Annotated in this window: 94 protein-coding genes and 1 pseudogene (2 of these 95 cut by a window edge); 47 read left to right on the forward strand and 48 right to left on the reverse strand. The window is 72.3% G+C overall.

The features are described 5' to 3' along the window. Positions 1–1,096, forward strand: the 3' portion of a protein-coding gene (locus AB0E07_RS07985) for an NB-ARC domain-containing protein (protein WP_362247482.1). 947 nt of this gene lie to the left of the window's left edge; only the last 1,096 of its 2,043 coding nucleotides appear in the window; its start codon lies beyond the left edge, outside the window; the stop codon is at positions 1,094–1,096. 82 nt (positions 1,097–1,178) lie between these two features. On the opposite strand, the gene AB0E07_RS07990 is transcribed toward AB0E07_RS07985, so the two are convergent. Continuing rightward, a complete protein-coding gene (locus AB0E07_RS07990) occupies positions 1,179–1,352 on the reverse strand; it encodes a hypothetical protein (RefSeq protein WP_362247483.1) in 174 nt (57 codons plus the stop codon). 492 nt (positions 1,353–1,844) lie between these two features. On the opposite strand from AB0E07_RS07990, the gene AB0E07_RS07995 reads away from it, so the two are divergent. From AB0E07_RS07995 to AB0E07_RS08005, 3 genes are all read left to right on the forward strand, one after another. Then, a complete protein-coding gene (locus AB0E07_RS07995) occupies positions 1,845–2,720 on the forward strand; it encodes a DUF4394 domain-containing protein (RefSeq protein WP_362247484.1) in 876 nt (291 codons plus the stop codon). 265 nt (positions 2,721–2,985) lie between these two features. Next, on the forward strand, positions 2,986–3,360 hold the full coding sequence (locus tag AB0E07_RS08000; protein WP_362247485.1) for a hypothetical protein: 375 nt from the start codon (positions 2,986–2,988) through the stop codon (positions 3,358–3,360). 207 nt (positions 3,361–3,567) lie between these two features. Continuing rightward, positions 3,568–3,924, forward strand: coding sequence for a metalloregulator ArsR/SmtB family transcription factor (locus tag AB0E07_RS08005; RefSeq protein ID WP_362247486.1), 357 nt, complete (start codon positions 3,568–3,570; stop codon positions 3,922–3,924). 30 nt (positions 3,925–3,954) lie between these two features. Here AB0E07_RS08005 and AB0E07_RS08010 read toward each other — a convergent pair whose 3' ends face one another. The 3 genes from AB0E07_RS08010 to AB0E07_RS08020 form a co-directional block, all read right to left on the reverse strand. Beyond that, positions 3,955–4,446 carry a hypothetical protein gene (locus tag AB0E07_RS08010; RefSeq protein WP_362247487.1) on the reverse strand — a complete coding sequence of 164 codons (492 nt, stop codon included), beginning with the start codon at positions 4,444–4,446 and terminating at the stop codon, positions 3,955–3,957. A 91-nt stretch (positions 4,447–4,537) separates the two neighbouring features. Next, on the reverse strand, positions 4,538–5,932 hold the full coding sequence (locus tag AB0E07_RS08015) for a DUF5685 family protein (RefSeq protein ID WP_362247488.1): 1,395 nt from the start codon (positions 5,930–5,932) through the stop codon (positions 4,538–4,540). Positions 5,933–6,104: 172 nt separating this feature from the next. Next, entirely contained in the window at positions 6,105–6,656 is a 552-nt protein-coding gene (locus tag AB0E07_RS08020; protein ID WP_362247489.1) for a DinB family protein, read from the reverse strand. 205 nt (positions 6,657–6,861) lie between these two features. Between AB0E07_RS08020 and AB0E07_RS08025 the strand changes: the two genes are divergently transcribed. The 5 genes from AB0E07_RS08025 to AB0E07_RS08045 all read left to right on the forward strand — a co-directional run bounded on the left by AB0E07_RS08025 (position 6,862) and on the right by AB0E07_RS08045 (position 14,122). Further along, positions 6,862–8,151 (forward strand): DUF6745 domain-containing protein, encoded by a 1,290-nt coding sequence (locus tag AB0E07_RS08025; protein ID WP_362247490.1) that lies wholly within the window; start codon positions 6,862–6,864, stop codon positions 8,149–8,151. Positions 8,152–8,203: 52 nt separating this feature from the next. Continuing rightward, entirely contained in the window at positions 8,204–8,626 is a 423-nt protein-coding gene (locus tag AB0E07_RS08030) for a hypothetical protein (RefSeq protein ID WP_362247491.1), read from the forward strand. A gap of 49 nt (positions 8,627–8,675) precedes the next feature. Further along, positions 8,676–10,592 (forward strand): hypothetical protein, encoded by a 1,917-nt coding sequence (locus AB0E07_RS08035; protein ID WP_362247492.1) that lies wholly within the window; start codon positions 8,676–8,678, stop codon positions 10,590–10,592. A gap of 558 nt (positions 10,593–11,150) precedes the next feature. Next, a complete protein-coding gene (locus AB0E07_RS08040; RefSeq protein WP_362247493.1) occupies positions 11,151–12,446 on the forward strand; it encodes an alpha/beta hydrolase in 1,296 nt (431 codons plus the stop codon). A 14-nt stretch (positions 12,447–12,460) separates the two neighbouring features. Next, positions 12,461–14,122: an alpha/beta fold hydrolase gene (locus AB0E07_RS08045; protein ID WP_362247494.1), complete on the forward strand. Its 1,662-nt coding sequence runs from the start codon at positions 12,461–12,463 to the stop codon at positions 14,120–14,122. Between the two features lie 17 nt (positions 14,123–14,139). Here the strand turns inward: AB0E07_RS08045 and AB0E07_RS08050 are convergent, their stop codons facing one another. Continuing rightward, the gene (locus tag AB0E07_RS08050) at positions 14,140–14,451 is read right to left on the reverse strand and encodes a hypothetical protein (RefSeq protein WP_362247495.1); all 312 of its coding nucleotides are present in this window, start codon (positions 14,449–14,451) and stop codon (positions 14,140–14,142) included. Between the two features lie 584 nt (positions 14,452–15,035). Continuing rightward, complete coding sequence (locus tag AB0E07_RS08055; protein WP_362247743.1) at positions 15,036–16,454, reverse strand: family 43 glycosylhydrolase; 1,419 nt, start codon at positions 16,452–16,454, stop codon at positions 15,036–15,038. A 359-nt stretch (positions 16,455–16,813) separates the two neighbouring features. On the opposite strand from AB0E07_RS08055, the gene AB0E07_RS08060 reads away from it, so the two are divergent. Further along, positions 16,814–17,704, forward strand: coding sequence for a glycoside hydrolase family 19 protein (locus AB0E07_RS08060; protein ID WP_362247496.1), 891 nt, complete (start codon positions 16,814–16,816; stop codon positions 17,702–17,704). A 63-nt stretch (positions 17,705–17,767) separates the two neighbouring features. On the opposite strand, the gene AB0E07_RS08065 is transcribed toward AB0E07_RS08060, so the two are convergent. From AB0E07_RS08065 to AB0E07_RS08075, 3 genes are read right to left on the reverse strand one after another with little or no spacing between them, the layout of a single operon-like run. Next, positions 17,768–18,094 carry a GAP family protein gene (locus tag AB0E07_RS08065; RefSeq protein ID WP_362247497.1) on the reverse strand — a complete coding sequence of 109 codons (327 nt, stop codon included), beginning with the start codon at positions 18,092–18,094 and terminating at the stop codon, positions 17,768–17,770. After that, the gene (locus AB0E07_RS08070) at positions 18,049–18,360 is read right to left on the reverse strand and encodes a hypothetical protein (RefSeq protein WP_362247498.1); all 312 of its coding nucleotides are present in this window, start codon (positions 18,358–18,360) and stop codon (positions 18,049–18,051) included. Before AB0E07_RS08070 ends, AB0E07_RS08065 begins: the two co-directional genes overlap by 46 nt. 36 nt (positions 18,361–18,396) lie before the next feature. Then, a complete protein-coding gene (locus AB0E07_RS08075; protein WP_362247499.1) occupies positions 18,397–18,942 on the reverse strand; it encodes a hypothetical protein in 546 nt (181 codons plus the stop codon). Positions 18,943–19,189: 247 nt separating this feature from the next. Here AB0E07_RS08075 and AB0E07_RS08080 point away from each other — a divergent pair, with 247 nt between their 5' ends. Continuing rightward, positions 19,190–19,609, forward strand: a complete 420-nt coding sequence (locus tag AB0E07_RS08080; protein ID WP_362247500.1) for a phage holin family protein — start codon at positions 19,190–19,192, stop codon at positions 19,607–19,609. Next, entirely contained in the window at positions 19,606–20,073 is a 468-nt protein-coding gene (locus AB0E07_RS08085) for a DUF3618 domain-containing protein (RefSeq protein ID WP_362247501.1), read from the forward strand. Before AB0E07_RS08080 ends, AB0E07_RS08085 begins: the two co-directional genes overlap by 4 nt. Before the next feature lie 78 nt (positions 20,074–20,151). On the opposite strand, the gene AB0E07_RS08090 is transcribed toward AB0E07_RS08085, so the two are convergent. The 3 genes from AB0E07_RS08090 to AB0E07_RS08100 all read right to left on the reverse strand — a co-directional run bounded on the left by AB0E07_RS08090 (position 20,152) and on the right by AB0E07_RS08100 (position 22,714). After that, positions 20,152–21,006 carry a carbon-nitrogen hydrolase family protein gene (locus AB0E07_RS08090; protein ID WP_362247502.1) on the reverse strand — a complete coding sequence of 285 codons (855 nt, stop codon included), beginning with the start codon at positions 21,004–21,006 and terminating at the stop codon, positions 20,152–20,154. Between the two features lie 81 nt (positions 21,007–21,087). Beyond that, positions 21,088–21,504 carry a hypothetical protein gene (locus AB0E07_RS08095; protein ID WP_362247503.1) on the reverse strand — a complete coding sequence of 139 codons (417 nt, stop codon included), beginning with the start codon at positions 21,502–21,504 and terminating at the stop codon, positions 21,088–21,090. 142 nt (positions 21,505–21,646) lie between these two features. Next, the gene (locus tag AB0E07_RS08100) at positions 21,647–22,714 is read right to left on the reverse strand and encodes a PQQ-dependent sugar dehydrogenase (protein WP_362247504.1); all 1,068 of its coding nucleotides are present in this window, start codon (positions 22,712–22,714) and stop codon (positions 21,647–21,649) included. A gap of 103 nt (positions 22,715–22,817) precedes the next feature. Between AB0E07_RS08100 and AB0E07_RS08105 the strand changes: the two genes are divergently transcribed. After that, complete coding sequence (locus AB0E07_RS08105; protein WP_362247505.1) at positions 22,818–23,387, forward strand: suppressor of fused domain protein; 570 nt, start codon at positions 22,818–22,820, stop codon at positions 23,385–23,387. A gap of 38 nt (positions 23,388–23,425) precedes the next feature. On the opposite strand, the gene AB0E07_RS08110 is transcribed toward AB0E07_RS08105, so the two are convergent. Then, positions 23,426–25,312, reverse strand: a complete 1,887-nt coding sequence (locus AB0E07_RS08110; RefSeq protein ID WP_362247506.1) for an ABC transporter ATP-binding protein — start codon at positions 25,310–25,312, stop codon at positions 23,426–23,428. A gap of 261 nt (positions 25,313–25,573) precedes the next feature. Here AB0E07_RS08110 and AB0E07_RS08115 point away from each other — a divergent pair, with 261 nt between their 5' ends. After that, complete coding sequence (locus AB0E07_RS08115; RefSeq protein WP_362247507.1) at positions 25,574–25,960, forward strand: nuclear transport factor 2 family protein; 387 nt, start codon at positions 25,574–25,576, stop codon at positions 25,958–25,960. A gap of 40 nt (positions 25,961–26,000) precedes the next feature. On the opposite strand, the gene AB0E07_RS08120 is transcribed toward AB0E07_RS08115, so the two are convergent. Further along, a complete protein-coding gene (locus AB0E07_RS08120; RefSeq protein ID WP_362247508.1) occupies positions 26,001–26,204 on the reverse strand; it encodes a hypothetical protein in 204 nt (67 codons plus the stop codon). Between the two features lie 312 nt (positions 26,205–26,516). Here AB0E07_RS08120 and AB0E07_RS08125 point away from each other — a divergent pair, with 312 nt between their 5' ends. Continuing rightward, positions 26,517–26,885, forward strand: a complete 369-nt coding sequence (locus AB0E07_RS08125; protein WP_362247509.1) for a hypothetical protein — start codon at positions 26,517–26,519, stop codon at positions 26,883–26,885. On the opposite strand, the gene AB0E07_RS08130 is transcribed toward AB0E07_RS08125, so the two are convergent. After that, complete coding sequence (locus tag AB0E07_RS08130) at positions 26,860–27,747, reverse strand: helix-turn-helix transcriptional regulator (protein ID WP_362247510.1); 888 nt, start codon at positions 27,745–27,747, stop codon at positions 26,860–26,862. The genes AB0E07_RS08125 and AB0E07_RS08130 overlap by 26 nt on opposite strands. Positions 27,748–27,959: 212 nt before the next feature. On the opposite strand from AB0E07_RS08130, the gene AB0E07_RS08135 reads away from it, so the two are divergent. After that, positions 27,960–28,976, forward strand: coding sequence for a zinc-dependent alcohol dehydrogenase family protein (locus AB0E07_RS08135; protein WP_362247511.1), 1,017 nt, complete (start codon positions 27,960–27,962; stop codon positions 28,974–28,976). A gap of 39 nt (positions 28,977–29,015) precedes the next feature. Further along, positions 29,016–29,426 (forward strand): cupin domain-containing protein, encoded by a 411-nt coding sequence (locus AB0E07_RS08140; protein WP_362247512.1) that lies wholly within the window; start codon positions 29,016–29,018, stop codon positions 29,424–29,426. Positions 29,427–29,573: 147 nt separating this feature from the next. Here AB0E07_RS08140 and AB0E07_RS08145 read toward each other — a convergent pair whose 3' ends face one another. Next, complete coding sequence (locus AB0E07_RS08145; protein ID WP_362247513.1) at positions 29,574–31,043, reverse strand: MFS transporter; 1,470 nt, start codon at positions 31,041–31,043, stop codon at positions 29,574–29,576. 154 nt (positions 31,044–31,197) lie between these two features. Between AB0E07_RS08145 and AB0E07_RS08150 the strand changes: the two genes are divergently transcribed. Beyond that, positions 31,198–31,845 carry a helix-turn-helix domain-containing protein gene (locus AB0E07_RS08150; protein ID WP_362247745.1) on the forward strand — a complete coding sequence of 216 codons (648 nt, stop codon included), beginning with the start codon at positions 31,198–31,200 and terminating at the stop codon, positions 31,843–31,845. A gap of 26 nt (positions 31,846–31,871) precedes the next feature. Here the strand turns inward: AB0E07_RS08150 and AB0E07_RS08155 are convergent, their stop codons facing one another. Then, positions 31,872–32,381 carry a hypothetical protein gene (locus AB0E07_RS08155; protein ID WP_362247514.1) on the reverse strand — a complete coding sequence of 170 codons (510 nt, stop codon included), beginning with the start codon at positions 32,379–32,381 and terminating at the stop codon, positions 31,872–31,874. A gap of 148 nt (positions 32,382–32,529) precedes the next feature. Here AB0E07_RS08155 and AB0E07_RS08160 point away from each other — a divergent pair, with 148 nt between their 5' ends. Continuing rightward, complete coding sequence (locus AB0E07_RS08160) at positions 32,530–33,318, forward strand: alpha/beta hydrolase (protein WP_362247515.1); 789 nt, start codon at positions 32,530–32,532, stop codon at positions 33,316–33,318. Positions 33,319–33,363: 45 nt separating this feature from the next. On the opposite strand, the gene AB0E07_RS08165 is transcribed toward AB0E07_RS08160, so the two are convergent. Beyond that, a complete protein-coding gene (locus AB0E07_RS08165; protein ID WP_362247516.1) occupies positions 33,364–34,701 on the reverse strand; it encodes an MFS transporter in 1,338 nt (445 codons plus the stop codon). Next, positions 34,698–35,363, reverse strand: a complete 666-nt coding sequence (locus tag AB0E07_RS08170; RefSeq protein ID WP_362247517.1) for a winged helix-turn-helix domain-containing protein — start codon at positions 35,361–35,363, stop codon at positions 34,698–34,700. Before AB0E07_RS08170 ends, AB0E07_RS08165 begins: the two co-directional genes overlap by 4 nt. A gap of 181 nt (positions 35,364–35,544) precedes the next feature. Here AB0E07_RS08170 and AB0E07_RS08175 point away from each other — a divergent pair, with 181 nt between their 5' ends. Continuing rightward, positions 35,545–36,225, forward strand: coding sequence for an alpha/beta fold hydrolase (locus AB0E07_RS08175; protein ID WP_362247518.1), 681 nt, complete (start codon positions 35,545–35,547; stop codon positions 36,223–36,225). A gap of 117 nt (positions 36,226–36,342) precedes the next feature. On the opposite strand, the gene AB0E07_RS08180 is transcribed toward AB0E07_RS08175, so the two are convergent. Continuing rightward, positions 36,343–37,593 carry an MFS transporter gene (locus AB0E07_RS08180; protein WP_362247519.1) on the reverse strand — a complete coding sequence of 417 codons (1,251 nt, stop codon included), beginning with the start codon at positions 37,591–37,593 and terminating at the stop codon, positions 36,343–36,345. Positions 37,594–37,682: 89 nt separating this feature from the next. Here AB0E07_RS08180 and AB0E07_RS08185 point away from each other — a divergent pair, with 89 nt between their 5' ends. From AB0E07_RS08185 to htpG, 3 genes are all read left to right on the forward strand, one after another. After that, entirely contained in the window at positions 37,683–38,747 is a 1,065-nt protein-coding gene (locus tag AB0E07_RS08185; RefSeq protein WP_362247520.1) for an NAD(P)-dependent oxidoreductase, read from the forward strand. Positions 38,748–38,923: 176 nt separating this feature from the next. Further along, the gene (locus AB0E07_RS08190; RefSeq protein ID WP_362247521.1) at positions 38,924–39,580 is read left to right on the forward strand and encodes a type III effector protein; all 657 of its coding nucleotides are present in this window, start codon (positions 38,924–38,926) and stop codon (positions 39,578–39,580) included. A 132-nt stretch (positions 39,581–39,712) separates the two neighbouring features. After that, positions 39,713–41,632: a molecular chaperone HtpG gene (gene htpG, locus AB0E07_RS08195; protein ID WP_362247522.1), complete on the forward strand. Its 1,920-nt coding sequence runs from the start codon at positions 39,713–39,715 to the stop codon at positions 41,630–41,632. Between the two features lie 90 nt (positions 41,633–41,722). On the opposite strand, the gene AB0E07_RS08200 is transcribed toward htpG, so the two are convergent. Together AB0E07_RS08200 and AB0E07_RS08205 are read right to left on the reverse strand one after the other, a co-directional pair. Further along, complete coding sequence (locus AB0E07_RS08200; RefSeq protein ID WP_362247523.1) at positions 41,723–42,631, reverse strand: hypothetical protein; 909 nt, start codon at positions 42,629–42,631, stop codon at positions 41,723–41,725. Beyond that, on the reverse strand, positions 42,628–43,044 hold the full coding sequence (locus tag AB0E07_RS08205; protein ID WP_362247524.1) for a hypothetical protein: 417 nt from the start codon (positions 43,042–43,044) through the stop codon (positions 42,628–42,630). The genes AB0E07_RS08200 and AB0E07_RS08205 overlap by 4 nt, the downstream gene beginning before the upstream one ends. Positions 43,045–43,166: 122 nt before the next feature. Between AB0E07_RS08205 and AB0E07_RS08210 the strand changes: the two genes are divergently transcribed. Continuing rightward, a complete protein-coding gene (locus tag AB0E07_RS08210; protein ID WP_362247525.1) occupies positions 43,167–47,441 on the forward strand; it encodes a CHAT domain-containing protein in 4,275 nt (1,424 codons plus the stop codon). A gap of 46 nt (positions 47,442–47,487) precedes the next feature. Here the strand turns inward: AB0E07_RS08210 and AB0E07_RS08215 are convergent, their stop codons facing one another. The 6 genes from AB0E07_RS08215 to AB0E07_RS08240 form a co-directional block, all read right to left on the reverse strand. Further along, positions 47,488–48,225, reverse strand: coding sequence for a VOC family protein (locus AB0E07_RS08215; protein WP_362247526.1), 738 nt, complete (start codon positions 48,223–48,225; stop codon positions 47,488–47,490). A 57-nt stretch (positions 48,226–48,282) separates the two neighbouring features. Then, on the reverse strand, positions 48,283–48,561 hold the full coding sequence (locus AB0E07_RS08220) for a hypothetical protein (RefSeq protein WP_362247527.1): 279 nt from the start codon (positions 48,559–48,561) through the stop codon (positions 48,283–48,285). Between the two features lie 210 nt (positions 48,562–48,771). Further along, on the reverse strand, positions 48,772–49,668 hold the full coding sequence (locus tag AB0E07_RS08225) for an NlpC/P60 family protein (RefSeq protein ID WP_362247528.1): 897 nt from the start codon (positions 49,666–49,668) through the stop codon (positions 48,772–48,774). 213 nt (positions 49,669–49,881) lie between these two features. Continuing rightward, positions 49,882–54,015 (reverse strand): WD40 repeat domain-containing protein, encoded by a 4,134-nt coding sequence (locus AB0E07_RS08230; protein WP_362247529.1) that lies wholly within the window; start codon positions 54,013–54,015, stop codon positions 49,882–49,884. Positions 54,016–54,236: 221 nt separating this feature from the next. Further along, complete coding sequence (locus AB0E07_RS08235) at positions 54,237–54,680, reverse strand: peptidase inhibitor family I36 protein (RefSeq protein ID WP_362247530.1); 444 nt, start codon at positions 54,678–54,680, stop codon at positions 54,237–54,239. A gap of 179 nt (positions 54,681–54,859) precedes the next feature. Continuing rightward, complete coding sequence (locus AB0E07_RS08240; RefSeq protein ID WP_362247531.1) at positions 54,860–55,801, reverse strand: hypothetical protein; 942 nt, start codon at positions 55,799–55,801, stop codon at positions 54,860–54,862. Between the two features lie 179 nt (positions 55,802–55,980). Here AB0E07_RS08240 and AB0E07_RS08245 point away from each other — a divergent pair. Beyond that, positions 55,981–56,363: pseudogene (locus AB0E07_RS08245) on the forward strand (endo alpha-1,4 polygalactosaminidase); the annotation flags it as partial. A 40-nt stretch (positions 56,364–56,403) separates the two neighbouring features. On the opposite strand, the gene AB0E07_RS08250 reads toward AB0E07_RS08245, so the two are convergent. After that, positions 56,404–57,312 (reverse strand): alpha/beta fold hydrolase, encoded by a 909-nt coding sequence (locus tag AB0E07_RS08250; RefSeq protein WP_362247532.1) that lies wholly within the window; start codon positions 57,310–57,312, stop codon positions 56,404–56,406. Positions 57,313–57,399: 87 nt separating this feature from the next. Beyond that, positions 57,400–57,888: a GNAT family N-acetyltransferase gene (locus tag AB0E07_RS08255; protein ID WP_362247533.1), complete on the reverse strand. Its 489-nt coding sequence runs from the start codon at positions 57,886–57,888 to the stop codon at positions 57,400–57,402. A gap of 114 nt (positions 57,889–58,002) precedes the next feature. Here AB0E07_RS08255 and AB0E07_RS08260 point away from each other — a divergent pair, with 114 nt between their 5' ends. From AB0E07_RS08260 to AB0E07_RS08270, 3 genes are read left to right on the forward strand one after another with little or no spacing between them, the layout of a single operon-like run. Next, complete coding sequence (locus tag AB0E07_RS08260; RefSeq protein ID WP_362247534.1) at positions 58,003–58,383, forward strand: hypothetical protein; 381 nt, start codon at positions 58,003–58,005, stop codon at positions 58,381–58,383. A 35-nt stretch (positions 58,384–58,418) separates the two neighbouring features. Continuing rightward, positions 58,419–60,518 (forward strand): helix-turn-helix transcriptional regulator, encoded by a 2,100-nt coding sequence (locus tag AB0E07_RS08265; protein ID WP_362247535.1) that lies wholly within the window; start codon positions 58,419–58,421, stop codon positions 60,516–60,518. 4 nt (positions 60,519–60,522) lie between these two features. Continuing rightward, positions 60,523–61,083 carry an XRE family transcriptional regulator gene (locus AB0E07_RS08270; RefSeq protein WP_362247536.1) on the forward strand — a complete coding sequence of 187 codons (561 nt, stop codon included), beginning with the start codon at positions 60,523–60,525 and terminating at the stop codon, positions 61,081–61,083. 89 nt (positions 61,084–61,172) lie between these two features. On the opposite strand, the gene AB0E07_RS08275 is transcribed toward AB0E07_RS08270, so the two are convergent. The 6 genes from AB0E07_RS08275 to AB0E07_RS08300 form a co-directional block, all read right to left on the reverse strand. After that, positions 61,173–62,066: a hypothetical protein gene (locus AB0E07_RS08275; RefSeq protein ID WP_362247537.1), complete on the reverse strand. Its 894-nt coding sequence runs from the start codon at positions 62,064–62,066 to the stop codon at positions 61,173–61,175. A 65-nt stretch (positions 62,067–62,131) separates the two neighbouring features. After that, complete coding sequence (locus AB0E07_RS08280) at positions 62,132–62,548, reverse strand: hypothetical protein (protein ID WP_362247538.1); 417 nt, start codon at positions 62,546–62,548, stop codon at positions 62,132–62,134. A gap of 166 nt (positions 62,549–62,714) precedes the next feature. Continuing rightward, the gene (locus tag AB0E07_RS08285; RefSeq protein WP_362247539.1) at positions 62,715–63,755 is read right to left on the reverse strand and encodes a winged helix-turn-helix domain-containing protein; all 1,041 of its coding nucleotides are present in this window, start codon (positions 63,753–63,755) and stop codon (positions 62,715–62,717) included. Positions 63,756–64,024: 269 nt separating this feature from the next. Beyond that, complete coding sequence (locus AB0E07_RS08290; protein ID WP_362247540.1) at positions 64,025–66,424, reverse strand: Helicase associated domain protein; 2,400 nt, start codon at positions 66,422–66,424, stop codon at positions 64,025–64,027. A 111-nt stretch (positions 66,425–66,535) separates the two neighbouring features. Then, entirely contained in the window at positions 66,536–66,928 is a 393-nt protein-coding gene (locus AB0E07_RS08295; protein ID WP_362247541.1) for a hypothetical protein, read from the reverse strand. Between the two features lie 121 nt (positions 66,929–67,049). Beyond that, positions 67,050–67,304, reverse strand: coding sequence for a hypothetical protein (locus AB0E07_RS08300; protein WP_362247542.1), 255 nt, complete (start codon positions 67,302–67,304; stop codon positions 67,050–67,052). 404 nt (positions 67,305–67,708) lie between these two features. On the opposite strand from AB0E07_RS08300, the gene AB0E07_RS08305 reads away from it, so the two are divergent. From AB0E07_RS08305 to AB0E07_RS08325, 5 genes are all read left to right on the forward strand, one after another. Continuing rightward, the gene (locus AB0E07_RS08305; RefSeq protein WP_362247543.1) at positions 67,709–68,248 is read left to right on the forward strand and encodes a GNAT family N-acetyltransferase; all 540 of its coding nucleotides are present in this window, start codon (positions 67,709–67,711) and stop codon (positions 68,246–68,248) included. Positions 68,249–68,378: 130 nt separating this feature from the next. After that, positions 68,379–74,696 (forward strand): amino acid adenylation domain-containing protein, encoded by a 6,318-nt coding sequence (locus AB0E07_RS08310; protein ID WP_362247544.1) that lies wholly within the window; start codon positions 68,379–68,381, stop codon positions 74,694–74,696. Between the two features lie 200 nt (positions 74,697–74,896). After that, positions 74,897–82,147 carry an amino acid adenylation domain-containing protein gene (locus AB0E07_RS08315; RefSeq protein ID WP_362247545.1) on the forward strand — a complete coding sequence of 2,417 codons (7,251 nt, stop codon included), beginning with the start codon at positions 74,897–74,899 and terminating at the stop codon, positions 82,145–82,147. Positions 82,148–82,301: 154 nt separating this feature from the next. Then, positions 82,302–83,531: a cytochrome P450 gene (locus AB0E07_RS08320; RefSeq protein WP_362247546.1), complete on the forward strand. Its 1,230-nt coding sequence runs from the start codon at positions 82,302–82,304 to the stop codon at positions 83,529–83,531. 98 nt (positions 83,532–83,629) lie between these two features. After that, entirely contained in the window at positions 83,630–84,877 is a 1,248-nt protein-coding gene (locus AB0E07_RS08325) for an MFS transporter (protein WP_362247547.1), read from the forward strand. A gap of 36 nt (positions 84,878–84,913) precedes the next feature. On the opposite strand, the gene AB0E07_RS08330 is transcribed toward AB0E07_RS08325, so the two are convergent. The 3 genes from AB0E07_RS08330 to AB0E07_RS08340 all read right to left on the reverse strand — a co-directional run bounded on the left by AB0E07_RS08330 (position 84,914) and on the right by AB0E07_RS08340 (position 91,502). Further along, on the reverse strand, positions 84,914–87,838 hold the full coding sequence (locus AB0E07_RS08330) for an AAA family ATPase (protein ID WP_362247548.1): 2,925 nt from the start codon (positions 87,836–87,838) through the stop codon (positions 84,914–84,916). Positions 87,839–88,045: 207 nt separating this feature from the next. Continuing rightward, positions 88,046–88,261 carry a hypothetical protein gene (locus AB0E07_RS08335; protein ID WP_362247549.1) on the reverse strand — a complete coding sequence of 72 codons (216 nt, stop codon included), beginning with the start codon at positions 88,259–88,261 and terminating at the stop codon, positions 88,046–88,048. Positions 88,262–88,373: 112 nt separating this feature from the next. Further along, on the reverse strand, positions 88,374–91,502 hold the full coding sequence (locus AB0E07_RS08340; protein WP_362247550.1) for a type 2 lanthipeptide synthetase LanM family protein: 3,129 nt from the start codon (positions 91,500–91,502) through the stop codon (positions 88,374–88,376). Positions 91,503–91,990: 488 nt separating this feature from the next. On the opposite strand from AB0E07_RS08340, the gene AB0E07_RS08345 reads away from it, so the two are divergent. The 3 genes from AB0E07_RS08345 (at position 91,991) to AB0E07_RS08355 (ending at position 93,863) form a co-directional block, all read left to right on the forward strand. Further along, positions 91,991–92,602: a response regulator transcription factor gene (locus tag AB0E07_RS08345; RefSeq protein WP_362247551.1), complete on the forward strand. Its 612-nt coding sequence runs from the start codon at positions 91,991–91,993 to the stop codon at positions 92,600–92,602. Then, on the forward strand, positions 92,599–93,195 hold the full coding sequence (locus tag AB0E07_RS08350) for a LuxR C-terminal-related transcriptional regulator (RefSeq protein ID WP_362247552.1): 597 nt from the start codon (positions 92,599–92,601) through the stop codon (positions 93,193–93,195). Before AB0E07_RS08345 ends, AB0E07_RS08350 begins: the two co-directional genes overlap by 4 nt. 230 nt (positions 93,196–93,425) lie before the next feature. Continuing rightward, positions 93,426–93,863, forward strand: coding sequence for a glutaredoxin domain-containing protein (locus AB0E07_RS08355; RefSeq protein WP_362247553.1), 438 nt, complete (start codon positions 93,426–93,428; stop codon positions 93,861–93,863). Between the two features lie 25 nt (positions 93,864–93,888). Here AB0E07_RS08355 and AB0E07_RS08360 read toward each other — a convergent pair whose 3' ends face one another. The 3 genes from AB0E07_RS08360 to AB0E07_RS08370 all read right to left on the reverse strand — a co-directional run bounded on the left by AB0E07_RS08360 (position 93,889) and on the right by AB0E07_RS08370 (position 95,924). After that, positions 93,889–94,623: a peptidase E gene (locus AB0E07_RS08360; RefSeq protein WP_362247554.1), complete on the reverse strand. Its 735-nt coding sequence runs from the start codon at positions 94,621–94,623 to the stop codon at positions 93,889–93,891. A gap of 262 nt (positions 94,624–94,885) precedes the next feature. Continuing rightward, positions 94,886–95,647, reverse strand: a complete 762-nt coding sequence (locus tag AB0E07_RS08365; RefSeq protein WP_362247555.1) for a 4'-phosphopantetheinyl transferase superfamily protein — start codon at positions 95,645–95,647, stop codon at positions 94,886–94,888. A 46-nt stretch (positions 95,648–95,693) separates the two neighbouring features. Beyond that, on the reverse strand, positions 95,694–95,924 hold the full coding sequence (locus AB0E07_RS08370) for an MbtH family NRPS accessory protein (protein WP_362247747.1): 231 nt from the start codon (positions 95,922–95,924) through the stop codon (positions 95,694–95,696). Positions 95,925–96,244: 320 nt separating this feature from the next. On the opposite strand from AB0E07_RS08370, the gene AB0E07_RS08375 reads away from it, so the two are divergent. The 5 genes from AB0E07_RS08375 (at position 96,245) to AB0E07_RS08395 (ending at position 103,866) form a co-directional block, all read left to right on the forward strand. Continuing rightward, positions 96,245–98,569, forward strand: coding sequence for a lantibiotic dehydratase (locus tag AB0E07_RS08375; RefSeq protein WP_362247556.1), 2,325 nt, complete (start codon positions 96,245–96,247; stop codon positions 98,567–98,569). Beyond that, positions 98,569–100,062 carry an amino acid adenylation domain-containing protein gene (locus AB0E07_RS08380; protein ID WP_362247557.1) on the forward strand — a complete coding sequence of 498 codons (1,494 nt, stop codon included), beginning with the start codon at positions 98,569–98,571 and terminating at the stop codon, positions 100,060–100,062. The genes AB0E07_RS08375 and AB0E07_RS08380 overlap by 1 nt, the downstream gene beginning before the upstream one ends. Next, a complete protein-coding gene (locus tag AB0E07_RS08385) occupies positions 100,059–101,165 on the forward strand; it encodes a pyridoxal-phosphate dependent enzyme (protein ID WP_362247558.1) in 1,107 nt (368 codons plus the stop codon). The genes AB0E07_RS08380 and AB0E07_RS08385 overlap by 4 nt, the downstream gene beginning before the upstream one ends. Then, positions 101,162–101,419 carry an acyl carrier protein gene (locus AB0E07_RS08390; RefSeq protein WP_362247559.1) on the forward strand — a complete coding sequence of 86 codons (258 nt, stop codon included), beginning with the start codon at positions 101,162–101,164 and terminating at the stop codon, positions 101,417–101,419. Before AB0E07_RS08385 ends, AB0E07_RS08390 begins: the two co-directional genes overlap by 4 nt. A gap of 149 nt (positions 101,420–101,568) precedes the next feature. Then, positions 101,569–103,866: a lantibiotic dehydratase gene (locus AB0E07_RS08395; protein ID WP_362247560.1), complete on the forward strand. Its 2,298-nt coding sequence runs from the start codon at positions 101,569–101,571 to the stop codon at positions 103,864–103,866. 56 nt (positions 103,867–103,922) lie between these two features. Here AB0E07_RS08395 and AB0E07_RS08400 read toward each other — a convergent pair whose 3' ends face one another. Further along, positions 103,923–104,828, reverse strand: coding sequence for an arginase family protein (locus tag AB0E07_RS08400; protein ID WP_362247561.1), 906 nt, complete (start codon positions 104,826–104,828; stop codon positions 103,923–103,925). 83 nt (positions 104,829–104,911) lie between these two features. Continuing rightward, positions 104,912–106,771, reverse strand: a complete 1,860-nt coding sequence (locus AB0E07_RS08405; protein WP_362247749.1) for a protein-arginine deiminase domain-containing protein — start codon at positions 106,769–106,771, stop codon at positions 104,912–104,914. Between the two features lie 368 nt (positions 106,772–107,139). On the opposite strand from AB0E07_RS08405, the gene AB0E07_RS08410 reads away from it, so the two are divergent. After that, positions 107,140–108,981, forward strand: a complete 1,842-nt coding sequence (locus tag AB0E07_RS08410; protein WP_362247562.1) for an ABC transporter ATP-binding protein — start codon at positions 107,140–107,142, stop codon at positions 108,979–108,981. 74 nt (positions 108,982–109,055) lie between these two features. On the opposite strand, the gene AB0E07_RS08415 is transcribed toward AB0E07_RS08410, so the two are convergent. Then, positions 109,056–109,214 carry a hypothetical protein gene (locus AB0E07_RS08415; RefSeq protein WP_362247563.1) on the reverse strand — a complete coding sequence of 53 codons (159 nt, stop codon included), beginning with the start codon at positions 109,212–109,214 and terminating at the stop codon, positions 109,056–109,058. A gap of 159 nt (positions 109,215–109,373) precedes the next feature. Here AB0E07_RS08415 and AB0E07_RS08420 point away from each other — a divergent pair, with 159 nt between their 5' ends. From AB0E07_RS08420 to AB0E07_RS08430, 3 genes are all read left to right on the forward strand, one after another. Then, positions 109,374–109,760, forward strand: coding sequence for a helix-turn-helix transcriptional regulator (locus tag AB0E07_RS08420; protein WP_362247564.1), 387 nt, complete (start codon positions 109,374–109,376; stop codon positions 109,758–109,760). A 76-nt stretch (positions 109,761–109,836) separates the two neighbouring features. Further along, positions 109,837–110,274, forward strand: coding sequence for an ankyrin repeat domain-containing protein (locus AB0E07_RS08425; RefSeq protein ID WP_362247565.1), 438 nt, complete (start codon positions 109,837–109,839; stop codon positions 110,272–110,274). 67 nt (positions 110,275–110,341) lie between these two features. Next, the gene (locus AB0E07_RS08430) at positions 110,342–110,800 is read left to right on the forward strand and encodes an SUKH-4 family immunity protein (RefSeq protein ID WP_362247566.1); all 459 of its coding nucleotides are present in this window, start codon (positions 110,342–110,344) and stop codon (positions 110,798–110,800) included. A gap of 53 nt (positions 110,801–110,853) precedes the next feature. Here AB0E07_RS08430 and AB0E07_RS08435 read toward each other — a convergent pair whose 3' ends face one another. Both AB0E07_RS08435 and AB0E07_RS08440 read right to left on the reverse strand, forming a co-directional pair. Continuing rightward, on the reverse strand, positions 110,854–112,119 hold the full coding sequence (locus tag AB0E07_RS08435; protein ID WP_362247567.1) for a DUF6357 family protein: 1,266 nt from the start codon (positions 112,117–112,119) through the stop codon (positions 110,854–110,856). Positions 112,120–112,191: 72 nt separating this feature from the next. Further along, positions 112,192–112,845, reverse strand: a complete 654-nt coding sequence (locus tag AB0E07_RS08440) for a hypothetical protein (protein ID WP_362247568.1) — start codon at positions 112,843–112,845, stop codon at positions 112,192–112,194. Positions 112,846–113,006: 161 nt separating this feature from the next. Here AB0E07_RS08440 and AB0E07_RS08445 point away from each other — a divergent pair, with 161 nt between their 5' ends. After that, positions 113,007–113,723, forward strand: coding sequence for a thioredoxin domain-containing protein (locus AB0E07_RS08445; protein ID WP_362247569.1), 717 nt, complete (start codon positions 113,007–113,009; stop codon positions 113,721–113,723). A gap of 78 nt (positions 113,724–113,801) precedes the next feature. On the opposite strand, the gene AB0E07_RS08450 is transcribed toward AB0E07_RS08445, so the two are convergent. Continuing rightward, positions 113,802–114,941, reverse strand: coding sequence for a helix-turn-helix domain-containing protein (locus tag AB0E07_RS08450; protein WP_362247570.1), 1,140 nt, complete (start codon positions 114,939–114,941; stop codon positions 113,802–113,804). Between the two features lie 86 nt (positions 114,942–115,027). Here AB0E07_RS08450 and AB0E07_RS08455 point away from each other — a divergent pair, with 86 nt between their 5' ends. Beyond that, a protein-coding gene (locus tag AB0E07_RS08455) for a ferredoxin reductase (RefSeq protein WP_362247571.1) crosses the window boundary here: on the forward strand, positions 115,028–115,343 show its beginning. The gene runs 740 nt beyond the window's last position; only the first 316 of its 1,056 coding nucleotides appear in the window; the start codon lies at positions 115,028–115,030; its stop codon lies beyond the right edge, outside the window.

Raw genomic sequence — 115,343 nt, forward strand, 5'->3', positions numbered from 1 at the left:
CGAGTACGGCCGGATGTGGCTGGCCGAACTGGGCGAGGAGGACCGGATCGCCGACCGTCACGCCGCGCACGTCCTGTCCGAGACGCGCACCGCGCATGCCGAGTGGTTCGGGCCCCGGCAACGCGACTGGTACGGGCGGGTCTCCTTCCTGCACGCCGATGTCCGGCTGGCCGCCGACCACCTGCTCACGACGGACCCCGTCGCCGCGCTGCGGATGATCGGCCACCTCACCTTCTTCTGGGTCTGCTCCGGGTATCTGTACGAGGCCCGGCAGTATCTGGAGCGGGCGTTCGCCATGCTGCCGGGGGACTGCCCGGCGGAGATCCGGACGCAGGGACTGTGGAGCCTCGGCCTGGCCCGCACACTCCAGGGCGAGCCCGAAGCGGCGAAGGCCCTGGAACTCCAGTGCCGCCAAGCAGCCCTGGACTCCGGTGACCCCACGGGCCTGGGCGCGGCGGCCTACCTGCGCGGACTGCTGCACCTGCTGGAGGGCCGTCCGCTGTCCGCGCTGACCGTCGTCGACGAGGCGCTGCTGACCCTCGGAACGCCGCGCGAGGGACGACCGGCCGCCGCGAGTGCCATGTGCCGCCTCGTCCGCGTCTTCGCCCTGACGGCCACCGGCAGCCAGGACCAGGCCCGGCGCGAGGCCCTCGCACTCCGCGGCGTGTGCGTGGGCTCGCAGGAGTACTGGACCCGCTCCTACCTCGACCACCAACTGGCGTTGATCGCGCTCATGGAAGGCCACGCCAAGGACGCCGTCGACCACGCACGTTCCATGCTGGCCGCCAAGCGCCACATCGGCGACGACTTCGGCATCGCCATGGCCATGGACGTACTGGCGCTCGCCCAGTGCGACACGGGCGAGGACTGGGCCGCCGCGTACGCCTTCGGCGCGGCCCTGCGGTACTGGGCGAGCGTCGGTCACCCGCAACGGGGCACACCCGAGATCGCGCTGCTCCGCGACGAGTGCGAGGCGCGGCTGGTGAGCCGCCTCGGTGAGACGGAGTACGCGGGCGTCCTGGAGAAGGCGGCGAGCCTCGACGCGCGCGAGTTGCTGGTCTGGGCGGCCGGGGGCAGTCCGCTGCCGGGGGAGTGAAGGCCCCGTCGTTCCGGCCGGTCACCGTGCCCGGCGATGCCGTGGAGCCGGGCCTCGACCGAGCCCCGGCTCCACGTGTCCCTCAGGTGCGCACCGCCTTCACCGGCGCGTAGCGCGGCCTGGGCCGCGCGCGTGCCGAGTGCGCCGCGTGACGTGCCTGCGCCGTGCGCCGCGGTCGATGGCCGTCGGCCTCCGGCCAGTACACCAGGACCAGTGCCAGCAGGGCCGGACCGCAGGTCAGGAGGAGGAAGGTCATCACACGCTCCTCACCCCGGGCCCTTCCCTCGGCGGGGTGCCCGGCGGACCGGAAGCCGCCGACCGAAGCGAGTCCCTCGCCCCGGCGGATCGTCCGAAACCGGCGGACCGTCCAAGACCGGCGCTGAGTATGTCTCCGGGCGTGGTTTCCGCATCCCTCCCTTCGGCGACGACCGGCACGGCGGTGGTCAGTATCGGACTGCTCCAATCAGTACTCATGCCGGGCACAACGCGGACCAGCCACCGCGGAGACACTGGGGAAGGCCCCACGTCACCCCTGCCGGGCACCGCCTTCCCCGGCACGGGGTAAATCCCTCCGCCAAACGTGTGCACGCTGCATCCGCCGGACCCGACCGGCCGCCCTACCAGTAGCACTTTTACCGCCGAACGGATGGTCCGCGTCCGCGGGACCCGTCCTTCCCGCCCTGTGCAGCGGAATACCCGCAGATCCGCCCACCTCAGGAGCGGATCCCTCATCGAACGGAGACCCTTCGTGCGTTCACGCATGATCACCGCCGCCGTCGCCACGGCCGCCGCTGCCGGCCTGCTGCTCCCCGCCGTCGCCTCCGCCGACCCGAGCGGCGCCGACTTCGTGCCGTCGAGCCGGGTGGCCACGAACCACCTGATCAGCGTCGGCCTGACCGCGGACCAGCGGCTCGTGGGCTTCACCACCACCAAGCCCGGCGACACCTGGAGCCTGGGCAAGATCTCCGGCCTGCGCGGCGACAGCAAGCTCGTCGGCATCGACTTCCGGGTCCAGAACGGCAAGCTGTACGGCGTCGGCGACAAGGGCGGCGTGTACACCCTCAGCACCAAGGCCAAGGCCGTCAAGGTCTCCCAGCTCACCGTCGCCCTCCAGGGCCGCCACTTCGGCGTCGACTTCAACCCCGCCGCCAACCGCCTGCGCGTCATCAGCGACACCGGCCAGAACCTGCGCCACAACATCGACGACCCGGCCGCACCCCTCACCACGATCGTGGACGGCACGCTCACCAACCCCACCACCCCGCCGTCGACCGCGCTCGGTGTGACCGGCGCCGCGTACACCAACAACGACCTCAACGCGGCGACCGCCACCACCCTCTTCGACATCGACACCGTCAACGACCGCGTGTCCCTCCAGTCCCCGGCCAACGCCGGCACCCTCGCCCCGACCGGCAACCTGGGCGTCAACGCCGGACCCTCCGCCGGATTCGACATCTACTACCGGCCCTCCGACGGCACCAACCACGGCTTCGCCGCTCTGACCACGGCCGGAAAGCAGCAGTTCTACAAGGTCGACGTGCTCACCGGCCGCGCCCGCCTCGTCGGCGGTTTCCCCGCCAACCGCCCGGTCGTCGACGTGGCCCTGCCCCTGAACCAGCACTGACACAGGCAGGTTCGGGACCGGCCGACGGGGCGCCGCGCGCCCTCGCTTCACACCGGCCGGTCCCGAACCTCGCATGCACAACTTCCGCCGCACGTAAGACATTTGCAGCTCGGTGAATGATCGAAGGGCACCACGCTTCAATCTTCGGGCGTCACTCCCGGACAGTTCCTCCTCGCACGCCACCGGCATGCATACGGTCCCGAACACCGAGGCGGGTCGGCCGACGCCGGCCCGCGGAGAACAGGGCACACCCTAGGGAGGCGCAGTGGCGAGTGTGGAAGTGTCGCTGAAGGAGATGATGGCCGGGGTCGAGGGGGCCATGGGGGCCGCGATCGTCGACTACACCAGCGGCATGGCGCTGGGCACGCTCGGCGGCGGCAAGGAACTCGACCTGACGATCGCCGCGGCCGGCAACACCGACGTCATCCGGGCGAAGGTCCGCACGATGGAGCAGTTGGGGCTCAAGGGGGGTATCAAGGACATCCTGATCACCCTGGACCGTCAGTATCACGTGATCCGGCTGCTGACCGGTCGCGGGGGCAACGGGCTGTTCCTCTACCTCGTCCTCGACAAGGAGCACTCGAATCTGGCGATGGCCCGCCACCAACTCAAGCGCGTGGAGGAGGAAATCGAGATCTAGCCCGCTCAGGAATGTCTGTGGCCACCCATGCCCATGACTTGAAGAATTCTTCAAGTCACCAGATCAGCATGGTGCCATAGTGCGTTCCTGCCGAGTCCGAGACGTGAAGGATCGGACCAGAAGGCGGTCCGCGGTGCGGCGGTCTCCCCTCGACGCCGCCGCACCCCGGCGACCGGTGTGCACCCCACCGAGCAGGAGCGAGCATCGATGCAGCCCCCCCTCTACCAGGTCAAGGCAGAGTTCTTCCGCATGCTCGGCCACCCCGTGCGCATCCGGGTGCTGGAACTGCTCCAGCACGGGCCGGTGCCCGTGCGGGACCTGCTCGCCGACATCGAGATCGAGCCGTCCAGCCTCTCGCAGCAGCTCGCCGTCCTACGGCGCTCCGGCATCGTCGTGTCCATCCGAGAGGGCTCCACGGTCAACTACGCGCTCGCCGGGGGCGATGTCGCCGAACTCCTGCGCGCGGCACGCCGGATCCTCACCGAGCTGCTGGCCAACCAGAACCAACTCCTCACCGAACTCCAGCAGGTCGACTCGCCGCCCCCGCTGCACACGACCAGGTAGCACCGGACGGGGCAGGGGCAGGGGCGCGGCTCAGGCGGAGCGCGTGTAGATCACGCTCAGGTAGTGGCGGTCCTGGTGAGGAACGTGGTCGTCCCGCCCCGGGAGGCTGAACACCGCGCAGACGTCGGCGGGCCGGGTGAGAATGCTGGACTGCCGCCCAAAGGTGAGCACGTCGTGGACGTGATGCTCGCAGCCCGCTGCATCAAGGGCCGCTGTCAGTTCCTCGCGTGCCACGGTCGCATCGAAGGCCTCCGATTCGGGGAGGACCAGCGCCGGGAGCGTGACCGTCGGACCGTGCCAGAGATCGATCCCGATGCCGCTGACGGCCCGGTGAGTGACATCCAGCTTGAGCCCGCCCCAGTGGTACGGGTAGCCGTCGATGTCCGGCCCCTTCATGATGATCGCGGGGTGCGGCCGCCCCGGGCCGAGGTGCTCCTCCGCCTCGGCCAGGGACATGCCCACCTGGAGCGGACCGAGCCGGCCGGTGCGGGCGAAGTCGACGAGCACGTTCATCAAGGTCACGGCAGGGATCCTGCCATTCCCGCGAACCCGTGCGCACTCCGATCAGCGCCCGCGCGCCCGCCGACTCACCCCTCTCGTACAGTCCTTTCGTTCAGTCACAGCAGTCGCAGCAGCACTTGCACGGATTGCAGCAGCCTCCGCCACCGCCCCCGCCGCAACCGTCCCCCGAACCGCCACCGGAGCCACCGGAGCCCCGGCCCCCTCCGCCCGAACCGCCGGAGTGGCCGCCCGAGTTGCCGCCACCGGATCCACCGAACCAGCCGTCGCCCCCCGAACCGTCCCGGCCGGAGCCACCCTGACCGGAACCGTCCTGCCGAGAGCCGCCGCCCTGGTTGCCGCCGCCGAAGTCCCAGGACTCACCCTCGTCCGGGCCGTAATCGTCCTCGCACGTGCAGCAGTTGAAGCACAGTCCGCAATTACGGCACAACCGGCGCCACTGCCCGCACCGTCGGCACTGCCCCTCGGAGGACCGGTCCGCCGCCGTCGAGGCACCCTCCGGAGCGGCGCCCGCGAGCGACCCGACACCGCACGCGGCACCCGAGTCCGCCCCCGAAAGGGGCTCGCTGCGGCGCCCCAGCCACGGCAGCACACGCGGCCCTCGCTCCTGGTGCCGGTGCTGATGACGACGATGCCGAGGGTCGAAAACCCGGTCGACAGCGTGCTCCAACTCACCGCCCAACAGCGCCCGTACGAGCTGTCCGTCGACGAACTCGGCATCCGACAGCGCGAGTCGGATCCCGTGCACCGCGTCGTCGCAGAGCCGCCGAACCTCGGCACGGCCCGCTCCGGTCACCGCGATCGGGTTCCACGCGCCGTTCACCCCGTCCGCGTCCAAGTCCTCCACCGCGTCGAGCAGATGCGCGAGCCGCCCGAAGAGCCGCCCGGCCTCGGCCAACGGCTCGGCATTGCCGGGGCGCCCGGCGAGCACCGCGGTGTGCGCGAAGGCGGCGGCCGTCGCCGTCTCCGTGGGCTCGGTCACCGTCAGAAGCGAGTCACCGCGACCGGTCAGCCGCTCGATCTCCGACTGCCGCTCGACCGCGCCGATCAGCACCGCGGTGTCGAAACCGAGCCGTTCCCCGCCCGCCGCACCCGCACGGTCCCAGCCACGGGCGATCCGCCGCGCCGCCAGCGTCACCGGGCGGCGCCCCAACAGCCCGTCACCGTCGGCCACATGGTCACGCACCTTCGCCGCGGCCAGGACGAGCGACACCGTCGCCGCCAGCCGGGCACCCTCACCCTGCGCCACATCGGCCGACCGCATCCCCCGCAGCGGACACGGACCGGCGCCCTGACGCCAGTCACCGGTGCGCTCCGACTGGGCCTCGGTCAGCACCGAGACGATCAAACCGTCGTAGTTGGTGGCCACCCGCGCGAACTGCCCGTACTCGCCGCGCAGCGCGAGACACAGCCCGCACAGATGCGCCATCCACTCGGTACGCAGGCCCTCGCCCAGGCGATGACGGCACGGTCTGATGATTCCGAACACTGAGACTCTCCCCCGTGGACACGACTGCCCGTTCGCAGCCGGCCGGGCGGGGCCGCACCCGCGGCACGACCACGCGGAACACCGATCCCGCGCGTCACCCGACGGGCGACATGCTAGAGCGTGGCCGGGCGGGCGACTGAGCCGTGGTCGTCACACCGATCCTGCGCGCTGCTCACCCGGGCGGATCCTCTCCCGTGAGCCCGTCGACCGACTCGCGGATCAGGTCCGCGTGACCGGCGTGACGGGCGTACTCCTCGATGAGATCGAGCAGGACGCGACGGAGATGGGGACGTTCACCGCCGCGCGTCTTGTACGCGCCCAGCTGGTCGAGCCCGCCCTCGCGCAGAGCGGCCTCCACGACGGCACGGGAGCGGGCCACGGACTCCCGCCAGAGCGCGAGCAACTGCTCCGGTGTGTCCTCGGCGGCGGAGCGGTAGTCCCAGTCGGGTGCCCTGTCCCAGTCCACGGTGTCCCAGGGGGCGCCGACGGGGGAGCCGGTCCACAACCGGGCGAAGTGGCTGTCCTCCACGTGTGCCAGATGCTTGAGCAGACCGCCCAGAGTGAGGGTGGACGTGCCGAGCGTGGCGCGCAGGCCGGCGGCATCCAGGCCCGAGCACTTCCAGGCGAGCGTGGCCCGCTGGCGTTCGAGCGCGCCGAGCACGGCTGCCGCCTCGGTGCCCGCGAGCGGGGGTTCGGGCCAGGCCTCGGAGGTGTTCCCTGTCATGGCCGCAGACCCTAGGGCGTGTTTCGAAAGTCCCGCCTGCCCTGCGGGCGGACGACGGGACTTTCGAAACACGCCCTAGCGAACCGGGAACCGTCCCACTGGGACTGACGTCTTGATCCGCAGTCCGGCCGTGCAGCACCGGTTCCCGTCCGCCTGGTGCGCGGCTTCGCGGGTGCATGAGTTCCGTGAGGTTCTGGGGAGGGCCATGGAAGCCACCGTTCGCGTCACCTCGCTGAGTGCGGAGCAGGAGAACGTGGTCCGCGGTGTGGCGCGTGACTGGGCGGACATCGAGGGGGCGACGGGGCCGGAAAACCGGGAAGCCGCCGAGCAAGGCGTGCGGGCCGCCTACCGGGCCTGCGGACTGCGCTCGCCCCGATTCGTCCTCTGGCTGGGTTCCCCCTGGGCCGGCCTGATTGGGCAGGCGATGCTTCCCGGCGTGATCGCCTCGGTCGTCGGCGGCCCGCCCGCGCGGGTGAGGGCCCGCTTCCGCAGGCGCATGCGGGACGAGTTGGTCCCCCGCGGGGTGTGGCTGTTGCGGCCCGACGTCCTGGACCGGGCTCGGGCGCAGGTGTCGGAGGCGGTGGACGGACAGGTCACCCGCCTGCTGCGGGAACCCGGCCCTCCACGCAACGGCTGGCGGTTCGTGGTCCACGCCCATGTGCAGGACCAGGTGACGGTGCAGCACCTCGGGGTTCTCGACCCGGGGCTCGACAGCGAGGGCTACCTCGGCTCGGCCCGCTACGACTTCGACGTGGCGGCGACCGTACACGCCGAGCTGGTGGCGCAGGTCGCCGAGCAGGCGGGTGTCTCCCGACGCGTCGCGGGGCGCGCCCGGCTCCCCGTGCGCTGGTGGCGCGGCCGTCCCCTGACCGGCCGCGGGGTGGGCGCGTACGCGTGGGCCGACGCCATGGAGCGCATCGGCGTGACGGGAATCGACGACCTCCACGGCGAGCGGCAGGTGGCCCGGCACGCCGGCTACTGGTGGGCCTTCCGCGACTACGCGGTCCTCACCCCCCGCCCCGCCACCTACCGGCGGGACGCGGAAGGGCGCCTGCACTGCGCCGACGGTCCGGCCGCCGTGTGGCCGGACGGCTGGGCCGTCCACTCCTGGCACGGCAGGAGGGTGCCCGCCTCCCTCACGGCCGGCCGCTGGGACACCGCCCGCATCCTGGAGGAGACCAACGTCGAGGTGCGGCGCTGCGCGATCGAACGCATGGGCTGGCCCGAGTTCATCGCGGCGGCCGGTCTGCGGCAGGTCGGCCGCCGCGAGCCCGACCCGGGCAACCCCGGGCAGTGGCTCAGCCTCTACGAACTGCCGCACGCCCGTGGCCGGATGCGGGTCCTGCTGTGCACGAACGCCTCGGTGGAACGCGACGGCACCCGTCGGCAGTACGGCATGACCGTCGCCGCCGACACCCCTGACGCCACCACCGCGGCGGCGGGCCTGCTCGGCCTCACCCGCGAGCAGTACCTCACCATGAGCCGAGCCACGTGAGGACACCCGCGGCACTTCCTCGACCGGCCCCGACCAGCGAACCGGAGCACCCATGACCGCACAGCACCCGACGCTCGCGGACGTCACCGCACTCGCGGGAGTCGACGTCCTGGACCACCTCGATCTGCAAGCCGCCATCCCCGTCTCCGCGGGACTCCAGCGCCAGGGCGACATCGGCCTCATCCCGGTCGCCCTGATCGGGTACGGGCCGCCGACGGGCGCGGAACCCGTCCCCGCCGCGGGAATCCCGCTGGTCAGCGCCGAGGGCGGAGGCAACACGCACCTGCTCGTGGCGGACGGCCCGGTCACCTGGGCGCCGATCGACCCCGACGGCCCGGACGTCGGCTGCTTCACCGTCCCCGAGGGCGCGACGGCCTACATCCTCCACCCCGAACACGGCGCGATGGGCCACGCCCCGGGCACCTACCTCGTACGCCGTCAGGTAGAGGCCGACCTCCGCATCGTCGTGGACTGAGGCGCGGAGACCGCTCCGGTCGCTGGGGCCGTTGGGAGAGGATGACCGGATGCACCTCCGAGAGGGACTCCAGGAACTGCTTTCGCGCGCCGGGCTCACGGTCGTTGAGGAGATGCGCCCCGGAAGCCTGTTCCCGCCCGAGGCCGCCTGGCGTGTCGCGCGAGGGATCACGGCTCCGGACGGTGAGGCCCCCGACGCGCTCGACGCCCCGTGGTGGGACCGCGTCGTCGACGCCGACGACGAGTTCCTGGTGGCCGTCCACAGGTATCGGATCGGCGGCAACGACGCCCTCTGGACCCGGGTCCGCCGCACCGTCGCCGTTCCGGAGCTGACCGGTGGCCCCGGGTTCGTGGCGCTCGCCCTCGACGGTCAGGTGCTGCTGGCGGAGGTCCCCGGCCCGGACGGATCCCGGCTGACGGCCCTGGACCGACTGCCGGAGCGGCTGGAGGAGGTCGCGGGGGCCGCGGGGCGGGAGACGGAAGCCGAGCGCGTCGCGGCGTGGGCCGACGTACCGGCCCGCCCGGGGTGGCCCCTGCACTGGGCGGAGGGGATCGGTGTCAACCCGGCAGCCCCGGACGACCTGTTGATCCGGCTGCTGGACGTGTCGGACGGCTTCCTCTACGGCTGCGACCGGCCCGCCGTCCTCGACGCCGCCGTGACCCACCCCGATGCGAAGGTACGCGCGAGGTCCGCCGAGGCCTTCCGGCCCCAGCTCACTCCCGAGCAGTGGATACGTCTGGTGCGCGCCGAACCGTCTCCCGCCCTAGCCGTGTTGCTGGCCGAGCGCGCCTGCGCCTTGGGCGTCGAACTCCCCGATGACCTGTACGGCGACCTGCTCGCCGGCCCGTGCCGCGCCGAGGCCGCCGCGCTGCCCTCCGTGCCGGCCGGCCACCTCCCCGCACTCGCGGCCGACCCCGATCCCCGCGTACGCGTCACCGCCTGCGCCCGTTGGGAGGACCTCGCCCAGCCCGTGCGGGACCAACTGCTCGCCGACACACAGGACTTGGTACGCACCGAGGCGCTCCTGGCCCACCACACCCACGGCGTCCCGATGCCCCGCGAAGTCCTCAACCAACTACCTGAACCCCGACGCGCACTCCAACAGTGCTGTCTCAGCTCAGAGTTGGAGCTGCACCTGGTCCGCGACGGCGACGTGGAAACGCGCCGGGCACTGGCCGCCAACGTACAACTCGGCGCGCACGCCGTCGCCGTCCTGGCACAGGACCCCGACGATGACGTCCGCTCCGCCGTCGCGCTGCGACCCGACCTGACGGAGGAGCAACGCGCCGCGATCCGCCATGACTTCGACCCGCGGACCGTCTCGTACACGGTGCCCTGGATCGCGAGCCTGCACGGTGACGCCGATGCGATGCGGCGCCTTGCCGCGTCGTCCCACCCCCTCGTCCGCCGCAGCGTGGCCCGCGCCCGCCGCCTTCCCCCGGATGTCGTGGAGCGTCTGGCTCACGACGAGGACCGGACCGTCCGCCTGTTCCTCGCCGAGTCCTGCGACGACGCGCCGGCCGAGATGCTGCTGGAGGTCTGGCGCTGGTGGGACGGCAGCTTCAGCCACCCCGGCCGCCCTCGCACCCACCCCAACTTCCCCCGCACCGGCCTGTTGAGGTTCGCCGACGACCCCAGCGCTCGCATGCGCCGCCTGGCCCTGGACGACCCCCGGTCCACCCCCGCCGACGTCGCACGGCTCGCCCGCGACCCCGAAGCGGAGGCCCGCCGTCGTGCGGCCGAGGACCCCCGGCTGACGCCGGCCGACGCGGTGCGGCTGCTCGATGACCCCGCGCACTACGTCCGCGCGACCGCGATGCGCAATCCGCGGCTTCCGGCCCGCGTCCTGGCCGGTCTGCTGCACGACCGCGACACGGCCCACGAGGCCGTCACCAACCCGGGGATCCCGGTCCCCGTCCAGTACCGCATCCTCGCCGCGGTCGCCGCTGCCGTCGCGGCGCTCTGACACTCGCCACGGCCCGGTACACCGCACGTCCGTCCGCCGGATCGGGACGCCTCGGACCTCCGCCGTCCGAGTGACCGCCCCGCGGCCCCGGCGCCCGCCCCGTGCTGCTCCAAGTGGAGGCGACGAGTGGTGGACGCGCCCGCCCGAACCCAGGCTGACGTAGGCGCCCCGCCCGGCCATGCCGCGGGGCACTGCCTGCCTACCGCCCCCAGGCCGGAGCGGCCGGGGACGTCAGAGAGACGAGTGCACATGGCGGAACACGACATCGGTCCCGGGCCCCTGCCCGCCCCCTCAGGTACCCGAAGCCCCGTACGAAGACGGGCTCGGCGCACCCGGGCCGCCCTCCTCGCGGCCTGCCTGGGAGTCCTCGGCGCGGTCGGGACCGCGGCGCCGAGCAGCGCGCGGTCGCCGTCGCCCGGCGGTCCCGCACCGGGGCATCCTGCACGGTTCGTCCCGGGCCCCTGCCCGCAGACGGCCGAGCCGGTCCCCGGGCGATGCGGCTTCCTGGAGGTCCCCGAGAACCGCGAGCGCCGCACCGGACGGACCATCCGGCTGGCGGTGGCCGTCATCCCTGCCGCGGTGCGGACACCGGCCGCCTCGCCGGTCGTCTTCATGGAAGGCGGGCCGGGAGGAGACGCGTTCGGCGCGATCCCCTTCCTCGTCGAGTCCGGAGTGAACGGCGACCGCGATCTGATCGTCATGGCCCAGCGCGGCACCCTCCACTCACAGCCGAGCCTCGCCTGTCCGGAGATGGACCGGTTCAACGCGACCGCCGTCGGCCTGCCCTACGACGCTCCGTCCACCGGACGAGGCCTGGTGCGCGCGGCGAAGCAGTGCCGGGACCGGCTGACGGACGAGGGAATCGACCTCGCGTCCTACAACACCACCGAGAACGCCGCCGACTTCGCCGCCCTCCGCGCGGCCCTGGGCATCAAGAAGTGGAACGTCTACGGCTACTCGTACGGCACCGACCTGGGCCTCACCTACCTGCGCCGGCACCCACAGGGCGTCCGCGCGCTGGCGATCGACTCGGTCGTGCCGCCCCAGACCGTGAGCCTGCCGTGGGCCTGGGACAGCGCCCAGGAGGGGATCAACGCGATCTTCGCGGCATGCGAGGCGCAGCCCGCCTGCGCCGCCCGCTACCCGGACCTCTCCCGCACGCTCACACGGCAGGTCCGGCGCCTGGAGGCGAACCCCCTGAGGCTGACCGTGCCGTCGCCCGGTGGGGGCACTGCGGTGAACGTCGTCCTCGACGGGGGCACGCTGGTGAACCTGCTGGTCACCAACGGCCGACTGGTCCCGTCCGCCGACGTCCCCGCGGCGCTCTACGAACTCGCCGCAGGCAACCCCGAACGCCTCGCGCGGGCCCAGGCCGCCGGTGCGACGCCCGCCATCGGTGAGTTCGCCCACGGACTGACGCACTCGGTGGCCTGCGCCGAATGGGTGCCGGGCTTCACCAAGCGCGACGTGCTGGAAGCGGGCCGCAGGGCGTTCCCCGGCTGGCCGGACTCGGTGCTGGCCCAGGCCCCGCAGCTGCCCTTCGAACACGACCTGTGCCGTGCCTGGAACGTCCCGGACCGTACCGCCGTCCAGCGGATCGCCACCCGCAGCGAGGTGCCCGCGCTGATCGTCACCGGCACCTTCGACGCGAAGACCGGGGCGAGCTGGGGGCCGTTCGCCGGCCGTACCCTGCCGCGCTCCACCGCCGTGGTGGTTCCCGGGATCACCCACTGGGTGGTGCCGCAGAACCCCTGCGCCGCGTCGGTCCTGCGGTCCTTCCTGGCGCGCCCGACCGCGCCCGACACCGGCTGTGTGGCCGGCGTCGAACCCAAGCCGTTCACCATCATCCCCTGACCGGAGTACGCACGATGTCCCCACGCACGATCCCGGGTCGCCGCCCGGCGCGACGGCTCCCTGCAGCGCTGGCCACAGCCACGGCCGGCGCCCTCGTCGCCGGCCTCGCCGCTATCCCCGCCCACGCCGAGTCCGCGGCCGGAGACCCGGTCGGCACGGTCGCCCGCACGGTGGGCAGCGCCCACTTCGAACCGGGCCCCTGCCCCAGAACGGCCGACCCGATCCCCGACCTGGCGCGCGCCCGCTGCGGCACCCTCACCGTGCCCGAGCGGCGTTCCAGAACGAAGGACAGCAAGGACAGCAAGGGCACCGGAGGCACCGGAAGCACCGGAGACACCCGGGATCTCAAGGACCAGAGGGGCCGCACGATCACCCTCGCGGTCGCGATCATGCCCGCGGAGAGCAGTCGGCCCGCGCCCGACCCGATCGTGTGGTTCGCCGGCGGCCCCGGCGACGACGCGGTCTCCGAGATCCCGCTGGCCCTCGCCGGCAACCTCAACCGCGACCGTGACGTGATCTTCATGTCCCAGCGCGGCACCTACTCCGCCGACCCGGAACTCACCTGCCCCGACATCGACGAGTTCAACGCCCGCGCCCTGGGCCTCGTCTCCAACGCACCGTCCACCGGACGCCTGCACGTCCGGGCCACCCGGGTCTGCCGCGACCGCGTGGACGCCACGGGCGCCGCCCGCGGCACGTACAACGACATCGAGAGCTCCGCCGACTACGACGCCCTGCGCAGGACCCTCGGCATCAGGCAGTGGAACGTCTTCGGGATCTCCTACGGCACCCACCTGGCGCTCAACTACATGCGGCTGCACCCGAAGGGCATCCGCTCGGTGGGTATCGACGGGGTACTGCCGCCGTCCATCGCCGGCGGGGCCGTGACCTGGAAGGCCGCACGGGAGGGATTCGACGGCCTGTTCAAGGCGTGCGAGGAGCAGACCGACTGCAACACCCGCTACCCGGACCTCAAGGCCACGTTCCTCCGCCTCGTGCGCGAGCTGGAGGCCGACCCGATCACCACCACCGTCACGGTCCCGGTCCACCCGGAGCCGGTGAAGGTCGTGCTCGACGGGGGCACCCTGGTCAACTGGCTCACCTCCGCCACCCACGTGGCCTCCGGCGTGCCACGCTCCATCGACGAACTCGCCCACGGCAACCCGCAGCGGATCGCCGAGCAGCTCGCGGGCGGCAAGTACAGCCCGCAGGCCATCGGAAGGGTCGCCCACGGGCTGGTCTACGGCGTCTTCTGCAGCCAGTGGACCCCGTACGAGAGCCGGGCCGACATCATCCGGGGCGGACGCCGCGCGTTCCCGTCGTTCCCGCGGTCGATGCTGGCCAACGCCCCTCAGCTCGCCTGGCTCCACGACGACTGCCGTGCGTGGGACATCCCCGCGGCGCCCCGGTCGGTCCGGGACGTGACCCGCAGCGACATCCCGACCCTCACCCTGTCCGGCGGCTTCGACGCCCAGACCGCACCGAGCAACGGAGCGTACGCCGCCCGCACGCTCAGCCGCGCCACCACCGTCACGGTTCCCTACGTCGCCCATGTGGTGTTCGCCGACTCGCAGTGCGCGCAGACGATCACCACTTCGTTCTTCGACCGTCCGACCGCGCCGGACACCGCCTGTCTGGCCGGACTCCAGCCACCCCAGTTCGACCTCGCACCATAGGGAAGGAACGGCGGCGGCTACCGAGTGCGGGAGCCGCCGCCTAAGGCCGCGAGCGCCGCGCGAGCCGCCGGGTGGGCGTCCGGCGGGAAGCGGCGGCCTGATGACAGGGTGGCTTCGAGCAGCGGCGCCGCGGCCGAGGCCGGGGCGCCGACGGGCGCGAGGTACCGGAGGGCGGCGCGGCAGGGCTCGTCGGCAGCCCCCGACCGCAGGGGCTCCAGGGCCGCCAGCAGCACGGGTACGGACAGATCGGTGTCGCCGGTCAGGCGCCACCAGGCGTGGGCGGCCTGGACGCGGGTCCAGGGGCCCGGCGACCCGCTTGTTGGAGACACCGGCGGCCTCGATCAGAGCGGGTACGGCGGACGTGATGTCCTGCGTCCAGTCCAACGAATCGAGCCGCGCCAGCGCCGTGCCCGCGGCGTCCTGGGCGAGCGACGAGGGGGACTCCAGACAGCGCACCAGTCCGGCCACCAGCTCCGGCCGGGGCGCCCGCCAGAGCTGCAGAATGTCCGAGGCGACGGCGACCGCACCCTCGACCAGCACGGGTCGCCCGGAGCCGAACCCGCGCAGCGCAACCGCGACGCCCCGCTCCACGTTCTCGCGAACATCCAGCCGCAGCCCGTCGGGCTCGACCCCCGAGGCGACCAACAAGGTACGCGCCGCAAAGCCGTACCCGGCCCCCACCCCACCCCCAACCACCCTGCCGCGCAGGCTACAACCGCCGGTTGTGGGTGGCAGGCCCGGGTGCGAGATATGCACCCCCTGCTGGGCCCGATGCACCGTCAGTGATCATGAGGCGGAGGCCGAGATCACGGCTTCCTACATCACCGCCGCCCCCGAGGACCTTCTGCGAGCAGCCTCGCGCCGAGTTGGAAGGACTCAGGGCCGCGCGGCAGGGGCGCCGAGGCGGCGGCGGCTACTGGGCGTAGAAGGTGGCGTCCGCCCGGTCGGTGGCCGTACTGGGAGTCTGGACGTACAACACGTGGTTGTAGTGGCGGATGTAGCGGCCCGCGGCGTTGGAGGACTCGTAGGAGACTCCGGCGGTGTCGGCGAGCCCGGGACGGGCCAGCCAGGAGGCGTCGCCGCGGAAGAGGGCCGTTCCGTCGTTCTGCTCCACCCACACCTCGTAGTTCCGGTGGCGCAGGAAGTATCCGGGGAAGTTGGCCGATTCCAGGGAGACGGAGCCGTTGCCGGCGAGTCCGGTGACGACGCGGAACTGCGAGTCGGCCAGTGGGGCGACGTTCGCCTCGGTCCGGGCGCGGAACTCCCAGTGCCGGACGAAGCGGTCGGGGAAGTTGTAGGAGGAGAGCCGGACCGGGGTGAGGCCGTCGGCGACGGGAATGCCGAAGTCGGGTGTGCCGTCGGCCTTCCAGTAGAGCTTCTGGACGCGGGTGCGGCGGTTGGGGTCGTTGAGGGGGTCGCCGCTGATGTCCTTGTAACCGCGGTCGTGGTAGACGAGGATGTCCGACCTGCCGTCCTCGGAGACCGTGAACTGGTTGTGTCCGGGGCCGTACTGGCCGGTGGCGGTGTTGCTCGCGAACACCGGGCCCGCGTTCTTCGTCCACGACGACGCGGTGAGCAGGTCCGCCGAGGCGGACGCGGTGAGCAGGCCCATGCAGTAGTTGGCGTCGGTGGCGCTCGCCGAGAAGGCCATGAAGACCTTGCCGTTGCGCTGGATGACGGCCGGCCCCTCGTTGACCGTCTGGCCGCCGGCGGTCTCCCAGGCGGCGGTCGGCCGGCTGAGCATGACCGGTGCGCCGTCGATCGTCCACGGATTCGCCATCCGCGCGAGGTAGAGGTTGGTGCCGGGGCCGACGGCCGGGTCGTTCTGCGCCCAGGCGAGGTAGCGGACCCCGTTCACGGCGAAGGTCGTCGCGTCCAGGGAGAAGGTGTCCAGGGGCAGGGTGATGCGGCCCTTCTCCGTCCAGGTGCCGGTGACGGGGTTCGAGGCCGTGCACTCCAGGACATAGGGCCGGATCCGCCAGACGTCGTCGGCGTTGCCGGCGGCGAAGTAGAGGTACCAGCGCCCGTCGATGAAGTGGATCTCCGGCGCCCAGATGTGGGCACCCATGGCACCGGTGGAGTGCTTGGTCCAGATCGTCGTCTCGGCGGCCGAGGAGAGTCCCTGGATCGTGGTGGCGCGGCGCAGCACGATCCGGTCGTAGGCGGGCACCGTGGCGGTGAAGTAGTAGTAGCCGTCGGTGTGTTTGACGATGTGCGGGTCGGCCCGCTGTGCCGCGAGGGTGTTGGTGTACGTGGCGGCGGGGGACGCCGGCAAGGCGGCGTGAGAGGTTCCGGCGGGGAGACCGACGGCGGCCGTGGAGCCGGCCAGCATGCCGAGGGCCGTACGGCGGGTGAATGCGGGTCTCATGGGTTCTCCCTGTGCGGGGTGCGGGCGGAGGCCGTTGCGTCAACTGCCGGTATTTCGAACGAGGTTCGGGGGTTCGGCCAGAAGATAGGTTCTGCCGGAGGCCCGGTCAACGCTTCCGGCGGAAGCTCCGCCGTCGCCGACCGATCCCGAACCCTCGTAACTGGTCTACACCCTTGACTGGTACATACCAATGCGATTGAGTGTGCCTCCGCAGCCCCCCACCACGGCCGCCCCCACGCCGTGACCGGTCCGCCGGTGCGTGCGGTGCGGGCCCACTGCGCCCTGCTCCGGGTGCGGCCGTGCCCCGCAAAGGAGTTGATCCCGTGTCGAGACGCCGCATCTCCGCCGCCCTGGCCGTCCTCGCGTTCGCAGGCACAGCCCCGGTACTGCTCCCGGCCACGCAGGCCGCCGCCGCGTCCTGCTCCAGCTACCCCGGCTGGGTGGCCGGCCGCTCGTACAACGCCGGTGACATCGTTCGCTACACCGACGGCAAGGCCTACATAGCCGAGCACGCCAACCCCGGCTACGACCCCACCATCAGCACCTGGTACTGGGACCCGTACGCCTGCGACAACGGACCCGGCACGCCCAACACCAACTTCGTCGTGTCGGAGGCCCAGTTCAACCAGATGTTCCCCAGCAGGAACTCCTTCTACAGCTACAACGGACTCACCGCCGCGCTGAGCGCCTACCCCGGCTTCGCGAAGACCGGCAGCGACACCGTGAAGAAGCAGGAGGCCGCCGCCTTCCTCGCCAACGTCAGTCACGAGACCGGCGGCCTGGTGCACGTGGTGGAGCAGAACACCGCCAACTACCCGCACTACTGCGACTGGAGCCAGCCCTACGGCTGTCCCGCGGGTCAGGCCGCCTACTACGGACGCGGCCCGATCCAGCTCAGCTGGAACTTCAACTACAAGGCGGCAGGCGACGCCCTCGGCATCGACCTGCTCGGAAACCCCTGGCTCGTCCAGAACGACTCGGCCGTCGCCTGGAAGACGGCCCTGTGGTACTGGAACACCCAGTCCGGCCCCGGCACCATGACCCCCCACAACGCCATGGTCAACCAGGCGGGCTTCGGGCAGACCATCCGCTCCATCAACGGCTCCCTGGAGTGCGACGGAAAGAACCCGGCGCAGGTCCAGAGCCGCGTCAACAACTACCAGCGGTTCACGCAGATCCTCGGGACGTCCACCGGCGCGAACCTCTACTGCTGACGGCGCCCGAGGGGCCGCCCCTGCCCGGAGGGCGGTCGGTGGCCGCGACCACGGGTTCCCGGCTCAGGTGACCAGCTCGTAGATACTCACGGCCGTCAACCACAGGCCGGCGAGGAGGGAGAGCGTGACGATCAGCTGCTCCTGGTGCTGTGCCACCCAGTTCCGCAGGGAGTTCAGCCGTGCGTTCGCGGCCGCCGGTGTCCAGACCGCGTACATCTCCATGACGATGAGGCTGAGGGTGGCCAGCAGGCCGTAGCCGGTCAGCACGAGCCAGTCGGTGAGCGTGGAGAGATGCGCGTCGAGGGCGGTCGCGGCGCCGGCCGCGACCAGCCCCCAGGGCTGCATCAGCCAGGCCGGACCGGCTGCCATGACCGGGGAGGCGTTGTCCATTCGGACGCCCAGCGCGGCGGCCCGTGCGGGCGGGGCGGCCGGCGGTGCCGGTGGGCGCCGTACAGCACCGGTGCCACGCCGATGGCGAGTTTCGCGGCGATCGCGGAGGTCGAGGGCGTGGTGTGGCGGGCCGGTGGCTGCCCGCCCGTCAGCAGTACCACGACAGCGATCACGACGACCAGGGTCCCGACTGTGCGGGTGGCGGCGTAGCCGGTCGAGCGGGCCACGCCCAGGAGCCCCATCGGCCCGTACGGGAACTCCCTCACTCGGCCTCCCTCTGCCCCGGACGCGGTGAGGCGGGGCTACTGGTCGCCCGACTCGGGCCGAGCGCGGAGCCAGGCCGCCTCGAACTCGTCCTGGCTGATCTCCCTGCCCGGCAGGTCGGGGTCGAACAGGTCCACGAGGGGCGGATTGAACGGCCAGTCGTCCGGGCCGCTCTTGACGGCGGTCCCGTCCTCGCCCAGTTCGACCTGGCGCAGCCGACGCCCGTCGGGTCCGACCTCCACCAGGTAGACCGCCGGGTCGGCGTCCTCGTCGTACCGAAGGCGCAGGTGCACGACGCTTCGGTCCGCCAGCGCGCCGAAGCCGGGCCGCTCGCGCTGGGCGTCACGCCGTGCCCGCAGGCCCGCCAGGTCGTCCGGCACGGTGGCTCCGTCGACGTCGGCTTCGCCCAGGTCCCAAGACCCGGCCCGTGCGACGGTCTCCGCATCGTCGACGACCTCGACCTCGGCGAACGTCTCCAGCACTTCCCGGGCCGACCTCGCACGGATCCACCACCACAGGCCGCCCATGCCGTAGTCGTGCAGGACGAGGAAGCGTGTCTTGCCGGTGGTGTCACTTCGGGTCACTCGGGCGAGCCTAGTGCCGTGCCGAATCCGCGGTGGCCCGGGGGAAACCGGCGGCGACTGAGCTGCCGGGTCCCGGCGGTGATGATGTGCGGTGATCGGGGTACCCGAGCAGTCGGTCAGGCCGGACGGTGTGCCCGTAGCACCGCTGACAGGGCGTCACCGGCCAGCGGTGCGCGACAGGCGACAGACGACAGGGCATACGGACACCGCACGGCGGCGTGAGCGTGAAAGAAGGAAGGTGAGATGCATGACGGGAGGCTCCCCTCGAACCGGAAGCACGGTGCAGGAGCCGCCGGTCGGTGAACTCGTGCAGCGTGCCTCGCAGCAGCTGTCGCAGCTGGTCCGCGACGAGATGCGCCTGGCACAGGCCGAGATGACCCAGAAGGGCAAGAGGTACGGCAAGGGCGGCGGCCTGTTCGGCGGAGCCGGCGTGATGGGTGTGCTCACCCTTCAGGCGCTCGTGGTCACCGCGATCGCCGCGCTGTCACTCGTCATGGAGGTGTGGCTGGCGGCCCTGATCGTCACCTGCGTCCTGGCCGCGGTCACCGGGCTGGCGGCTGCACTCGGCAAACGCCAGATCAGCGCGGCGTCCCCGCCCGTGCCGGAACAGACCGTCGACAGCGTCAAGGCCGATGTGGCCGAGATCAAGGAAAGGGCACAGCGATGAGCCACGACAAGCCCACGGGCGACCTGACCCCCGGTTCCCCCGAGGAGCTGCGCAAGCAGGTCGAGTCGACCCGCGAGGAACTCGGAGAGACGGTCGAGGCGCTCGCGGCGAAGGCCGACGTCAAGACCCGCGCCCAGGAGAAGACCGCGGCCCTGGGCCACCAGGTCGCGGAGAAGACCACGCAGGTCAGCGGCCAGCTGCGGGAGAAGGCGGCCCAGGCCACCCACGTGGTGCAGGACCGTACCCCCGAGCCGGTGAAGGCGAAGGCCGCCTCCGCCGTGGAGCGGGTCCGCGACGAGGCCACGCAGGTGGGCCGCCTCGCCCGCGAGAAGGCTCCCGAGCCGGTGCGCGAGAAGGCGGACCAGGGCGTGCGGCTGGCGAAGGCCAACCGCACCCCGCTGCTGGCCGGGCTCGGCGCGCTGGCCGCGTTCCTCCTGGTCCGCCGCGCCGAGCGGCGCCGCTGAGACCGGCGCGGGTCGCCCCGGGCGCCCCTCACCTCACGGAGGCATTGCACACGGAATGCTCCAGGCGCCGGGCGCCCGTCACCCGAGTCGGTGCGAGGCCCGCTCGTACGTGGTCGTGTCGCGCAGGTCGCGGAGCATCGGTTCCGCGTCGCGGGCGGCCAGCAGGACCTGAGGGTCGAGGTCGGCGGTGATCAGCTCCGGCTGATCCACGCCGGCCTCGGCGAGGGTCCGCCCGTCCGGTCCCCAGATGGCGCTGGAGCCGCAGGCGTCCCAGCCGCCGGTCGTACCGATGTGATTGGCCAGCACCGCGTAGCAGGTGTTGTCCAGGGCGCGGGCCGGGAACCAGGTCCGTGACTCGTGGTACCCGCCTCCGACGCTGAAGAGGGCGCCGACCACATAGGCGTGGCAGCCGTCCAGCGCGGCCGCACGGGCGTGCTCGGGGAAGCCGGAGTCGTAGCAGATGCCGAGCCCCAGGCGCCAGCCCTCGATCTCCAGGGTGCAGCCGGCCGCACCCTCGCGATAGATCTCGCGCTCCGACTTGAACAGCTGCTGCTTGTCGTAGCGGGTGACCAGCTCCCCGTTCGCATCGACGACCAGCGCCGAGACGTACAGGTCCCCCTGATCGTGGAACGCGGCGCCGACCACGGCGACGGTGCCGGTCTCCCGGCAGGCGTCGGAAACGGGCGACAGGCGCGGGTCGCCCGGCTGGATGGCGTACTGGTGCGGGTCGGCCCGGATGAGGTCGGGCTCGTAGCCGCTGAGGAACTTCTCCGGGAAGACCACGAGCCGAGCCCCTGCCCGTGCCGCGTCCCGGACGAGGGCCGCGACGGCGGAGACGTTGGCCTCGACGTCACCGGCCTCGGCCCGAGCCTGCGCCGCGGCGATCCGGAGGGGACGCGCGGGGAAACCGTGCTGAGCTGCGTGAACTGTCACGGACCTTCACACTACCGCCACGCGACTGGCCTCCCTCACAGGGGTGAGGCCCTGGTTCCGAGGAGCTGACGCGGCGCGGGCTCAGGCAGCGCTGCGATCGTCGAAGTGGGCGGTGATCGCCTCGAACGCCGCGGCCTCCCGGGCGTCGAGCGGCAGGCCGTCCGGCACGTGCCGAGGGGCGGAGGGACGGGTGCAATCGGGTCCGTGTACGGCGCCTTCGGTATGCCGCCAGAAGGCGCAGCACGGGACCGGAGCCGAGAAGGGGGGCACGGAGTCGACGACCGCGGCGCGGCGGGCACGCTCGTGTCGGACCAGCCGGCTCCGGTGCTCCGTGTACAGGCGCGCGGCACACCAGGCGAGGCACGCGGCACCGTAGAACCCGAAGACGCACAACCACGGGGTGTGGAGGGCTGCGTAGAGCCCGCAGGCGAAGCAGAGGACTGCGAGGGCCAGACAGATACGGGCGTCCAGGCGACTGTGGGTCCAGGGACGTCTCACGGGGTCTCCCAAGGCGAGTTGGCTTGGAATCCTGTTGCCCCGAATCAGCCGACTCTCTCGTGGCCGCGCCGGATGGGCGACGAGAGACGGCGGGCCGCCCTCCGCGAGCGGTGCCCGCACCTGCCGTTCCCTCGCCCTCTCGTCAGGGAGTCACCCGGAGAATCAGATCGTGGTCGGGGCCGCCGCGGCCGTTGGTGAGCACCCACAGCGAGCCGTCCGGAGCGGGCGTGACCAGTCTCAGGCGACCGTACTCACCGGTCAGCAGCTGTTCGGGCGACGAGCCGTCGGTGCCGATGCGGTAGAGGCGTTCGCCGCGCAGGCAGGCGATCCAGATCTTCCCGTCGTGGTACGTCATTCCGCTCGGGGAGGCGTCGGCGGGCTTCCAGGTCGCGATGGGATCCGTGAACTCGGGCTCCCCGCCGGTGCCTTCGACCTCCGGCCAGCCGTAGTTGCCGCCCGCGGTGACATGGTTCAGCTCGTCGAGATTGTGGTGGCCGAAGTCGGACACGTACAACTCGCCCTTGTCGTCCCAGGCGAGGCCCTGTGGATCGCGGAATCCCCAGCTGTACACCGGTGATCCGGCCTTGGGGTTGCCGGGTGCGGGTTCGCCCTCCGCCGTGACACGGAGGATCTTTCCGCCCAGGTCGTCCCGGTCCTGGGCGAGGGGACGGTCGTCGGCCTCACCGGTGGTGATGTACAGCATGCCGTCGGGGCCGAATCTGATCCGGCCGCCGTTGTGGATCTCGCCGCTGGGAATACCGGTCAGGATCGGTTCGGGCGGAGCCGAGGAGTCCAGCTTCAACCGACTCACCCGGCTGTCGGTCTCGGTGGTGTAGTAGACGTAGACCCAGCCGTCCTCCTCGTAGGCCGGGGAGACCGCCACACCCTGGAGCCCGGCTTGGCGGGTGGGCTCCGCGATGTCGTCGATGGTGCGGAGGTCGGTGACCTGTCCGTCCGGTCCGACCTTCCGCAGGAGGCCCGATTCACGCTCGGTGACCAGCGCCGACCCGTCGGGGAGGAAGGCGAGGTCGAAGGGGTAGTGCAGGCCGCGCGCGAGTGGCTCCACCGAGGCGGGCCTGGCCTCCGGAGCGTCGCGGACGGTCGGCCGTGCCCACCACCCCCAGAACGCGCCGTAGAAGTAGATCCCGAGGGCCGCCGCTGTGACCAGCAGTCCGGCCGTACCCACTACGAGTGTCCGTCGTCTTCGCACGCGGTGAGAGTAGGGAGCGCCCGATCAAGGTCTCTACCGCCAACGGGTGGCCGTGGGCTGAAGGTTGGGGAGACATGGTTCCCGGCCCTGGGATGATCAAGCCGTGACCGACAAGAGACTGTCTGCCGTGGAGGATCATGTCCGAGCGTTCTTCGAGGGGCACCCCGTGGACGCCGTCGACCGGGACCTCGGGCCCGAACGACGAGAAGCGGTGCCCGAACCGCACGTCCTCGTCGTGGGGCCCGGCCCTCGCGGCGACAGTTGGGCCTACGTCACCGTCGGGTGCTCGACCCTGACCGAGGAGGACGGCCAAGGACTGGAGTTCGTCATGACGGCCCCTGCCCGGGACGAGAGGTTCACCGACCTCATGACGATGATCGCCTGCTACCACCGAGGGGGACATCGGCTCGGCCTGGAACACAGCATGCCGATCGGCGAACCGTGGGTGCCGGGTTCGTCCTGCGGCCACCTGCTGATCAGCCTGCCCTACCTGCACGGACCGGACCTCGAAGACTGTCCCGTCCCCGATGGCCACGTCCGCGTCCTGTGGACCCTGCCCGTGACGACGGCCGAGATCGAGTACCGCAGGCACCACGGCCACGAGGCCCTGGAACGGCTCTTCGACGAGACAGGGATCATTCCCACGGACCCGTTCAGGGCGTCGGCCGCCTGATGCCGAGCGACGCCCAGCGGCAGTAGGGCGGCGGGGGATCAGCGGTCCTGGGAGAGGGACAGGAGTTCGGCGAAGGTGCCCCCGGCGTGGACGAGGTCGTCGTACGCGCCCTGTTCGGTGATCCGGCCGTGCTCCAGCACGATGATGTGGTCGGCGATCTTCGTGTTCTCCAGGCGGTGTGTGACCACGATGGTGATGCGGTCGGCGGCGATGGCCTTGATCTGCTCGAAGACGCCGTGTTCACCACGTGGGTCCATCTGGGACGTGGGTTCGTCCAGGATGAGCAGCTCGGGCTTGCGGTACAGGGCCCGGGAGCAGGCGACGCGCTGCCACAGGCCGCCGGACAGTTCTGATCCGCCGAAGATGTCGCGGGCGAGGAGGGTGTCGAGGCCGGCCGGCAGATCGTCGACGGCCTCCCGCAGGCCGACCGCGTCGACCGCTTCCCACACGGCCGCGTCGTCATGGGTACGGGGCTGCCCGAGGGTGATGTTCTCCCTCACCCGAAGGGGCCACTGGGCGAAGATCTGCGGTACGAGGCCCGTGTTCGCCCACACGGTCGCGGGGTCCAACTCGGCGAGGTCCCGGCCGTCCCAGGTGACCTTGCCCTTGTCCGGCAGGTAGATCCCGGTGAGGAGCCGGGTGAGGGTGGACTTGCCGGAGCCGTTGGCCCCGACGATCGCGAGGATCTGACCGCGCCGAAGCGTGAGGGACACACCGTTCACGGCGGGCTTGTCCTTGCCGGGGTACTGGTAGACGGCCTCCTGGACGGTGATCTCACCGACCGGGGCGGTCACGGTGTGCGGGCCCCGCCGGGGCGCGCGGGCGGCTGCGTCGTCGAGGAAGGACTGCATGTCGCCGAGGTAGAGACTGGTGTGGAAGACGGCCGCGCCGTTCATGACGACCTGGGACAGCGCGGCGAGCGTCGTCTGTACGGCGATGACCGCGGTGGCCGCGACCGCGAGGTCGATGCGTCCGTCGGCTGCGAGCCAGGCCAGCGCCGCCCAGGTGAGGACGAGGAAGAAGCCGCCGGCCAGGGAGGACGACAGGGAGATCCGCAAGGTCCGGGGTGCGGCGGCGAGCGTGCGCCGGTCGCAGCGGTCGGACAGGGAGCGGTACCAGTAGACCAGGTAGTCGGTCATCGAGTTGGCGCGGACCTCGTCGCCGTACTTGGAGGTGGTGGCCCACCAGCGCATCATGCCCCGTACGTTGCGGTCCGCGACGTTGGCGTAGTGGGTCTGGTAGTCCACCCGGGCGGTCAGGACGGCGCCGACGCCGGCGGGGAGCACGGCGAGCAGGAGCAGCGGCAGCATCAGGACGTTCAGCACGGACAGGACACTGCCCGCGGTGACCATACGGATCAGCGCCGACATGAACCGCTGGGCGTCGGCGACCATCACGAGCGTACGGATCACCCCCATCTCGGCCGCCTCCTGCCGGTCGGAGAACCCGTCGACGGCGTACGCGGCTGCCTCGACCCGGCAGACCGCCTCGACGAGCGCCGTGTCCGTCTCCGTGGCCAGCCGGGGAGTGATCCGCCGCTCCGCGTAGGTGGATACGGAGTCGGCGCCGCGCCCGAGGGCTGCCGCCAGGGCCACGACCAGGAGCGCGGGCAGGGCGCCGCGCAGACGGTCGGTTACCGCGCCGTCGGAGAGGAGCGGCCCCATGGCGGTGGCGGTCGCGGTCAGCAGCACCGCGGCCGAGACCCCGGTGACCACCTGGCAGACCAGCAGCAGCTGCACCGCGTGTCGGTCCGTACGCCATGACAACCGGGCGATCCTGCGCAGCACTTTGGGGATGTGCGCGCACATCCGCCCGAAGGACACCTGGGCCAGCGGGTTGACGGAGTACTGCCCGCTGTACGTGATCTCCGCGGGCGGTGGAGGGGGCGGGGGAGACTGCTGTGCGCCCGTCGCGGCCGAAGTCACTGTGATCGTCCCCCTGATGGTGGCCCAGCGTGGTCGACAGGTTCAACGACCGCGCGGGGATATCGAACACATGTATTTCGGTCGCCTCCGAAATCCCGGGATTCAGCGCGCGTCGACATATGGCGGATGCATGGACCCTTCCGCCGCAATGGGTGCGGGGAGGAGGGAGGTTGGCCGAAACCTGCGGCCGCCCCGTAACAGCCGACCCGGTAACAGCCGGCCCGGTAACAGCCGCCCCGGTGGATCGGCGAGGATACGATCATGGACGATGCAGAGGACGACGTAACCCAGGCGATCGCGGCGGAGTTGCAGCTCATGGATCCGCGTGTCCGCGCCTCCCGCGAGCGTGCCGCGCGGCTGCTCGACCCGGAGTTCGTGGAGGTCGGCGGGTCGGGGCGGCGGTGGACCTACGAGGCCATGCTCGCCGAACTGCCGGACCACCAGGGCAGTTCGGAGCAGGGGCCCCGCTACGAGCCGTCCGGGTTCTCGGGAGTCGTCCTCGCGCCGGGGCTGGTGCATCTGACCTTCGAGACCAGGCTCGGAGACGTCAGGACCAGGCACAGCTCGATCTGGCGCAGAACGGACCCGGTGGCAGGTTGGCGGATGTACTACCACCAGGCCACGCGTGTCCCAGCCGGGGTGGTGTGACGCGGTCGTCCGGGAGGCGTGATCGGGCCCGGCCCGAGACTCATTCGAGATCGCTGGTGTCGTACAGGCGTGTCCACCACCAGGCACCCCGGCGCCAGGGTTCCCGATGGGCGAACACGTCCGGGAGGGTTCTGCGCAGGAGTTCCCGGTCGATGTCGGCGAGCAGCGATGCCAGGTCGCGACGGGCGTGCCGGGGGAGCAGGGGGTCCGCGTGGAGGTGTTCCGCCCGGTGGACGGCGGACACCGTCCGTGGATGGAGGCGGTCGATTCGCGTCGGCCAGGGCCGGAGTTCGGACCTCGGAGGCCGGAAGTGTGCGGTGCGCAGGGCGCCGGGCCGTCTACGCTGCATGGGCCTTCGGTGGCTTGCCATGGGTAGGGGTTCACACTTGCGCGTCGGCTCACCAGCCCATGCCGGTGGGCAAATCGCTTCGCGTACCGGGCACCCCGCGAACTACCCTCGCGGCCATGACGTCACACGATGCGCCAGAGGGCCCCCGGCAGCCCACGGTCGGGTCGTGAACGGCGCCGTGCCCCCGGGCACGTGGGAGCATGAGCCATGGCCACTGATCATCCCGCCGAGCGGGGCGGTGCCGGGCGGGACCGGTTCGCCGCGTTCTCCGACCGGGCGTCGAACGTCACCAGCTCACCGCTCTTCTACGTCCTGTGCGTGCTCCTGGTCCTCGGCACCATCGCCCTGCACTTCGCGCACCCTCCGCTGGCCTGGCTGATCTTCGCCGGAGACCTCATGGCATCGGTCAACCTTCTGCTGCTCGCCCTGTTGAAGAACAGCGAACGGCGAAACACGCACGCCGTTCAGCAGAAGCTGGACGCGATCGCCGCGGCGTTGCTGGAGCAGCGCGAGGGTACGAAGCACGAAGCGGCCGACGAGTTGAGGCGTGTCATTCGCCTGGACGAGCAGCAGTAGCGACGTCGGCGGTCGTCGCCGCCCAGGAGGCGAGCAGACGCAGTGCCTCTTCGGAGGCGGAGCCGGGTTCGGCCGTGTAGATGGTCAGGGTGAGTCCGGGAGCGGCGGTCATGTCCAGGCCCTCGTAGGCGAGGGTGAGGTCGCCGACCACGTGGTGGTGGAAGCGTTTGGTGCCCGTGCCGTGGTGGCGGACATCGTGGGCTCCCCAGCGTGTGCGGAACTCGTCGCTGCGGGTGGACAGTTCACCGACGAGGTCGTGGAGGTCCTTGTCGTGCGGATTGCGGCCGGCTTCGGTGCGCAGGATGGCGACGGCGACATCGGCGGCCCGCTCCCAGTCGGGGTAGAAGCGGCGGGAGGCGGGGTCGAGGAACTGGAAGCGGGCGAGGTTCGCCTGGTTGCCGGGGGTGGCGTGGACGTCGTCGTAGAAGGCTCGGGCGAGCTGGTTCGCGGCGAGGAGGTCCATGCGGCCGTTGCGTACGAAGGCCGGTCCGGCCGTGACGGCGTCCAATACCCATTGCAGGCTGCGGTGCGCGTTCCAGGCACGGCCGGTGCGTCGGCGGGGACGGGTGAGGGCGTCCGAGCCGTCGGCGGCCTGGGCCAGGTTCAGCAGATGGGCGCGTTCGGCGTCGTCGAGCTGGAGAGCGCGCGCGACGGCTTCGAGGACGGCGGGGGAGACTCCGGCGAGGTTTCCGCGTTCCAGCTTCGCGTAGTACTCGACACTCACGTCGGCCAGTGCGGCGACCTCGCTGCGGCGCAGGCCGGGCACCCGTCGGCGGCTCCCGGCGGGCAGGCCCGCCCGCTCCGGGCTGATCTTCGCTCGCCGCGAGGTGAGGAACTCGCGGACCTCTGCTTGGTTGTCCACGCCTTCGACGGTACGTCCCGCCCGCCGCCATAGGGGTGTACTGGCAGTACACCCCTTGACGGTGTCTCGCTGCCGGCGCCGGGAGCGGGTTTGCTGGACGCAGTGGTGCTCTGCGCCCGTCCCGTCACGACGGGCGCACACCCCGCCCCCCATTCGGCGACGGCCCCGTCCTCCGGCGGCCACGCCCCTCGGCACGCAAAGGAACCCCTCTCATGCGCGGCGCAGTGATCCACGCCCCCGGCGACATCCGCTTCGAGACCCTCGACGACCCCAAGATCCTCAACCCGACCGACGCGATCATCCGTACGGCCGTGACCTGCGTGTGCGGCTCCGACCTGTGGCCCTACCGCGGTGCGGAGCCGACCGGCGACCCGCACCCCATGGGACACGAGTACGTCGGCTTCGTGGAGGAGGTCGGGTCCGAGGTCACCTCGGTCCGGCCGGGCCAGTTCGTCGTCGGTTCCTTCGCCACCTCGGACAACACCTGCGCGAACTGCGTCAACGGCTTCCCGTCCAACTGCCTGCACCGGGAGTTCATGTCGACCTGCCAGGCCGACTACGTACGCATCCCCAACGCGCAGGGCACCCTGGTCGCCACCGACGAGGTGCCCGGTGAAGAGCTGTGGCCGGGGTTGCTGGCCGTCTCCGACGTCATGGGCACCGGCTGGTGGGCGGCGGAGGCCGCCGAGGTCAAGCCCGGCTCCACCTCGGTGGTCGTCGGTGACGGCGCGGTCGGCCTGTGTGCGGTGATCGCGGCCAAGGAGTTGGGCGCCGAGCGCATCATCGTCATGTCCCGGCACGAGTCCCGGCAACAGCTCGCCCGCGAGTTCGGCGCCACCGACATCGTCGCCGCGCGTGGCGAGGAGGGCGTGGCCCGGATCAAGGAGATGACCGGTGGCATCGGCGCGGACAGCGTCCTGGAGTGCGTCGGCACCGCCCAGGCCATGCGACAGGCGCTGCACTCCGCGCGGCCCGGCGGCAACGTCGGCTTCGTCGGCGTCCCGCACGAGGTCGCCGTCGACGGCCAGGAGCTGTTCTTCTCCCACGTCGGCCTGCGCGGCGGCCCCGCGCCCGTACGCCGCTACCTGCCCGACCTCATGGACCGGGTCCTGACCCGCCGCATCGACCCGGGCAAGGTCTTCGACCTCACCCTGCCCCTCGAAGAGGTCGCCGAGGGCTACCGGGCGATGGACGAGCGCCGCGCCATCAAGGCCCTCCTCAAGCCCTGACCACAGCCACCCCGCCGTACCACCGGGAGCACACACCCCATGCAGATCACCCGCAGCTCGATCGACACCGTCAAGGGACCCGCCGACTGGTTCACCGGGGACGTCTACATCGACGCCGTGGCCTCCGCGCCCGCCCCGTCCCGGGTCACCGCGAACCTGGTCCACTTCATGCCCGGCGCCCGCACCCACTGGCACCGCCACCCGCTCGGCCAGACCGTCTTCGTCACCGAGGGCGTCGGCCTGTGCCAGCGCCGCGGGGGACCCGTCGAGGTCATCCGCCCCGGCGACCGCGTCCTCTTCGAGGCGGACGAGGAGCACTGGCACGGCGCCGCACCGAACCGCCTGATGGTCCACCTGGCCATCAACGAGGGCGACGCGGACCACGACGTCGTCCACTGGCTGACCCCCGTAACCGACGACGAGTACCGAGCCGCCCCGTCCACCGACTGAGCCGGGTCGGGCGCCGTCCCGCCGGCCCTCCCGATCACCGGCAGGGACCCGGCCCGTCGGGTCCTGCGACCGCTCCCGCGCCCTGGGCCGGCCCTCATGAGCCCGGCAGTCCGCCGCGGCCTGCTCGGTGCCGCTCGCCGGGCGTCGTCACGCGGTCTCCTCGCTCGGGTGCTCCTCGACGCTGCGGGAGTTGGTGAGGCTCAGTGCGCCGCCCGCGGCGATCAGGCCCACGACGACGGCCAGCAGCGCGTAGCTGACGCGCTCGCCGTGGAAGAAGGACGCGACGAGGTCGCTGCTCCAGACCCCGGCGGGGAGCTGGGTGGTGACCAGGGCCGCGATCAGGGTGCCGACCACCGCGGTACCGACGCTGGTGCCGACTTCCTGGGCGGTGTCGTTGAGGGCGGCGCCGATCGAGGTGCGGTTGCTCGGCATCGCGTCGATGAGCGCGACCGCGCAGATCGTCATGACGGTGCGCAGTCCCACGGTCATGAGAACCATGCAGACGGCGATCGCGGCGTACCCGTGGTCGACGGCCCAGGAGAGGCCCGCCAGTGATCCGGCCAGGCAGGCGGCGCCCACCAGGCAGGCGACGCGGTGCCCGTAGCGGCGGGCGAGCCACTCGGAGAGGGGTGTGGCGGTCAGCATCGTCACGATGATCGGCAGGTTGGCCAGGCCCGCCCGCACCGGGCTCCACCCGTAGGCGTACTGGAAGTGGAGGATCAGACCGAACATCACGCCGGCCATCGCGATGGACGTGCCGATCTGGGCGATGGCCGCGCCCCGGACGGTGCCATCGGCGAAGAGCCTCAGGTCGAGCATGGGGGCCTTGCTGCGGCGCTCGTGCCGGACGAACGCGACCGCGGCCGCGAGGGCGCCGGCGATCGACGTGAGGGTGATGGCGGAGAGCCAGCCGTGCTCGACGCCGCTGGTCAGCGAGTAGCAGGCGAGTCCGATGGCGGCGACGCTGAGGACGGCGCCGGGGAGGTCGAGACGGTCCTTGGTGAGGTCCTCGGGCCGGTCGGCCGGGACACCGAGCCGGACGCCGATGCAGGCGATCACCGCGATGGGGGCGTTCACGACGAGCAGCCACTCCCAGCGGACGTGGGCCAGCGCGGTGCCGCCGAGCAGCGGTCCGAGGACGAAACCGGACATGCCGACGACGATCATCACGGTCATGGCGCGCATCCGCAGCGCCTTGTCGTCGAACAGGCGGAAGACCAGCGAGTTCGTGATCGGCGCCATCGCCGCGGCGGCTATGCCGAGTGCGGCTCGCAGCGCGATGAGCTGGCCGGCTGTGGTGACGAGCACCACGCACAGGCTGAGCGAGCCGAACACGGCGAGTCCGATGAGCAGGACCCGTCGCCGGCCGAGCCGGTCGGCCATGGAGCCCGCGGTGAGCAGCAGGCCGCCGAAGGTCAGCGAATAGGCGCCGGTGACCCATTGCAGGGCGGTCGTCCCGCTCCCGAGATCGCGGCCGATCGTGGGCAGGGCGATCGACAGGAGCGTGTTGTCGACCATTTCGACGAAGAAGGCCAGGCAGAGGGCGGCGAGGGGAATCCAGGCCGCGCGCAGGGACGGATAGGTGCGGGCGGGGGTGTGCAGCGTTGCGGTAGTCATGACGGTCCTCCAATCGAACGCCGTTCGCTTATCGAACAAGGTTCGATACGGTACGATAGAACAACGTTCGATACGGTGCAAGACGCGAAGGGATCAAGCCGTGACACGCCAGCAGAACCGCTCCGGCGGGGGACGCCGACGGGCCTCGCACTCCATGGAGTCCGTGCTCGCGGAGGCCGTGGCCCTGCTCGACGAGGCGGGAGCATCGGCCCTGACCTTCCGGGCGCTCGCACAACGCCTCGGCGGCGGCGTCGCCAGCATCTACTGGTACGTCGCCAACAAGGACGAACTGCTCGACCGCGCCGCCGACCACGCCATGGGTCCCGTCCTGGCAGACATCCGCGAGATCCCCGGCAGCGACGACCCGATCGACGACCTCCGCGCCATGGCCGTCACGCTGTTCGACGCGATCGTGGAGCGTCCCTGGCTGAGCTCCTACTTCATGCGCAACACGAGCATCCAGAGCAACACCCTGGGCCTGTACGAGAAGCTCGGCCAGCAGACGCTCCGCCTGAACCTCACCGCGTCCCAGCGCTTCCACGCCGTGTCCGCCGTCGTCGGAGTCGTCGTCGGCTCCGCCGTCGACCTCGGTCAGGAGCCGACGCAGGAGATGCTCGAAGGTGACGTGGACCGCGACGAGTACCTCGGCCGCGTCGCCCAGGACTGGCGGGACCTCGACCCCGAGGAGTTCCCCTTCGTCCACGAGATCGTCGACGAGTTCGACGGCCACGACGACGTGGACCAGTTCCGCTCCGCCCTGGAACTGACCCTCACGGGACTCCGCCTGCAAGCCGGGGCGTGAGGCGGGGCACGGCCGGCCCTTGGCCGCTAGGACTGAGGGTTCACCCTCAGGTCGTCGCGCATGGCGGTCCGCATGGCGCGGAGCCTGATCCAGATGTCCGCCTGGGCCTGCGCGGCGGTGGCGAGCGTCTCACCGGGCTCCGGCTGTTCACGCTCAAGGCGTTTGACGTGACCGTAGACGGCGCTGAGGGCGCGGCTGACTTCGGCGGCGTGCGCGAGGACCTCGTCCGGTGCCGTCATCTGCGCCTCTGAGTACCTGTCGCGATGAGCGCTCTTGGCCTCGTCGAGTGCCACCCGGTCGGCGTCCTCGACGCCGCGTTCACGCATGACGTGCAGATACTGATTGAGCGCGGTGGTGAATTGGCGTGCGTCCCGGTTCAGTTCCACGTAGCACGTGCGCCGCAGGCGAAGGTTCTCGCGGACCTCCTCGTGGTCCCGGAGAAGTTCGATCTCCCGGCGCCTTGCCCGTTCGGAGGCGCGCTGTGCGAGGAGCGTGCCGCCGAGCGTTCCCGCCACGCCAGCCACCGCGATGATCACAGAACCAAGATCCACGAAGCCCCCTCGGAAGTCCTCCGTGATCTCATCACGACTGTCCGCCGCTCTCACGCGGTATACCGAGGGCGGGCCACTTTCGGCCGGTGGGTGGCGACGCCGGCGGCGGGGTCAGTGCTCCTACCCTGCTGTCATGACTACGGTGCAGGTCAACGGCATGGAGATCGGGTACGACCGCGTGGGTGACGGGCCGCCGGTGGTGTTCCTGCACGGCGCGGCATACGATGCGCGCTCTTGGCGGCCGCAACTTGACGACCTGGCCGACGAGTTCACGGTCGTGGCGTGGGACGAGCCGGGGGCGGGGCGTTCCTCCGACCTGCCCAAGTCATTCGGGCCGGCCGACTACGCCCACTGTCTGGCCGCGGTCGTACAGTCGCTGCGTCTGGGACCGGCGCACATCGCGGGGCTGTCCTGGGGCGGAACGCTCGCCCTGGAGTTCTACCGGCAGCACGCCGACCTCGTCAGGACGCTGATCCTCGCCGACACCTACGCCGGCTGGAAGGGCTCCCTGCCGGCGCAGGAAGTCCGGGCCCGTGTCGAGGGTGCGCAGCGGATGCTGGACGCGCCGAGCGAGGAGTTCGACCCCACGCTGCCCGGACTGTTCGCCGGTGAGCCGCCCGCCGCGTACGCGTCACTGCTGAACGCGATGGACGCCGCCGTACGCCCCGAGACGATGCGGGCGCAGCTGCTCCTCATGGCCGAGACGGACCAACGGGACCTGTTGCCCACGGTCTCGGTGCCCACCCTCCTGCTCTGGGGAGAACAGGACGTACGCTCACCGCTCACCGTGGCGCGCCAGTTCCAGGAAGCGATCCCGCGCGCCGAACTCGTCGTGATCCCGGAGGCGGGCCACGTGAGCAACCTCGAACGGGCGCGGGACTTCAACCGGGCCGTGCGCGCCTTCTGCCGCCTCCACTCCTGACCCCGGCCCGGGTGGACGCGCCTGGAGAGCCCGGCGGCCGGCGGCTCACGCCACTACTCCGGCGCCGCCCTTCGAGGAGTCCTTCACCGGGTACGGCTTTGCGGCGCCTCGCCCCCGTGTTCGGTCCATCTCGCGCCATTCCGGCCGCAGCGCGGCCAGATTCGTGGTGAGGAAGTACGCGGTGCCACAGACGAGCAGCACCGGCACGAGCCCGACGGCGGTCACCGCCGCCCCGGCCATCAGCCCGCCGAGAGGGATGCCCGCCCAGGCCAGTGAATCCCCGAGGGCGTTGACCCTGCCCAGCAACCGGCGTGGGACGCGCTCGACGAGGACGGCTCCCAGTACCGGGTTGAGGAAGCCGGCGCCGAACCCGCTGACCGCGAAGACGGCCAGGACCACGCCCAGAGGCGCATCAAAGGCGAGGATCAGGAACCTCGGCGCTCCGGCCAGCAGAAACCCGGCGAGAAGTACCACCCGCCGCCTGAGCCGGTGCGCGACCGCCGTGGCGATGAGGCTCCCGCCGACCGCCGCGGCTCCCATGACGCTGCCCATCAGGCCGATCGCGCCCGCTCCCTGGCCGGACTCCCGGGCCCAGACGGGTATGAGCACCGAGGTGATCGCCGCGTCCAGCAGGTTGGTGACGGCAACCATGACGATGAGGACGAGCAGCAGCGGCTCGCCGCGCAGGAAGGCGAGACCTTCGCCGAACCGTTGCCAGTAGCGCGGCGCCGCGGCCCCGGCCAGGGAAGAGGCCTCCTGGACCGGGCACCCCGTGCCGCGAGGAAGAACGATTCTGATGATCACCGAACCGAGGGCGAAACAGGCCGCGTTGACGGCGAGCCCGGTCAGCGGACCGAGTAGCGCCACCAGGGATCCGCCCGCCGCCAGGCCGACGGTCGACGCGAGTCGCTCGGTCACGCCGGACAGGCCGGTCGCACGTTCGAGCGGCACCCTGCCGCGCTCGGCCGCTTCCGGGACCATCACTTCCTTGGCCAGGTCGCTGGGTCCGCGGCCCGCGCCGATCAGCGCCACCAGAACGAGTAGGAGGGGAAAGGACAGCAGGCCCAGGGCGTGGAGCAGGGGAACCGCTGCCGCTGCGGTCGCGGTGGCCAGATCCGTGGTCCAGGAGACGGCCCGCGGGCCGATGCGGTCCACCAACGGTCCGGTGAACGCCTTGACCACCACGTAGGGTGTCATCTCGCAGAAGGCGACCAATCCGGTCTGGGTGGCGCTGCCGGTCGTGACGAGGACGAACCAGGGCAGGGCGACGACGGAGATCCGTGTGCCGGTCAACGACACGGCCATGGCCGCAAGCACCCCGACCAGCGGCCGTAAGGACCCCCTGCCGGGGAGGCGTTCCGAATCCGAGGCGACGTCGGTCATGAAGCCGGATCCTCTTTCGCCCCCTGCGGGGTGGCAGCGGGCGGCGATGCGGCAGGAGTGTCCAGCTCCGGAAGGAACTGGGTGATGAGGGCGATGCGCTCGGCTCCTTCGGGGGCGTCGGCCGCGGCCTCCGGTGTGTCGCGTCGATAGCGCTCGACGACTTCCCTCAACTCCCCGTACAGGGCGCGCGCCTCCTCGGGGGTGAGGCGCAGGGACCAGTCACTCAGGTCGAAGGTGTTCCGCCATGCGCGCGGCATCGTCTGAAGCCCGTTGAGGGTCTGCTGCGTGCGAAGGGTGTAGATGGCGGCGACGGATTGCAGGAAGGTCAGAGTCGCCTCGGGCTCCCGCTCGGCCAGCTCCGGATCGTTGAACCACGTAGTCCGGTGCACCGAACGCCACCAGCGTTCACGGGCGTTGCCGCGCTCGGTGTCCTCCTCGACGAAACCCGCCGTGCCGAGTTGGCGCAGGTGGTAGCTGGCCGTGCCGGAGTTCACTCCGAGCCGCTCGGCGAGGCGGGTCGCGGTCGAAGGGCCGTACTTCCGCAGGAGCCCGACGAGTTGAACGCGCAGCGGGTGCGCGAGGGCGCGTAGCCCCTTGGCATCCAGAACGACGGCGTCGGTTGCGGACCGAGGGGCGTCAGGGTTCACGGTGGGGTCACTCATGGAACTCACCGTAAATCGCGGAGACTTGTTTGCGAAGACTTCTTCGCGAACAAGTCTCCGCGTTCCGAGGTCGGTTCGGGCGCGCGTGCAGGGCTGCCGGGGCACGAGTGCCGGGGTCGTTGTCAGTGCCTCCCGGTAGCGTGCCGAGTGCCAGATCCGACGACTCTCCGGGAGAACAACCATGGACATCCTGCTCATTGCCGGTTTGTGGCTCGACGGATCCGCCTGGGACGACGTCGTTCCCGAACTCGCCGCGCTCGGCCACCGTCCCCTGCCCCTCACGCTCCCCGGCCAGGGCGACGGCTCCACCGACGCGACACTCGACGACCAACTGGAAGCGGTGCTCGCCGCCGTGGACTCGGCGCAGGGGAAGCCGCTCGTGGTAGGGCACTCCGCCGCGTCGACCCTGGCCTGGCTCGCAGCCGACGCCCGCCCGGAGAAGGTGGCCAAAGTCGCCCTCATCGGCGGCTTCCCGGCCGCCGACGGGCGGTCCTACGCCGACTTCTTCGAGGTCGAGGACGGCAGGATGCCCTTCCCGGGTTGGGGCCCCTTCGAGGGAGCGGACTCCGCCGACCTCGACCAGGACGCGCGGGACCGCTTCGCGTCCGCCGCCGTCCCGGTACCCGAGGGGGTCGCGCGGGGCGTCGTGCGGCTGACCGACGAGCGCCGTTTCGACGTTCCCGTGGTGGTCGTCTGCCCCGAGTTCACCCCCGCCCAGGCCAGGGAGTGCGTTGCCGACGGCGACAGCCCCGATCTGGCCCGTGCCAAGCACGTTGAGTACGTGGACATCGACTCGGGCCACTGGCCGATGGTCACCCGGCCCCGTGAGCTCGCCCGCCTCCTGGCCGAGGCCGCACGTTGACGGGCTGACCGGGGCGCCGGGTTCGCGGGAAACGGTCGGGCCCCGGCCGGGGCGGTGCGCTGACGTCGAGGAGCGGAGGCGGTACCGGACTGCTTCGCCTCAGGCTCCGCCGGCTGTTCAGCCCGTCGTTTCCGCGGACTTGTCCGGCTGCGGCCGGGTCCGCAGGCCCCAACGCGCAACGGCCGGGCCGGCCGCGCCCAGCGCCGCGAAGAACACGGCCAGCACCATCCAGCCCACCGTGCCGAGGCCGAGTACCACGGTGGTGAGGATCACGGGTGCGAGCGCCTGCCCTGCACCGAAACCCAGACCGAGGAGGCCCTGGTACTGGCCCTGTGCATGCTCCGGGGCAAGACCGAAACCCAGCGCGAAGCCCGCCGAGGACTCCCAGACCTCCGCCAGGCTGTGGACGAAGACCGCGGCCACGACCAGAGCCGCCGCGGCCCAGACCGGGACGTGGGCCGAGAGCGCGAAGATCGGGCAGCTGACCAGGAAGAGCAGCCCCGCGGTGCGAAACGCCCTGCCGCCGTCATGAGGGGTTTCGACGCGCGAGCCGATCCTGGTCTGCATCAGTACGCAGAAGGCCGAGTTCACGGCGAACAGCGCTGCCACCGTCCACCGCGGCGCTTCGGTGTGCTCCGCGATCCAGATCGGCAGGAGCAATGAGACGACCGGGTACTGCAGTCCCATGGCTCCGTACAGCGCGGTGAACGTCACGAACGGACGGTCCCTGAGAACGAGCCGGCGATGCCGCGGCGCCGGCGCCGGCGGCACCGGATAGTGGGGCAGCAGGAGCAGAAGCAGCGCGCACAGGGCGAAGCTCGCCGCGTTGCCCAGGATCAGCGCGACGTAGGCGCTCCGGCTGTCGACGGCCAGGGCCAGGCCGGCGCCCAGCGTGCCGAGGACGACGCCCAGGTTGACGAAGGTGCGCAACCTGGCGCGGAACAGGGCCGGGCGGTCGCCCCCGACCCGCGCCACCAGAGCACCCCAGGCCGCCCCGCCCGCCGCTGCGGCGATCTGGTCGACCGTCGCGACGACGGTGAGCGCGGCCGCGCTCTCCACCAGCACCAGCGCCGCCATCGACAGCGTCTGGACCGAGAGGGCCAGCATCATGACCGCGCGTGCGCCTCGACGGTCCGCGAGATGCCCGCCGGGGACGCTCGCGCACAGCCCGATCACCCCGGCGATGGTCAGCGCGGCTCCGACCTGCGCCGCGGGCAGACCCACGACCAAGGTGAAATAGAGCGCCGAGGCCGCGTTGAACAGACCGTTGCCGACCCGGTTGACGAAACTGGCGGCGATCATGACGCGTTCCGGCCGGCTGCCTCCCATCCTGTGGGTTATTCGGCCTGTCGGGCTGCGCCTGATCATGAACGGCAGGCTAACAGCGTTCACCGACCCCACCGGACAGCGATCCCGCCCGTGACAGGATGGGTGCCCGGCCGATGAAGGGGGAGCGCATGGGTGCGGGCCGCGTCCTGCTGCTGGACGCAGCTCCTGGCGCATTGATGGGGCGGGAGCTGGAGCGTCTGCTGGGTCACGGGCTGGCTGTCACGCTCAACCTCCGCACGGTCCCCGAACCGGCCGCGGTGCGGGCTGCCTGGGCGGACCAGGTGGAGTTCGCCGACTTCAATGCCTTCGACGAACCCACGCTCATCGCTGAGACAGTGCGGGACGGACTCGGGTACGACGCGGTGAAGTCCCGTGCCGGGGTACCGCTGCGTGCCGCGTTCTTGACGGCGGCCACCGACACCAGGCTCGCCAACCGGCTCCGTGTCATCGGCCGAGCGGGAGCGGGCACCGATCACGTGGCCGTGCCAGAGGCCACCAGCCTCGGTGTCGCTGTCACGCACACCCCTGGCTCCAACGCGAGCGCGGTGGCCGAGTTCGCCCTCGCCCAACTGCTCGCACTGACCAGAGACCTTCTCGCGCACAACGAGGCCGCCCAACGGGGCCGTTGGCGACGGCCGCCCGCTCCGGCGAGGGAACTGTCCGAGTCGACCCTCGGAATCGTCGGGCTGGGACGGACCGGTCTGGCGCTGGCCCAGCGGGCGAAGGCGCTGGGAATGCAGGTCCAGGGCCTCTCGCGCCGCACCACCGTTGGTCCTGTCCCCACGGTGCGCTCCCTTGCCGCCCTGCTCGCGACGAGTGACGTGGTCTCCCTGCACGTTCCGCTCACCGCGCACACCCGAGGCATGATCGGCCGGGCGGAACTTGCCATGATGCGACAAGGGTCGATCCTTCTGAACACCGCCCGCGGCGGAATCGTCGACGAGCACGCGCTGGCCGAGGCGCTGCGCAGCCCCGGCCATCCCGTCGGCGCGGCCGCCGTCGACACCTTCGCGCACGAGCATGACGCCTTCGCCTCGCCGCTCTTCGGTCTGCCGAACGCACTGCTGACCCCTCACGTCGCCGGAATGAGCGGGCGCGCCATGGCCACGGCGGCCCTGCGCTGCGCGGACAACATCGCGGCTCTGCTCACCGGCCGGCCGGACGGCGTACCGGTGGTGTCGTCGCCTGGGTGAGCGTGCGTCGGGAAAGCGGGTCCGAGGGGTACTGCGGCGGCGCGCTCGGTGCGGCCGGCCAGGAGTACCGACTGCCGGTTGCCGCCACAGGGCTGCACCGTCACCGCTATGCTTGTCGTCCAGTAGATGACAAGCAGGATTCGTCGTCAGAGCGATGACCATGTGAGGGGGTGCCCATGACCGCGGCGGACCAACCACCCGAGATTGCCGCGGATGTCCACAGCCCGGCGTCCTTCGTCGCCGCCGCGGCGGCTCTCGCCGCCGTGGACACCGCGCTCCGCGATGCCCAGCACGAGGCACCCGACACCGCCGGACCCGGTCCCGAACAGGCGCTGGCCTCCCTGATGCTGCTGCGGCACGTACGCGCGCAGCTCGCCGGGTGGGAGACCGGACTGATCGAAGCGGCCCGTGGCGCGGGGGCCAGTTGGGCCGACCTCGCCGGCCCGCTGGGCGTCGCCAGCCGTCAGGCCGCGGAACGCCGGTACCTGCGGGGCAGGCCCGGCGCCGTCGGCGCCACCGGTGAGCAGCGCGTGACGGCCACCCGCCAGGCCAGGGCCGCCGAACGGGCCACGGCCACCTGGGCCCGGGTCAACGCCGCGGACCTGCGCCGCCTCGCCGGACAGATCTCCGCGCTCGCCCACCTAGCCCCCCAGGCGCACTCGGCTCAGAGAGCCCTGCACGCAGCCCTCGGAGCCGCCGACGCCGCCGAGCTGGTCGTTCCCCTGAGCGACATGCGCCCCTACCTCGACAAGCGCCACACCGACCTCCTCGCCTGCCTGGACGCCCTCGACGACCGGCGCGCGACGGCGGCAGCACCAGGTGACGGTGACTGACTCCTCCCTGGTACGGCCGCACCACACCGGTACGTTCCACCCCACCCGGAACCACGCCGAGGACGGGAGACACCCCTCCGTCCCGGCCAGAGCCCCAGTCCGTTGATGACGTTCCCACAGAAAGAGACCCACATGGGCAGCAGTGTCGAGACGCTGGAATTCCAGGCCGAGACCCGCCAGTTGCTGCGTCTGGTGATTCACTCGATCTACTCGAACAAGGACATCTTCCTGCGCGAGCTGATCTCGAACGCCTCCGACGCCCTGGACAAGCTGAGGCTCGAATCGCTGACCGACGCCGGCCTCACCGGGACCGACGCCACCGACCTGCACATCTCGTTGGAGGTCGACACCGACGCCCGCACACTGACCGTCCGTGACAACGGGATCGGCATGACCCGGGACGATCTCGTCGATCTGATCGGCACGATCGCCAAGTCCGGCACCGCGGGTCTGCTGGAGAAGATCAAGGAGTCCCAGGACGCCGCCACCGCCGAGAACCTGATCGGGCAGTTCGGCGTCGGCTTCTACTCGGCGTTCATGGTCGCCGACAAGGTCACCCTGCGCACCCGGCGCGCCGGCACCGACACCGGAACCCAGTGGGAGTCGGACGGCGAGGGCACCTACGAACTCCAGACCGTCGACGGCCTGCCCACGGGCACCTCGGTCACCCTGCACCTGAAGCCCGCCGACAGCGAGGACGGGCTCGCCGACTACCTCTCCGAGTCGAAGATCCGTCAGATCGTCAAGCGCTACTCGGACTTCATCCGCTGGCCGATCCGCATGACCACCGAACGCGCGGACGCCGAGGGCGAGTCGACGGAAGCCGTCGACACGCTCAACTCGATGAAGGCCCTGTGGGCCCGCCCGCGCAGCGAGGTCACCGAGGAGGAGTACAACGAGTTCTACCAGCAGATCAGCCACGACTGGCTGGCCCCGGCCGAGACGATCCACATGCGTGCCGAGGGCACCTTCGAGTACGAGGCGCTGCTGTTCATCCCCTCGCAGGCGCCCTTCGACCTGTTCTCCCGTGAGACCAAGCGCGGCGTGCAGCTGTACGTCAAGCGGGTGTTCATCATGGACGACTGCGAAGCGCTCATGCCGAACTACCTGCGCTTCGTCAAGGGAGTCGTGGACGCCCACGACCTGTCGCTGAACGTCTCCCGCGAGATCCTCCAGCACGACCGGCAGATCCGCGGCGTCCGCCGGCGCCTGGTGAAGAAGGTCCTCGGCGCCATCAAGGACATGCAGTCCAAGGACGCCGAGCGCTACACGAAGGTGTGGGAGCAGTTCGGCCGGGCGCTGAAGGAAGGTCTGGTCGAGGACACCGACAACACCGAGGCCCTGCTGGAACTCGTGTCGGCCGCCTCCACGCACGACCCGGAGAGGACGACCACGCTGCGCGCGTACGTCGAGCGCATGAAGGACGGCCAGGACACGATCTACTACCTGACCGGCGAGACCCGGGCCATGGTGGAGAACTCCCCGCACATGGAAGCCTTCGCGGCCAAGGGCTACGAGGTCCTCATCCTCACCGACCCCGTGGACGAGGTGTGGGTGGACCAGGTTCCGGCCTTCGACGGCCATCGGTTGCAGTCCATCGCCAAGGGGCAGGTCGACCTCGACGAGTCCGCCGACGGCGACGGGGAGACCGAGGCCGAGAAGGCCCAGCGCGAACAGGACTTCGCCGCGCTGCTGCCGTGGCTGACCACCACGCTCTCCGAGCAGGTCAAGGACGTCCGCCTGTCGTCCCGTCTGACGACTTCGGCGGCGTGCATCGTCGGCGACGCCCACGACGTGACACCGACCCTGGAGAAGATGTACCGGGCGATGGGACAGCAACTCCCCACCGTCAAGCGGATCCTGGAGCTCAACCCCACGCACCCGCTGATCACCGCCCTGCGGACCGCGCACGCCGCGAGCGCCGACGACCCCGCGCTCCCGGAGATCGCCGAGCTGATCTACGGCAGCGCGCTGCTCGCCGAGGGCGGCGAACTCCCCGACCCGGCCCGCTTCACCAGGCTGCTCACCGACCGCTTGACCGGCACTCTGTAGCCGAAGCGCCGCCCCCCACGGAGGCACGACGAACCTGCCCGCTCAGGTCCCGATACGGGGCTCCTGGGCGGGCAGGCGTACGCAGAGCTCTTACGGGGAGGCGTTGTTCAGCCGGTCGGTGATCGCCTGCCCCGCGGCGACAGCCGAGGGAGCGGACGGCAAGCCGAGTTGTGCGCACAGATCGACGCTGTGCAGGTCGACGGCGGTCTCGATCAGCGTGGCCAGATTCTCGCCGGTGGAACGGGCCCGTGCCGTGGCGACGGCCAGAACGGAGATCCCGAGGAGAGCGGCGGGCCACCAGCACACCGAGACCGCCAGATAGAGGAATCCCCAGCCGAACAACCGCGCCGCGTCGCCGGCGCTGTCCCGGGCGGCGGTGACATCAGCGCGCAACGAGTCCGGAAGCACCGACCAGAGCCGGGGCCAGACCAGGGCGAGGTCGTCCAGGCCGTTGACGCGCCGTACGCGCTCGACCGTGCGGGCGTAGCGGTCGCCCACACGCGTGGGCCGCGTCGGGCGGCCCGGCCCCAGCCTGCCGCGCCGTCGGTGCCGGCGCAGGGCCGTCGCGTCCGCCCGTCCGGCATCGGCATGCTCGGCACCGAGTTCGGTGGCGCGCAGAACGGCCTCCCTCAGCCGGCGGGTAGCCCGGTCCCAGCGGCGGCGACGGGCCGCGAGGAGCCAGGACGCCGGTGGCAGGATGCCAGGCAGCGCCCAACAGCGTTCGGCGACGCGGCCCAGGAAGCCCGCGAGTTGACCGACCGCGCCGCCGGCCAGCACGGCCGCGACGGCGGCCAGGACGACCACGGCCGTCGAACGCAGCGCCGGTTCCCGCGCCAGCCCGTCCAACCAGTCGACGACAAGGCGGAACCGGAAGGGCGTGTCCTGGCCCAGCCGCGTCGCCACGACCACAACCGCGATCCACAGCAGCCCGGGCGCCACCAGTGCGGTGAGCCAACGATCCATCAGTCGGGTCGCCCACTCCCCGAGAAACGCGGTCACCGTGTCTCCGGGCGGGGCACATAGGGAGTCATGGCGTTGGCAGCCGGGTCGGCAGCGGCACACACCGGGGTGCCCTCGCTCTCACCGGCGAGCACCACCCGGGTGCACCGCGCCAGCGGGCACGTCCAGCCCAGGTTCTCCGGACCGCCGAGCATCCCCTGGGGCAGAGAGGGAACCGGCCCGCGCACGCTGCTGGTCAGCCCCGGTAGTCCCTGTGCGGCGGCGGCCCTGCCGATCGTGTCGAGCAGCGCCTCCAGTCGGGCCGGGTCGGGGTCCTCGCTCCGTCTCAGCAGCGTCAGCAGTGCGTCGAGCGCCCCCTCCGCGTCTCCGTCGCGCACGGTCTCCCGTACCGAGGGCCACCGGCTGAGCTGCCCGCACAGCGCCTCGACCCGTCCGCGAACCTCGCTGTCCACGCCCACGTCCCTCCCCGTTCGATCACCATCTCACCCCCGTACGAACGGCCCGGAACCTCCACCGCGTCACACCGTTGGCGGATACATTCTGTTGGCGTGGGCCGATGATCGGGGGATCTGACGTGTCGGATCGTACGGGGGCGCTCGCCGCTCTTCAGCAGTGCGTGGAAGGTTCCGTGGCCAAGCCCGCGCGGATTCTGGAGCCGGAGGCCGAACGCAGCGCCGCGCGCCTCACGGCCCTGGTCACGATGGAAACGGACGTCGAGGCGTTCCGACTCCTGGGCATGTACCACTGGTTACGTTCTCTGGCCCTCGACGAGCGCTCCGGCCTGGAGGCCATGGACTCCGTTCTGCGGTTCATGCTGCCCGTCTTCTGGGCGGACCCCGACCGCGTGCCCGAACCACTGCGCACCCTCTTCCGTTCGCACTCCGGCATGGCACCGCTGGCCCACGGGAGCCCGGAGGAGTTGGGGCGGCAGGCGAGGGCCATGGTGGCCACGTTCAGCCGTTCCGGCGAGGTGCAGGACCTGCGCTCGGCCGCCACCTACTTCCGTGCGGCTGTCGCCCGCACCCCGAACGGCGACGCCGACCGCCTCGTCCGCCTGAACGACCTGGGCGTCTGCCTCCGGGACCTGTACGGAAGGACCAGGAATCAGGAGGTTCTGACGGAAGCCATCGCGACGGAGCGTGCGGCCTTGCGGGCGGCCCTCGGACATCCGGGCTACGCCGTGCGGGTGAGTAGCCTGGACCACCTCCTGGGACTGCGGGCCGACCGCAGTGGGGAGCCACGCGCGTACGCGGAAGCGGTCCAGGCCGTGCGGGGAGCGCTGGACGCACTGCCGCCCGACTCCCCGGAACGCGCCTCGGTACTGAGCTGCCTGGCCGGTGCGCTCGGTCGCGAATACCAGGCGACCGGTCGGCTCGACGCGCTGGAGGAGTCACTGGGTGCGATACGCGAAGCGGTGACCGTCACCCCTGCGGACGGCCCGGACCGGACGATGTATCTGGTCAATCTGGGCATCGCCCTGACCGCCGCGCACCGCGAGCTCGGGCGTCCCGGCCTGCTCGGAGAGGCAGTTGAGGCAGGGAGGGAGGTGGTCGGGCGCACCCCGGCAGGGGACCCGGCCCGCCTCCGCCGCCTGGAGAGCCTCGGATCCGCGCTCCTCGAACTGTCCCTGCGCGAGCCTCGCCCCGAACTGGCGGACGAGACGGTCCGGATCGCGTGGGAGACACTGGAGACCGCTCCGCACGGCCACCCGCACCGCTTCCGGCACCTCAACCACCTGGCCCTGGCACTCCACCTGCGCCACTCCCGGTCCGGCCGCGCCGAGGACATGGAGGACGCGGCCGACGCCCTGCGCAAGTCGCTGGCCCACACCCCGCCCGAGCACCCCAGCCGCACCGCGGACCTCAACCTCCTGGCCACCACCCTCGAAGCCCTCTTCCACGTTCACGAACGGACGGACGTACTGGACGAACTCGTCTCGGTCGTCCGGGAGGCCACGGCAGCCCTGCCGCCCGAGGATCCCCAACGCGCCGACCGGCTGGACCAGCTCTGCACGCTCCTCCAGATGCTGTTCGAGCACGCCGGTGATCCGGAACACCTGGCGGAGGCGGTGCGGTGCGGGCGGGAAGCGGTCGAGGCCACCGCTCGGGACCATCCCCGTCGCGCCGGCCGGCTGACGAACCTCGGGGGCGCGCTGGCCCAGTTGCACGGCCGGACCAGCAGCGCGGACTCACCGCACGGCGACGGAACCGACCTGCTCCGGACCGCCGTTGCCTGTGAGCGGGAAGCAGTGGAAGTCACCCCTGTCGGCGCACCCCAGTACCCCCAGTACCTGAACAATCTCAGCGCCGCTCTCCAGCGCCTGTTCGCGCGCACCGCGCGCATGGCCGACCTGGAGGAGGCCGTGGACGCCAGCAGGAAGTCCGTGGCCCGAGCCGCCGCGGACGACTCCAACCGGCCGACGTACCTGACCGGTCTCGGCGGCGCGCTCCGGACCCTCTACGTCCGAGTGAACCGCACCGAACTGCTGGAGGAAGCCGTACGGGCCGAGCGGGAGGCCACCGCTCTGGTCCCGCACGAACACCCGCGCCACGCCATGTATCTCAACAACCTGGCGAGCACGTTGCAGGTGCTGTGGATGCGTACCGAGCGGCCGGCTGTGCTGGACGAGGCGATCGAGGTGCAGCGGCGGGCCCTGCGGACCACACCCGGCCGCCACCCCGCCCGAGCCGGGCGTCTGATCGGCCTGGTGAGCCTGCTACGCATGCACTACGAGCGCACCGAGGAGATGAAGGTGCTGCTGGAGGCGGTGAAACTCGCCCGGGAGGCCTTGGCACTGATTCCCCGTGAGCATTCCAACGCGGCGGCCCAACTCAACATCCTCGCCACCGTGTTGCTGATCGGCCACAAGAACGCGGTGTCGTCCGTGAGCGTCCAGGATGCCGCTCGATTCGAGAACCCCGTGCGGGGCGCCGTCTCCCAACTGCTGTCCAGTCTCCCCTTCCTCGACGGGTCGGGCCTGGACGAAGCCGTCGAGGCCGCACGCGACGCGGTGCGGCTCACCGCCCACGACCACCCCGAGCGGGCGGAGTTCCTGATCAATCTCGGACACGCCCTGGAAGCCCGAGCGGAGACGGGTGGCGGCCCGGCCGCCCCGGACCTGCTGGACGAGACGCTGCGCTGCTATCGGGAAGCCGGGGACAGCCGGGCCGCCACCACGTTCCTGCGCATCTCCGGGTATCGACGGTACGCGCGGGTGGCCGGCCCCGTCGCCTCCCGGTCCCGGGCCGGACTCCAGGCCATCGAGGACGCGGTGCACCTGGTGGAGACCTTCGCCCCGCTCAGCCTCGCGCGTCCGGACCGGCAGCACCAGCTCGGCCAGTTGAACGAACTCCCCGGCGAGGCCGCGGCGGCCGCGCTCCACGCCGGGCAGCCCATCCGAGCGGTCGAACTGCTCGAACGGACGCGAGGTGTTCTCTCGGCCGACGTCCTGGCGCGGCGCAGCGATGAGCAGACCCGTCTGCGCGCCCACGCACCCGAACTGTCCGAGAGCCTGGACAGGCTGCGCGCCCGCCTCGCCCGACTCGATCCCCCGCGTCCGGTGGCGGAGTGGGCAGGGGAAGCAGCGGGGAGCATCGACAGCGAGAGCCACCACTCGTCCGCGCTGCACAGGTCCGAGCAACGCGTCGAGGCCCACCGGGCATGGCAGGATCTGATCGCTGAGATCAGACAGCGGCCCGGGTTCGCGGACTTCCTGCAGGCGCCGAGCGCCGCGCGGCTGGCCCGCCAGGCGCAGGACGGCCCCATCGTCTTCATCAGCGCCGGCGCCACCCGCTGCGACGCTCTCATCCTCACCGCGTCGGCCGACCCGCCCGTCGAAGTCGTACCCCTGCCGGGACTGACCCGCGCGGAGGCGTACGAACAGGCCAACCGTCTGCGCGCCGCGCACCGGCGTGCAGCGGATCCCACGGTCCATCCTCGGCGGCGGATCACGTCCCAGCGCGACGTTCTCGATGTCCTGGAATGGCTGTGGGACGTGGTCGCAGAACCGGTCCTGACCCGGATCGGTCACACCGTCCGCCCGGCCCCCGGCCGGCCGTGGCCCAGGCTCTGGTGGTGTCCGGTCGGCATCATGGCCTTCCTTCCGCTGCACGCGGCCGGTCACCACGCCGAAGGGCCCAACCCGGACGGGGGCGAGACCGCGGCTCCGCGAACGGTCCTGGACCGCGTCGTGTCCTCGTACACGACCACGGTCGGCGCACTGGAGCACGCCCGTGCCCGCGGCGCCGACGCGGACGAGCTGACCACCGTGGTCGTACCGGTCCCGGACCTGTCCGACAGCCCACTGCCCGGGGTCCGCGGTGAGGCGCGTGCCATCAGCGCGCTCGTCCCCGGAGCCCACCTGCTGACCGAACCTACGCGCGGCACCGTGCTCGAAGCCCTGCACGGACACCGCATCGCCCACTTCGCCTGCCACGCGCTGGCCGACGGAGCCGACCCGGGCCGCAGCAGGCTGATCCTGCCCGACCACGCTCACACACCACTGACCGTCGCGGACATCAGCAGTCTTCATCTGGACGGAGTTCTCGCCTACTTGGCCGCCTGCGAGACCAGCGTCACCGCCCCCGACCTGGCCGACGAAGCACTGCACATCACGGCCGCGTTCCAACTCGCGGGCTACCGGCATGTGATCGGCACCCTGTGGTCCGTCGACGACCGCACCGCCATCGAGTTGGCGACGGACTTCTACGGCCACCTCACCGACGACGGCACGAGCCCACCGCAGGTGGAACGCAGCGCCGTCGCCCTGCACCACGCCACACGCCGCCTGCGGGACCGCTACCCGGGCACGCCCACCCTGTGGGCGGCGCACACCCATTGGGGTCCATGAGCGGCATGGGTGTGCGGGGGCACCTGTGTCGACCGGCTTCCTGAAATCAGCGGGGTGTGAGGAGGCAGAACTCGTTGTTCTCCGGGTCGGTCAGGATCTTCCAGTGGATCGTGGACTGGTCGATCCCGGGGTCGCCGGCTCCCAGGCCGCGCAGTCGGGCTTCCTCCGCCTCCAGGTCGTCGCCCGGGTACGGGCAGATGTCGAGGTGGACCCGGTTCCACACGGTCTTGGCGTCGGGGGTGCGGACGAACTCCAGGTAGGGGCCGACGCCTTTGGACGAGCGCATCGTGGCGTGGTCGTCGGCGACCTCGTGCAGCGTCCAGTCCAGCGCGTCGTCCCAGAACCGCGCCATCGCGCGCGGGTCGGCGCAGTCGACCACCACCGCGGCGATCGGGCCGGTGTCCTGGTAGACCGGGCGGGGCTCCAGCACGCAGAACTCGTTGCCCTCCGGGTCCGCCAGGACCGTCCACGGGACGTCGTCCTGGCCCACGTCGGCGAGGGTCGCGCCGAGGTTCAGCAGACGTGCGACCAATTCCTCCTGGTGGGAGGTCGAGGTGGTCGCCAGATCAAGGTGCACCCGGTTCTTCACCGTCTTCGGTTCCGGGCGGGCAACGAGGTCGATGAAGAGGGCCGCGGGGTCGGGGTAGGGGAGTCCCACGGGTTCGAGGTTGGTCACGCCGGGTGCCTCGCTGTCGACACCCCAGCCGAGCGCCTCCGCCCAGAACTGGCCGAGTGCGGAGTCGTCCTGGGCCTTCATGTTGATCTGCACGAGTCGTGTCGCCATGCGGTGGATCCTAAGGTCAGCCACCCCGGCCGTCACGATCAATTGTTCGGAGGAGGACTAGGACGGGCCCTCCAGAGCGTCGATCACGTGACGCAGGTCCTCCGGCATGACCGCGATCAGGACCACGCCGTCGTGCGACTCGCATTCCACGATCCTTGCGCCCGGGTTGACCCCCATCGCCTCCCGCACGGAGGGCGGACGCACCCCGGTTCGGCGCAGATCGGTCGGCAGTGCGGCCGCCTGCCTGCCGAAGGACGCCTTCCAGGTGAGGGGACCAGCACCGACCTGGAGACGTCCGGCCTTCCAGCGGGATCCCTGAGCGGACCACTTGAGCATGCAGGGCACCCCGGCCGGTTCACCGTCGGCGATCGCGGTCGACCTCCGCCGTCGCTTCCGGTGCACCAGCCATCCCGCACAGGCCACCGCGACCCCACCCAAGGCACATTCGATCACCCTCGCATTCAAGCAGGCCGCGAGGGAGGCCGGCGCACCTCGGGCCGGGGCGCGTGGGGCCACTCCGTACGACAGGTCAGTCCGTATGACAGGTCACGGCGACGGCGGGCTCTGGTTGCAGTCCGGCACTCCCTCCAGCCAGGCCGGGCCCTTGATGTAGATGTTGGTGACCCAGGCCCGGTAGTCCGGGAGGTAGGACCAGACGTCGTTCTCGTAGCCCTCCGCGGAGACCCACTCCGCGTGCTTCTGGCAGTGGACGCGGATGGTGGTGGAGTACGGGAAGGCGTAGACGCGGCGGGCGGAGAGGCCGGGCTCGGCCTTGGTCCACACGCCGTTGCCCCAGGTCTGGTGGACATGGCCCGTGACCTGGCCGGTGTTCACGCGGACCGCGCCGAAGTAGCCGTTGCCCAGGCGGACGTCGCTCACCATCAGCTTGGTACCGGACTGCCTCGCCTCGACCATCCTGCCGGCGCCGAGGTAGAGGGCGATGTGGTGCAGGTCCTGCTCGGTGCCGTAGGCGAGGAGATCGCCCGGGAGGAGCGGCGCGAGGCCCTGGGCCGCGGTGAAGCGGGCGGCGGCGCGATGCGTGTAGTACTGCTGGCTCGCGACCCCGTTGAGGATGTCCGAGCCCGCGGCCTGGGCGTAGGCGTACCGGACGAGGCCGGAGCAGTCGAAGCCGCGCCGCTCGGGGTCGTGTTCACTGGCCGGGTCGGTGGGGTCGACCTGTCCGTACGTGGCACCGGGCTGGGCCCCGTGGCCGCCGCCCCAGGTGTACCAGGTGCCGGCCGCGACCTCGGCGCACGCGGCGGCGATGGCGCGCTCGGCGGCGGCGGAGGCGCCGGGCGCCAGGGCGCGGCAGTCGGCGGCGGGGGCGGCGGCCGGAGCCGCCTGTGCTGTGGAGGAGAGGGCCGGCGGTACCCAGAGGGCGACGGCCAGAAGTGCGATCAGGGTGCGGATGAAGGTGCGCGTGCGTGCGGTCCGGCTCACCATGCCGGGACCCCCGTTTCCTGTCATGAATGGATCACCGATTGCGGATCGGGCGATCGCTGGAGCGAGCGTGGGTGCGGTCGTGACGCAGCCTGCTGGTGGGGCGCCCCGCGCGTCGAGATCCGGGCGTCGCCCCAACCGGATGGGCAACCGGGAAACACCTGGGAAACAGCCTCCGGCCAGGCAGTTCGCAGCAGCGGATGCGGAGCCGGTGCGTCAGGTGTCTCGGCAGTTCGCCGCTTGCGCCGACAGGGGGATGTCGGGCAGCAGGGTGTCGCGTTCGGCGGGGGTCATGCCCGTGCTCAGTCGGCAGATCTCCGTCAGCCTGGCCCCGGGGTCGAGGTCCCACAGCCGTACCGTGCCGTCGGTGCTGCTGCTGGCCACGGTCCGGCCGTCCGGGGCGAAGTCCACGCCCCATACGGCGTTGGTGTGTCCGGTGAGGGTCGCCCACGTGCGCCGCCGCGAGACGTCCCACAGCCGTACGGTGCGGTCGTTTCCGCTGCTGGCGAGCATCCGGCCGTCGGGGGAGAAGGCGAGCCCGCGCGCGGAGCCGGTGTGACCGGTGAGAGCGGCCTCGAAGCGGTGCTCGCGGACGTCCCACAGGCGTACGGTGCCGTCGTTGCCGCTGCTGGCGAGGGTGCGTCCGTCGGGCCCGAAGGCGACGCCCCGGACCGCGCCCGTGTGGCCGGTCAGTTCGGCCAGGGCCCGGTGCGAGCGGACGTCCCAGAGCCGTACGGCCAGGTCGTCGCCGGCGCTGGCCAGAGTGCGGCCGTCCGGGCTGAACGCGACGGCGTTGGCGTAGTCCTCGTGGCCCTCGAAGGTGGCGACGCCGTGTCGGGAGGCCAGCTCCCAGAGGCGCACCGTCCGGTCGGCGCCGGCCGAGGCGAGGGTCCGGCCGTCGGGGGCGAAGGCCACCGAGAAGACCTCCCCGGTGTGGCCGGTGAGCGTGGCCAGATGCTTGCGCGCGGCCACGTCCCAGAGGCGGACCGTGCCGTCGGATCCCGCCGAGGCGAGGGTGTTGCCGTCAGGGGCGAAGGCGATGGAGAAGACCGTCTCGGTGTGGCCGGTGAGGCGTTTGAGGAGCCGGTGGTCACGGGCGTCCCAGAGCCGGACCGTGTGGTCGGTGTCGGCGGTGGCCAGCAGCGATCCGTCCGGGCTGTACACGGCCTGCCATACCTCGGTGAACGGACGTGCCGTCAGCACCGGCCCGCCGAGCTTCCACAGGACCACCGACTGGTCGAAGCCGGCGGTGGCCAGCAGGGTGCCGTCGGAGGTGACGGCCACACCCATGACGTAGTCGGTGTGACCGGCGAGGACGGAGGTCTGGCGGCCGCCCCGCACGTCCCAGAGCCGGGTCGTGCCGTCACCGACCGCGCCGATCACCGTCGCGCCGTCGGGCGTGTACGCGACGGCGTTGATGTCGTCGCTGCTTCCGGTGAACGTCGTGATCGCCCTCCGCCCGCCTACGTCCCACAGCCGTACCGTCCGGTCGCTGCCGCCGGAGACGACCTGTTCGCCGTCGGGGGAGAACGCGGCGCCCAGCACTTCGTCGGTGTGCCCCTTGAGCACGGCGAGCCGCCGGGCAGCGTCGGTGTCCCACACCCGTACGGTCCGGTCGGCGCCGGCGGAGACGAGGCTTCTGCCGTCGGGGGCGTACGCCAAGGCGTGGAGCCGGCCCTCGTGGCCGGTGAGCGAGGCCGTGCGCCGGGGTGCGCGCCGCGTGTCCCAGAGCTGGACCGTGCCGTCGGGGGCGGCGACGGCGAGCGTCCTGCCGCGCGGGTCGAAGGCGAGCGCCCGGGCGCCCTGGGTATCGGTGGCCAGCAGGGCGGTGCGGCGGCGGGCGGTGATGTCCCAGAGGGTGACGGGTCCGGCGGTCGAGGTCGCCGCCAGCGTCCGGCCGTCGGGGGAGAAGGCGACCGAGCGGACGCGGCCGGGGAGGGTGAAGGTGGCGAGCGTACGGTGATCGCCGCCGGTGGCGCGCAGGGTCACGGTGCCGTCGGAGCTGGCCGTCGCGAGGGTCCGGTCGTCCGGTGCGAAGGCGACCGCGTTGACCGGCCCCCGGTAGCCGTCGAGGCGTGCGGAGAACGGCTGGGACTGGGTGCTGAGCAGGGCGCCGCGGGCCTCGGCGGTGGTGTCGGTGCGGTACGCCTCTCCGGCGAGGAGCATCGACGCCTCCGGACGTCCGCCGGCGAGGGACGCGGAGCGCACCGCGAGGGCCTGGGATCGGGCGGCCCGCTCCTGTGCGCGGGCGCCTTCCCGCTGCTGGTAGGCGAGCAGGCCCGCGGTGACCGCGAGGCAGAGCAGGACGGCGAGGGTGGCGAGCAGGGACTGCCGCAGCCGGAGCTGGCGTCGGGCCTGGCCGCGACGGGCGTTCTCCTCGGTCTGGCTCGCCCTGAGGAAGGCTTCCTCGCCGGGTCCGAGGCGGCTCCATCCGTCCGACTCCTCGGCCCAGGACCGTACCGCTTCCAGCCGGGCACCCCGGTAGAGGGCGGAGGGGTCGCGGTCCTCGCCTTCCCATTCGGCTGCCGCGTGCGCCAGTTGCTGATGGAGGAGGAGTGCGGCGCGGTCGGCGTGGATCCAGTCCCGAAGGCGGGGCCAGGCGTGCAGCAGTGCCTCGTGCGTGATCTGGACGGTGTCGCTGTCCAGCGTGATGAGCCGGGCCCCGACGAAGGCGTCGAGGGCGGCGGCCGTCCCGTCCGCGTCGCCGAGTTGTTCCAGCAGGGCGGCCCGGCTCACCCGGCGACGGGTCGCGCCGGCCCCGTCCGCGACGAGGACGAGCCGGGACAGGATGCGGCGGATCGTCCTCTGCTCGGCCGGGTAGAGCCGGGCGAACACCGTCTCGGCGGTGCGGGCGATGGCGCCCTGCAAGCCGCCGGCCCGCTCGTACCCGGCGACCGTCAGGAGCGCGGCGTCGGTACGGCGCTGCCAGGTGGAGAGGAGCGCGTGCGAGAGCAGCGGGAGGGCGCCGGACGGGGCCAGGTCGGTGCCGCCGAGGCCGGTTCGTACGGTGCCGTGGCCGACCGGGCCGGGTTCGTCGCGCGGTGCGGGGGCGCGTAGCACGGTGTCGCGTACCGGGGGATCGAGCAGTCCGGCGTCTCGCAGACCTGGGTCACGGAGTCCGGCGTCACGGAGTCCCGCGTCACGGGGCCCCGACTCGCGGAGTGCTGTGTCACGGAGTCCCGCGTCGCGCAGCAGCAGGGGCAGGAGGCCGGGTTCCAGGGTGACACCGGCGAGTTCGGCGGGGCGGGCGATCGCCTCCCGTAACTCCGCCACGGACATCGGGGCCAGGACGAACAGGCCGTCGGTGAGGACCGGTGTGAGTTCGGGCAGCCCCAGACAACTGCCGGTGAAGTCGGCGCGGACCCCCAGGACGACGACGGCCGGCGGGTGCGCGTCCGGCTCCGGCCCGGTGGCAGCGGCGGCCCGCAGCACCCGGACGAACGCCCGCCGCTCCTCCTCGTCGGCACAGAGGGTGAACAACTCCTCGAACTGGTCCACGATCAGGACGGGCCGAGGGGGCGGGGGTTGACGGTCGTGCGGTACGGGCGGCGGGCCGTCCGTGACCTCGCCGTCTGCGGTCCCGGCCGGGAGGGTCCCGTGTACGGCTCTGGTGCGCAGGGCGTCGAGGAGGGCCGCCGGATTCTCCCGCAGCTCCGCTGCGGTCAGGCCGAGGTCGGCGCCGAAGGCCTTGGCGGTCCGCTCCAGCAGTTCGTCCAGGGGGCGTGAGGTGGGAGTGAGCAGCACCACCGGCCAGCGGTCGGCGCCCGGCATCGGGAAGTCGCCGCGGCGCAGGGCGGGGACGAGTCCGGCGTTGAGCAGGGAGGACTTGCCCGCCCCCGAAGGAGCGACCAGCATCAGCGGTCCGCTGCCGATCCGTTCGAAGAGCCGCTCCACGAGTGCGGCCGTCGCGTCCTCCCGGCCGAAGAACCAGTCCGCGTCCTGCGGGGTGAACGCCGACAGACCGCGGTAGGGGCACGTACTTTCCGCCGACCCGGGCCCGTGCCCGTGCCCGGGGATGGGCTCGGGGACGGGCCCGGATCCGCGGTCCCCGTCACGGGGCGTCGCCTGCCGCACCAGCCGCAGCAACTCGCCCTCCGCGTCGAGGACCTGGTCGCAGAGCCGGGCGACGTCGACGGTGGCGCGTTTCGTACCGGTCTCGATCTTGCTGAGGTAGCCCTTGCTGTAGTGCGTGCGGCGGGCCAGGTCGGTGAGCGACAGTCCGCGCTCCCGCCGCAAGCGTCTGAGCTGGGCGGGAAAGGACTGCTGTGCGGGGAGGGACGGCGTGGTCGGCGCGGTCCGCTCCCGGTCGTTGCGGCGGTTCGGATCGTCTCCGAGCCGTGGGTCCCCCAAGGTGTCCCCCAAGGCAGTGCTGGCCGTGCGACAGCGGATGCCCAGGTTAATGTCGGGTCGGTCGGGACGGTCACGCCGTTCACCCGGAGTGGCGAAAACACGAACGTCCGGAACCGCGTCGCGGTCCCGGACGTTCGTGCAAGGCTCCAGGTCGGGAACGGGCAGGCCCGGGTGGTCAGTTCCGGGCTTGTCGAATCGCCGGTGAGCCGATCAGGCGGAGATCAGGTCAGGAAGGCGCCGCAGGCGCTCCTGGCCACCCAGCGGTGCGAGGTGATGTTGTCGTTCGCCCCCACACCGTTGGTGAAGCGGTTGTCGGTCAGGTTGTCGGCGTACAGCTCGCCCGGGGCGAGACACGCGTGGCCGCCCCCGTAGTTGTCGTTCTCGTAGAACGCGACGTGGTCGAGGCCGCCGGTGAAGCCGCGGTTCATGACGGACGTGGCCTTGTCGTTGGAACCGGCACCCCAGTTGGAGCTGTTGCCCGCGGCGACGATCAGCTGGGCGCCCGAGCAGTCCAGGTCCTGCCAGGCGTACATGTTGCCGTTGCGCGGGCCCCACTTGCTGTCGCAGCCGGGGCCGGCGACGGCGGCCTGCGAGGTGGCGGTGGGCACGAGAACGCCCAGGGCGGTCAGCCCGAGCAGCGCTGCCGTGGCGGTGAACTTGCGCATGGTGTTTCCCCTCGTTTCGTTGTTCTGTGATGCGTGGGTCGAGCGGTGGTGCGCCGGCGGCGGTGTTCCGGGCCGGGGCCCGGTGTGCCGCCGCCGGTGGTCGGTGTGCGCCGCGGGCGCGTCGGTGCGCCGTGGGCGTGTCGTGGCCGGTGTTCCGGTGCCTCGCGGGGGCGCGGTGGTCAGTCGCGCTGCGCGACGATGCGCACCGCCCGGTCGTAGGCCTGCCGGGAGAGGCCGCGGTAGGCGTCGAGGTCCTTGCCGAACCGGTCGCGCAGGCGGTCCCGGTAGTAGGTCTCCCGGGCCGAGGCGACGGTCTTGAGGGAGGTCTCGCGGGCACAGGTCGCGTCCGCGACGGCGGTCCGCCGCTCGGCGGCGAACGCCTCGTCGGCGCGGGCCGCCCCCAGCCGGCTGGTGTCGACCCGGACGGAGTCACGGGCCGCCTGCGGATCGGCGTAGGAGTGGCCCGCCTTCTCCATGCACCGGGCCCATGCCCGGAGCCGGTCGGTGAGCTGGGGATCCGCCATCAGGTCCGCGCCGTAGAGGGCGTTGAGACCGGCGGCGATCTTGCCTGTGCGGAACCATTCGGCGGGGTCGCCGTAGAGCTCGCGTTCGGCCTCCTCCATGCAGCCGCCGCTGCGTTTGCGGATCTCCCCGCCGCCCGGGAGCGGTGCCGTGAGGACACGGGCGTCCCCACCGCCGTCCAGCGCCGTGTCGAAGGCCGCCCGCCGGGACGCGGAGAGACTCCGGCGGTAGGCACCGAGCGGGTTGTCCTCACGGGCCTGCTGGCTCTTCACGTCGATCCGCCCGCCGTATCCATGGGTACGGGCCCACGCCACGTCGTCCTGCACGTAGCGCACCGGGCGGCTCTCCTGGAGGGTCAGCGTGCGGTCCTCCCAGTAGCTGAAGCCCTGGCGGCGCATGCACTCGGCCGTGAGGTGTTGCAGGGCGTCACTGGTGCGCAGTTCCTGCTGCCAGGTCAGGGCCGGCGGGCGCGGCTGCCGGTCGGCGCCTCCTCGGTCACCGCCGTCGCCGTCGCCCTCCGCGCATCCCGCCGTGAAGGCCGCGGTGGCCGCCATGACCAGACACAGGCGCAGCTTCGGATAACGGGGTGTCCGTCGCATGGTCTCCACCTCCCTCGGCCTCGTCCGTCTCGGCGCCGGGTGTCGTCGCCGCTGACGAATCCAGACTTGCCCCGCGGCGGACCGGGGTCGACGGGTTTCCTGTTGCCCTCCCGCACGCCGACGAGGAAACACCCCGCGGACTGCGGAAACACCGCGACAGGGGCAACGCGTCAGCTCCGCTCCCCAAGCCGAACGCCACGTTCGACCACCAGATCGGCGGGGCGTACACCCCGGCCAAGGGCGTGACGGCCGTGTCGCGCGACCGGTCGGCCAAGCCCGCGAAGGGTCTGTACAAGCGGGCCATCGGCCAGAAGAACACGGTCGACCTCTGAGGAGTGGCAAGAAGATCGGCTTCGACTTCGCGGTCGCCGAGGAGTGCGACCAGTACGACGAGTGCGGTGACTACGCCAAGGCGTACGCCCACCGCGTCTTCGTGATCGAGTACGGGGACAGCGGCTTCGGCCGGGCCTGCTCGGGCCTCGGAGGCAAGCTCGGGATCGTGCGGCGGGACCTGGACCTCGCGGTCCGAGGCTCGGGGGAGTACGTCTTCCGCAGCTGCTGAGCGTGGTCTCTTGGTCGTCGAACCCCGCCTGGCGTGTCCGTCAGGCGCGGTCGCGTGGATGTGCCTGCTGACCGGTGTGGGTGGTGAGGGCGTCGATGAGCCGGGGCCAGAGTTCGCGTGGGCGGTCATGACCCATGTCGGGGATCAGGAGGAGTTCCGCTCCGGGCACCAGTTCCGCCGTGCGCCGGCCGCCGCTGGGGTCGATCAGCGTGTCGTCCAGGCCGTGGATGACGAGTGTCGGCACGCGGAGTTCGCGCAGGGCGTCCGCGCGGGAACCGCTGAGGATCATCGCGCCGAGCTGTCGGCCGGTTCCGGCGGGGTGGTAGGCGCGGTCGTAGCTGTCGGCGGCGAGTTCGCGCAGGACGGCGGCGTCACCGTAGCGCCTGGAGGCCCACACCAGTTCCTTCTCGGCCGCCGCGACATGTCCCTCGCGGTCGGCGGGCTTCGGAGTGAACAGGACGGCCTGGGCCTCGGGGCCCGCCTGGCCGTATTCGCTCTCGCCGGTGGAGGACATCATCGACGTCAGGGTCAGCACCCGCTCGGGGGAGGACAGCGCCATCGTCTGGGCGATCATTCCGCCCATCGACGTACCGACCACGTGGGCGCGTTCGATGCCGAGCGCGGTGAGCAGGCCCAGGCCGTCGTCGGCCATGTCGGAGAGCCGGTACGGAACCATCGCGAGGGCGGCGGGAACGTCTCCCGAACTCACGGCGGCGATGAACGCGCCCATGTCGACCGGGTGATCGTCGAACCTGGTCGACAGGCCGCAGTCACGGTTGTCGTACCGGATCACGTACCGGCCGCGCGCTGCCAGCGCCCGGCAGAAGTCCTCGTGCCAGGCGAGCATCTGCGCCCCGAAGCCCATCACGAGCAGGACGGGCGGGTCGGCAGGGTCCCCGAAGGTCTCGTACGCGAGGGACACTTCGGCGGACACGTCAACGATGGGCATACGGGGAGCCTGCCACGGCCCACGGTGCAGCGCACGCAGATTATTGGCGTCTGACCTGCCTGTTCTCCCTGTCGTCGCGGAGCTGTGCTACGAGAGTTCCTTCCGCATCAGCGTGCAGACGGTCTCGTAGCGGCGCAATGATCCATCAGGGGCCTGCACGTCCCACGAGTCCGGTCGACGGTCGTAGGAGACGTAACCCAGTCGTTCGTACAGCGCGCGTGCTCGGGGGTTGTCGTCCTCCACGGCCAGCCCGGCCTGCCGCAGTCCGCGGTTCCTGATCCGCTGCTCGGCGGATTCGACGAGGAACGTGCCGATCCCGCACGACTGCAAGGCCGGGTGGACGGCCAACTGCCACAGCGTGCCGACGCCTTCCTTGACCTGGTAGTCGACGCCGCCCTTGGCCACGGGGATGTCGCTCGCGGCGCAGATCGCGAGGTAGTCGACCTCGCCGGTCCGGGCCCGTTCCAACTGCTCGGCGACGCGGGCCAGGTGGAGTTCCGTCCCCGCCCACCCGCATGACGCCAAGTCGGCGTGCGTCAGATCGCGGGCCGACAGCCGCACTACGACGTGGGTCATCCTCGGCACCTCCGGCGAGCCAGCATTCACGCCGGTCATTCGGGGCGCAAGGCATTTCGGTGCAACGGAACAACGCTTCGTTGTCTTGTTTGCCCGCTGCGATAGTCTTCCGCTATGGCACGTGATGACCGTCGGCAGGCCCGCGACCGCCTGTCTCTGCTGGCCCCCGCCGACGACGAGAGTACGGTCGCGCACCAGGTCGGGGAGGACGCCTCGCTGGTGGGTCGACTGCTGGCGGCCGTCGCGACGGGGAACGGCGATCACAGCCGGCCTGCCGCGCTCCCGGACGACGTGGGTGCCGCTCTGGGGCTGTTCGAGGGGTTGCGTGAGCAGTTGGACCGGCTGGAGACCCAGGTGGTGATCGAGGCCCGGCGCTGTGGCATGGACTGGCGGCAGATCGCGCGCCACCAAGGGCTGAACTCCTCCCAGGCCGCCTCGCAGCGCTATCAGCGACTGATGACCCGGCTCGAAGAGATTCGCCAGGGGGTGCGGTGAACGAGGAGGAACCGCGGACGACGGAGCAGCCGCGGATGACGGAGCAGCCGCCGCAGTTGTTCACCGCGATCGACTCCCTGCTGGCGGCCGTCGACGGCGGCACGGTGCTGCCGGCTCCCGCCGAGCGGGTGCGGCTGCGCGAGGCGGCCGGCCTCACCCAGGCGGCTGTCGCGCAGGCACTGGGCGTGCGCGTGCCGAGTATCGACGCCTGGGAGGCCGGGCGGGCCGAGCCCAGGGCGGAGCGGCTGGAGGCGTACCGCCGCCTTCTGGAAGGCCTCGCCAGCCGCTACCCCGCTCCAGCGCGACCCGAGGCCGCTGTTCCGCGAACGGCGCCCCCGCCGGATGCACCTCCGGCCCCGGCCCCGACTCCTGCGCCCGAGGAAGAGGAGACTCCCTCCCCGTCGGCCGCACGCCCGAAGGCGGCGAGCCGTCCGGTCGCGAAGGAGAGGACGGCCGGACCCGCCGGTGCCGATCCGAGGTTCCCGCACGGCCCGCTCGCGGTCCTGGACGGCGACGGCTCCGCCTACGGCATCGACGGCATCGTGCTCGACTGCCCCGCGCGCACCGTCCCCGAGCTGGTGGAGTGGACGCTGCGCGAGTCCGGCCTGGGCGCGGCGCAGTTGCACCGCTACGGCAAGGACTCCGACCCGCTCGTCGTGCTCACCGCGTCGGCCGCGGTGAGGCTCGGGCTGCCGGAGCGCCTGGAGGGCCATGAGCAGCGCCGCTCCCTGCGCCTGCCCGCCGACCACCCGGTCGTCAAACAGGTGACGAAGGCGAAGTGGCAGCTCACCCAGCGCGGCTTCGGACCCTGGCCGCGGATCTACCGCAAGGCCCAGGGCCGCGACCGGCAGTGCGTCCAGCTCGCGATCCTCTCCTGGGACGCCCTCGACGAGCGCGCCTGGCCCGGCGTGACGGACATGGAGCCGGCCGACATCGCCCGCGTGCTGGGCGTGTACGCGACCCGGGTCATCACCCCGCGCGGCTCGACGGCCGTGTCCGGACTGGAGCTGATGACGGCCCTGCGCCCGCCCACCCGCGCCGTACGGGACGAGGCCACCGGGACCTGGATGTCCGGCCACAACCCCGGCAGCCTCGGGGTGGAGCCGATGGACCCGGCGCCACCGGAGGCCACGCAGGAGCACCCCGTCGTCGTCGACTCCGGCTGGAAGGGCGGCTTCCTCAACGAGGAGGCGTACCAATGGGTCCGCGACGTCGACCTCCTCACCGCCCAGGAATGCACCCTGCCGTACGCGGTCGGCCTCGACCTCAACACGGCGTTCCTGGCCGCGGCCGCCCGCCTCACCGTCGGCCTGTCCGCCCCGGACCACTTCCACGCCCCCGTGTTCAACCCGAAGATCCCCGGGAGCTGGCTGGTCGACCTGTCCGGTATCGACCTGGACCCGCGCCTGCCGAGCCCGTTCACACCGGACGGCACCCGCCCGACCGGCCCCGCCTGGTACCAGACGCACACCGTCGCGTACGCCCAGCAACTGGGTTACGACGTCACCCCGATCGAGGCCTACCTGCGGCGTGAGAGAGGCGCCTACCTCGACCCCTGGCACGACCGCCTGAAGAACGCCTACGTCGACACCCTCGCCGACCTCGGCGTCACCGCGGACCTGACGGACGCCGAGTTCCTCGCCGCGATGGAGCACCACAAGCAGACCGACCCGGCCCTCGCCGCCGTACTGTCGGCCATCAAGGCCACCATCAAGGGCGGGGTCGGCAAGCTCCGCGAGCGCCCCCAGGGCAGGCACTACAAGGCGGGGGAGCGGTGGCCGGCCCTGGAACGCCCGACCTGGCGTCCCGACATCCGGGCCGCCGTGATCAGCAAGGCCCGCGTCAACATGCACCGCAAACTCGCCAACATGGTGAGGATGACGGGCCTGTACCCCCTGGCGGTGCTCTCCGACTGCGTCGTCTACCCCAGTGCCGGTGACACCCCGCTCGCCTTCCTCCCCTACGACGCGTTCGGCAAGCCGCAGCCCGGCGGATTCCGCCTCGGCCCCACACCGGGCCTGGCGAAACTGGAAGGGGTCCAGCCGATGGCCTGGGCCGTCGACCTGATGGAACAGGGCCTGAACCCGGCCCGCCACATCAAGGGCGGCGACGCCGTCCTGGACGAAGGCGAGTAGCACCATGGCCGGAGAGATCGACGACGCCATCGAACGCGCCGACCGCGAGAGCTTCACCCGCGAGCCCCCGAAAACCCTCAAGGGCCAGATCGGCTACCTGATCCGGCAGTTGGGCAGCGCGAAGGCCGTCGCACGCGAGATCGGAGTCACGGCCGACTCCGTCAACCGCTACCGGCGCGGCGCCCGCAGACACGCCCGCCCCGACGTCGCCGCGAAGATCGACACCCTGGTGCGGCAGCGCTGGCAGCCCCTGGTCCGCAAGCGCCGTCGACGCCAGGCCGCCACCACGGGCGGCATCACCGTCGAGACCCGCGCCCGCTTCGGCTACACCGCACCGGTCGGCACCACCGACGACGGACGCTTCCGCCGCCTCACCGTCCACCTCCCGCCGGCCTACGCCCAACGCCTCTTCGAGGCCCGCGAAGCAGGGGCCGCGGACCAGCAGATGCGCGGGATCATCGCCGAGGGACTCAAGGAGGTCTACTTCCAGGACGGCGGCGTCCGCGCCATGGGCCTGTCGGAGGTGGAGATCAACGACATCGACTACCTGGACCTGGACTACTGAGTCTGGACTACTGGGCCTGGACTACTGAATCTGGGCGCGCGAGCAGGGCCATCGGAAGGACGGGCCCGAGCCGAGGCGCTTCGGGACGTTCACGGCGCCGGAAAGACCAGGCTCACCCCGTGTTCGGCCGAGGCCTTCCGCAGGGCCGGCAGCAATGCGCCGCGCAGAGAGCGGAGTTCCTCCGCGTGCGTGGTGCGGAAGCGGCTCAGCAGGCGGGTGCGGGCGGGCTCGCGGACCGCCTCGACCGGACGCATGCAGGCCGCGTACGCCTGGCCCAGTACGCGGCCCTCGCGAGGCAGGTCGGCGGGGGCGGCGGTTTGCATGTGGGTGTCGGCGACGGCGAAGAAGCCGTCCTCGTCGGGGACTTCGATGCCGTACTCGGCGAGGCAGTCGGGCAGGGCATCCAGGGCCCGGGTCGCAGCAGGGTCCCGGCGCAGGGAGACGAGTTCGCCGAACCACTCCTGCTGGAGCGGGGCGTAGAGGTCGCGCAGGGCGTCGGCCGCGGCCTTGCCCTCGCTCGCGCACCGGCGTTGCACGGCCGGGGTGGCGGTCCGGGTGGCGGTGGGGCCCGCTGCTGGCGTGGGCACCGGCGCGCTGGCACTGGTGCCGTGCCGGGCGATGAAGTCCAGGTCGGGGAGTTCCGAGAAGCGGATGAAGGCGGGCGGTACCGCCTCGGGCAGCGCCACGCCCCGTTCACTCGCGCAGGAGACGGCCGCGGACCGCGCGACCTGCTGGACGAACACGTCCAGTCCTTGGGTCCAGCGGGTTTCCGCGCCGGTCGTCGGCAGCACCATCCGCACGGGGTCGTCGGGCAGGCTCCGGCTGAGCCCGGCCTGAGTGACGGTCGTCGCGGCGCCGTCGTCCCGTTCGCCGCTCGAACTGCCAGGGCTGTCCGCCCCACCCGAGCAGGCCGTCAGCAGCGCCGCTACGACGACGGCGGCAACGGCCGCCGGCCGGGGGCTCGCTGGGCTGTTGATCGGCATGTGCTCCCTCGTCTCCTGGTGGTGGGCCGGGACCCCCGCAGGGCCCCGGCCCGCGCCGGACGTGGTCAGTGGGTGATCGTGACCGAGTCGCCGCCGTCGTAGTAACTGGCCACCGTGAACGGGGTGTTGTCGTTCACGTCGGTGCACAGCCAGTAGGTGGAGTCGTTGATGCTGTGGCTGCCGTCCGAGGCCCAGACGTACCCCTTGTTGCAGGTGTTCCACACGCCGCTGGAGTTGCGCAGCCGGCCGGCGTAGCGGTCGCCGATGGTGGTCGTCGAGTCGTTGGAGTAGGTGAGGTTGAGGTCGCCGCAGGTGCTGGAGGCCGACTTGTAGCGGATGGTGCCGACGCCCCCGTACGCGCCCGTGGTGATCGAGGAGCCGACGCACGCCTGCGGAGCGGCCGACGCGGTGGGCGCGAAGGCCACCAGACACGCGGCTGCCGAGGCGAGTGCGACGGAGCTTGCCAGTACGGCTCGTTTCATGATTCCCCCAAGTGGATGTCGAAACGCGGCTCTTGCCCTTCCCGAGCGGATGGAACCCGCCTGGGTGGTACGCGGCACACGCTCGCAGGGGACGGCCGGCCCCGGCGACGACCTTTGACGGTCCTCGAAAGTGCGAGGCGAATCGGTGGAGCCCGCTACTCCGCCGCTAGCCGCGGGGCTCCTGTGGCGGCAGGGACGGGCGGGAGGTGTCCGGATCCGGTCCCCCGCGGGACGGCGCCTTCGGGCGGAGCATCGCCGCGCCGAGCGGGGTGAGGGTGTGCAGCACGGTGTTGTGGAAACGCCGGCTGATGATCAGGTTCGCGTTGCGCAGCACTGTGGTGTGGTGCGTGGCGGTGGCCGGGGAGACGCCCAGGGTGCGGCCGAGTTCGGAGGTGGTCGCACCCGTGGCGACGGCCCGCAGCGCCGCGGCTCGTGTCCTGCCCAGCAGCGCGGCGAGCGAGGCATCGGACGAGGCCGGGGCAGCCGGTGGGCGGGAGCGGTGGAGGGGGTAGACGAGTACGGGTCGCAGTGCGCCGTCGGCGAGCCCGATCGGCGTCTGCCAGCAGAAGTGGGAGGGGACCAGATGCAGGCCCCGGCCCCGCAGGTACAGGTCGCGGTCGTTGACGTAGTCGACGTGCAGCACCGGCGGCCGCCAGCGCATCGCGGGCGCCAGAGCGGTCAGCAGTGCCTCGCCGCCGGTGTCGAGTACCGGTCGGGCGAGTCGGCCGCGTTCCCCGGCGAGGTGGGCGTGGAGCCGGTCGTGGTGAGGCGCGACCACCGCGTCGTAGTAGGTCTTCAGGACCTGGGTGAGCTGTTCGCGGGCGCCGCGGTCGACGAGTCTTCGGGCCCAGGTGGACGGGCCGTTGACGCCCTCCAGTAGCCGTATCTCGCGGCTCACCCGGGTAGTGGGTGCGTCGAGGATGGCGGCGAGACCCGCTTCGAGTCCGTCCGCGGACTCGTGCGGGGTGAGGAAGTCAGGGAAGTACCGGGCCCTGGGCAGGACCGGGACGAGGAGGGTGCGGACGGCCGAGCCGAGCGGTCGGCCGGCGAGCATCTGCCGGGCGTCGCGGTACCAGTCCGCGTAGGCCCATCGCCCGCGGGTCGTCTGGAGTCGGTGCAGGCTGCACACCGCCTCCCAGAGCGGGTCGGGCGCCCTGGCCAGGCTGACACGGGCCAGGTCCTCGGGCGTGAAGTGGATGCGCAGCATGACTGCTGTCCCCCCGTCTACGGTGTCACATCGCTCGGGGGCAGCCTTGCGAGGCCCGTCACCGGAAGGGAACACGTGTAATCGGACGGCGTCCGCCGTCACACGCGGTGTCGGACGTTGACGGACGGCGCGAGAGGAACGGCACGCTCAGCTTGTGCGGTTCGGCACGCGGATTCTTTGGCGTATCGGCACGGTGACACCCCCCGCCCATCGGGAGGCGACAACTACGCCTATCGAGGCGGTGATTACTCCGCCAATCGGCGCGGTGATCACTCCGCCCATTCCAGCCCGAGTTCGGCCAGCGCCCGGAGTTTGTCGGCGGTCAGCTTCTCGCGGCGTGATTTCGTGTTCGACAGGAAGACGCCGAGTCGTACGTCGGTTCCGTCGGCGAGCCGTTCCACGTGTGACCGGCTGATGGGCCCGACGGATCCGGTGCGGGCCTTGTACTGGGCGAGGGCGGCGATGCCCCGTTCGAAGGCGCCCAGGGGCGCGGCGGTCTGCTTTTCGGGCGTCTCCGGTTCGGCGGGGGGAGCCGACGGCGTGAGGCCGAGCTGCTCCAAGCGCTCGCGCTGCCCCTCGGACAGGGCCTCCCAGGCCTCGTGCTGTCGCTGCTTGGCCGCGAACCGGCCGATGTCCATACCGTGGACGGTGACGCCGGGCAGAACGTCGGTCCGGCCGCCCTCGTCGTGCAGGAGTTCGCGCAGGGCGGCGTAGTGACGTTGCCACGCCGCCGGCCAGGTCGGGTTCCAGTCCGGGTCGACGGCCTTGAGCGCCGCTTCCCATTCCGGCCTGTCGGTGAGGGCGCCCGGCCTGCGGAGGTTGGACAGCCATTGCCCGATGGGCCGGTCCAGCATGGTGGCGGTGCGGGGTGCGCACAGGGTCCAGTGCCGGTCGTAGTAGGCCCGTGCGGCGGCCAGGTTCTCCTGGAAGCGCTCGTCGGCGACCGACCAGACCATGCCGAGCTGTTCCAGCCGGGCGGCGCGGCGGCCCGGCATCTGCTGGGCCCCGTAGGCCCGTCGCTGCTCAGCGACCCAGGACCCGAGCGGGAAGGTGCCCTCCTTGTGGCCGTAGGGCACGCGGGCGTGCCGCTCCCGCTCGGTGAACCGCTTGAGTGCCGACCAGCCGCGTGCCCAGTCCTGCCGTTCGGTGTCGATGACGTTGAAGGACACCCAGTCCGCGACCATCACCGGGTCCCGGGGGAGCGCGAAACGGAGCAGCAGGCGGGACTCCTGCTCGCCCGCTTCCGGAGCCGTGCCGATGTTCACGGACGGGTGAGCGAAGTCCTTCTGGGGCTCCTGCGGGACGGCGAGCAGTTCGACGGCTTCCTCGTCGTGGGCTCGCAGCCCTTCGAGGACCTTCACCAGGGGCCGGTACGAGCTGGAGGTGAACATGTCCTCCGGCTGCTCACCCGGCCGGAGAAACACCGGCACGATCAGCGAGGCGAGCTTGCCCTGTCCGGGCTTCTGGCGCAGAGCGCGGCCGATCGCCTGCACGATGTCGTGCGGCGCGCCCTTGGGGTCGAGGAGCGCGACGGAGTCCACGGCCCGGATGTCGACGCCCTCGCCGAGGACCCGGCAGTTGGAGAGCACGGCCCGCCGGGCCGTCGAACCGAACCGGCCCAGGACTGCCCGCCGGTGCTCGGGGACGTGTTCGCCGCACAGCCAGTCCGCCCAGACCCGCGACGGGTACGTCCGCGGCTGGTCGGCGTGCAGCTTCTCCGCCACCGACTCCAGGCCCTCCGCGTACGCCTGCGCCTCCATCGTGCGGTGGTGGAAGGTGATGCACGTCGACAGGTCGTGCTGGGCCATCGTGTGCAGGAGCGCGGCCTGGAGGGCCCCGAGCCGCTGCCCCCGCACCTCCTCCGTGCTCCGTTCCTCTCCCCGCAGCCGTTCGGGCGTGACGACCGGGTCCGTCAGCTCCAGCACGATGATCTGGTACCGGGCGAGGAGACCGCGGGAGACGGCCGAGGCGAGGCTGAGCCTGTAGAGGACGGGACCGAAGATCGCCTCGTCGTCCATGGAGGCCGCCATCATCTCCGGCAGCGGGTCCAGCACCCCCGCCCGGGCCTGCCAGTCCGCTGGCCGTTCCTGCCAGATCCGCGGAGTCGCCGTCAGGTACAACCGCCGCAGCGCCGGGATCCTGTTCTGGTGGTGGATGTCGGCCCACGCCTTGCCCAGCGAGCCCGAGGTCCGGTGCGCCTCATCGACCACGGCCAGGTCCATCGGCGCCAGCTGCTGCCCGTAGGCGCCCTCGAAGGCCTCCGCCAGCACACCCAGCGACGCGTACGTGGCGTAGACGGTCACGGGTCCTGAGCCGTGCCACAGCGCCAGCTGAATCGGGTTGGTGGTGGAGCGCACCCCCACGTGCCACAGTTCCACGTCGTCCTGCAGCGAGCACACCGCGACCGCCGGCCCGCGATGCCCCACCTCACGCCACGCCCGCACGGTCTGCGCCAGCAGGTCCAGCGTCGGCACGAGCACGAGTACGCGCCCTTTGGGCACCAGCCGCTTCGCCGCCGCCGCGGCGATGATCGTCTTCCCCGTGCCGCAGGCGGCGTGCACCTGTCCGCGCAGGCCGTCGTGGGGGATGCCGCCCACGGGGACGTCGAGGCCCCGCACGACGGCCGCGACGGCCTCGACCTGATGGCCGCGCAGCTTGATTCCCGGCACGGACCGTTCCCTTCCTCGCTTGCCGTCAAGTCAGGGACAGTAGATTGCCACGGGCTGCCGTGCATCCCTTCGCGGGACCCACAGGAGGCCGATCGCGTTCACATCGGGCGGTCAGGCGCCGGGGGCGACCGAGGGGTGCGTGAATCGCACGGGCTTGCCCAGCGACCGGGCGTAGATGATTTCGGCTCGGGTTGTGTCTCCGATGTGGTCCCCGACCACGAGCACCTCGTCAGCGAGCCGGATCTTCGCCCGGTGCAACTCGCGCAGTCGCACCCGCAGCGCCTCGGACTCGGCTGGATCGGCGGCGGCGAGTCGGCGCGGCGACTGCCGGTCGAAGCTCGGTCTGACGACGATCCCTCCGGCCCTGGTCTCCCGCAGATCGGCCTCGTCCATCTCGGTCACGAAGCGGGCGGAGCCGCAGATCACGACGATGGGAGGGAGGCCCACCAGCTTCTTGGCGTTGGCGAGCACGTCCTCGGGGACGAGTGGTTGAGGGTCCGACACCCGTTCCTCCTGGTGGTGCGGTCCAACGGGAAGCAGCGACTGGCCGACCGGCACCTTCGTACTTGATCGTACTGAGGGTGATTACCTGCCCGCTGGCCATGCAGGAGCTCCGGCCCCTGCGCTAGTTCTTCCGGCGACGGCCCTGTGCGTAGGGGCCGCGGCGGTCGTGCTCCCGCCATTCCTCGTCGTGGGGGTCGCGGTCGTCGCTGCTCTTGCTGCTGTCACCGGGAGTCGGAATGTGCTCCCCTCGGTTGATCTTGGCCAGCATGGAGGCGAGTGGATCAGGGGGGCCGTCGCTGAAGCGGTCGGGGCCGCGCTGGGGCCGCGACCCCGGCTCTGTCTCGTCGTCACGTGCCTCCGGTGTACCGCTGCTCATGGGCAGTTCCCTCCGACTCGCTGCGACGTGCTCAAGGTCTTTCCATTCTGCCGCAATCCGACCGCCGTGGGACACGCTTCAATCGTTCAACGCCCCGCTGTCTAATGAGAGTTGGGGCTGAAGGCGAGCCCTCGCACGGAAGGGGTGCGGAGACCTGGTGATGGCACCTCGGACGGGCGGCTGCCGGCCGGTGCTCCCACCGAACAGCTCGTACGGCAGTCGCGCGATGTAATAATCAAAATATGCTTCCATCTATTACATCTGGCGATCGTGTTCTGCCCTTCCCTCGCACGGCCGATGCGGTACGCGCATGGGTCCACGGCTGGTCCGTCTCTCGTGGGGCCGCCGAACCTGTCTCCTCTGCCTGGGGGTTCACCCTTGACGTCGGTCTGCCGACGCACGTCATGCGTCATGTTCTGCACACCGCGGACGAAGTGACCGTCCGCAGCCTCACCCAGCGAGCCACCGCACCCGGCGTCTGGCTGAAGACCTTCGTCGCGCCGGAGGCTCTTGAATCCTGGCTCGCGCCCGGGTGGCGTCTCGCTGGCGGACCCGGCTTTCTGATGGCCGTCTCGCTGGAGGTTGTCCCTGACTCTCCCGCTGAGCTGGTCCCTGACGGGTATCGGGTGAGTGCCTGGACGCGTGGTGGCGTCACCCGCGTTCTGGTGCGGAGCCTCGACGGTGCGTTCGCCGCGCGCGGTCAGGTGGCCGTCACCGGGCCGACCGCGGTCGTCGACCAGGTGGAGACGGACCCGGCCCACCAGCGCCGCGGCCTCGGACGCCTGGTGATGCGACGCCTCACCGATGCCGCCGCGCGACAGGGCGCCACGGCGGGCGTGCTGGGGGCGACGCCCGAGGGGCGGGCCCTGTACGAGGGGGTGGGGTGGCGGGTGCTGGCCCCGCTGACCGGTGCCGTGCGCGGCCCCGACTCCGCCGACGCCTGAGGCGGAGAGGGGACAGCCTGCCGTTCCGCCGGTCCGGCAGCGCGCTCTGCGCGCGGTGCTGCGTCTTCTTCCCTATGGGCCCCCCGCCGTCGACGGCAGGCTGCTGCAAAACACGGCTGGGAGGCTCACAGTGACATCAGGACCGGCCCCCGAGAGGGCACTGGACGGCGTCGACACCCGCACCGCATCCTTCGCGCAGCGCCGACTGTGGTTCATGGACCAGCTCGCCGGTTCCTCCAGCGGGGCGATGCTCCCGCTGGTCCTGAGGCTGCGCGGACCGCTGGATGCCGACCGGCTGCACCGTTCGCTGTCCGCCGTCGTCGACCGGCACGAGGCGCTGCGCACCAGCTTCACGGCTGTGGACGGCGAACCCGTCCCGGTCGTCGGCGCCCCCGCCGGGATCGCCCTGGAGCGGGCCGAGGTGACCGGTGCGGAGGATCTCTACGCCCGGTTCCTCGGGCGCCGTGTCGACCTGGCCGCCCAGCCCCCGGTCCGTGCGGTCCTGGCCCGTGTCGCGCCCGACGAGCACCTGCTGCTGATCGAGGTGCACCACATCGCCGTGGACGGCTGGTCGTGGGGTGTCCTGCTGGAGGAGCTCGCCGCGGGCTACCGCGGTGAGGACGTGGCGCCTCCGTCCGTCACCTACTCCGACCTGGCCCGCGCCGAGGCGGAACGCCTGAGCGGCCCGCGCCTTGAGCGTCTGCTCGGCCACTGGCGTGAGCGCCTCGCCGGACTCACCCCGCTCGACCTGCCCACCGACCGGCCGCGGCCACGGACCTGGGACGGCTCCGGTGACGTCGTGCGCTTCGATCTGAGCGCCCAACTCGTCGCCGCCGTCGACGCGTTCGCCCGCTCCCGCCGAGCCACCCGGTACATGGTCCTGCTCACCGCCTACCAGGCGCTGCTCGGGCACTGGGCGGGCCGCGACGACGTCGCCGTGTGCAGCACCCTCGCCGACCGGGCGCGGCCCGGCAGCCGAGGCGTCATCGGCCCCCTCGTCAACACCGCCGTCCTGCGTACCGACCTGTCCGGCGCCCCCGGGTTCGCCGCGCTGCTGGACCGGGTGCGCGGCCGCGTCCCCGTGGACCTCGCCCACGCGGAGGCGCCGTTCGACCTCGTGGTCGGTGCCGTCGGGGGCTCCCGTGACCTGTCCCGGCACCCTCTCGCCCAGGCATCGTTCACCCTCCTCAACGCGCCGATACAGCCGGTCCGGATGCCCGGCCTGGACGTGTCCCTGGTCGAACCGCCGCTGACCGAGACCCCGTTGGACATCTTCCTCGACCTCACGCTGCGCGCGGACGGCAGTGTCGCCGCACTCCTTCAGTACGCCACCGCCCTCTTCGACGCCGCCACGATGCGGGCCTTCGGGCGGGCGTACGTGGCCCTGGTCGGAGCTGTTCTGGCCGCGCCCGACACCCCCGTGGCGGAGTTGACCCGCGCGCTTCCCGGCCGGCCCGGAGCGACCGCCCGGCCCCGCCCCGAGTGGCACCGGGCGGACGACCGCCCCGAGCGGCACCGCAGCGACGACCGCCCCGGCGCCCCGGCGCCGCTCCCGGTCTTCGCGGGCAACCCCGAGTCGGTCGCGCTGCGCTGCGGCGACGACAGCGTCACCTACGCGCAACTCGACGCCATGACCGGCGGCCTGGCGCTGGCCCTGCGGGAGCGGGGCGTCGAGCCGGGCGACGCGGTGGGCGTGCTGGTGCGCCGCGGTCTGTGGTCGGTCGCCGCGATCGAGGGCATCTGGCGGGCGGGCGGCGCCTACGTCCCCCTCGACCCCGAACTCCCCGCCGACCGCCTGTCCTTCATGGCGCGCGAGGCCCGTCTCGCCTGCGTCGTCGCCGACCCGGCGACCACGACCGACGCCGCCGGCCTCGCCCCGGTCCAGGTCGACGTGACCACCGTCGCCCCGGTCGCCGACGGACCCCGCCACCTGCCGCACCCGCGCGAACTGGCCCACGTCATCTTCACCTCCGGCTCCACCGGACGCCCCAAGGCGGTCGGCGTCGAGCACGCCGCGCTCGCCTCCCACGTGGCCGCCGTCCGCGCCCGCTTCGGCATCACCGCCGCCGACCGCGTCCTCGCCTTCGCGTCGTTTTCCTTCGACGCCTCCCTCGACCAGATCCTGCCCGCCCTCACCTCCGGCGCCACCGTCGTCATGCGCCCCGACGAGCCCTGGCTGCCCACCCAGGTCCCCGAGATCGTCCAACGGCACGCACTGACCGTCGTCAACGTGCCGCCGACCTACTGGGCCGAACTGACGCTGAGCCTCGACCGCCGCCTCGCGGCCTCCCTGCGCACCCTGCGCCTGCTGGTCCTCGGCGGTGAGGCGGTGCCGCCCGACACCCTCACCGCCTGGCACGCCGCCGTCCCTCACGTCCGGGTCGTCAACGCCTACGGCCCCACCGAGACCACCGTCACCGCCACCACCTACGACGCCGACGACCCGCCCGCGCACACCGTGCCCATCGGCCGCCCCCTGGGGGAGCGGCGTGTGTACGTCGTCGACACCGACGGCGCACCCGTCCCGGTCGGCGTCGGAGGTGAACTCCTCATCGGCGGAACCGAAGTGGCGCGCGGCTACCTCGGCCGGCCCGCCCTGACCGCCGACCGCTTCGTGCCCGACCCCTACGGCCCGCCCGGCGGGCGCCTCTACCGCACCGGCGACATCGTGCGCTGGACACCCGGCGGGGACCTGGAGTTCCTCGGCCGCCGGGACGACCAGGTCAAGATCCGCGGCTTCCGCATCGAACTCGGCGAGATCGAGACGGTGTTGCGGGCCTGCCCGCTCGTCGCGCAGGCCGCCGCCCGCCCCGACCGCGCCACCGGACGCAGCCTCACCGGCTACGTCGTACCCGCCCCCGACGCGCCGACGGCACCCGACCGGGCCGAGCTGCGGGCCTGGTGCGCACGCCACCTCCCGCAGCACGCCGTACCGTCCGAGTTCGTCGTCCTGGACGCGCTCCCCGTCGGCGTCTCCGGCAAGCTCGACCGGTCCGCGCTGCCCGACCCCGCGCACCACCGTGCGGCCGGCCCCGCCTACGCCGCCCCGCGGGACGAGACCGAGCGGATCGTCGCCGAGGTGTGGGCCGACGTCCTGGGCCTGGACCGGGTCGGCCTCGACGACAGCTTCTTCGACCTCGGCGGCCATTCCCTGCTCGCCACCATGGCCGTCTCCCGGATCGCCCAACGCCTGGGCCGCGACGTCGAACTGCGCACCGTGTTCGAACACCCCACCGTCCGCGGATTCGCCCCCCGCGTGGCCGCCGCGCGTGCCTCGGACGCCACCGATGTCGTGCCCGTCGGCCGCGACCGGCCGCTGCCGCTCTCCTTCGCCCAGGAACGCCTCTGGTTCCTCGACCGCACGTCCGACCGGGGTGACTCCTACCTCCTGTGGTACTGCTGGCGCGTGCGCGGCGGCCTGGACCGCGCCGCCTGGCAGCAGGCCCTGGACGACCTGGTCGCCCGCCACGAGGTCCTGCGCACCGCGCTCGTCGAGCACGACGGGCGCCCCGTGCAGGAGGTGTGCGACCCGGTCGGTGTCCCGCTCCACTGGGAGCGCGTGCCCGAGGCGCCGGACGGAGCGGACCGGGTCGAGGCGCTGCGCCCCCGCGCCGCGGCCTTCGCCACCCGCCGCTTCGACCTCGCCCGGCCGCCCCTGCTGCGCTCCGGAGTGTGGGAGCTGGCGGAGGACGACCACATCGTCCTGATCTCCCTGCACCACGCCGTCACCGACGGCTGGTCCAAGAGCGTCCTGCTCGACGAACTCGCCACGCACTACCACGCCCGAGCCCACGGCGGCCCCGCCGAACTGCCGCCCCTGCCCGTCCAGTACGGCGACTTCGCCGTCTGGCAGCGTGAACGCGCCGACAGCGGAGGCCTGGAGCCTCAACTCGCCTACTGGGAAGCGGTGCTGGCGGACGCGCCGGTGCTGGATCTGGCCACCGACCGGCCGCGTCCGGCCGCGTTCACCGGCCGGGGCGGCGCCGTCGACGTCGAACTGCCCCACCACCTCGTCGACCGCGTCGACGCCTTCGCCCGGGAGCACGGCGCCACCCGCTTCATGGTGCTGCTCGCCGCCGCCCAGGCGACCCTGGCCCGCTGGACCGGACAGAGCGACATCTGTGTCGGCACCCCCGTCGCCGGCCGCGGCAGGCTCGAACTGGAGCCCCTGGTGGGCTTCTTCGTCAACACGGTCGTGCTGCGCACGGACCTCTCCGGCCGGCCCTCTCTCGGCACCCTCGTGGACCGCGTCCGCGATGTCGTCCTCGGCGCCTTCGACCACCAGGACGTCCCCTTCGAGAAGGTCGTCGAACGGCTGCGCCCCGAACGGGACCTGTCCCGCAACCCGCTCTTCCAGGTCATGGTCGACGTCCAGGACGGCGCCACCGGCCGCAGCGGGCTGCCCGGCATGGACGCCACCGACCTGGCCCTGCCGTGGAGTTCGGCCAAGTTCGACCTCACCGCCACCTTCGTGATCCGGGACGGCGGATTCGCCCTCAACGTCGAGTACGCCGCCGACCTCTTCGACCCGGCCACCGCCACCCGCTTCGCCGAGCACACCGGCCGCGTCCTGCGCACCCTCCTGGACAGCCCCGGGACCCGCGTCGACGAGGCCGCGCTGCTCTCGGCCGGCGAACGCGAGGAACTGCTCCGCGCCGCCGGGCACGACATCCCCGCGGCGGCGGCCTTCACGGTCGCGGGACGGCCCGGGGCGACCGCCGTCGTCTGCGAGGACACCGCGTACACCTACGCCGAACTCGACGCCCGCACCGGGGGAGTGGCGGCCGCCCTCATCGAGGCGGGGGTCCGCCCCGCCGACGCGGTCGGCGTCTGCACGGGCCGAGGCGCCGGAGCCGTCGCCGCGATGCTCGCGGTGTGGCGGGCGGGCGGCGTCCACGTCCCCCTCGACCCCCGGCTTCCCCCGCAACGCCTGCGTCACATGCTCCAGGAGGCCGGCGTACGGCACGTGCTGTGCGACGCGCACACCCAGGACACCGTCGCCGCCCTCGGCGCCCGCACCGTCCGCGCCGACCGAGCCACGCCGCTGCCCGACGGCCCGCGCCACACACCCCGCCCCGACGACCTCGCGTACGTCATCTTCACCTCGGGTTCCACCGGCCGCCCCAAGGCCGTGGGCGTCGAGCACCACGCCCTGGACGCCCATGTCGCCGCCGCCCGTGAGCTGTTCGCCCTCACCGACCGGGACCGCGTGCTCACCTTCGCCTCGACCTCCTTCGACGCGTCCCTGGAACAGACGCTGCCCGTGCTCGCCACCGGCGGACGCCTGGTCGTGCGGCCCGACGAGATCTGGGCCCCGGAGGAACTCGCCGACCGGGTCGCCGAGTCCGGCATCACCGTCATGGAGCTGACCCCGTCGTACTGGGTGGAGCTGGTGGCGCGCCTGGACACGCTGGCCCCTCGACTCGCCACCCTGCGCCTGCTGGTGACCGGCGGCGAGGCACTGCCCGCCGACCCGCTGGAGCGCTGGTTCGCCCACCTGCCCGGTGTGCCCGCCGTCAACACCTACGGCCCCACCGAGGCGGTCATCTCCGCCACCGCGCACACCGTCGCCAACCGACCCGAGGGCCGGGTGCCCATCGGCCGGGCCCTGGGCGGCCGCCGTACGTACGTCGTCGAGCCCCAGGGGGAACTCGCCCCGCACGGGGTGCCCGGCGAACTCCTGCTCGGCGGCGCCGAGTTGGCCCGCGGCTACCTCGGTCGGCCCGCGCTGACCGCGGAACGGTTCGTGCCCGACCCGCACGGCCGGCCCGGCGCCCGGCTGTACCGCACCGGTGACATCGTGCGCCGACTGCCCTCCGGCGAGCTGGAGTTCCTCGGCCGCAACGACAGCCAGGTCAAGATCCGCGGCTTCCGGGTGGAACCCGGCGAGGCCGAGGCGGTCCTGCGGGCCCATCCCGGCGTACGGGGCGCCGCCGTCCTCGTACTGGCCCCGCACGGCGAGCCCGCACTCGTCGGCTACGTCGCCGGCGGCGGCCTCTCCGAGGAGGCACTCGCCACCCACTGCCGGGCCCACCTGCCCCACTACCTCGTGCCGTCCGCCTTCGTCCTGCTCGACGCCCTGCCGCTGACCGTCCAGGGCAAACTGGACGTCGCCGCCCTCCCCGAGCCCGCGCCCCGGGCGCCGCAGACCCTGGTGCCGCCGAGGACCCCGGCGGAGACCGTCATCGCGCAGATCTGGTGCGAGGTCCTGGACCTGCCCCGGGTCGGCGTCCACGACGACTTCTTCGCCCTCGGCGGACACTCCCTGCGCGCCGTCTCCGTCGCCTCCCGGCTGCGGACCGCCTTCGACTGCCCCCTCCAGGTCCGCGACCTGTTCGAACACCCCACCGTGGAGCGGCTCGCCGCCGAGGTGGAGCGCCGCCTGCTGGAGCTGATCTCCCAGATGAGCGACGACGAGATCGACCTGTCCCTCACCGCGGGCCTCTGACTCAGCGGGCCTCTGACCCCACGGGCCTCTGACCCCACGGGCCTCTGACCCCACGGGCCGCCCGCCGCGGGCCCGTGCGACGCGCCCCCGGCCCGAGCCCGTGTGCCGGGGGCCCTGACCCGTAGCGGCCCGCACCCGCACCCGCACCCGCTCCCGCACAGCCCCGCCGCCCCTTTCAGATCTGAGAACGGAGTGCCCCCATGACCACGCCCGATGTGCGCCCCGGATCCCTCACCGCGGGCGGCGGCCTGTCCCCGGCCGCCCGACGCCTGCTCGCCCAGCGACTGCGCGGCCGGCCGGCCGGCGCCGACGACGGCCCCGTCCGCCTCCGGCCCCGCCCGGAGCGCATCCCGCTGTCCGCCGCCCAGCAGCGCCTGTACTTCCTGGACCGGCTCGACCCCGGAGCCGCCACCTATCTGCTGCCGGCCGCCTGGCGCCTTTCCGGCCCCCTGGACGTGCCCGCCCTGCGCGCCGCCGTCGCCGGACTCGTCGCCCGCCACGAGCAGCTGCGCGTGGTCTTCCCCGAGCACGAGGGCGTTCCCCACCAGCGGGTCCTGCCCGCCACCGACGCCGTCCTCGACCTCGTCGACGCGAGCGCCCCGGCCGGCGAGGACCGGGCCCGCCGCCTGGACTCCGCCGTGCACGCGGCCGCCCTCCGCCCCTTCGACCTCGCCCGCGAACCCGCCTTCCGCGCCACCCTCGTCCGCGCGGCCGACGACGACCACGTCCTGGTCCTCGGCATGCACCACATCGTCTCCGACGGCTGGTCGCTCGACCTCCTCGTGCGGGACCTGACCGAGCTGTACCGGGCCGGGACCGAGGGCCGCGGCGCCGAACTGCCCGAACTGCCCCTGGACTACGCCGACTACGCGATCTGGCAGCGCGCCGACGACCAGTCCGCCGCGCTCGACCACTGGACCTCCCGGCTGGCCGGGCTCACCCCGCTGGACCTGCCCACCGACCAGCCGCGCCCCGACCTGCCCTCCAGCCGGGGCGCCGTCCACACGGTCAGCCTGCCACCCGCGCTGACCGAAGGGCTCGCCGCGCTGGGCCGGCGGGCCGGGACGACGCCGTACATGACGGTGCTCGCCGCCTTCCAGGCCGCGCTCGCCTTCCACAGCGGGCAGCAGGACATCGCCGTCGGCACCGTCGTCGCCAACCGCGAGCGCGCCGAGACCGAGCGGATCGTCGGCTTCTTCGTCAACACGCTGGTGCTGCGCGGCGACCTCTCCGGCGACCCGACGCCGAACGAACTGCTGGCCCGCACCCGTGAGCGGGTCCTGGAGGCGTTCTCGCACCAGTCGCTGCCGTTCGAGAAGGTCGTCGACGCCCTCAGCCCCGAGCGTGACCTGGCCCGCAACCCGCTGGTCCAGGTCCTGTACACGCACACCGAGACGGGCGCGGGCGCCTTCGCGCTCGGCGCCGCCGACGCCACACCCCACCGGATCGGGCTCACCACCGCCAAGTTCGACCTCACGCTCGACCTGCGCGACGGCGGCGGCCGGACCGAACTGGCCTTCGTCTACCAGCCGGACCTCTTCACCGAGCGGTCCGTCGCCGCGCTCGCCCGGCACACCGTGCGATTCCTGGAGGCGTTCCGCACCGCCCCCGACACCCCGCTGAGCGCCGTCGACCCGCTCACCGCCGCCGAACGCGCCCACCTGCTCGGACCGGACGGCCCCGCCCGCTCCACCGAGGAGAGCGCGCCGGCCCCGCGTACCGCCGCCGCCCGTCTCGCCGGACACATCGCGCGCACCCCGGACGCGGTCGCCGTGACCGGTTCGGGTGCCGGTTTGACGTACGCCCAACTCGACGTGCGAGCACAGGCGTTGGCCCGGCGCCTGCGGACCGCCGGCGTCACCCCCGGCGCCCTCGTCGGCGTCTGCCTCGACCGCACCCCCGACCTGGCCGTCGCCCTGCTCGCCGTCTGGCGGGCCGGCGCCGCCTACCTGCCGCTCGACCCGACCCACCCCAAGGCACGCCGTGAGTTCACCGTCACCGACTCCGGCATCGAACTGATCGTCACGGACACCGCGACCCGTTCCGCCGTGGAGGGACTGCCGGCCCGGCTGCTGCACCTGGACGCCCCCGAGCCCCGAACCGCCGAGGACGTCCCACCGGACGAGGACACCCTCCCCGCTGCCGACGACCTCGCCTACGTCATCTACACCTCCGGCTCCACCGGCCGCCCCAAGGGCGTCGAGATCACCCACGGCAACCTGGCCTGGCTGCTCGACGCCGCGGACCGGCACTTCGACTTCGGCCCCGCCGACGTCTGGAGCCTGATGCACTCGCCCGCCTTCGACTTCTCCGTCTGGGAACTGTGGGCCCCGCTCGCCACCGGGGGGCGCGTCGTGGTCCTCGGCGGCGACGAGGTGCGCGACCCGGTCGCCGTGCACCGGGTGCTGCGCGAGGAGGGCGTCACCGTCCTGAACCAGACCCCGGCCGCCTTCAAGGGCCTGCGCGCCCATCTGCGGGACGCGGGGGCCGACTTCGGCGACCTGGCCCTGCGTACGGTCGTCTTCGGCGGCGACGCCTTCGACGTACGCGACTACCGCGACTGGTTCACCGCCCCCGGACCCCGACCGGCCCTGGTGAACATGTACGGCATCACCGAGACCACCGTCCACGTCACGATCCGCGTCATCACCGAGGACGACGTCCACGGAGCCGTCCGCTCACCCGTCGGCCGACCGCTCGCCGGAGCCCACGGCTACGTCCTGGACACCCACGGCCGCCTCGTCCCGCACGGCACCGTCGGTGAACTCCACGTCTCCGGCGGCGGCGTCGCCCGCGGCTACCGCAACCGGCCCGAACTGACCGCCGAGCGCTTCCTCGACGACCCCTTCGCCGCCCCCGGCACCCGCATGTACCGCACCGGCGACCTCGTGCGCGTCCTGCCCGACGGACAGCTCGCCTACGTCGGCCGCGCCGACCACCAGGTCAAGATCCGCGGCTACCGCATCGAACCCGGCGAGATCGAGACCGCCCTGCGCGCCCTGCCCGGCGTCGCCGACACCGCGGTCGTCGCCCGCCGCGACGGCGGCACCGCCCGCCTCGTCGCCCACGTCGTCACCCCGGAAGGGCGCCCCCTGGACGCGCCCGCCCTGCGCGAGGGGCTCCGGCTGACCCTGCCCGAGTACATGGTCCCCGCCCTCTACGTACGCCACGAGAAGCTGCCCCTGACCGCCAACGGCAAGGTCGACCGCGCCGCGCTCACCGCCGTCCGCCCCACCACGACCGGACCCGCCGCCCACGCCGCCCCCGAAGGGCCGACCGAGCGGACCCTCGCGGAGGTGTTCGGCCAGGTCCTGGGCGCCGAACACGTCAGCCGCACCGACAACTTCTTCGACCTCGGCGGCGACTCCATCCTCGCCCTGCGCCTGGTCGGCATGGGCCGCCTCGCCGGACTCGGCTTCACCGTCGCCGACGTCTTCCGCGCCCGCACCCTCGCCGACCTCGCGGCCCTGGTCACCGAGGCCGCCGACGCCCCCGAACCGGTCGCCCCCTTCTCCCAGCTCGACCCCGCAGACGCGGACCGGCTGCCCGAAGGGCTCGCCGACGCCTACCCGCTGACCATGCTCCAGGCCGGCATGCTCCACGAGATGCTCGCCGACCCCCGGCGCGGCGCCTACCACAACGTCACCGACCTGAAGATCACCGTCCCCGAGGGGTTCGACGCCGCCGCCTTCCAGGCCGCCGCCGACGCCCTCGTCGCCGCCCACCCCATCCTGCGCACCTCCGTCGACCTGGTCGGCTACCGCGAGCCCCTCCAACTCGTGCACCGCGCGGCCCACTTGCCCGTCGGCTACACCGACCTGCGCGGCCTGCCCCGCGAGGAACAGCGGGCGCGGCTGCGCCGGTTCGTCGACGAGGAGTTCGACCGCCGCTTCGACCTCGCCACCGCCCCCCTGGTCCGGATCCATCTGCACCACGTCACCGACCACGACCTGCGCCTGGTCCTCACCGACTGCCACGTCGTCCTCGACGGCTGGAGCCTGACCTCCCTCGTCGCCGACCTGCTGGCCCTGCACCGCGAGGCCGTCACCCACCGCACCGCCCCCCGGCCGCCGAGCGTGCCCGCCTTCGCCGAGTACGTCGCCCTGGAGCGGGCCGCGCTCGACAGTGAGGAGTCCCTGGACTACTGGCGCGACCGCCTCGCCGCGCTGCGCCCGGTCACCCTGCGCCGGCGCACCGACGGCGGCGCGACTCAGGGCCCGCCGGTGCACGAGGTACGGCGCTCCTACGCCCACCTCGCCGAACGCATCGGCCGCCTCGCCAAGGAGGCGGGCGTACCCCGTCGTACCGTCCTCGTCGCCGCCTTCCACCACACCATGAGCCTGTTCGCCGACCGCGACGACAGCGTCCGGGGACACAGCATCGGCCTGGTCACCAACGGCCGCCCCGAGGTGCCCGGCGCGGACCGGATGCGCGGGCTGTTCCTCAACACCGTCCCCTTCGGCGTCGACCGGCCGCGCGCCGACTGGCTCACCTACCTGCGGGACGTGTTCACGGCGGAACAGGAGATGCTGCCGCACCGCAGGGTCCCCCTCGTCAGGATCGCCCGACTGCGCCCCACCGAACCGAACCTGACCGACACCGTCTTCAACTACGTCAACTTCCACCGCCTGGCCCACGACTCCTGGGACGACTCCCTGGAGATCGCCCGCACCATGTTCCCGCTGCTGGTGAACGCGAGCGTGAACGCCTTCACCCTCGACGTCGACCCCCAGTACGTCGCCGAGGCGACCGCCGAGCAGGTCGCCGACGTGTACGTGGCCCAACTGGAGGCCATGACCGCCGACCCGCACGCCCGGGTGACCCGCCCCGCGGCCACCGGAGCCGGCCGGGCCACCGTCCTGGACTGGGCGAGCGGCCCCGAACTGCCCTCCTCCCCACTGCTGTTCCACGAGCACGTCGCCGCGCGGGCCGCGGACACCCCGCACGCGGTCGCCGTCGAACACCGGGGGCAGCCGCTGACCTACGCCGAACTGCACGACCAGGCCGAGCAGGTGGCGCGACGGCTGCGGCTGCTCGGGGTGGGCCCCGAGACCGTCGTCGGCATCTGCGTCGACCGCGGCCCTGACTGGGTGCGTGCCGCACTCGGCGTACTGCGCTCCGGCGGAGCCTTCGTCCCGCTGGACCCCCAACACCCCACCGACCGGCTCGCGTTCATGGCCGAGGACAGCGGCATGCGGGTCCTGCTCACCCAGCGCGCGCTCGCCGGCACGGTGCCCTTCGACGGCCCCAGGATCGAACTCGACGTGCCCGCCGAACCGGTCGGTCCGGTGCCCGGCCGCGCACCCGACGCCGACTCCTTCGCCTACCTCATCTACACCTCCGGCTCCACCGGAGTCCCCAAGGGCGTCGCCATCGCGCACCGCGGCCTGTCCAACATGCTCGAAGGCCAGCGGGACCTGGTGGACCCCACCCCCGAGGACCGGATCCTTCAGTTCGCCTCCTTCGGCTTCGACGCCTCCATCCTGGAACTGACCTGGGCCCTCGCCAACGGCGGCCGCCTCGTCACCGCGCCCAAGGAGGACCTGCGCCCCGGCCCCGACCTGGCCCGCACCCTGCGCCGGGCCCGGATCACCGGCGGCATGCTGCCGCCCAGCGCGCTCGCCGTCCTGGGCGAGGACACCTTCCCCGACCTGCGCGTCCTCCAGGTCGCCGGGGAGGCCTGCCCGGCCGAACTCGCCGACCGCTGGTCCCCGGGCCGCCGCTTCCAGAACGTCTACGGACTCACCGAGACCACCGTGTGGTCCGTCGCCGCCGACCTCGCCCCCGGCGGAGGCCGCCCGCCGATCGGCACCCCGATGCGCAACACCCGCATCCACGTCCTCGACGACGACCTCCAGCCGGTCCCGGTCGGCGTCCCCGGCGAGATCCACCTCGGCGGACAGGCAGTGGGCCGCGGCTATCTGGGCCGCCCCGCCCTCACCGCCGCCACCTACGTCCCCGACCCCTACGGCGAGCCCGGCGAACGCCTCTGCCGCACCGGAGACCTCGGCGCCTACCGGCCCGACGGAACGGTGGAGTGGCTCGGCCGCCGCGACGCCCAGGTCAAACTCCGCGGCTTCCGCATCGAACTCGGCGAGATCGAGCACGCGTTGCGGCAACTGCCCGGCATCAGCCAGGCCGTCGTCCTGCACCGCACCGACCTCCCCGGCGGCGAACCCGCCCTGGTCGCCTACCTGGTCACCGCCGACCCCGCCACCCCCGAGGAACTGCGCGGCGCGCTGCGCACCAGCCTGCCCGCGTACATGCTGCCCTCCCGGTTCGTCGTCCTGGAGGAGATGCCCGTCAACCGCAGCGGAAAGATCGACCGCCGGGCCCTGCCGCTGCCGCCGGCCGAACTCGACGAGCGGGAGAGCGGATACGTCGCCCCGTCCACCCCGGCCGAACGCGTCCTCGGCGAGATCTGGCGCGAGGTCCTGGGCCTGTCCCGCATCGGCGTCCACGACGACTTCTTCCGCATCGGCGGCAGCTCCCTGTCCACCGTCCGGGTCTCCCTGATGGCCGCCGGACGCGGACTGCCCGTGACGGTCGGGGACCTCATCGAACACCCCACCCTCGCCCGCCTCGCCGCGCACGTCACCCGGGCGACGGGCCAGGACCTGCCCGCCACCGTCACCTCCGAGGTGCGCCTCCGCGAGGGCGACGGCGAACCCCTCTGGTGCGTCCACCCCACCGGGGGCAGCGCCGCCTGGTTCGTCCCGCTGGCCCGCGCGCTGCCGCCGGGCCGCCCCGTGCACGCCTTCCAGGCCCGCGGGCTGCTCGGCGGGGTCGACCCCAGCACCGTCACCGGGATCGCCGCCAACTACGCCGCCGAGATCACCGACCGCGGGGTGCCCGGTCCGCACGCCCTGCTCGGCTGGTCCATGGGCGCCAACATCGCACTGGAGATGGCCACCCAGCTGCACCGGTCCGGACACCCCGTGGCCCCGCTCGTACTCATCGAGCCCTACCTGCCCAACCCGGCCGCCCGCGCCCGACTCGACGGAGTCACCCGGGACCTGCGCGAGGCACTGCGCCTGCGCGACCGGCTGCGGGAACTGCCGCCCTCCCCGCAGCGGGACCGGGCCACCGCGGAACTCACCGCGACCCTCCTCGGGGCCGGCATGAGCCCGGCCGAGGCCGCCCTGGTCGAGAACGCGCCCATCGAGGTCTGGCACTCCCTGCTCGCCGCACTGGCCGGCTATGAGGTCCGGCCCTACCCCGGCCACCTCCACCTGGTCGTCGGCAGCGAAGCCGCCGGCCTGCCCCGAGGCCGCACGATGCCCGGACTCGACGTCGACTACGAGACCTACGTGGCCCGCTGGCGGGAGACCGCCCAGGGCGGACTCACCCTGCACATCAGCGACGGCGACCACATGTCGATGATGGCCGAGCCCCGCGTCACCGGGATCGCCGACCTGCTCGCCGCCCTGGAGACGGGTGAGCGCCGATGACGAGGGCTGCCGAGTCCGGCCCGACCGCCGTCGAGTCCGGCCCGACCGCCGTCGAGTCCCGCCGGACCGCCGGCCCGGCGGGAGCCGCGAAGACCACCACCCCTGTCCCGGCCACCCGTTCCGCGGCCGCCGCCCCTCGGAGGGGAGCCACCCGATGACCACGTACGCCCCCGCCCTGACCGAGCGCTACCTGCTCGCCCCCGACATGATCGCCGACCCCTACGACCACCTCGACGCCCTGCGCGCGGACGCACCTGTGCGCTTCAGCCCCCTGCACCACGCCTGGCTCGTCACCGGCTACGACCAGGTCATGCGCTGCCTGCGCGACCGGGCCGTCTCCGCCGACCGGGTCCGCCCGCTGATGGACGCCGTGCCGCAAGGGGCCCGCGAGGACGCCGAACGCGCCTTCGGCATCCTCTCCCGCTGGATGGTCTTCAACGACCCGCCCCAGCACCGCAGGCTCCGGCAGGTCTTCCAGGAGGCGTTCGCCGCCCGCGCCGTGGCCCGCTACAGCGCCTTCACCGAGCGCGCGACCCGTGCCGTCCTCGCCCGCAAGGCCGTCGCCGGCCGCTCCGGGGACCTGATGGCGGACGTCGCGAAGCCGCTGCCCGCCCTGGTGTTCGCCCGCTGGCTCGGTATCCCGCCCACCGACGGACCCTCCTTCTGGTACTGGAACACCCGCGTCGCCGACCTGGTCCTCGGCACCGCCCAGGAGGAGAGCGAGTACCGCGCCTCCCTCCAGGCGCTGGTCAGCCTGGAGGACTACCTCGGCGCGCTGGTCGCCCGACGGCGCGCCGAGCCCGGCGACGACCTGATCAGCCAGGTCCTGGGGGAGGGCCGGGTGGGCGACTCGGTCAGCGACGAGGAGTTCGTCGGCATGCTGACCCAGATGGCCTTCGCCGGCGGCGAGACCACCAGCAACCTCATCGCCAACACCGTCCTCGCCCTGCACACCCGCCCCGACCAACTGGCCGCGGTCCGCGCCGACCCGGACCTCGCCCAGGGCGCGGTGGAGGAGACCCTGCGTCTGGACGGCCCGTCGAAGATGTCGATCCGCACCGCCGCCCGGGACCTCGAACTCGACGGCCACACCCTGCGCGCCGGCGACCGGATCTTCCTCGTCACCGCCGCCGCCAACCGCGACCCCGCCCGCTTCCCCGACCCCGCCCGCTTCGACGTGACCCGGACCGGCGCGACCCACCTCGGCTTCGGCTTCGGCGCCCACTTCTGCATCGGCGCGGCCCTGGCGCGGCTGGTCGCGGTCAGCGCCGTACGGACGCTGGTGTGCGAGCGCCCCGGTCTCGCCCTGTCCGACCCGGACCGGCTGACCTGGCAGCCGTCCCTGCTCAACCGCAGCCTCACCGCCCTGCCCGTCCACTACTGACCGGACCCGGGGCCGGCACCGCCCGGCCCCGGCCCCGTCGACAGCCCACCGCTCACCACCGACCGGACCGCACGGGTCCGTACGAAGAGAGGCACCTCATGGCCACCACCCTCGCCACGGACCGGCCGCGGCTGTGGGCGCCCGCCCGGCACCGCTCCTTCCGCCTGCTGTGGACGGGACAGGCGCTCTCCCTGCTCGGCGACGGCTTCAGCGTCGTCGCGTTCTCCTGGATCACCCTGAGCCTGACCGGATCCACCCTCACCCTCGGCTATGTGCTGGCCTTCCAGGCCGTGCCCCGGGCCCTGCTCACCCTGGTCGGCGGCACCCTCGGCGACACCTGGTCCACCCGCACCCTGATGGTCGCCTCCAGCTGGACCCGGGCCGCGCTGATGGCGGCGGTCGGTGTCGCCGGGCTCACCGGGGACCTCACCGTGTGGATGCTCTGCGCGGCGGCCGCCGCCTTCGGAGCCGTCGACGCGTTCTTCCAGCCCGCCCGTGTCTCCATCCTGCCCTCGGTGGTCGACGAGGACCTGCTCGCCCCCGCCAACGCCCTGCTCGGCGCGGGAGCGCGCACGGCCGCCGTGGTCGGCCCGGCGGTCGGCGGCGTGGTCATCGCCCTCACCCAGGCGCCGATCGCCTTCCTCGTGGACGCCGTGTGCTTCGCCCTGTGCGGCCTGTGCGTGGCCCGCGTCCGCACCCGGCCCCGGCCGCAGAAGCAGCAGGCCGCACCGGAGAAGACGGGGCCCTCGCTGGGCGCCCGGATACGCGAGGGCGTCACGTACACCCTGCGCGACCCGCGCCTGCGCACCGTCGTCGCCCTCGATACGGCCGTCAACTTCTGCTACGCGGGCCCCTTCACGGTCGGTTTCGCCACCCTCGCCGACCAGGTGCTGCGCGGCGGTTCGGCCACCCTCGGCGTCCTCAACGGCGCGCTGGCCGGCGGCGCCGTGCTCGGCACGCTCGTGGCGGGAGCCGTCGGCGGCCGCCCCAGGGTCGGCCTGCTGGTGGCCGCCCTCGCCGGCTGGCTGGGCGCCGGGATGGCCGTCCTCGGCCTGGCGCAGAGCACCCCCGTCGTGGTGGCCACCGTCCTCGCCATGGGCTTCGCGATCGGCTTCCAGGGCGTGTTCGGACTCAGCTGGATCCAGCGGAACATCCCCCAGGACGTGCTCACCCGCGTCGTCTCCGTCGACATGGTCCTCGGCTACGCCGCCGCCCCGCTGTCCCTCATCCTGTGCGGCGCGCTGGCCGGGACGGGCCACCTGGCCCTGTTCGGCGTCGTCGCCGCGGTCCTCGCCGCCACCGGCCTGGCGGTCCTGGCTTCTCGCGCCGTTCGCGAGATGCGCTGATCCCGCGGGACGCGTGAGGACGCGCCGGGGACGTCCTCACGTGTCCCGCAGAGCGGCCGACCGGGCGCACAGATCCGCCCGGTTGGCCGCTCCCGTCTTGGTGATCAGGCTCGCGATGTGCTTCTCGGCGGTCCGCGGCGAGATGAACAGCCGGTCGGCTATGTCCTTGTTGCTGAGCCGCTCGGCGAGCAGCCGGAACACGTCGAACTCCCGGACCGTCACGCCCTGGGTGCGCAGTTGTTCGGGAATCCCGCTGGTGCCGCTGCGGTGCTGGTGCACCGGAGCGCCCAGCCGGCGCAGCCCCGCCCGGCAGGCCCCGGTGACGGCGGCGACGTCCCGCTCGTGGAAGTAGTGCTCGGCCCGCCGCAGCCACCCCACCGGGTCGCCCCAGCCGTCCTCGTGCGCGGCGTCCGCGATCAGTCGCAGCCCCAGATGCCGGGCCAGCGGATACGGCTCCGCCGCCGTCAGCGCCGCCTCCACCGCGGTCGCCGCCCGCTCCCCGTCGCCCTCCCGTCCCAGCAGGACGGCCTCGGCGAGCCCGACGAACTGCCGGTTCCACCGCATCCGGGCCATCGCCGTCGACGCGATCTCCGCGTGCCGGGCCCGGTCCGCGTCACCGGCCAGCGCGTCCAGCAGCAGGACCAGCCCGTGGGTGCCGCTGAGGTGGTACGTGGAAGGGTTGTCCGCCTCCAGGGCGATCACCGCGCCCAGCTCGGCGCGCGCCTGGTCCCGGTTCTCCTCCAGCAGTGAGCAGAAGGCCCGCGCCAGCCCCAGGCTGAGCGGCTCCTCCTGGGAACCCGAGCCGTCCCACTCGGCGAACGACGCCAGCGCCGCCTCCATCGCGGGACGGTCCCCGCGGTGCGCCTCCAGGGTGGCCCGCGCCATCAGCACGTAGCGCACTGCGGGCGCCAGGCGAAGCCGGCGGACCACCGCCAGACAGGCGTCGGCGGAGGAACGGGCGGACGCCTCCTCACCGCGCAGGACGGTGTCGAGGACGAGGATGCCGTCGATGGTGTGCACGATGTTCACCGAGCCGAGCCGCAGCGCCTCCGCACGCGCGCCGAGCAGCCCCGAGGTGTCGCCCTCGGCGAGCCACGCGTTGCCGCCCATCCGCGTCGCCGCGTACATCCGCTGCAGGGGCAGCCGGTGCCGCTCGGCCGTGGTCAACGCCTGCTGGAGCATGGCCGCCGACTCCTTCGGGTCCCGCTCCCGGGCCACGGTGGCGAGCAGTTCCCACGCCTGGCAGGCGATGACCGGCAGTCCGTGGTGCTCGGCCGTGTCGGCCGCCGACCGGGCCAGCTTCTCCGCGTGCTGGGTACGGTCCGGGCCCGGTGTGTCCAGGGCCAGGTAGGCCGCGGTGACGTCCACGGCGGCGGTGGCCGACGCGGTCGTCTCGTCGGCCGAGGCGGTCAGCACCTCCCGGGCCCGCGCGATCTGCCGGTTGCCGTCGCTCCACCGTCCCGCGGTGTGCGCGACCTTGGCCAGCCGGGCGTGCAGCGTCGCCAGACGCACCGCGCTCAGCCCGGCCCCGCCGAGCGCGTGCAGGTCGTTCACCAGGTCGAAGGCGCGCGCGAAGTCACCGGCCTCGGCGAGCGCCGGCAGCAGGTTCTCCAGCACCCCAGCCCGCGCCTGCGGATCACCCGCCTCCGCCAGCAGGCCCTCGGCGCGGCTGAGCAGGGTCACGGCGGAACCGAGCGCACCCGCGGCCAGGGCGCGGCCGCCCGCGTCCGCGTACAGCAGCCCGGCCTCCACCCGGTCGCCCGCCTCGCAGCGCAGCCCGGCCGCCAGCGCGCACCAGTCACCCTCCAGACCCGGGTGCATCTCCTCCACGGCCCGTGCGCCCCGGCGCGCCAGGTCGGCCCGCTGGCCGGGGGTCATCTGCGTGAACAGGGCCTCCACGGTGGGGGAGTGGCGGAAGGAGTACCAGTCCGGCGCGGGCTCGTCCGGTACGACCAGTCTGGCGGCGACGCCCGCGTGCAGATGGCCGAGCAGGGTGCGGTCGTCGACGCCGGTCATCTCCTGGAGCACCGAGAGCGGGAACCGGCGGCCCAGGACGGCCGCGGCCGACAGCAGCATCAGACCCTGGGCGCCGAGCCGGTCGATCCGGCGCAGAATGCCACGGGCCAGGGTTGAGGAAACGTCACGGCGTAGATCTCCGACCGCGCGCCAGCCGTCCGGCCCTTGCACCAGCGTGCCGGAGCCGATCATCGACTGGAGCAGCTCCTCGACCAGGTACGGGCTGCCCGCGCTGTCCTCCCACAGCCGCCGCAGCACCTCCTCGGGAACCTCGGCGGGGCCGTCCGCGCCGAGCTGCGCGGCGATCACCTCGTCCACCTGGGGCCGGGACAGCGGTGCCAGCTCGACCAGGGCGGCGGCGCCGCGGCGGCGGGCGGACTGCGCCAGGTCGAGGGCGTCACTGATGTCCGTACGCACGGTCGCCACCAGCAGCACCGGCGTGTACTCCAGGTTGTCGACCAGGTACTCCAGCACGCCCAGCGTCTCGGGGTCGGCGTCGTGCAGGTCCTCCAGCAGGAGCAACTGGCCCTGGCCGCGCCCGGCGGCGATGAGCAGGCGGAGTACCGCCTCACCCAGGATCACCATGGAGCTGCTGTCGCGTTCCCCGGTGTCCCAGTCGGGGATCAGGCGGCCCAGGACCGGGCGGTAGGGGCCGAGTGCAAGGTCGTCCATGGGTTCGCCACCGCGGAACAGTGACATCAGGGCCTCGGTGAGCGGCCGGAACGGCACGGCGGGACCGGTGGTGCTGCTGCGTCCGCGCAGTACCCGCATCCCGGAGCCCAGCGCCCCGCCCACCGCCTCCGCCGCCAGCCGGGACTTGCCCACCCCTGCCTCGCCGACCAGGAAGACGACACCGCCGCGGCCCTGCCTGGCCTCGGCCAAGGCGTTGTCGAGCTGGGCGAGTTGGGGGTCCCGCCCGACCAGGGAAGGCGTATGGGAACGCATGACCGCTGATGATAATCGGCAAATGGGACCAGAGGCAGGTCGCACGGCGATCGAGATCAACTCGGATCTCGGTCAAGGGTGCCGGTGCACGGTCCCTTGCGGGCCACGGGGATGGCGCCGGGGGTCGTCCGGCTCCGCCGGGAACGCGGCGGCGCGGGCCCGCCCGGCGGGCCCGCGCCATCACGCGGAACTTCTCTGCTCCGGCCGTCAGTTGGGGGCGGAGACCGAGGTGTCGAGGGTGGACAGCGTGATGACGATGCCGCTGGTGAGGACCATGCCGGCCAGCACGCGGGCGCGGGCGCACGCGCGGTTGCGGCCGGAGAGGGTGATGCCGCCCGCCGCGTCCTGCTGGGCGTCGGTGGCCTCGGCGGTGTCGGCGGCGGTGAACTCGGCGGCGTCGGCGGCGATGAAGTGCTGGTCCATGACGGTGGTCCCTTCTGAAGTCCCGTGCGGGGCACACGGGGTGGAGGTGGGAGGTGCCGTGGTGCTGACGAGCGGAGGTTCGGGCGTTCGGAGGTGCGGTGGTGCCGGTGGGTCAGTCGGCGCGGTGGCGCAGGAGCAGGAGAGACGGGACGGATTCGGGGTGGGCCAGGCGGAGCAGGCCGTAACCGATGCCGGCCAGTCCGGTCATCAGCCCCGGCGAGGGAACGTGGTCGGGGGTCGCGCATCGGTGGCCCTGTGCTTCGACCAGGGCCAGCACCTGGCCGCTGTGCCGGTGCAGGGCCGACCGGGCCGAGTGGTCACCCTGTGCGGCGAGGGCGGCCAGGGCCTCCAGCCTGCCGAGGGCTCCGTGGGCGAGGCTGAGGTCGGGCCCGATCGGGGCATCGGCGAGCCGGGCGGCGGGGAGGTCCTGGGCGCCCGAGATGGCGTCAGGGAGGAGCGAGGCCGTCCTTCCGGCCAGGCCTTCCCACCAGGACAACTCGTCCCCCTGGCCGGTTTCGGACACGGTGCCCGACAGGATCCGGGCCGCCTCCGCGCTCCGTACGGCGTGCTCGCCCCCGAGAGCGGCGTAGCGCCGCAGCGCCCAGGCGATTCCCGCCGTGCCCTCGGCGAATCCGGTCGCACGCGGGAGGAGCTGCCCCTCCCCGGTGACCATCGGCGTGTCCAGCAGCAGTCCGGCCACGCCCTCGGCCAGCCGCATGGCCGCCGGCTCGCCGGTGGCCTCGTAGGCGGCGACCGCCGCGGCCAGTGCTCCGGCGCGGCCCTGGGCCAGATCGGGTTCGGGGCAGGCCGCCGCCGCGTGACCCAGCGCGGTGAGCGCGTCCCCCAGGGACGTCTCCAGTCCGTCGCCGAGGAGAGAGGCCAGGCGGACCACGGCGTACAGGATTCCGCCGAGGCCGTCATAGGCGCCGGGTCCTGCCGCCGCGCTCAGCTCGGGGTTCTCGGCGAGGGCCTTCAGCAGCGCGGGCAGCGGGCGTACCGCCTCGCGGGCCGCGGCGGCGTACCGCCCGGCTCCTGCGAGGGCGTCGGTGTGGGCCAGGAAGAGCGCCACCCCGCAGTAGCCCTGCGCGAGCCCGGCGCCCATCGGCAGCACCGCCCAGTGCGGCCCCGAAACCCGTTCCAGGCCGATCCAGTTGGTGCGGGTGGCGGACCGGACCGCCCGTGCGGCGATCTCGTCGGCGATCCCGCACGCGGCGGCCAGCAGCCGCGACGGGTCGGGCGCCACGGGCGGAACCGGGGCCACCGCCAGTTCGGAACGCGGCCGTTCGAGGCGTGAGCCCGCGCCGCGCACCGCCAGGGTGGCCGAGATGATCCATTCCTGGTCGTGGCAGTCGACCTCGTCCATCCGGGAGATCTTCCGCTCCACCGCGACCGCCGCGGCCAGCGGAAGCACACCGGGCACCGCTGCTCCGTCCTCGGCGTACAGCGTGGTACCGGAGGGCCGGTGGGTGAAGAAGGGGATGTCGCCGCGCCACAGGGCGGCGGTCTCGTGCTCGGCCAGACGCTCCCGGGCCGGGTCGTGTTCGGACTCCGTCCACAGCACCCCGAACACCCCTTCCCGGGCGAGCGCGTCGCCCAGCAGAGCGGGGTGGGCGGACTCGTCCAGCAGCGTCGCGTACAGGCGGGTCGAGCGGGCGATCAGCCGGGCCGGCCGGTCCGTCCACCTGGCCAGCAGGCCCGTGCCGCCGAGCAGTTCGCCGCGGTGTGCGGTGATCGCCGCGTAGGCGCTGCGGAACCCCTCCAGCAGGGCGGCCGTGTGGTCGGCGCCGGTGAGTGACGTGCCCGCGGGCAGCGGGTGGTTCTGCGCGGCCGGGCTGGACAGCGGGCCGCGCACGGCCCGCATGGTGTCCAGTCCGCTGTCCTGCCAGCACAGGCCCTCGCTGGGGAAGGTGCCGTCGGTGTCCCGGCCGAGCGCGGAGATGTCCAGGGCGCCCTGTTCGCCGATGAGGAGGTGCGGGAGCAGGCAGGTGCGGTGCACCGAGGAGGCCAGCGCGTCCGCGGCCGGGTCGGCGCCCGCCGTCATCGCCTGCCCGAGACCGGTGTGCAGTAGCGTCTCCGCGTCCACCAGGACCGGCTGGTCACCGTGGGCGATCACGTTCTCGTAGTGCATGTCGGCGCCGTCCACCGCGTACAGCAGCGCCAGCAGCGCGCCCTGGCGCCGGTAGAAGGTGTCGGCCTCGGTGACCGAGTCGCACCAGCGGTGCTCGATGAACTCCAGCCATCCGTGGGTGTCGTGGCGCAGCGTGCGCGCGGTGCGCAGATCGAGTCCGGGCACCTTGCTGTTGAGCCAGCCGGCCAGGGCGTCGAGGAGGGCGTGCTGGTCGAGCGGGCGCGGCTTGTGGACGATCCGGGTGCCGTCGGCGAAGTGCAGTACGGCAACCGACCGGTTGCCCTGGTGGGCGTCGCCGCGGCCGAGGTCGACCCGTACGAGCGGACCGGGTGTCCTTCCGTCGAGGAGCGCGCCGGTGAGGGCGGTCCGGTCGGCCTGGAAGCGGGCGACGAGTTCGGCGGCGGCCGCCGTGGCGTCCAGCGCGGTGCGGGCCAGCATCCGGGCCAGGACGGGGTACGCGGTGAACAGTTCCGTCAGTCCACGGCGGGTGCCGGCGGCCGAGACGAAGGAGTCGAAGCGGTCGCGCGGACCGTCACCGGTGAGGCACCCGGTGTGCCGCGCGGTGTGCAGCTCCCGGACCAGGGTGCGGGCTGCCTGGCGGACGAGCTGACGGGTGAGCCGCTCGGCGAACCCGCCCAGCCAGACGGCGCGTTCGGTTTCCGTGACCCCCGCGACGGCGGCGACCTGGTCGGTGAGGCGCGCCGTGGCCGTGGCCACGACCGGCCGCACCACCGGGGCGAAGACATCGGGGCCCTCGCCGACCGCCTCGAAGCGGTCCGCGTCCACCTGGGGGAGGTGCTCGGGGGCGGCGGCCACGACGGCTTCCGCGTACTCCGCCCACTCGGGCTTCGTCACCCGGGCGGCCAGCCGCTCGGCGGGCTCGGCGGCGAGGGCGGCCGCCGTGTCCCGGTCCACACCGAGACGCTCCAGCCGCACGGCGAAGCCCTCCTCGTCCCCGACGGCCCAAGGCATCGGCCCCGAGACGGCGGCGGTTCCGTCGGCCCCGGGGTGCCCGGGGGCGGCGAGCCGCTCCGTGAGGGTCAGCGCCGGCGCCCACCATGCGGCGGGGAGCCCGGCGGTCCGGGGAGTCTGGAGGCTTGCGGTGTCGGTCACGAGATAGAAGGTCGCAGACCCCCCGCACCCCCCACATGGGTAACCGTCCCCCATATTCTCGGCGGGCCTTCCCCACCCTGGGGGGACGATCAGCGCGGCCGGCGACCGGATCGACGAAACCGCAGGTCGCGGCAGTGTCGGCGGCGCGTGAACATCGTTGCCGGGGTGGGGGTTCGGCCCGTGGGAGGGGCCACCAACCGGGGCCGTGGGGGCGTACGTCCCCCATGCCGGCCCCCACTGCCGCGCCCCGTGCCCCCACAGCGGGCACTCCGCTGCCCCCCACCACCCCCGACACGCACCCGCCCCCCACCCCCGGGGCCCCACGATCCCGCCCGCATCGGAGTGGGGGCCGCCCGCCACACGGAAACGTGGGGAGCCGTTACCGATGCCGCCGCACCGCCGGGGACGGCACGGTGTTCCCCAGTCCCCATGCCGGACCGCCCCCACAGCCCTCAGGCCGGGCGGACCAACTTCCCAAGGAGCAGCAGATGGGAGCACCCGTACCCGTCAGTGTGGTCGCCCTCGACCCGGTGCTGGAAGCAGGAACCCGCACGACCCTGCTCGTCCACCCCGAACTGACCGTGTGCGAGCCCGCCGACGCGCGGGTCGCCGTACTCACCGTGGACCGGCTCGGTCCGGCCGAGCTCGACATGGTGCGGGCCACCCGTACCCAGCCCCACCGCCCCGCCGTCGTCCTGGTGGCGGGCACCCTCGCCTCCGGCGACGTCCTGCACGCCCTCGCCGCCGGCGCCCGGGGCCTGCTGCTGCGGCGCGAGGCCGACGCTTCCCGCCTCGCCCACGCGGTGCTGGCCGCCGCGCGCGACGACTGCACCCTGCCCCCGGGCCTGCTCGAACAGCTCCTGGACGGACCGGACACCACCGGCCGCGCCCCCGGAGGCTGGAGCGAGGGCATGCTCTCCGAGCGGGAACGCTCCGTACTGCGGCTGGTCGCCGACGGGCACGAGACAGCCGAGATAGCCCAGCGGCTGGCCTACTCGCCCCGCACCGTGACCACCGTCGTGCACGACATCACCCGGCGGTTCCGCCTGCGCAACCGCGCCCACGCGGTCGCCTACGCACTCCGGGCGGGCCTGCTGTGACCGCCACCCTGACCGCGCCCCCCGTCCCCGACGTCACGGTGCGGGTCCTGCCCGGACCGGGCGCCGACCAGGTCCGTGTCCTCGCCGAACGGGCCGGACTCGGGCACGGCACGGGGGAGTACGCACCCGGAGCCGTCACCGTCGTCGTCGCCCCCGACCCGGAACAGGCCCTGCGGGGTGTCGGACGGCGTGGCCCGCTGCTGCTGGTCTGCGACACCGTCGGCGGCGCGGGCCGGCTACGTGCCCTGCGCGCCGGCGCGGTGGTGCTCGCCCGCGCCGACCTGACCGAGGAAACCCTGGTGAAGGCCGTCCATCGAGCCGCGCACCCCCATCAGAGCATCCCCTACCCGGAGTTGTCCCGCCTGCTGACCGGCGTTCACCCGGCGCGACGGGTACCTGTGTCGGCCCTGACCGCACGGCAGACGTCGGTCCTGCGACTGATGGCCGAGGGACACGGCAACGCGGACATCGCCCTGCAGCTGACCTGCTCCGAGCACACGGTGAAGAACGCCATCTACGAGATCATGGCCCGGCTCCAGGCCCGCAACCGTGCCCACGCGGTCGCCCACGCCGTGCGCCACGGCCTGGTCTGAGCCGGAGGACACGCCGTCCACGACGCGGGGCACGGGAACCACGGACCGACCGAGTGCCGAGGGCACCGGAGGCCCGCCCGTCGCCCCGCGCGGTCGCGTCTCCGGCCTGGCGAGGCGGGACCCCTGGCGCAGTGGAACCTGAGCGCAGTGGAACTCCGGCGCAGTGGAACTCCGGCGCAGCGGGACTCTGGTGAAGTGGCAATCCTGGCGCACCGATAGCCTGCGTCACCATGATGCGCGCGTGGATCCTGCCGATGGTGTTCGTGCTCAGCGGGGCAGCCGTCGCGACCGGGCTGATCCTCAAGGGGAGTTACGGCACAGCCGTGGTACTCCTGGCGGCGTTCCTGGCGCTCGCCGGGGTGAACTCGCCGCTGATCTTCCCGAGATCGATCGGCGCGCTGGAGGCGCAACGACGCAGCGCGGTCGACGGCCGCCCGGTCGTCTTCTGGCGGCCGGGCTGCACGTACTGCATCCGCCTGCGCCTCCGGATGGGCCGCGGCTCCCGTCGGCTGTACTGGGTCAACATCTGGCACGATCCGGCGGCGGCGGAAGCCGTGAGAGCGGCCAACGACGGCAACGAGACCGTGCCGACCGTCTTCGTGGACGGCCGGCCGCACACCAACCCCGATCCCGCCTGGGTGCGTGAACACCTCCCCCCGTCCGCGTGACGCGTACGAAGGCCGAGAGTCTCGCTCAGGGTGCCTTGAGCGGGCGTGGGATGATCGGCTCCTCCGCGGCCCGACCGTCCTGCCGCCGCACCACGTACGCCCTCTTCCCCGGCAACTCCGTCACTGCTTCGACGAGTTCGGTGCCCTGGTAGACCAGGCCCACTCCGTCGTCGGTGCAGTGGGCCTCGGCGAAGGTGCCGTCGGCCACCAGGCCGTGGACCAGCGGGCGGCGGCCCTCGTCGGAGTCGTAGTGCACGCCGTTGCCGTACGGCAGCAGGCCCAGTCCGCCCGTCACCGGCCGCAGCTCGGGTCCGAAGGAATCGGTCGCGCCGCCCTCGAACCAGCAGATCGAGCCCGCGCTCACGCCGGCCAGGACCACGCCGGCCCGCCAGGCGCGTCGCATCACCTCGTCCAGTGCGTGCACCCGCCACACGGCGAGCAGGTTGGCGACCGAGCCGCCGCCCACCCACACCACGTCATGGTCGAGAACGGTGGCCTCGATGTCCTCGACGTTGGGCATGGGGAACAAGTGCAACGGGGTCAGGTCGAAGCCCGCCAGCCGAGCCCCCTCGGCCATCCGCGCCGCGACGTGTTCGGCGTCGCCCGCCGCGGTACCGACGTAGAGGATCCGCGGGCGCCTGCCCTGCACGCCCGAGAGGTCGACCGCGTGGTGGACCAGGGGGCCCAGAAGCAACCGGGTCCGCGTGCCGGGGAGTTGGCCTCCGGAGGTGGCGAGAATGGTGGGTCGGGGTGCGGTCACCCGCGTGATCGTATCCCGCACCCACTGGTGGAAAGTGTGCACCCGCTGGTGGAAAGTGTGCGCGCGAGGTGAAGGCACCGCGCGGTTCGGACAACTGCGCACGCGTGCCGACAGGCCGGCGGAGCCGGTCGGGTGGCCGGTACCCGCGCAGAGCACCACGCACCGGCGCTGAACCCGGTGCCGCCACCGTCCGAACAGCGCGGCGGGCACCGGTCGTTGAACCGGTGCCCGCCGCGCTCACGGGGGACGACTCCTGGGCGGGTCATGGGCTGCGCAGGGCAACCGCCGCCGCGTAGCCCGACGGGACCAGCACGTCCCGCACCGCCCACCCCGGCGCCGGATCGGTCGGCGTCGGGCCGGTGCCGAGGTAGTCCAGCGCCGGATCGCGGACGAGCCCCGTTCCCAGCCCCTTGAGGTACGCCTCCTTGCGCACCCACGCGCGGGTGAAGGCCGCCGGGCGCCCGTACGCGGGCAGCCGTGCCAACTCCTCGGCCTCCGCGGTGTGCAGCGCCGACTGCGCGCTGAGCACCGCCTGCATCGTGGCCAGGCCCTCCACGTCGACGCCCACCGGCGCCGGCGCGAGCGCCACCAGCACCAGGCCGCCGCTGTGCGAGAGCGAGAAGTGCACACCGGGTGTGCGCAGCACCGGCCGCCCGTGCGGCCCGCCGCAGCCCGCGCACGGTTCACGCGCCAGCGGCAGTGCCTCGGCACGCACCCCGAGCACGACGCTGAGGACGCCCCGAAGCGCCGCGTGGGCGACCACGTAGGCATCGCGGTCACGGTCGTGCCGGAAGGCACTGGCCCGCGCCCGCTCCTCCGCGTCCAGGACCGTCCCGGCCTGCCGCAGGACCGGCGCGTCCTGCTCGCCGACCCTGGCCAGGTACAGCTCCAACGGGCCGTGCAGGGGCCGGGGGCCGGGGGTGTCCGCCCCCGCCCTCAGCACCGACAGGTCCAGCACGGCCGGGCACAGCCGCTCGGCGAGGTCCGGGGCCGCGCGGGCGTGCGGTGCGCGCCACGGCGCCACCGGCGGATCGTGGGCCGACGGTCCCGGCAGCCGACCCGGGTGTACCTCAGGCATCTGCCCCGGCCAGCCGCCGACGCAGGCTGAGCGGACGCATGTCCGTCCAGATCACGTCGATGTGGTCCAGGCAGGCCTGCCTCGCGCCGCGCAGGCCCTCCGGGTGCCAGCCCGCCGGCAGCTCGCGGTCGGCCCGCCAGATCGAGTACTGCTCCTCGTCGTTGCGCACCACGAGGTACTGCTCCTCGGCGTCCGGGCGGACCTGGTCGGTGTCCGGGCGGATCTCGTCGGTGTCCGGGCGGACCTCCTCGGCGTCCGCGCCGTGTCCGAAGTCGGGTTGCGTCACGGTGAACCTCCCGCGGGTGATGGGACCGGCCGCAGGTCGCGGCCGACGCCGACAGCGTGCCCTCGCGCCCCCGGACCCGGTCAGGGACGAACACGCCGAACCCGCGGCGCGCGTTGCTGCCGGATCTTCTCTGTCGGCACGTCGCCGCCGTGCGGGACGGTGCTGTCCGGCCGGAGAACCCGGCGAACCCGGGGCGGACCACCGTCCGCCCCGGGGCCGGTCGCCTCCCCGCACCCCCTTTCCGGAAGGAGCACGCGATGTCGGACGAGCACGCACCTGTCCTGCTGCCGGGCGGAGGCTGGCGGCTGTGGGACCAGTTCGCGCTGCGCGGACCCGGTTTCCCCGCCGACGGCGTGCTGCGTCTGGCCCCGCCCGGACTGGCGGAGGCCGCGGACAAGTTCGGCCCCGGCGAGCCGCTGGCCGGCCCCGAGTGGGACGGCTTCAGCGAGCAACTCGCCCAGGCGGCCGTGCACACCGCCCGCCACCTCCAGGACGTCGCCGCCCGCCCCCGCTTCCAGGCGGCCCTCGCCTGGCAGAACCCCGCCGTGCTGCGCACCGGGATCGCCCCGTTCCTGCGCTGGACGCCCGGCGTGGACGCGCGCAGCAGCATGCCCCGCCAGCGCGAGGAACTCGTCGCCCACTACTGGCAGCGGTTCTGCGTGAAGAACGACACCATCGGCTTCTTCGGCCCCGTCGGCTGGGGCCACTGGGACCTCGACGCCTCGGACGCCGTCGCCACCTCCTCCGGGAGCGGGTTCCTGGCCGCGGGAGAGGTGTACTTCTCCGGCTGGGCGATCGACGCCCTGGCCAAGGTGCTCGGTGAGGACGCCGAGTTGATGCGCTGGATCCCGCCGCGCCGGGTCTCCATCGTCCGCGCCGCCGAGGGCGCCGTACGCGTCCCCGGCCGGCCCGCGCAGCCGATCGGGCGACGCGAGGCGGACGTACTGGAGCTGTGCGACGGGACCCGGCCGGTGGCCGCCATCGCGGCGCAACTTGACCTGCCGGACACGGAAGTCACAGCTCTGGTACGGGAACTGGCGCGCCGCCGATGGGTGCAGTGGCGCCTGGAGGTGCCCGCCGCCACCCACCCCGACCAGGCACTGCGCGCCATTCTGGAGCGCGTCCCCGACGCGGCGGCCCGGGAACGGGCGCTGGCCGCACTCACCGTACTGGAGGAGCGCCGCGACGCGGTGCGCGCCGCCGGCGACGACGCCGAGGCCCTGACCGCCGCGATCGGCGCCCTCGAAGCCGACTTCGCCGCCCTGACCGACACCGAGGCCCAGCGCGCCAAGGGCGCCCGCACCGCACCCTGCCGGGGCCTGGTCTACTCCGACACCCGCCGCGCCGCCACCGCCACGGCCGGACCGGGCCTGCTCGCCCACCTCGAACCCCTCCAGCTGTGCCTCACCGCCGCCCGCTGGATGACCAACCGCTTCGCCGACGGCATCCGCGCCCGGCTGCGCGCCGTGTACGACGGTCTCGCCGCGGACGGCGCCCCCGTCGACCTCGCCACCCTGTGGCTGCACACCCTGCCCTCCCCGCACCCCGCGGCGGGCGACCTCATCGACACCGTCCAGGCCGAACTCCGCGCCAAGTGGGCCCGTCTCCTGGACATCCCGAGCGGAGCGCGCCGCGTAAGGCTGACCACCGCCGAACTCGCCGACCGGGTCCGCGCGGAGTTCGACGAACCCGGCGACGGCTGGTCACTGGCCCGCTACATCAGCCCCGACGTCCTGGTCGTCGCCGACGACGAGGCGGCCCTGGCCCGCGGCGACGTCGAGCTCGTCCTGGGCGAGATGCACTGCGCCCTCAACACCATGGGCGCCTCCCTCTTCGTCCACCAGCACCCCGACCGCGGCGAACTCCTCGCCGAGACCACCCGCGACTTCCCCGCGCCCCGTCTGCTCCCCATGCTCGCCAAGGAGTTGCCCCTGAAGTGGTCCACCCGCAGCCGCCCCTCGCTCGACCGGGACCAGGACCACTACGTGGCACTCGTCGACCAGACGGGAGACCCGCACCGCCCGCGCACCGCGCTGAGTGCCGACGTCCGGGTCGAGGACATCGACGGCCGGCTCACCGCGGTCCTCCCCGACGGCACCCGCTACGACCTCCTCGACGCCTACGCCAACACCCTCACCCAGCGCGTCATGGACCGCTTCACCCTGCGCCCCGCGGGCGAGCACACCCCGCGCATCACCGTCGACCGCATGATTCTGGCCCGCGAGACCTGGCAACTCCCCGTCGCGGACGTCGACTTCGCCGACGAGAAGACCGAGGCCGCCCGCTTCGTCCGGGCCCGCCACTGGCAGCGCCGGCACGACCTGCCGCGCTTCGTCTTCGTCGTCTCCCCGACCGAACCCCGCCCGTTCTACGTCGACTTCGACAGCCCCGTCTACCTCACCATCCTCGCCAAGGCCGTCCGCCGCCTCGCCCGCAAGGACCCGGACGCCCGGCTGAAGGTCAGCGAGATGCTCCCCACCCCCGAACAGGCCTGGCTCACCGACGACGAAGGGCAGCGCTACACCTCCGAACTCCGTTTCGTGGCCGTCGACCGGACCGTCACCGGCACGGAGGAGCGGTGATGCGCACCCTCGCCGACGACCTCGCCGAACACGCCGCCAGGCACCCGCAGCGGATCGCCCTGGACACCCCCGACGGCACCGTGACGTACCGTCAACTCAACGACCGCACAGACGAACTGAGCCACCTGCTGGGCGCGCTCGACGTCCGCCCGGAGACCGTCTGCGCGGTCGCCGTGGACCACGGCCTCGACGCGGTCGCGGCCATCGCGGCCGTCCTGCGCCGCGGCGCGGCCTTCCTCACCCTGGACGTGGGCCAGCCCCGCGACCGGCTGGCCTCCTTCACGCGCAGCGCCGACGCCCGCCTCCTGCTGACGACCACCGCCCACGCACCCGCCCTCGACCTCGGCCTGCCCACCCTCCACCTCGACCGCCCGGTGCCCCCGGCCCCCGCCGCGAGCCCACCGCCCCGAACCGCCGACCCGCGAGCCCTCGCCTACGTGAGTCACACCTCGGGCAGCACCGGCGAGCCCAGCCCCGTCCTCGTCGAGCACCGGGCCCTCGACGGCTACCTGCGCGACACCGCACACGCCTTCGGCCTCGGCCCGCACACTGTCGCGCTGCAAACCGCCCCCCTTGGCTACGACGCCTCGATCCGTGACACCTTCGCGCCGCTGCTCGCGGGAGCCCGCCTCGTCCTCGTCGAACGCGCCCGACTGCTGCGCCCCGCCGACTTCGTCCGTACCGTGCGCGAGCACCAGGTCACCGCGCTGCTCAGCGTCACCCCCTCCTTCCTGACCCACCTCGCCGGACAGCCGGACCTGCCCGACCCCCTGGCCGGCGTCACCCTCGTCGCCTCCAGCGGCGAGTCCCTCAGACCCTTCCTCACCGCCGACGGACGCCGCCTCGTCCCCGGCCGCCTCGTCAACCAGTACGGGCCGACCGAGTGCACCATGACCACCACCCGGTACAGCGTGCCCGGGGAACCCGACCCGGCGGACGACATCGTCGGCCTGCCCCGCGCCGACACCACCGTCCGCGTCCTCGGCCCCGACCTCGCGCCCGTCCCCGACGGCACCGTGGGCGAGGTGTACATCGGCGGCACGGGCGTCGCGCGCGGCTACGGCGGCCTGCCGGCCCGTACGGCCGCCTCCTTCGTCCCCGACCCCTACGGGCCGCCCGGCTCCCGGCTCTACCGCACCGGCGACCTCGGCCGGTGGAGCCCCGAGGGCCTGCGCTACGAGGGCCGCGGCGACCGCCAGGTCAAGATCCGCGGCTACCGCGTCGATCCCGCCGAGATCGAGGGCGCCCTGCTCACCCACCCCGGTGTGACCGGCGCCGTCATCACCCCGCACACCGACGACCGGGGCCGCGTCTACCTCGCCGCCCACGTCACCGGGGACCCGGGCACCGCTGACCGCATCCTGCGGGCCCACCTCGCCCGCACCCTGCCGCCGCACCTCATGCCGCGGCACTTCCACCGCCACACCACCCTGCCCACCACCCGCGGCGGCAAGGCCGACCGCCGCCGCCTGGTCGCGGGAGGCACGGCATGAGCACCCCCCTCTCCACGAGCCGCCGCCCCGCCACACGTCCCGCCCCGCCCGCGACTCTTACGCCCGCGACCGCACCGCCCCCGCCCGGACTCCCCGGCCCGGCCGACCTCGCGACGGCCGCCACCCGGATCGCGCCCCACATCCGCCGCACCCCCCTGCTGCCCGGCCCGGTGACCGCGGCCTACGGCCCGCACCTGCTCCTCAAGGCCGAACACCACCAGCTCGGCGGCTCCTTCAAGACCCGCGGGGCCGCCAACGCCGTGCTGGCCCTGAACGCCGAGCACGTCGTCACCGGCTCCTCCGGCAACCACGGCATCGCGCTCGCCCGTATCGCCCGCACGCTCGGCCTGCGGCTGACCGTCGTCCTCGCGGCGGGCGCCTCACCCGCCAAGGCCGCCGCCATCCGCGCGCTGGGCGCCGAGACCGTCCGGGTGGGCGGGGGAGTGGCCGAACGCGAGGAACGAGCGTCGGCCCTGGCCGAGACGACCGGCGCGGTCCTCGTCCCCTCCTCCGACCACGCCCTGGTGATCGCCGGCCAGGGAACCGTCGGCACCGAAATCCTCACCGACACCCCCGACACCGAGACGGTGTACGTACCGGTCGGCGGCGGCGGCCTCCTGGCAGGCGTCTGCCTCGCCGCCGCGGGCCACCCGGTACGAGTCGTCGGCGTCGAACCGGCGCTGACTCCGCGCTACGCCCGCTCCCTGGCCGCAGGTCACCCCGTACGGCTGCCGTCGAGCAGCACCGTCGCGGACGGACTGCGCGGCCAGAGCCCCGGACGGCTCACCTACCCGATCGTCCGCGACCGGGTCGACGACCTGATCGCCGTCGGCGAGTCCGAGATCCTCGCCGCCGCCACCCTCCTGCGCCGGCACGGCGTCGACGCCGAACCCAGCGGCGCCGTCGCCCTGGCCGGCGCCCTGCGCGCGGGCCGCCGCGAGCGTGCCGTCGCCGTCGTCTCGGGCGGCAACACCCCGGCCCGGCTGCGCACCGCGTTCCGCCCACCCGCGTCACCGACGAACGTCCCCGCCACCACCGCACCGACCTCCGCGAACTCCCACGCCACCAACGCCACCGACACCGCCAAGGAGCACACGTCATGACCGAGAACACCGCCACCGCCGTCAGCACCCTCGACCTGCTCGTCGACGTCTTCCGCGAGGTCCTGGGCCTCGACGACCTCACCGCCGACACCGACTTCTACGAGGCCGGCGGTGACTCCCTGACCGCCTTCCAGATCACCGGACGCCTCCAGGAGATCCTCGGCACCGACGACATCCCGGTCTCCCTGGTCTTCGCCTACCCGACCCCGCGCGACCTCGCCGAGGTCGTCGACGCCGACTACGGCCGCGGCTGACCCCGCCCCGGCCCCGAGCGCCCCGCCGGTCCCCGTACGGACGCACGTACGGGGCCGGGGGACGGGCGTGCACCGCCCACTGCGCGCTCCCGATCCAGCCTCGTCAGCCGTCCGTCCGTCCCGTCCCGTGCTCGTCAAGGAGTGCCGCCATGCCCGAAGACCACGCCCCGCTCCTCGGCCGCTGGCGGCTGTGGAACCAGTTCGCGCTGCGCGGACCGGGTTTCCCCGCCGACGGTGTGCTGCGTCTGGCCCCGCCCGGACTGGCCGAGGCCGCCGACAAGTTCGGCCCCGGTGAGCCGCTGACCGGCCCCGAGTGGGACGGCTTCACCGAGCAACTCGCCCAGGCCGCCGTGGAGACCGCGCACACGCTCCAGGACATCGCCCGCACCCCGGCGTTCCGGCAGGCGGTGGCCTGGCAGAACCGGCCCGTCCTCACCTCCGGGATCGCCCCCTTCCTGCGCTGGACGCCCGGCGTGGACGCGCGCAGCAGCATGCCCCGCCAGCGCGAGGAACTCGTCGCCCACTACTGGCAGCGGTTCTGCGTGAAGAACGACACCATCGGCTTCTTCGGCCCCGTCGGCTGGGGCCGCTGGGACTCCGACGTCGTCGGCGCCGAAACCGACACCGGCACCGGAATCATCGCCGACTCGACCGTCTACTGGGCCAGTTGGGGCATCGACGCCCTGGCGAAGGTCCTGGACGCCGATCCGGAGCTGCGCGGATGGATCGCCCCCAGGCGGGTCCCGTTCGTCGCGCTGAACGGCGACGAGGTACGGGTACCCGGCAGGCGCCCGACAACCGTGGCCGCCCGCACCGCCGCCGTCCTCACCCGCTGCGACGGCATCCGCTCGGCCCACGACATCGCCGCCGAACTCCCGGACACCGACGTCCCCGCGACCCTCGAAGAACTGGTCCAACGCCGCTGGGTGGCCTGGCGTCTGGAGGTACCCGCCGGCACCCACCCCGACCGCGCCCTGCGCAACTGGCTGAACACGGTCGCGGATCCGGCCCCCAGGCGACGCGCCCTCGCCGCCCTCGACCTCCTTGAGGAGGGCAGGGCGAAAGTCGCCCGGGCCACCGACGCCGACGCGCTCGTCAGCGCCCTCCAGCAACTGGAACAGGACTTCACGACCCTCACCGACACAGCCGCCGTAAGGGAGAAGTCCGCCACCACCGCGCCCTGTCGCGCCCTGGTCTACTCCGACACCCGGCGCTCCGCCACCACCCGCCTCGGCCCGGCCGTCCTCGACGCGCTGTCCCCGCTGCGCCTGCTCATGGACAGCGCGGGCTGGCTCACCTCACAACTGGCCGCCACCGTGGAGGCGGAGACCCGCACGGTGTACGGCCGTCTCGCCGCCGCCGGCCAAGTGGACCTGGCCTCCTTCTGGTTCGCGTGCCTGCCCGTCCTGCACGGTACCGCGCGCGCCGCCGCCGAGGACCTCCAGACGGAGTTCGCCGCGCGCTGGCGGCGCGTCCTCCCCGTCCCCGAGGGGGCGCGCCACGTGAAGGTGCGATCGGCGGACATCGAGAAGTCCGTCCGCCGCGAGTTCGGGGGCGGCGGAGGCTGGACCGCCGCGCGCTACCTCAGCCCGGACATCATGATCGCGGCGGACGGACCCGAAGCCGCTTCGCGTGGCGACCTGACCCTCGTACTCGGCGAACTCCACCTGGCCTCCAACACGTTGGGAGCCTCCCTCTTCACCCACCAACACCCGGCCGTCGACGAACTGTTCGCCCTCACCGACCGCGACCACCCCGGCCCGCGCCTGATGCCCCTCATCCCCAAGGAGCACCGCGCCCGACTCTCCACCCGGGTCCGGCACACACTGATCCGTCCCCAGGACTACCAGGTCGCCCTCACCGACTTCACCGCCGACCCGGCCCGCCCCCGAGCCGTTCGCAGCGCCGACGCCGTCGTGGAGGAACGGGCGGGTGAACTCGTCGTCGCCCTCCCGGACGGCGCGCACTTCCCGGTCACGGACGTCTTCGCGCACGTCCTGACCACCCTGGCGATGGACCTCTGCCAGTTCCTCCCGCCCGCCCCGCACACCCCGCGCGTCACCATCGACCGCCTGGTCGTCGCCCGCGAGACCTGGCGGCTGCCCGCCGCGGAGGCCGACTTCGCCGACGCGAAGGACGAGGCCCGCCGCTTCGTCCTCGCCCGGCAGTGGCGTACCCGACTGGGCCTGCCCCGCTACGTCTTCGTCGTCTCGCCGACCGAATCCCGCCCCTTCTACGTGGACTTCGACAGCCCTGTCTACGTCACGATCCTCGCCAAGGCCCTGCGCCGCCTGGCCCGCAAGGACCCGGAGGGCAGAGCCGTGTTCACGGAGATGCTCCCCACCCCGGAGCAGACCTGGCTCACCGACGACGAGGGCAACCGCTACACGTCGGAACTGAGGTTCGTCGCCTTCGACACCGCGGACGCCGGTACGCGGCCCCACTGAACCGGCGAACGCGACCGGCCGAGCCCACCCGGCTCGGCCGGTCCGACTCCCGCCGCTCACCTGTCGGCGAAGGCAGCCACCACCAAGTCCGTGAGCAGGGCTCCGGCGGTGCCGTCGGGGTCGAGGTCGGGATCGTAGATGGTGACGTTGAGCCCCACACACCGCGGCGACCGGACGAGCGGCCGCAACAGGGCGGTGACCTCATCGGGCAGGAGCCCGTCGGCGTCCGGACTGTCCACCGCCGGCATGACCGTGGGATCGAGAACGTCGGCGTCCAGATGAACCCAATATCCGTCGAGCGCAGGGAAGTCCAGACTGACGGCGGTGGCGGCGCCGAGGTCGGAGGGCTCCCACCGGCGCAGGTCGGACACGGTGACGACGGGAACCTTCAGCCCACGCAGCTCGGCGACCTCCTCGTCGTCCGAGTACGCGTCGCGCGTACCGAACACGCGGATGTCCTCGTCCCGGAGGTAGGGCCCCAGCCCCTCAAGATCGGTCAGATCGGCCTGCCCCCGTCCGGTGGCAAGCGCGAGTTCCTCCCCGCCGGCCGCGCCGACACGATCGGAGTTACCGGGGTGACGGAAGTCGGGGGAGGCGTCGACGGAGACCAGTCCGTAGCGGCCGAGACGGCGCAGGGCGAGCGCGGCACCGAGCTGGATGGAGCAGTCACCGCCGAGCATCAGCACGAAGTCCCCCGCACGCACGTGCTGTTGGACCCGGTCGGCGAGCCGAACGGTGTAGGAGGCGATGGCCGCGGCGTTGAAGACGCCGTCTCCCTCCTCCCAGTCGCCCCGGTCGTAGCGAGGCGGCACGACCACACCCCCCTCAAGGGCACCGAGCCTGCGCACGATCCCCTGGTCCCGCAAGGCTCCCGCGAGCTTGTAGCAGCCGGGGACGGTACCGGGCTCCGGCGGACGCAGACCGAGATTGGAAGGAGCGTCGATCACGACAATGTTCCGCATGAGCACCATCCTGCCCCCACCGGAGAGGGCCCGCCCCCAGGTCCTGGACCTCGGGGCGGGCCGACTGCCCGGCAACGGTGACGCTACGGCTTCCACCAGAGGCCGGAGGCGTCGCGCAGGGTGTTGGTGCCGCAGTGGATCTCGCCCATACCGAGGTGGTACGTGTACCAGTCGTCGACGTACGAGATGTTCATCCCGGCACCGGTGTACGCGGCCGTGACGGCCTCGGTGAAGATGTCCTTGCCCCCGACGACGGGACCCCACTGGCGCGGGGCGAGGTAGCGGTCCCGGGAGAGCAGGATGCCGTTGACGGCGCCCGGGACGTACGCGCTGGTCATGACGGTGGGAGCCGGTGCGGCGGCGCGAGCGCCCTCGGCGTCCTCGGCGTTCTCGCGGAACTGCTGCTGACCGTACTTCCGGGCGGCCTCCGAGGTCCCCTCGCCGCCGAGGCGGCGCAGCAGCGGTACGCGCGGGTCGGCGCTGTCGCCCACGATGCCCCGCGTGTAGAGGGCGGGCACGCGGACGATCTCGTCCTCGGTGACGCCCGTCTCCTTCTTGAGGATCTCCAGGTTGGCCGTGATCTTCCGGGCGGCCATTTCGTTGTCCTTGACCAGGTACCGGGAGGCGAGGGCCTCGTCGATGGTCTCCTCCGGGGGCAGCAGGTCCTCGAAGCCGGGGACCGAGAACATCTTCTTCGCGCCGTGGCCGTCGCGCTGGGCGTCCCGCAGGAGTTGGAGCCCGGCCGAGGGGTCGGCGATGCCGATCCGCCAGCCGCGCGGGGTGTCGGCGGGCAGGAACTGCACGAACTCGTCGACGTGCCCCACGTGCAGCCATGAGGTGTCCAGCAGGAGCGGGTCCTGAAGTCCCTGGGACTTCAGCATCGTGCGTATCTCCTTGGAGGGACGGACGCCGCTGCCGTCCTTGCGCTCGCCCATGATGATCCGACCGGCCGGGAACGAGCGGCCGTTGTGGGCGTAGGGCGGGATCGTCTCCAGGTTGCCGTAGGAATTGAGGGTCTCCCAGCCCTGCATGTCCCGGCCCTTGGCCTGGACTACGCCGACGTTGGGTCCGCGGAGCTTCTCGAAGAGCTCGCGGCCCGCCTCGCGGTCCTGGGCGGAGCGCAGCATGACGCGCATCGTGCGCTGCTTGCCGTCCGGGCCCGTCATGTTGAGGTAGGCCGGCTCGACGAAGTCCTGGGCCCAGATGTCGCCGTACTTCTCGAAGGTGATCAGCGGCTTGGTGATGCCGGCCGCCTGGCTCTCCTTCTCCAGCTTCTTGACGAACGCGCGCTGCCGCTTCGCCCACGGGTCGTTGCCGGCCACCTTGGTGACCATCAACTGCTGGGTGTTCTGCAGCGCGTGGTGGGTCAGCAGCGGAGCGGCACGCAGCGTGACGGAGTCGGCGGTGCTGCCGGACGAGGAGGTGACCTTCAGCCGGAGCACCACGCGCCCGTCCCAGGCCGCGCTGTCGCGGATGACGTCCTTGCCCTCGACACCGAACTCCACACCGGCCCGCAGCTCGGCCCGCGTCAGCCGGGTCTGCGAAGTGACCAACTCCCAGGCGCCGTTGCGCAGCAGGAAGACCCTGCTCCGGTCGGCTCCCGAGGTCACCTTGACACTGCCCCTGGCATCGGAGGGCAGGTTCCGCAGCGGCACCGAGCGGACCCGCGCCAGATCGGCGGCGTCGGCACGGCCGTTGACCTTCTGGTCGGAAGCGTCGTTGCACGCGGCGAGCTTGGCGTCGGAGAGCGGGCGGCCGCCCGTGCCGGTGGTCGGGCAGCGCCTGCTGTCGTCGTCGATGTTGGGCAGGAACACCGCACCCCGCCCGACGGTCCAGGTGTTCTCCCCGGCGGTGTCGGTGGCGTCCGTGACGTCGACCTTGCCGTCGCGGTTGACGTCCGCCCGCAGATCGATGCGCGGCGGTCCCTCCTCCGCGTACGCCATGCCCGGCGGTGTGAGCACCGCTCCGGTCGCGGTGAGAGCCAGTACCGCCCGTGCAGCGTGTCTCGTACGCACTTCGTGTCCTCTCGTTCCCTGCGGTCAACCCGCTGAAGGGAATGAGGGGGAACGCGCCCTGTGCGTTGGCTGTGCGCTGCGAAGTCATCCTCGTTGATGACGAATTGCGGCCAGCGGTACCTCTCCCGGCGGATCCCGGCGGATCCCGGCGGACAGGTCCCCACGCCGACCGGCGCCCCGCCGGAGGCGTCGCACACCGGACACGGCGATGTCCGGTTATCGCCGGTCCGCCGTAAATGCCTGGACCCGATGCCGCCCGCGACGGGACACTTCCGACTTCCGACCTCGGGAGTGTGATGGGGACGACAGACACGCGGGGCGCCACGCCGGACCGGAGCGCGGTCGTCCTGGCCCTGCGCCGCTACGGCCAAGAACTCCTCCGCCTGCGACGACTGGCCCTGCCCGCACTGCTGTTGCCGGCCCTGGGCAACATCGGCACCCGCTACGTAGCGCCCCTGCTGATCGCCAAACTCGCGGCCCAGGCCGCCGAGGACGACGGTCTCACCGTAGGCTCCGCCCTGCCGTACGTGCTGGGCTTCGGCGCGACCCTGCTGCTCGCCGAAGTCGTGTGGCGGATCGGGCAGCACTGCCTGAACCGCGTGGACGCCCTCGGCATGGAGCACCTGTACGTCAGCGGCATGGACGAACTCCTCGCCCAGGACGCCGCCTTCTTCCACGACAACTTCGCGGGCTCCCTGACCAAACGGGTGCTCAGCTTCGGCAAGCGCTTCGAGGATTTCGTCGACACCCTGACGTACCGGATCGTGGGCAGTCTCGTCCCGCTGGTCTTCGGCGCCGTGGTCCTCTGGATCTACGAGCCGATGCTGGTCGTGGGTCTGCTCGTCATGATCGTGCTGACCGTCGCGGCCGCGACGCCCCTGATCCGGCGCCGCCAGAAACTGGTCAACGACCGTGAGGCGGCGATGGCCCGGGTCTCCGGCCACGTCGCCGACAGCCTGATGAACATGGAGACCATCCGCGCCTTCGCGGCAGAAAGCCGGGAGGCCGAGGAACACCGCAGCCGCGTCGCGGAGTCCAGGCGCCTGACACTGCGGTCGTGGGACTACGGCAATCTGCGCGTAGACGTCCTGGTGGCCCCCATGTTCGTCCTGACCAACGTGCTGGGGTTGCTGGTCGCCATCGCCTTCGCCGGGTCGGGACAGGGAGTCGAGGCACTCGTCGTCGCGTTCACCTACTACTTCAACGCCACGGAGATCATGTTCGAGTTCAACCAGATCTACCGGCGTCTGGAAAGCTCCATGACCGAGGCCGCGCAGTTCACCGAACTGCTGCTGGAGCCGCCCACCGTGCTCGACCCGGCGCAACCCGAACCGCTCGCACCACGGGACACCGGCATCCGCTTCGACGCCGTCACCTTCGCCCACCTGGGTGCCCAGCCGATCTTCCAGGGACTCGACCTCAACGTGCCCGCGGGCGCCCGGATCGGCCTGGTCGGCAGGTCGGGCGGCGGCAAGACCACGCTCACCCGGCTCCTGCTGCGTATGTCGGACCTCGACGACGGCCGCATCCTGATCGGCGGCCAGGACATCAGCCGACTGCGCCAGACCGACCTCCGCTCGCTCTACGCCTACGTCCCCCAGGAACCCGCGATGTTCCACCGCAGCCTGCGGGACAACATCGCCTTCGCCCGTCCCGGCGCCACCGACACGGAGATCCACGCGGCGGCCGAGGCCGCGCACGTCACGGAGTTCGCCGACCAACTCCCCGACGGCTTCGCCACCTTGGTGGGGGAGCGAGGGGTCAAGCTCTCGGGCGGTCAGCGCCAGCGAGTCGCCCTCGCCCGTGCCATCCTGCGCGACGCACCCATCCTGCTGCTCGACGAGGCGACCAGCGCACTGGACTCGGAGAGCGAACTCCTCGTCCAGGACGCCCTGTGGCGGCTGTTGGAAGGACGCACGGCCCTTGTCGTCGCCCACCGCCTGAGCACGGTCGCCGGCATGGACCGCCTCGTCGTTCTCGACCGCGGCACCGTCGTCGAGCAGGGCACCCACGACCAACTGCTCGCCGCGGAGGGCGCTTACGCCAAACTCTGGCAGCACCAGTCGGGCGGCTTCCTGGGCGAGAGCACCGAAGGGGCGGCGCCCGGAATCCCGGTGCCGAGCACCAGGCCGACCTGACCGGCGGCCACGACCCGCTCGACTCTGGGGTGACAACGCCGACCGAGGTGCCGGCCGCCTCCTGGAACCCCGGGTCAGCGGGGCAGGGCGAGGGAGCGCGTGATGAGGGCGTCGTAGGCGCGATCGGGAAGGAGGCGACGCAGGGTGATGAGAGGGCGTGCGCTGAAGCCGGCGGCGTAGCGCGTCTTGGGCTTGCGCGCCGTGACGGCCTTGCCGATGGTGTCCGCGATCACGGTGGGCGGAGAGAGGCGCTTGGGCCATGGTCTCGGAGCGCAGCGAGGCGGCGACCGCGGCGGCCTGGCCGGCGTACGGGGATCCGCGAGGCGGAGGCGGACGCCGTCACGTTCGCCGCCGCGGACGCGGCGCTGCCGTTCCTCACCGAGGACGAGTCGATGTGGAACTTCTTCGCGCCCGAGCTGAGGCGCCGCCTCGCCGAACTGGAGACCTCGGCCACCACGGCCGACCGCGTGCGCGCGGCGCTCCACGAACGCCTGCCCGCCGGTGAGAGCTCGATCAACGCCATCGCCGGCCAGCTCATGCTCAGCCCCCGCACCCTCCAGCGGCAGCTACAGGCGGAGGAGACCAACTACCAGGCCGTACTGACCGACACCCGCGAGAAGCTCGCCCTGCGCTACTTGGCCGATCCCTCCCTCACCACCGCGCAGATCGCCTACCTGCTCGCCTACGACGACACCAACTCCTTCTACCGGGCCTTCCGCCGCTGGACCGGCCTGACCCCAGAAGCCGCCCGCACCCGCAACCGCCTCGCGCTCACCTGATCGACATCAGCGCGCAGGTCCGTGCGCATGGATTCCAGTGGCTCCGGCACACCCATGATCGCTAGCCTCGCCGGATATGAATCAGCGCCAACGGAAGAAGCTCTCCCGTCGTCTCTTCGAGGCGATCCTGACGGGCGATGTCAGCCACGCGAAGGCCCTGCTGCGCAGTGGAGCGGACCCGGAGCAGCCCGACAGCGACGGAACCACACCCCTGTACCTCGCGTCGGTGCAGGGTGAGGCCGAACTGGCCCGCCTCCTCTTGGAAAGCGGGGCTTCCCCAGACACCGAAAGCCAAGGGCCAGGCTCGGACGGCACACCCCTGTGCGCGGCCGCATGTTGGGGCCACGCCGAAACCGTCCGCCAACTGCTGACCCACGGAGCCGACCCGAACCTCCGCGAAGACCAGGGCACAGGCTGGTCCCCACTCGAATGGGCAGAAAACGGCCCCCACCCGGCCACCGCCGATATCCTCCGGTCTGCCGGAGCCCGTCCGTCAACTACTACGACTCTCTAGCGAATGCGACCGCAGGACGCACGAATGTCGAAGAGTATGGCCTTCCTCAACTACCTTGGTGGTCCCCTTGGACATCGACCTGGTTCGAATTGTCGTCGAAGACAGCGGATTCGATTTTGTCGTCCCGGTTGAATTCTTCGGGTATCGAGTCGTTGACGAGGTTGAGCATGTTCCGACCGACGCGGGGCGGACGTTGATTCGTTTCGGGACGATCGGGCGCCCGGGACCCTTGGGTGTGGGGGTTTCCGTATTCGTGGACGAGGAGACCGGTGAGGTCGTCTCGGGCATGGAGCCCGATGACGTAGCTCCGGTCAATACCTCTCCGGCGCTGTTCACGGACTGCGTCAGACGCTTGGCGGATATCTTCCCCTTCTACGCCGAAGGGTCCGACCCCGAGGACTGGGAAGCAGGCGCCCAGAAGGTAGAGGAAGCCATCCGCGAGATCGACTCCGCCGCATACCAAGAAGGCGCGTTCTGGTATGAGTTCCGATGGGATGTGACCATGGGAGATTTCCACGCCGCGTAGGCGGACGCCAACAGGACCGTGAGGGTGCGCCCGTGCGGAGTCTCCCGCTTCGACTATCGGTCGCCGTCCCGGCGCCGTCGTCGCGCGCGCTCGAATTCGGCAACGTCGTTGATCCACGGGCCGTGTTGATCGAGTGCGGCGCAACCGCCGCGCACGAACGCGCTCACCAGTTTCCGGTAACCGCCGATCCCGTCGACCAGGCTGTACTCGACCCGGTACTTCGGTTCCGACCCGCCCCGCCCCTTCTCCACGGTCGTGATCCGGGCCACGGAGTCCGCGTAGAAGTGGAGTTGGATCCCTTCGCCCAGCTCCTCGTCCTCAATGGTGAAGACGTCGTTGTCCGCGGTGCAGCGGTCGCTGACGAAGTCCCAGAACTCCGCGCCGGCGCCGCGAGCACCGTTCCGCCGCCACGTTCTCTCGACGCCCTTGTCGTCGGTGAACAGCAGGGCCGTCTTGTTCGCTCGCTCATCCGGCTCGGCGCGATCGTCGCCAGTCTCCTCGTCGTCCGCGGGCGTGTTCCGGGCGCGGTTCGCGGCCTGCGAGCACATCAGGAAGCTCACCGTTCGCACGGCGTCATCGACGAGTTCGGGGTGAACACGGCGTACGGCCGCATCGACCGTCGCCGTCATCCGGTCCCAGTCGCGCTTGTCCGTGGCGTTCTTCCCCCGTCGCGGATCGAGGCCGATCCGCATCCCGGCGCATGCCTGCTCCGCCGTGGCGATCACACGCAGGACCTCGGGCAGCAGCGCGGGGTCGACGGCGTCGGGATTCCGTCCGGGGATCGTCGCGCCATGCGTGTACTGGCCCGTGTACTTGAGGATCGCGGCGTCGAGCGGGCCGAGGACTGTTCCGCGCTCGGCGCGGCGGCGGTCCGCGTGGTACTCCTGAGCGCGCATCTCGTTGGCCGTCTCGGTCGCCGTGCGCATCGCCGCGCAGACCTGACCACGCCGAAGCAACGCGATGTCCGCGCCGTGGGCAACGAGCCGGCTCCTGTCCCATGAGATACGTCGGAAGAGTGCGTCGACCTCCGCGGGTGGGCTGAGAAGGATCGGGTCCAGGAGCGCGGCGGCGGCGTCCTCGTCGAGCGGGCCCCGGGTTCCGGCGGCCTCGCACAGGGGAAGGACCGCGCTCCACAGCAGCAGATGCCGAGGCAGATCCTCCTGGATCACCGCAAGATGTTCCTCCCCGATGGGGAAGGTGAAGGTGCGAGGCTCATGGTTGGCATCGGCCCCGGCGCCGAGCTTCAGTTTCAACCGGCCGTCCTCACGGACGACGCTCGGTATCCAGCCGCTCCGGCGCGTGAAGACAATGTCTCCCATGGGCTCAGACCTTCTTCGTAGTCCACGGAATGGGCGTGACTGCGCAGTCGAGCCCCTCCGACCGTTGTCCGCTCACGACCACCGCGCGCATTCCCCTTCAAGGCGGGTGTCCGCCCGTACCCACACTTCGCCCCCGGCGGCCCCGGCCGGAGCGTCGACCCGCTCCATTCCGAGAAACGCGATCAGCGCGAGCAGTTCGACTCGTTCGGCGGGGTCGTCGTCGGCATCGAGCGAGTCGAAGAAGACGTAGTACTGGCCGCTCGGGTCCACGATGCCCGAATCTCCCCAGATCCGGCCGACCTCCGAGAGCGCTGCTGCCTCCGTCGTGAACATGGCGGCGCGGAGGGCACCGCGCGTCTCCGGGGGCGCGTCGAGGTCGGCCGGGCCGGAGAACCACTGGCCGAAGTGGTCGAGGCCCGCGTATCCGTTCTCGAAGAACAGCATCGCGCTCGGGAGGTAGCGATTGGCCCTGCCGACCTGGAGGTATTCCGACCGGGACCGGACCCCGTCCTCGACCCGGGAGATCACGCCTTGCCCCGGCATGAGGATCAGACGCTGCCCCGCCGGTTCGTCACGGATGGTGTAGGCGTCGCTCTGCCGATCCCGGAAGAACGCGGAGAACGCCACGTAGGCCTCCTGAGCGTCGCCCACGGTCACCTGCTGTTCCTCGCCGTCACCGGCAGCGAAGACGAATCGTTTCGGTCCGGGGTGGTAAGGGCGAGCCATGTACGTCCTTCGTTCACGTGCAGCAACTCCAGCAGCGTAGTCGGCGACCGGATCCGGTGAGGAGTCCCTGCTGGTGGGGTTGTCGTAGGGATGATCTAGGGTCGCGAACATCTCGTATGGGGAGGGGATCGCGCGTGGTGCGTGGGGGCCGGTGGGCTGTGATGAGTGCGGTAGTGGTGCTGATGCTGGCGGCATGCGGGCAACAACACCAACAGCAGCCGGGGGAGGAACTGAAACTGCCGTTCGGGAGTGCGGAGGAACTGCCCGAGAAGCTTGCTGCCGACGGGACCACCATCGTGGTCGGTGACCCTGACGCGAAGGTGTCGGTCCGCGTGTACGAGGACCCCCGCTGCCCGTACTGCCAGGAGTTCGAGACGACCGGCGGCGGCCCGTCGCTCCGGGAGGCGATGCTCGACCGGCAGGCCAGAGCCGAGTACACCCTCGCCTCCTTCCTGGACGACCGTCATGGCAGCGGGTCGAAGAACGCGGTCAACGCACTGCGCGCCGCGCTGGAGGAGGGCAAGTTCGTGGAGTTCCACGAGGTGCTCTACGCCAAGGCACCGGAGGAGAGCGTCGACGGCTTCAGCACCGGTTACCTGCTGGAACTGGCGGACGATGTGGAGGGCCTGCGCGGCCCCCGGTTCGACAAGGCCGTGACGTCGATGAAGTACCGCGCGTTCGTGACCGCCTCCGAGAAGGCCTATGAGCGAGCCGGTGGAGCGGAGGACCCCGAAGGCCCCGGCACGCCGACCGTCGAAGTCAACGACAAGCGGATCCCGCAGGAGTACGCCGCTCTCTACTACGAACGCGCCACCTTCGCCCAACTGCTCCAGAAGATCCACACCAGGCCGTGGGAGTGGGAGCAGACCGAGCTGTAGACCACCACGGGCTTTGCCGCGCCGGCGGGGGACGGGCGCCCCTTGGGCCCGCTCTGGCCTTTCCCGTAGAAGTACGCCTCACCCGCCACGAACCGCCACCGCCAGTGTCAGTTCCAGAACCCGGTGCGGCGACGCCAGGTCCGGGAACAGTTCGCGTAGTTGCGACATCCGGTACCGGACGGTCTGGGGGTGGACGAACAGTTCCGCCGCCACCTCGTCCCGCCTGCCCTGGTGCAGCAGCCACGCCCGCAGGGTCTCCTCCAGTCGTCGCGCGGTCGCGACAGGCAGGGCCCGCAGCGGTGCGAGGGCGCGGGCGCGCAGGTCGGCGAGCGCGTCCGCGTCGGCGCTGAGTACCAGCTCGGGCAGGTGGTCCTCGGTGTCCCGGATGTCGGGGGAGAGGGAGCGGGCGTGCACGGCTCGGGCGTACGAGGCGGACGCCCGGGTCCACGGCCGGGCCGGGCCGACCACGGCGGTGCGGTCCGTCAGCTGCCGCAGGAGATGCGATCGGTCGGCGTCGGGGACGAGGAGGACACCCGTGCCGTCCGGCAGATCGTCGAGGACGAGGGTGTTCGGGTCGAGCGTGCGGTAGGCGGGCCGGGCCTGCGCGCCGGGGAGCAGGACCGCGGTCAGCGAGGACGGCGGCTGCCAGCCGGCCCGCTGGGCGGAGGTCAGCAGGACGTCCGCGGGCGCGCCGGCGAGGAGATCGCGCGCGAGGTGCTCCAGGTGCCGCTCGTGGTCCCTGCCCCGGGCGGCCAGCTCGTCCGCGTGGCCCGCGGCGCTCGCGGCGGAGAGCTCGTCGATGTAGGCGAAGGTCAGTTCGGCGAACTTGGCGACCTCGGCGGCGGGCAGACCCGCCGGTACGGCCCCTTCCGCCAGGCAGCGCCAGGCCACGCGGGCACCGACGCGGTAGGCACTGAGCAGGGCGTCCATGGAGCGGCCGTCGCGGACCTCGCCGCGGCCCAGTTCGTAGGCCGCGTCGCCGCCCTCGACGCCGGTGGCGTTCCCGCTCGCGAGGTCCAGGTAGTGGCCCAGGGCCGTGCGGACGGCTCGGCGGATGGTGGCGCCCATGTGGCCGGTGAGGGCGTTGGCGTAGGGCGGGACCTCGTCGATGATCGCTTGGACGACCTCGTCGGCGGTCGTCTTCAGCGCGGCCCGAAGCGCTGTGACCGTCGTCTCATCGAGGTCCAGTTCACTGGCCCTGCGGATCACATGGCTCACGTTTTATTCCCTGCGAACAAATTTGCCGACCAGCTTTACGTCCTTCGGTCAGGACTTTACGCCCTGAGGCGCAGCAAGCTGAACCCATGACGAGTACAGCCCTTCGCAGCAGGGCGTGGAAGCTCCTGGAGATGGTGACCACGCCGCTGCTGCCGTCTGACTACCTCGACCTGGTCAGCCCGCTGCGTGCGGGCGCGGACCTGCGGGGGCGCATCGAGGCCGTGCACCCCGAGACGGGGGACGCCGCGACCGTCGTGATCAGACCGGGACGGGGCTGGCGCGGCCACACGGCCGGTCAGTACGTGCGGATCGGGATCGACGTCGACGGAGTGCGCCTGTGGCGCGCGTACTCGCTCACCTCACCGGCCGACCGCCCGGACGGACGCGTCACGATCACGGTGA

Origin of the sequence: Streptomyces sp. NPDC048002 (genome assembly GCF_040653275.1) — a bacterium.
Lineage (GTDB): Bacteria > Actinomycetota > Actinomycetes > Streptomycetales > Streptomycetaceae > Streptomyces.

Bases quoted from the DNA above. Each gene is read 5' to 3' on its own strand.
- AB0E07_RS07990 (WP_362247483.1), bottom strand. From the start codon at position 1,352: ATGACCTTCCTCCTCCTGACCTGCGGTCCGGCCCTGCTGGCACTGGTC.
- AB0E07_RS08005 (WP_362247486.1), top strand. From the start codon at position 3,568: ATGCAGCCCCCCCTCTACCAGGTCAAGGCAGAGTTCTTCCGCATGCTC.
- AB0E07_RS08020 (WP_362247489.1), bottom strand. From the start codon at position 6,656: ATGACAGGGAACACCTCCGAGGCCTGGCCCGAACCCCCGCTCGCGGGC.
- AB0E07_RS08025 (WP_362247490.1), top strand. From the start codon at position 6,862: ATGGAAGCCACCGTTCGCGTCACCTCGCTGAGTGCGGAGCAGGAGAAC.
- AB0E07_RS08030 (WP_362247491.1), top strand. From the start codon at position 8,204: ATGACCGCACAGCACCCGACGCTCGCGGACGTCACCGCACTCGCGGGA.
- AB0E07_RS08035 (WP_362247492.1), top strand. From the start codon at position 8,676: ATGCACCTCCGAGAGGGACTCCAGGAACTGCTTTCGCGCGCCGGGCTC.
- AB0E07_RS08045 (WP_362247494.1), top strand. From the start codon at position 12,461: ATGTCCCCACGCACGATCCCGGGTCGCCGCCCGGCGCGACGGCTCCCT.
- AB0E07_RS08055 (WP_362247743.1), bottom strand. From the start codon at position 16,454: ATGCTGGCCGGCTCCACGGCCGCCGTCGGTCTCCCCGCCGGAACCTCT.
- AB0E07_RS08065 (WP_362247497.1), bottom strand. From the start codon at position 18,094: ATGGACAACGCCTCCCCGGTCATGGCAGCCGGTCCGGCCTGGCTGATG.
- AB0E07_RS08080 (WP_362247500.1), top strand. From the start codon at position 19,190: ATGACGGGAGGCTCCCCTCGAACCGGAAGCACGGTGCAGGAGCCGCCG.
- AB0E07_RS08085 (WP_362247501.1), top strand. From the start codon at position 19,606: ATGAGCCACGACAAGCCCACGGGCGACCTGACCCCCGGTTCCCCCGAG.
- AB0E07_RS08115 (WP_362247507.1), top strand. From the start codon at position 25,574: ATGGACGATGCAGAGGACGACGTAACCCAGGCGATCGCGGCGGAGTTG.
- AB0E07_RS08125 (WP_362247509.1), top strand. From the start codon at position 26,517: ATGGCCACTGATCATCCCGCCGAGCGGGGCGGTGCCGGGCGGGACCGG.
- AB0E07_RS08135 (WP_362247511.1), top strand. From the start codon at position 27,960: ATGCGCGGCGCAGTGATCCACGCCCCCGGCGACATCCGCTTCGAGACC.
- AB0E07_RS08140 (WP_362247512.1), top strand. From the start codon at position 29,016: ATGCAGATCACCCGCAGCTCGATCGACACCGTCAAGGGACCCGCCGAC.
- AB0E07_RS08145 (WP_362247513.1), bottom strand. From the start codon at position 31,043: ATGACTACCGCAACGCTGCACACCCCCGCCCGCACCTATCCGTCCCTG.
- AB0E07_RS08150 (WP_362247745.1), top strand. From the start codon at position 31,198: ATGGAGTCCGTGCTCGCGGAGGCCGTGGCCCTGCTCGACGAGGCGGGA.
- AB0E07_RS08160 (WP_362247515.1), top strand. From the start codon at position 32,530: ATGACTACGGTGCAGGTCAACGGCATGGAGATCGGGTACGACCGCGTG.
- AB0E07_RS08165 (WP_362247516.1), bottom strand. From the start codon at position 34,701: ATGACCGACGTCGCCTCGGATTCGGAACGCCTCCCCGGCAGGGGGTCC.
- AB0E07_RS08170 (WP_362247517.1), bottom strand. From the start codon at position 35,363: ATGAGTGACCCCACCGTGAACCCTGACGCCCCTCGGTCCGCAACCGAC.
- AB0E07_RS08175 (WP_362247518.1), top strand. From the start codon at position 35,545: ATGGACATCCTGCTCATTGCCGGTTTGTGGCTCGACGGATCCGCCTGG.
- AB0E07_RS08180 (WP_362247519.1), bottom strand. From the start codon at position 37,593: ATGATCAGGCGCAGCCCGACAGGCCGAATAACCCACAGGATGGGAGGC.
- AB0E07_RS08185 (WP_362247520.1), top strand. From the start codon at position 37,683: ATGGGTGCGGGCCGCGTCCTGCTGCTGGACGCAGCTCCTGGCGCATTG.
- AB0E07_RS08190 (WP_362247521.1), top strand. From the start codon at position 38,924: ATGACCGCGGCGGACCAACCACCCGAGATTGCCGCGGATGTCCACAGC.
- htpG (WP_362247522.1), top strand. From the start codon at position 39,713: ATGGGCAGCAGTGTCGAGACGCTGGAATTCCAGGCCGAGACCCGCCAG.
- AB0E07_RS08215 (WP_362247526.1), bottom strand. From the start codon at position 48,225: ATGGCGACACGACTCGTGCAGATCAACATGAAGGCCCAGGACGACTCC.
- AB0E07_RS08220 (WP_362247527.1), bottom strand. From the start codon at position 48,561: ATGCTCAAGTGGTCCGCTCAGGGATCCCGCTGGAAGGCCGGACGTCTC.
- AB0E07_RS08225 (WP_362247528.1), bottom strand. From the start codon at position 49,668: ATGGTGAGCCGGACCGCACGCACGCGCACCTTCATCCGCACCCTGATC.
- AB0E07_RS08235 (WP_362247530.1), bottom strand. From the start codon at position 54,680: ATGCGCAAGTTCACCGCCACGGCAGCGCTGCTCGGGCTGACCGCCCTG.
- AB0E07_RS08240 (WP_362247531.1), bottom strand. From the start codon at position 55,801: ATGCGACGGACACCCCGTTATCCGAAGCTGCGCCTGTGTCTGGTCATG.
- AB0E07_RS08250 (WP_362247532.1), bottom strand. From the start codon at position 57,312: ATGCCCATCGTTGACGTGTCCGCCGAAGTGTCCCTCGCGTACGAGACC.
- AB0E07_RS08255 (WP_362247533.1), bottom strand. From the start codon at position 57,888: ATGACCCACGTCGTAGTGCGGCTGTCGGCCCGCGATCTGACGCACGCC.
- AB0E07_RS08260 (WP_362247534.1), top strand. From the start codon at position 58,003: ATGGCACGTGATGACCGTCGGCAGGCCCGCGACCGCCTGTCTCTGCTG.
- AB0E07_RS08265 (WP_362247535.1), top strand. From the start codon at position 58,419: ATGACGGAGCAGCCGCCGCAGTTGTTCACCGCGATCGACTCCCTGCTG.
- AB0E07_RS08270 (WP_362247536.1), top strand. From the start codon at position 60,523: ATGGCCGGAGAGATCGACGACGCCATCGAACGCGCCGACCGCGAGAGC.
- AB0E07_RS08275 (WP_362247537.1), bottom strand. From the start codon at position 62,066: ATGCCGATCAACAGCCCAGCGAGCCCCCGGCCGGCGGCCGTTGCCGCC.
- AB0E07_RS08280 (WP_362247538.1), bottom strand. From the start codon at position 62,548: ATGAAACGAGCCGTACTGGCAAGCTCCGTCGCACTCGCCTCGGCAGCC.
- AB0E07_RS08285 (WP_362247539.1), bottom strand. From the start codon at position 63,755: ATGCTGCGCATCCACTTCACGCCCGAGGACCTGGCCCGTGTCAGCCTG.
- AB0E07_RS08300 (WP_362247542.1), bottom strand. From the start codon at position 67,304: ATGAGCAGCGGTACACCGGAGGCACGTGACGACGAGACAGAGCCGGGG.
- AB0E07_RS08305 (WP_362247543.1), top strand. From the start codon at position 67,709: ATGCGTCATGTTCTGCACACCGCGGACGAAGTGACCGTCCGCAGCCTC.
- AB0E07_RS08315 (WP_362247545.1), top strand. From the start codon at position 74,897: ATGACCACGCCCGATGTGCGCCCCGGATCCCTCACCGCGGGCGGCGGC.
- AB0E07_RS08320 (WP_362247546.1), top strand. From the start codon at position 82,302: ATGACCACGTACGCCCCCGCCCTGACCGAGCGCTACCTGCTCGCCCCC.
- AB0E07_RS08325 (WP_362247547.1), top strand. From the start codon at position 83,630: ATGGCCACCACCCTCGCCACGGACCGGCCGCGGCTGTGGGCGCCCGCC.
- AB0E07_RS08330 (WP_362247548.1), bottom strand. From the start codon at position 87,838: ATGCGTTCCCATACGCCTTCCCTGGTCGGGCGGGACCCCCAACTCGCC.
- AB0E07_RS08335 (WP_362247549.1), bottom strand. From the start codon at position 88,261: ATGGACCAGCACTTCATCGCCGCCGACGCCGCCGAGTTCACCGCCGCC.
- AB0E07_RS08345 (WP_362247551.1), top strand. From the start codon at position 91,991: ATGGGAGCACCCGTACCCGTCAGTGTGGTCGCCCTCGACCCGGTGCTG.
- AB0E07_RS08355 (WP_362247553.1), top strand. From the start codon at position 93,426: ATGATGCGCGCGTGGATCCTGCCGATGGTGTTCGTGCTCAGCGGGGCA.
- AB0E07_RS08375 (WP_362247556.1), top strand. From the start codon at position 96,245: ATGTCGGACGAGCACGCACCTGTCCTGCTGCCGGGCGGAGGCTGGCGG.
- AB0E07_RS08380 (WP_362247557.1), top strand. From the start codon at position 98,569: ATGCGCACCCTCGCCGACGACCTCGCCGAACACGCCGCCAGGCACCCG.
- AB0E07_RS08385 (WP_362247558.1), top strand. From the start codon at position 100,059: ATGAGCACCCCCCTCTCCACGAGCCGCCGCCCCGCCACACGTCCCGCC.
- AB0E07_RS08390 (WP_362247559.1), top strand. From the start codon at position 101,162: ATGACCGAGAACACCGCCACCGCCGTCAGCACCCTCGACCTGCTCGTC.
- AB0E07_RS08395 (WP_362247560.1), top strand. From the start codon at position 101,569: ATGCCCGAAGACCACGCCCCGCTCCTCGGCCGCTGGCGGCTGTGGAAC.
- AB0E07_RS08400 (WP_362247561.1), bottom strand. From the start codon at position 104,828: ATGCGGAACATTGTCGTGATCGACGCTCCTTCCAATCTCGGTCTGCGT.
- AB0E07_RS08405 (WP_362247749.1), bottom strand. From the start codon at position 106,771: ATGGCGTACGCGGAGGAGGGACCGCCGCGCATCGATCTGCGGGCGGAC.
- AB0E07_RS08410 (WP_362247562.1), top strand. From the start codon at position 107,140: ATGGGGACGACAGACACGCGGGGCGCCACGCCGGACCGGAGCGCGGTC.
- AB0E07_RS08420 (WP_362247564.1), top strand. From the start codon at position 109,374: ATGTGGAACTTCTTCGCGCCCGAGCTGAGGCGCCGCCTCGCCGAACTG.
- AB0E07_RS08425 (WP_362247565.1), top strand. From the start codon at position 109,837: ATGAATCAGCGCCAACGGAAGAAGCTCTCCCGTCGTCTCTTCGAGGCG.
- AB0E07_RS08435 (WP_362247567.1), bottom strand. From the start codon at position 112,119: ATGGGAGACATTGTCTTCACGCGCCGGAGCGGCTGGATACCGAGCGTC.
- AB0E07_RS08440 (WP_362247568.1), bottom strand. From the start codon at position 112,845: ATGGCTCGCCCTTACCACCCCGGACCGAAACGATTCGTCTTCGCTGCC.
- AB0E07_RS08445 (WP_362247569.1), top strand. From the start codon at position 113,007: ATGAGTGCGGTAGTGGTGCTGATGCTGGCGGCATGCGGGCAACAACAC.